The organism is Streptomyces termitum (assembly GCF_014650175.1).
In the GTDB taxonomy this organism is placed as follows: Bacteria; Actinomycetota; Actinomycetes; order Streptomycetales; family Streptomycetaceae; genus Streptomyces; species Streptomyces termitum.
The window spans coordinates 398,119-512,484 of the sequence record NZ_BMUL01000003.1 but is presented as its reverse complement, the minus strand read 5'-3'; the positions used below and the strand labels follow the sequence as shown (position 1 = coordinate 512,484).

The 114,366-nt window shown below is 73.6% G+C and carries 96 protein-coding genes, 2 pseudogenes and 1 riboswitch (2 of these 99 cut by a window edge); of the genes and pseudogenes, 35 read left to right on the top strand and 63 right to left on the bottom strand.

The window, feature by feature from the left end; genetic code table 11:
* Positions 1-143, bottom strand: the start of a protein-coding gene (locus IE219_RS08435; protein ID WP_189975929.1) for a 2-hydroxyacid dehydrogenase. It extends 820 nt beyond the left edge of the window; the window shows 143 of its 963 coding nt (coding positions 1-143); the start codon lies at positions 141-143; its stop codon lies off the left edge, out of view.
* Positions 144-217: 74 nt separating this feature from the next.
* Between IE219_RS08435 and IE219_RS08430 the strand changes: the two genes are divergently transcribed.
* From IE219_RS08430 to IE219_RS31630, 3 genes are all read left to right on the top strand, one after another.
* Positions 218-1,219, top strand: a complete 1,002-nt coding sequence (locus IE219_RS08430) for an aldo/keto reductase (protein ID WP_189975928.1) — start codon at positions 218-220, stop codon at positions 1,217-1,219.
* A 139-nt stretch (positions 1,220-1,358) separates the two neighbouring features.
* A complete protein-coding gene (locus IE219_RS08425; protein ID WP_229849650.1) occupies positions 1,359-2,480 on the top strand; it encodes a PQQ-dependent sugar dehydrogenase in 1,122 nt (373 codons plus the stop codon).
* Between the two features lie 3 nt (positions 2,481-2,483).
* On the top strand, positions 2,484-2,885 hold the full coding sequence (locus IE219_RS31630; protein ID WP_308434014.1) for a DUF6191 domain-containing protein: 402 nt from the start codon (positions 2,484-2,486) through the stop codon (positions 2,883-2,885).
* Here IE219_RS31630 and IE219_RS08420 read toward each other — a convergent pair.
* The 7 genes from IE219_RS08420 to IE219_RS08390 form a co-directional block, all read right to left on the bottom strand.
* Entirely contained in the window at positions 2,769-5,795 is a 3,027-nt protein-coding gene (locus tag IE219_RS08420; protein WP_189975988.1) for a helix-turn-helix transcriptional regulator, read from the bottom strand. The two genes, IE219_RS31630 and IE219_RS08420, sit on opposite strands and share 117 nt — an antisense overlap.
* Before the next feature lie 34 nt (positions 5,796-5,829).
* Entirely contained in the window at positions 5,830-6,000 is a 171-nt protein-coding gene (locus tag IE219_RS08415; RefSeq protein WP_189975927.1) for a hypothetical protein, read from the bottom strand.
* A gap of 142 nt (positions 6,001-6,142) precedes the next feature.
* Positions 6,143-6,721: a GNAT family N-acetyltransferase gene (locus tag IE219_RS08410; protein WP_189975926.1), complete on the bottom strand. Its 579-nt coding sequence runs from the start codon at positions 6,719-6,721 to the stop codon at positions 6,143-6,145.
* Complete coding sequence (locus tag IE219_RS08405) at positions 6,699-9,095, bottom strand: MMPL family transporter (protein ID WP_373298791.1); 2,397 nt, start codon at positions 9,093-9,095, stop codon at positions 6,699-6,701. Before IE219_RS08405 ends, IE219_RS08410 begins: the two co-directional genes overlap by 23 nt.
* Before the next feature lie 140 nt (positions 9,096-9,235).
* Entirely contained in the window at positions 9,236-9,781 is a 546-nt protein-coding gene (locus IE219_RS08400) for a hypothetical protein (protein WP_189975925.1), read from the bottom strand.
* A 32-nt stretch (positions 9,782-9,813) separates the two neighbouring features.
* The gene (locus IE219_RS08395; RefSeq protein WP_189975924.1) at positions 9,814-12,081 is read right to left on the bottom strand and encodes a DUF6571 family protein; all 2,268 of its coding nucleotides are present in this window, start codon (positions 12,079-12,081) and stop codon (positions 9,814-9,816) included.
* Positions 12,082-12,130: 49 nt separating this feature from the next.
* Positions 12,131-12,553, bottom strand: coding sequence for a hypothetical protein (locus IE219_RS08390; RefSeq protein WP_189975923.1), 423 nt, complete (start codon positions 12,551-12,553; stop codon positions 12,131-12,133).
* A 374-nt stretch (positions 12,554-12,927) separates the two neighbouring features.
* Between IE219_RS08390 and IE219_RS08385 the strand changes: the two genes are divergently transcribed.
* A complete protein-coding gene (locus IE219_RS08385) occupies positions 12,928-15,042 on the top strand; it encodes a protein kinase domain-containing protein (protein WP_189975922.1) in 2,115 nt (704 codons plus the stop codon).
* A gap of 82 nt (positions 15,043-15,124) precedes the next feature.
* On the opposite strand, the gene gatB is transcribed toward IE219_RS08385, so the two are convergent.
* From gatB to IE219_RS08325, 12 genes are all read right to left on the bottom strand, one after another.
* Complete coding sequence (gene gatB, locus IE219_RS08380) at positions 15,125-16,636, bottom strand: Asp-tRNA(Asn)/Glu-tRNA(Gln) amidotransferase subunit GatB (RefSeq protein WP_189975921.1); 1,512 nt, start codon at positions 16,634-16,636, stop codon at positions 15,125-15,127.
* A 16-nt stretch (positions 16,637-16,652) separates the two neighbouring features.
* Positions 16,653-16,898, bottom strand: coding sequence for a hypothetical protein (locus IE219_RS08375; protein WP_189975920.1), 246 nt, complete (start codon positions 16,896-16,898; stop codon positions 16,653-16,655).
* Positions 16,895-18,388 carry an Asp-tRNA(Asn)/Glu-tRNA(Gln) amidotransferase subunit GatA gene (gatA, locus tag IE219_RS08370; RefSeq protein ID WP_189975919.1) on the bottom strand — a complete coding sequence of 498 codons (1,494 nt, stop codon included), beginning with the start codon at positions 18,386-18,388 and terminating at the stop codon, positions 16,895-16,897. The genes IE219_RS08375 and gatA overlap by 4 nt, the downstream gene beginning before the upstream one ends.
* Positions 18,389-18,390: 2 nt before the next feature.
* Complete coding sequence (gene gatC / locus IE219_RS08365) at positions 18,391-18,687, bottom strand: Asp-tRNA(Asn)/Glu-tRNA(Gln) amidotransferase subunit GatC (RefSeq protein WP_189975918.1); 297 nt, start codon at positions 18,685-18,687, stop codon at positions 18,391-18,393.
* Positions 18,688-18,818: 131 nt separating this feature from the next.
* Positions 18,819-20,930: a putative bifunctional diguanylate cyclase/phosphodiesterase gene (locus IE219_RS08360; protein WP_189975917.1), complete on the bottom strand. Its 2,112-nt coding sequence runs from the start codon at positions 20,928-20,930 to the stop codon at positions 18,819-18,821.
* 326 nt (positions 20,931-21,256) lie between these two features.
* Positions 21,257-23,458: an NAD-dependent DNA ligase LigA gene (gene ligA / locus IE219_RS08355; protein WP_189975916.1), complete on the bottom strand. Its 2,202-nt coding sequence runs from the start codon at positions 23,456-23,458 to the stop codon at positions 21,257-21,259.
* Between the two features lie 33 nt (positions 23,459-23,491).
* Positions 23,492-24,490 (bottom strand): methionine synthase, encoded by a 999-nt coding sequence (locus IE219_RS08350; RefSeq protein WP_189975915.1) that lies wholly within the window; start codon positions 24,488-24,490, stop codon positions 23,492-23,494.
* A gap of 10 nt (positions 24,491-24,500) precedes the next feature.
* The gene (locus tag IE219_RS08345; RefSeq protein WP_189975914.1) at positions 24,501-25,190 is read right to left on the bottom strand and encodes an SDR family oxidoreductase; all 690 of its coding nucleotides are present in this window, start codon (positions 25,188-25,190) and stop codon (positions 24,501-24,503) included.
* A gap of 23 nt (positions 25,191-25,213) precedes the next feature.
* Entirely contained in the window at positions 25,214-25,681 is a 468-nt protein-coding gene (locus IE219_RS08340) for a hypothetical protein (protein ID WP_189975913.1), read from the bottom strand.
* Between the two features lie 101 nt (positions 25,682-25,782).
* The gene (locus IE219_RS08335) at positions 25,783-27,576 is read right to left on the bottom strand and encodes an alpha/beta hydrolase (protein WP_189975912.1); all 1,794 of its coding nucleotides are present in this window, start codon (positions 27,574-27,576) and stop codon (positions 25,783-25,785) included.
* A complete protein-coding gene (locus IE219_RS08330; protein ID WP_189975911.1) occupies positions 27,573-28,016 on the bottom strand; it encodes a hypothetical protein in 444 nt (147 codons plus the stop codon). The genes IE219_RS08335 and IE219_RS08330 overlap by 4 nt, the downstream gene beginning before the upstream one ends.
* 101 nt (positions 28,017-28,117) lie before the next feature.
* Positions 28,118-28,651, bottom strand: coding sequence for an LOG family protein (locus IE219_RS08325; protein WP_189975910.1), 534 nt, complete (start codon positions 28,649-28,651; stop codon positions 28,118-28,120).
* A gap of 132 nt (positions 28,652-28,783) precedes the next feature.
* Here IE219_RS08325 and IE219_RS08320 point away from each other — a divergent pair, with 132 nt between their 5' ends.
* Positions 28,784-29,563, top strand: a complete 780-nt coding sequence (locus IE219_RS08320) for an alpha/beta fold hydrolase (RefSeq protein ID WP_189975909.1) — start codon at positions 28,784-28,786, stop codon at positions 29,561-29,563.
* A 39-nt stretch (positions 29,564-29,602) separates the two neighbouring features.
* On the opposite strand, the gene mnmA is transcribed toward IE219_RS08320, so the two are convergent.
* Positions 29,603-30,739, bottom strand: coding sequence for a tRNA 2-thiouridine(34) synthase MnmA (gene mnmA / locus IE219_RS08315; RefSeq protein ID WP_189975908.1), 1,137 nt, complete (start codon positions 30,737-30,739; stop codon positions 29,603-29,605).
* A 78-nt stretch (positions 30,740-30,817) separates the two neighbouring features.
* Between mnmA and IE219_RS08310 the strand changes: the two genes are divergently transcribed.
* On the top strand, positions 30,818-31,504 hold the full coding sequence (locus tag IE219_RS08310) for an N-acetylmuramoyl-L-alanine amidase (RefSeq protein ID WP_189975907.1): 687 nt from the start codon (positions 30,818-30,820) through the stop codon (positions 31,502-31,504).
* An 18-nt stretch (positions 31,505-31,522) separates the two neighbouring features.
* On the opposite strand, the gene IE219_RS08305 is transcribed toward IE219_RS08310, so the two are convergent.
* The 11 genes from IE219_RS08305 to IE219_RS08255 all read right to left on the bottom strand — a co-directional run bounded on the left by IE219_RS08305 (position 31,523) and on the right by IE219_RS08255 (position 42,956).
* Entirely contained in the window at positions 31,523-32,686 is a 1,164-nt protein-coding gene (locus tag IE219_RS08305; RefSeq protein WP_189975906.1) for a cysteine desulfurase family protein, read from the bottom strand.
* 128 nt (positions 32,687-32,814) lie between these two features.
* Positions 32,815-33,672 carry a thioesterase family protein gene (locus IE219_RS08300; protein ID WP_189975905.1) on the bottom strand — a complete coding sequence of 286 codons (858 nt, stop codon included), beginning with the start codon at positions 33,670-33,672 and terminating at the stop codon, positions 32,815-32,817.
* Between the two features lie 25 nt (positions 33,673-33,697).
* A complete protein-coding gene (locus IE219_RS08295) occupies positions 33,698-34,372 on the bottom strand; it encodes a trimeric intracellular cation channel family protein (RefSeq protein ID WP_189975904.1) in 675 nt (224 codons plus the stop codon).
* 69 nt (positions 34,373-34,441) lie between these two features.
* A complete protein-coding gene (locus tag IE219_RS08290) occupies positions 34,442-35,617 on the bottom strand; it encodes an ABC transporter ATP-binding protein (protein WP_189975903.1) in 1,176 nt (391 codons plus the stop codon).
* On the bottom strand, positions 35,614-36,606 hold the full coding sequence (locus IE219_RS08285; protein ID WP_189975902.1) for an ABC transporter ATP-binding protein: 993 nt from the start codon (positions 36,604-36,606) through the stop codon (positions 35,614-35,616). Before IE219_RS08285 ends, IE219_RS08290 begins: the two co-directional genes overlap by 4 nt.
* Position 36,607: 1 nt before the next feature.
* Positions 36,608-37,567, bottom strand: coding sequence for an ABC transporter permease (locus IE219_RS08280; protein ID WP_189975901.1), 960 nt, complete (start codon positions 37,565-37,567; stop codon positions 36,608-36,610).
* Positions 37,567-38,562 carry an ABC transporter permease gene (locus IE219_RS08275; protein ID WP_189975900.1) on the bottom strand — a complete coding sequence of 332 codons (996 nt, stop codon included), beginning with the start codon at positions 38,560-38,562 and terminating at the stop codon, positions 37,567-37,569. The genes IE219_RS08280 and IE219_RS08275 overlap by 1 nt, the downstream gene beginning before the upstream one ends.
* A gap of 100 nt (positions 38,563-38,662) precedes the next feature.
* Positions 38,663-40,336 (bottom strand): ABC transporter substrate-binding protein, encoded by a 1,674-nt coding sequence (locus tag IE219_RS08270; protein ID WP_189975899.1) that lies wholly within the window; start codon positions 40,334-40,336, stop codon positions 38,663-38,665.
* Positions 40,337-40,576: 240 nt separating this feature from the next.
* The gene (locus tag IE219_RS08265) at positions 40,577-41,356 is read right to left on the bottom strand and encodes an enhanced serine sensitivity protein SseB C-terminal domain-containing protein (RefSeq protein ID WP_189975898.1); all 780 of its coding nucleotides are present in this window, start codon (positions 41,354-41,356) and stop codon (positions 40,577-40,579) included.
* Between the two features lie 80 nt (positions 41,357-41,436).
* Positions 41,437-42,180, bottom strand: a complete 744-nt coding sequence (locus IE219_RS08260; RefSeq protein WP_189975897.1) for an enhanced serine sensitivity protein SseB — start codon at positions 42,178-42,180, stop codon at positions 41,437-41,439.
* Positions 42,181-42,293: 113 nt separating this feature from the next.
* Positions 42,294-42,956, bottom strand: a complete 663-nt coding sequence (locus tag IE219_RS08255) for an AAA family ATPase (protein WP_189975896.1) — start codon at positions 42,954-42,956, stop codon at positions 42,294-42,296.
* 176 nt (positions 42,957-43,132) lie between these two features.
* Positions 43,133-43,235, top strand: a riboswitch (glycine riboswitch).
* Between the two features lie 165 nt (positions 43,236-43,400).
* Between IE219_RS08255 and gcvT the strand changes: the two genes are divergently transcribed.
* From gcvT to IE219_RS08230, 5 genes are all read left to right on the top strand, one after another.
* Entirely contained in the window at positions 43,401-44,516 is a 1,116-nt protein-coding gene (gene gcvT / locus IE219_RS08250; RefSeq protein WP_189975895.1) for a glycine cleavage system aminomethyltransferase GcvT, read from the top strand.
* Between the two features lie 145 nt (positions 44,517-44,661).
* Entirely contained in the window at positions 44,662-45,039 is a 378-nt protein-coding gene (gcvH, locus tag IE219_RS08245; protein WP_189975894.1) for a glycine cleavage system protein GcvH, read from the top strand.
* 24 nt (positions 45,040-45,063) lie between these two features.
* On the top strand, positions 45,064-46,323 hold the full coding sequence (glyA, locus tag IE219_RS08240) for a serine hydroxymethyltransferase (RefSeq protein WP_229849647.1): 1,260 nt from the start codon (positions 45,064-45,066) through the stop codon (positions 46,321-46,323).
* A gap of 136 nt (positions 46,324-46,459) precedes the next feature.
* The gene (locus IE219_RS08235) at positions 46,460-47,845 is read left to right on the top strand and encodes an L-serine ammonia-lyase (protein WP_189975893.1); all 1,386 of its coding nucleotides are present in this window, start codon (positions 46,460-46,462) and stop codon (positions 47,843-47,845) included.
* 57 nt (positions 47,846-47,902) lie between these two features.
* Positions 47,903-48,130, top strand: a complete 228-nt coding sequence (locus tag IE219_RS08230) for a hypothetical protein (protein ID WP_189975892.1) — start codon at positions 47,903-47,905, stop codon at positions 48,128-48,130.
* A 14-nt stretch (positions 48,131-48,144) separates the two neighbouring features.
* Here the strand turns inward: IE219_RS08230 and IE219_RS08225 are convergent, their stop codons facing one another.
* On the bottom strand, positions 48,145-48,609 hold the full coding sequence (locus IE219_RS08225; RefSeq protein WP_189975986.1) for a DUF6194 family protein: 465 nt from the start codon (positions 48,607-48,609) through the stop codon (positions 48,145-48,147).
* 57 nt (positions 48,610-48,666) lie between these two features.
* Between IE219_RS08225 and IE219_RS08220 the strand changes: the two genes are divergently transcribed.
* The gene (locus tag IE219_RS08220; RefSeq protein WP_189975891.1) at positions 48,667-49,413 is read left to right on the top strand and encodes a MerR family transcriptional regulator; all 747 of its coding nucleotides are present in this window, start codon (positions 48,667-48,669) and stop codon (positions 49,411-49,413) included.
* A 95-nt stretch (positions 49,414-49,508) separates the two neighbouring features.
* On the opposite strand, the gene IE219_RS08215 is transcribed toward IE219_RS08220, so the two are convergent.
* On the bottom strand, positions 49,509-49,748 hold the full coding sequence (locus IE219_RS08215; RefSeq protein WP_189975890.1) for a hypothetical protein: 240 nt from the start codon (positions 49,746-49,748) through the stop codon (positions 49,509-49,511).
* Positions 49,749-49,945: 197 nt separating this feature from the next.
* Between IE219_RS08215 and IE219_RS08210 the strand changes: the two genes are divergently transcribed.
* A complete protein-coding gene (locus tag IE219_RS08210) occupies positions 49,946-50,503 on the top strand; it encodes a DUF7010 family protein (RefSeq protein WP_229849646.1) in 558 nt (185 codons plus the stop codon).
* A 3-nt stretch (positions 50,504-50,506) separates the two neighbouring features.
* Here the strand turns inward: IE219_RS08210 and IE219_RS08205 are convergent, their stop codons facing one another.
* The 6 genes from IE219_RS08205 to IE219_RS08180 all read right to left on the bottom strand — a co-directional run bounded on the left by IE219_RS08205 (position 50,507) and on the right by IE219_RS08180 (position 56,482).
* Positions 50,507-51,421, bottom strand: a complete 915-nt coding sequence (locus tag IE219_RS08205) for a CopD family protein (RefSeq protein ID WP_189975889.1) — start codon at positions 51,419-51,421, stop codon at positions 50,507-50,509.
* A gap of 85 nt (positions 51,422-51,506) precedes the next feature.
* Positions 51,507-51,722 carry an EF-hand domain-containing protein gene (locus IE219_RS08200; protein WP_189975888.1) on the bottom strand — a complete coding sequence of 72 codons (216 nt, stop codon included), beginning with the start codon at positions 51,720-51,722 and terminating at the stop codon, positions 51,507-51,509.
* A gap of 490 nt (positions 51,723-52,212) precedes the next feature.
* On the bottom strand, positions 52,213-52,716 hold the full coding sequence (locus IE219_RS08195; RefSeq protein ID WP_189975887.1) for an ATP-binding protein: 504 nt from the start codon (positions 52,714-52,716) through the stop codon (positions 52,213-52,215).
* Positions 52,717-52,818: 102 nt separating this feature from the next.
* Positions 52,819-53,586 (bottom strand): enoyl-CoA hydratase/isomerase family protein, encoded by a 768-nt coding sequence (locus tag IE219_RS08190; protein WP_189975886.1) that lies wholly within the window; start codon positions 53,584-53,586, stop codon positions 52,819-52,821.
* 94 nt (positions 53,587-53,680) lie between these two features.
* Positions 53,681-54,919 carry a L,D-transpeptidase gene (locus tag IE219_RS08185; protein WP_189975885.1) on the bottom strand — a complete coding sequence of 413 codons (1,239 nt, stop codon included), beginning with the start codon at positions 54,917-54,919 and terminating at the stop codon, positions 53,681-53,683.
* 189 nt (positions 54,920-55,108) lie between these two features.
* Entirely contained in the window at positions 55,109-56,482 is a 1,374-nt protein-coding gene (locus tag IE219_RS08180) for a L,D-transpeptidase (protein WP_189975884.1), read from the bottom strand.
* A 182-nt stretch (positions 56,483-56,664) separates the two neighbouring features.
* Here IE219_RS08180 and glgX point away from each other — a divergent pair, with 182 nt between their 5' ends.
* From glgX to IE219_RS08160, 4 genes are all read left to right on the top strand, one after another.
* Positions 56,665-58,866: a glycogen debranching protein GlgX gene (gene glgX / locus IE219_RS08175; RefSeq protein WP_189975883.1), complete on the top strand. Its 2,202-nt coding sequence runs from the start codon at positions 56,665-56,667 to the stop codon at positions 58,864-58,866.
* A 99-nt stretch (positions 58,867-58,965) separates the two neighbouring features.
* Positions 58,966-60,804: an ABC transporter ATP-binding protein gene (locus IE219_RS08170; protein WP_189975882.1), complete on the top strand. Its 1,839-nt coding sequence runs from the start codon at positions 58,966-58,968 to the stop codon at positions 60,802-60,804.
* On the top strand, positions 60,801-62,648 hold the full coding sequence (locus IE219_RS08165) for an ABC transporter ATP-binding protein (RefSeq protein WP_189975881.1): 1,848 nt from the start codon (positions 60,801-60,803) through the stop codon (positions 62,646-62,648). The genes IE219_RS08170 and IE219_RS08165 overlap by 4 nt, the downstream gene beginning before the upstream one ends.
* 493 nt (positions 62,649-63,141) lie before the next feature.
* Entirely contained in the window at positions 63,142-65,169 is a 2,028-nt protein-coding gene (locus IE219_RS08160) for a M4 family metallopeptidase (RefSeq protein WP_189975880.1), read from the top strand.
* Positions 65,170-65,243: 74 nt separating this feature from the next.
* Here IE219_RS08160 and IE219_RS08155 read toward each other — a convergent pair whose 3' ends face one another.
* The 4 genes from IE219_RS08155 to IE219_RS08140 all read right to left on the bottom strand — a co-directional run bounded on the left by IE219_RS08155 (position 65,244) and on the right by IE219_RS08140 (position 71,560).
* A complete protein-coding gene (locus IE219_RS08155) occupies positions 65,244-66,776 on the bottom strand; it encodes a sensor histidine kinase (protein WP_189975879.1) in 1,533 nt (510 codons plus the stop codon).
* Positions 66,769-67,509 (bottom strand): response regulator transcription factor, encoded by a 741-nt coding sequence (locus IE219_RS08150; protein WP_189975878.1) that lies wholly within the window; start codon positions 67,507-67,509, stop codon positions 66,769-66,771. The genes IE219_RS08155 and IE219_RS08150 overlap by 8 nt, the downstream gene beginning before the upstream one ends.
* A gap of 71 nt (positions 67,510-67,580) precedes the next feature.
* Entirely contained in the window at positions 67,581-70,136 is a 2,556-nt protein-coding gene (glgP, locus tag IE219_RS08145; RefSeq protein ID WP_189975877.1) for an alpha-glucan family phosphorylase, read from the bottom strand.
* Complete coding sequence (locus IE219_RS08140) at positions 70,133-71,560, bottom strand: AraC family transcriptional regulator (protein ID WP_268256831.1); 1,428 nt, start codon at positions 71,558-71,560, stop codon at positions 70,133-70,135. Before IE219_RS08140 ends, glgP begins: the two co-directional genes overlap by 4 nt.
* Positions 71,561-71,625: 65 nt before the next feature.
* Here IE219_RS08140 and IE219_RS08135 point away from each other — a divergent pair, with 65 nt between their 5' ends.
* The 4 genes from IE219_RS08135 to glgB all read left to right on the top strand — a co-directional run bounded on the left by IE219_RS08135 (position 71,626) and on the right by glgB (position 79,185).
* The gene (locus IE219_RS08135; protein WP_189975875.1) at positions 71,626-73,611 is read left to right on the top strand and encodes an alpha-1,4-glucan--maltose-1-phosphate maltosyltransferase; all 1,986 of its coding nucleotides are present in this window, start codon (positions 71,626-71,628) and stop codon (positions 73,609-73,611) included.
* On the top strand, positions 73,608-75,302 hold the full coding sequence (treS, locus tag IE219_RS08130) for a maltose alpha-D-glucosyltransferase (protein ID WP_189975874.1): 1,695 nt from the start codon (positions 73,608-73,610) through the stop codon (positions 75,300-75,302). Before IE219_RS08135 ends, treS begins: the two co-directional genes overlap by 4 nt.
* A 206-nt stretch (positions 75,303-75,508) precedes the next feature.
* On the top strand, positions 75,509-76,861 hold the full coding sequence (locus IE219_RS08125; RefSeq protein WP_189975873.1) for a maltokinase N-terminal cap-like domain-containing protein: 1,353 nt from the start codon (positions 75,509-75,511) through the stop codon (positions 76,859-76,861).
* Positions 76,862-76,971: 110 nt separating this feature from the next.
* Positions 76,972-79,185 (top strand): 1,4-alpha-glucan branching enzyme, encoded by a 2,214-nt coding sequence (glgB, locus tag IE219_RS08120; protein WP_229849645.1) that lies wholly within the window; start codon positions 76,972-76,974, stop codon positions 79,183-79,185.
* Here glgB and IE219_RS08115 read toward each other — a convergent pair.
* The 5 genes and pseudogenes from IE219_RS08115 to IE219_RS08095 form a co-directional block, all read right to left on the bottom strand.
* A complete protein-coding gene (locus IE219_RS08115; protein WP_189975871.1) occupies positions 79,172-81,406 on the bottom strand; it encodes a HelD family protein in 2,235 nt (744 codons plus the stop codon). The two genes, glgB and IE219_RS08115, sit on opposite strands and share 14 nt — an antisense overlap.
* A 160-nt stretch (positions 81,407-81,566) precedes the next feature.
* Positions 81,567-81,941 (bottom strand): thioredoxin family protein, encoded by a 375-nt coding sequence (locus IE219_RS08110; RefSeq protein WP_308434013.1) that lies wholly within the window; start codon positions 81,939-81,941, stop codon positions 81,567-81,569.
* The gene (locus IE219_RS08105; protein ID WP_189975870.1) at positions 81,938-82,354 is read right to left on the bottom strand and encodes a MerR family transcriptional regulator; all 417 of its coding nucleotides are present in this window, start codon (positions 82,352-82,354) and stop codon (positions 81,938-81,940) included. The genes IE219_RS08110 and IE219_RS08105 overlap by 4 nt, the downstream gene beginning before the upstream one ends.
* A 72-nt stretch (positions 82,355-82,426) precedes the next feature.
* Positions 82,427-82,843, bottom strand: a pseudogene (locus IE219_RS08100) (nitroreductase family deazaflavin-dependent oxidoreductase); the annotation flags it as partial.
* A 188-nt stretch (positions 82,844-83,031) separates the two neighbouring features.
* Positions 83,032-84,396, bottom strand: a complete 1,365-nt coding sequence (locus IE219_RS08095) for a cation:dicarboxylate symporter family transporter (RefSeq protein WP_189975868.1) — start codon at positions 84,394-84,396, stop codon at positions 83,032-83,034.
* Between the two features lie 207 nt (positions 84,397-84,603).
* Here IE219_RS08095 and IE219_RS08090 point away from each other — a divergent pair, with 207 nt between their 5' ends.
* The 3 genes from IE219_RS08090 to IE219_RS08080 all read left to right on the top strand — a co-directional run bounded on the left by IE219_RS08090 (position 84,604) and on the right by IE219_RS08080 (position 87,797).
* Positions 84,604-86,226 (top strand): sensor histidine kinase, encoded by a 1,623-nt coding sequence (locus tag IE219_RS08090; protein ID WP_189975867.1) that lies wholly within the window; start codon positions 84,604-84,606, stop codon positions 86,224-86,226.
* Positions 86,223-86,909: a response regulator gene (locus IE219_RS08085; RefSeq protein WP_189975866.1), complete on the top strand. Its 687-nt coding sequence runs from the start codon at positions 86,223-86,225 to the stop codon at positions 86,907-86,909. Before IE219_RS08090 ends, IE219_RS08085 begins: the two co-directional genes overlap by 4 nt.
* A gap of 279 nt (positions 86,910-87,188) precedes the next feature.
* Positions 87,189-87,797 (top strand): helix-turn-helix transcriptional regulator, encoded by a 609-nt coding sequence (locus IE219_RS08080; protein WP_189975983.1) that lies wholly within the window; start codon positions 87,189-87,191, stop codon positions 87,795-87,797.
* Positions 87,798-87,902: 105 nt separating this feature from the next.
* Here IE219_RS08080 and IE219_RS08075 read toward each other — a convergent pair whose 3' ends face one another.
* Entirely contained in the window at positions 87,903-88,928 is a 1,026-nt protein-coding gene (locus tag IE219_RS08075; RefSeq protein WP_189975865.1) for a 6-phosphofructokinase, read from the bottom strand.
* 450 nt (positions 88,929-89,378) lie between these two features.
* Between IE219_RS08075 and pta the strand changes: the two genes are divergently transcribed.
* The 3 genes from pta to pyk all read left to right on the top strand — a co-directional run bounded on the left by pta (position 89,379) and on the right by pyk (position 94,275).
* On the top strand, positions 89,379-91,535 hold the full coding sequence (gene pta / locus IE219_RS08070) for a phosphate acetyltransferase (protein ID WP_189975864.1): 2,157 nt from the start codon (positions 89,379-89,381) through the stop codon (positions 91,533-91,535).
* The gene (locus tag IE219_RS08065; protein WP_189975863.1) at positions 91,532-92,770 is read left to right on the top strand and encodes an acetate kinase; all 1,239 of its coding nucleotides are present in this window, start codon (positions 91,532-91,534) and stop codon (positions 92,768-92,770) included. Before pta ends, IE219_RS08065 begins: the two co-directional genes overlap by 4 nt.
* Before the next feature lie 74 nt (positions 92,771-92,844).
* Positions 92,845-94,275: a pyruvate kinase gene (gene pyk / locus IE219_RS08060; protein ID WP_189975862.1), complete on the top strand. Its 1,431-nt coding sequence runs from the start codon at positions 92,845-92,847 to the stop codon at positions 94,273-94,275.
* 93 nt (positions 94,276-94,368) lie between these two features.
* Here the strand turns inward: pyk and IE219_RS08055 are convergent, their stop codons facing one another.
* The 4 genes from IE219_RS08055 to IE219_RS08040 form a co-directional block, all read right to left on the bottom strand.
* The gene (locus IE219_RS08055; RefSeq protein WP_189975861.1) at positions 94,369-95,682 is read right to left on the bottom strand and encodes a hypothetical protein; all 1,314 of its coding nucleotides are present in this window, start codon (positions 95,680-95,682) and stop codon (positions 94,369-94,371) included.
* Positions 95,672-96,271, bottom strand: a complete 600-nt coding sequence (locus tag IE219_RS08050) for a DUF6114 domain-containing protein (RefSeq protein ID WP_189975860.1) — start codon at positions 96,269-96,271, stop codon at positions 95,672-95,674. The genes IE219_RS08055 and IE219_RS08050 overlap by 11 nt, the downstream gene beginning before the upstream one ends.
* 115 nt (positions 96,272-96,386) lie before the next feature.
* Positions 96,387-97,052: a DUF6230 family protein gene (locus IE219_RS08045; RefSeq protein ID WP_189975859.1), complete on the bottom strand. Its 666-nt coding sequence runs from the start codon at positions 97,050-97,052 to the stop codon at positions 96,387-96,389.
* 584 nt (positions 97,053-97,636) lie between these two features.
* Positions 97,637-98,605, bottom strand: a complete 969-nt coding sequence (locus IE219_RS08040; protein WP_189975858.1) for a tetratricopeptide repeat protein — start codon at positions 98,603-98,605, stop codon at positions 97,637-97,639.
* A gap of 252 nt (positions 98,606-98,857) precedes the next feature.
* Between IE219_RS08040 and IE219_RS08035 the strand changes: the two genes are divergently transcribed.
* On the top strand, positions 98,858-99,490 hold the full coding sequence (locus IE219_RS08035) for a TetR/AcrR family transcriptional regulator (RefSeq protein ID WP_189975857.1): 633 nt from the start codon (positions 98,858-98,860) through the stop codon (positions 99,488-99,490).
* 121 nt (positions 99,491-99,611) lie between these two features.
* Here the strand turns inward: IE219_RS08035 and IE219_RS08030 are convergent, their stop codons facing one another.
* The 3 genes from IE219_RS08030 to IE219_RS08020 form a co-directional block, all read right to left on the bottom strand.
* Positions 99,612-99,944 carry a DUF3817 domain-containing protein gene (locus tag IE219_RS08030; protein WP_189975856.1) on the bottom strand — a complete coding sequence of 111 codons (333 nt, stop codon included), beginning with the start codon at positions 99,942-99,944 and terminating at the stop codon, positions 99,612-99,614.
* Positions 99,945-100,031: 87 nt separating this feature from the next.
* Positions 100,032-100,541 carry a MarR family winged helix-turn-helix transcriptional regulator gene (locus IE219_RS08025; RefSeq protein ID WP_189975855.1) on the bottom strand — a complete coding sequence of 170 codons (510 nt, stop codon included), beginning with the start codon at positions 100,539-100,541 and terminating at the stop codon, positions 100,032-100,034.
* A 9-nt stretch (positions 100,542-100,550) separates the two neighbouring features.
* Positions 100,551-101,999: an MFS transporter gene (locus tag IE219_RS08020; RefSeq protein WP_189975854.1), complete on the bottom strand. Its 1,449-nt coding sequence runs from the start codon at positions 101,997-101,999 to the stop codon at positions 100,551-100,553.
* An 89-nt stretch (positions 102,000-102,088) separates the two neighbouring features.
* On the opposite strand from IE219_RS08020, the gene IE219_RS08015 reads away from it, so the two are divergent.
* Both IE219_RS08015 and IE219_RS08010 read left to right on the top strand, forming a co-directional pair.
* Entirely contained in the window at positions 102,089-103,084 is a 996-nt protein-coding gene (locus IE219_RS08015) for an ArsR/SmtB family transcription factor (RefSeq protein ID WP_189975853.1), read from the top strand.
* A gap of 89 nt (positions 103,085-103,173) precedes the next feature.
* Positions 103,174-104,196, top strand: coding sequence for a glycoside hydrolase family 6 protein (locus IE219_RS08010; protein WP_189975852.1), 1,023 nt, complete (start codon positions 103,174-103,176; stop codon positions 104,194-104,196).
* A gap of 6 nt (positions 104,197-104,202) precedes the next feature.
* Here IE219_RS08010 and glxA read toward each other — a convergent pair whose 3' ends face one another.
* The 4 genes and pseudogenes from glxA to IE219_RS07990 all read right to left on the bottom strand — a co-directional run bounded on the left by glxA (position 104,203) and on the right by IE219_RS07990 (position 108,952).
* A complete protein-coding gene (gene glxA, locus IE219_RS08005) occupies positions 104,203-106,188 on the bottom strand; it encodes a radical copper oxidase GlxA (RefSeq protein ID WP_189975851.1) in 1,986 nt (661 codons plus the stop codon).
* 3 nt (positions 106,189-106,191) lie between these two features.
* Positions 106,192-108,030: a glycosyltransferase family 2 protein gene (locus IE219_RS08000; protein ID WP_189975850.1), complete on the bottom strand. Its 1,839-nt coding sequence runs from the start codon at positions 108,028-108,030 to the stop codon at positions 106,192-106,194.
* 256 nt (positions 108,031-108,286) lie between these two features.
* Positions 108,287-108,611: pseudogene (locus tag IE219_RS07995) on the bottom strand (thiamine-binding protein).
* On the bottom strand, positions 108,608-108,952 hold the full coding sequence (locus IE219_RS07990; RefSeq protein ID WP_189975849.1) for a DUF3817 domain-containing protein: 345 nt from the start codon (positions 108,950-108,952) through the stop codon (positions 108,608-108,610). Before IE219_RS07990 ends, IE219_RS07995 begins: the two are co-directional and overlap by 4 nt.
* Positions 108,953-109,063: 111 nt before the next feature.
* Between IE219_RS07990 and IE219_RS07985 the strand changes: the two genes are divergently transcribed.
* The 4 genes from IE219_RS07985 to IE219_RS07970 all read left to right on the top strand — a co-directional run bounded on the left by IE219_RS07985 (position 109,064) and on the right by IE219_RS07970 (position 111,808).
* The gene (locus IE219_RS07985) at positions 109,064-109,702 is read left to right on the top strand and encodes an AIM24 family protein (RefSeq protein ID WP_189975848.1); all 639 of its coding nucleotides are present in this window, start codon (positions 109,064-109,066) and stop codon (positions 109,700-109,702) included.
* Between the two features lie 88 nt (positions 109,703-109,790).
* Entirely contained in the window at positions 109,791-110,441 is a 651-nt protein-coding gene (locus IE219_RS07980) for an AIM24 family protein (protein WP_189975847.1), read from the top strand.
* Complete coding sequence (locus IE219_RS07975; RefSeq protein WP_189975846.1) at positions 110,438-111,214, top strand: AIM24 family protein; 777 nt, start codon at positions 110,438-110,440, stop codon at positions 111,212-111,214. Before IE219_RS07980 ends, IE219_RS07975 begins: the two co-directional genes overlap by 4 nt.
* Before the next feature lie 117 nt (positions 111,215-111,331).
* Complete coding sequence (locus IE219_RS07970; protein ID WP_189975845.1) at positions 111,332-111,808, top strand: MarR family winged helix-turn-helix transcriptional regulator; 477 nt, start codon at positions 111,332-111,334, stop codon at positions 111,806-111,808.
* 54 nt (positions 111,809-111,862) lie between these two features.
* Here the strand turns inward: IE219_RS07970 and meaB are convergent, their stop codons facing one another.
* Together meaB and IE219_RS07960 are read right to left on the bottom strand one after the other, a co-directional pair.
* On the bottom strand, positions 111,863-112,819 hold the full coding sequence (gene meaB / locus IE219_RS07965) for a methylmalonyl Co-A mutase-associated GTPase MeaB (RefSeq protein ID WP_189975844.1): 957 nt from the start codon (positions 112,817-112,819) through the stop codon (positions 111,863-111,865).
* A gap of 50 nt (positions 112,820-112,869) precedes the next feature.
* Positions 112,870-114,072 carry an acetyl-CoA C-acetyltransferase gene (locus tag IE219_RS07960; RefSeq protein ID WP_189975843.1) on the bottom strand — a complete coding sequence of 401 codons (1,203 nt, stop codon included), beginning with the start codon at positions 114,070-114,072 and terminating at the stop codon, positions 112,870-112,872.
* Positions 114,073-114,209: 137 nt separating this feature from the next.
* On the opposite strand from IE219_RS07960, the gene mce reads away from it, so the two are divergent.
* A protein-coding gene (gene mce / locus IE219_RS07955) for a methylmalonyl-CoA epimerase (protein WP_189975842.1) crosses the window boundary here: on the top strand, positions 114,210-114,366 show its 5' end (the start). The gene runs 296 nt beyond the window's last position; 157 of the gene's 453 nt are visible here — the first part of the coding sequence; it begins with the start codon at positions 114,210-114,212; the stop codon falls past the right edge of the window.

The window sequence follows — 114,366 nt, the reverse complement described above, 5'->3', positions numbered from 1 at the left end:
CAACGGGCGGGATCGGCCGGGAAGTCGGGGCCGCCGTCCCAGAAGCGGTAGTCCAGACCCGACGCGCCCGGGTCGGGCAGGCCGTCGATCTCGTCGGCCGGGATCGGAAGCCACACGTCAGCGGTGGTGGGTGCGAGTCTCATGACCGGGAGGCTATGCGAAGAATCCCGCACGCCATTGGTTACTTTGGGGGTGGCACAAGGAGGGGTGGCGGCACGTGGAGCGCAGGACTATCGGGGCGGCGGCGCTCGACGTGGGGGCGGTGGGGCTCGGCTGCATGCCGATGCACTGGGCCTACAGCCGTTCGGAGCAGCGGGGCGACCGGTCGCTGCGGGCCGCGCACGCGGCGCTCGACGCCGGGGTGAGCCTGCTCGACACCGCCGACATGTACGGCCCGTTCACCAACGAGCTGCTGCTGGGGCGGGTGGTGAAGGAGCGTCGGGCGGACGTCTTCGTGTCGACGAAGTGCGGACTGCTCGTCGGCGACGGGCACGTGGTCGCCAACGGCAGGCCGGCGTACGTGCGCCGGGCCTGCGACGCCTCGCTGCGGCGGCTCCAGACGGACGTCATCGACCTGTACCTGCTGCACCGCGCGGACCCGGAGGTCCCGGTGGAGGAGACCTGGGGGGCGCTGGCGGGGCTGGTGGCGGCGGGCAAGGTGCGGGCGCTCGGGCTGAGCGCGGTCGGGGTGCGGCGCGGCCGGCGCGCGCCCGCCGGTGACCTGTATGAGGGAACGATCCGTCAGCTGTCCCGGGTGCAGCAGGTGTTCCCGGTCGCGGCGGTCCAGGCCGAGCTGTCGGTGTGGGCGCCGGAGGCGCGGGAGCGGCTGCTGCCGTGGTGCGCGGCGCGCGGGATCGGGGTGCTGGCGGCGATGCCGCTGGGCAGCGGTTTCCTGACCGGGACGCTGACGCCGGGCGGCGGCTTCGAGCCGGACGACCCGCGGGCCCGGCACCCGCGCTTCACCGCCGAGATGATGGCGGCCAACCAGCCGCTGGTGGCCGGGCTGCGGCGGGTGGCCGCGCGGCACGGCGCGGAGGTCACGGCGGCGCAGGTGGCGCTGGCCTGGGTGCTGGCGCAGGGCCGGCACGTGGTGCCGGTGCCGGGCACGAAGCGGGCCCGGTGGGCGGTGGAGAACGCCGGGGCGGCCGGCCTGCGGCTGACCCCGAAGGACCTGGCGGAGATCGAGGCGCTGCCGGCGGCCCGGGGGTCCTGGGACTAGTCCCTGTCCGGTGGATCTTCGCGGGACAGGCCACAGGCCCGCCCCCTGCCGCGGGGGAGGCGGGCGGTGTATCAAGGGCGGGATGACCGCTCGTACCGCCGAACCGTCGTAGCGTCGTACCGCCGAAGGGGTCCGTCCCGTGAACCGTCCTGTGGTGCTGAAGGCCCTGTCGGGTGTCGTCGCGCTGATGTGCGCGGTGGGCTGTTCCGGGGGCGGCGGGGGTGACGGAGGGCGTCCCGCCTCCGGGGCTCCGTCCTCCTCCCCCGCCGGTTCCTCCGCCTCCGCCGGGAAGGGGCGGGTGGCGGTGGCCGGGACGCTGGCCGAGGGGCTCGACTCGCCCTGGGGGCTGGCCGCGCTGCCCGGCGGCGACCTGCTGGTCTCCTCGCGGGACGGGCGGACGGTCACCCGGGTGGCCGGGGAGGGCGGTGCGAAGACCCCGCTGGGCGAGGTGCCGGGGGTGGTGCCGGGCGGCGAGGGCGGGCTGCTGGGCCTGGCGGTGCGGGAGGGGTGGGTGTACGCGTACCTCACCTCGGGCACGGACAACCGGATCGTGCGGATGCGGTACGGCGGCGGGGCCGGGGACCGGCTCGGGGCGCCGGAGCCCGTGCTCACCGGCATCCCCAGGGGCAGGATCCACGACGGCGGGCGGATCGCCTTCGGCCCGGACGGGATGCTGTACGCGGGGACCGGCGAGACCGGCGAGACGGGGCTCGCGCAGGACCGGGCGTCGCTGGGCGGGAAGATCCTGCGGATGACGCCGGACGGAAGGCCCGCGCCCGGGAATCCCTTCCCCGGCTCGGTCGTCTACTCCTATGGGCACCGGAACGTGCAGGGGCTCGCGTGGGACGCGGACGGGCGGCTGTGGGCCGCCGAGTTCGGGCAGGACACGTGGGACGAGCTGAACCTGATCGCGCCGGGGCGGAACTACGGCTGGCCGGTGGTCGAGGGGACGGCGGGGCGCGCGGGCTTCACGGACCCGGTGGCGCAGTGGCCGACCTCGGACGCCTCGCCGAGCGGGATCGCGTACGCGCGGGGCGCGATCTGGATGGCGGGGCTGCGCGGCGAGCGGCTGTGGCGGATCGGCCTGGCGGGCGCGGAGCGGTCCGGGGAGCCGGAGGCGTTCCTGCACGGGGAGTACGGGCGGCTGCGGACGGTCCTCGCGGACGGGGACGGGCGGCTGTGGCTGACGACGAGCGAGACCGACGGCCGGGGCACGCCCGGCCCCGGCGACGACAGGATCCTCCGGCTGGAGGTGACGTGAGGAGTGGGCGTGTTCGGTGGACTGGACGAGTTCTTCGCGCCGGGGCGCCGGCACGCCGAGGAGGAGCGGCGGCGCCTGGCCCTGACCCGCGAGGACGCGGGCGACGCCGACCCGTCGCGCGGCCCGATAGACCTCTCCTCGGGCCGCGTGACGATACGGGTGCCGGGTTCGGGCGCGGAGCCGGGGGCGGTCCCTGGCACGGAGCCGGGCAGGGGTACGGGGGCGGGCGCGGAGCCGGGGACGGACGCGGGCGCGGCACCCGGCTCGGCGGCGGGCGGGGGCGCGGGGTCAGTCGGGGGTGGTGAGGAGGTGGAGGCGGTGGGCCAGGGCGGCGGCTTCGCCCCGGCCGGAGACGCCGAGCTTGGCAAGGATGTTCGAGACGTGGACGCTGGCGGTCTTCGGTGAGATGAAGAGTTCCCCGGCGATCTGCCGGTTGCTGCGGCCGGCCGCGACCAGGGCCAGCACGTCCCGCTCGCGCGGGGTGAGGCCGAAGCCGTCGCCGGGCCGCGCCGGGGCGCCGGGGGCGTCCCCGGCGGTGAGGGAGAGCCGGGCGCGGGCGGCGAGGAGTTCGGTGTCCTCGCTCAGCGGGCGGGCGCCGAGGGCGGTGGCGACGGCGTGGGCCTGCCGCAGCAGGGCGGCGGCCTCCTCCCGGCGGCCCCCCTCGGCCAGCAGGACGTCGGCGAGCCGGTGGCGGGCGCGGGCCAGCTGGTGGGGCCGGTCGAGCGGGGTCCACGCCTCGACGGCCTCGGCCCAGCGGGCGGAGGTCTCGCGGTCCTCGGCGCGGGCGAGCTCCTCGGCGACCTGGACCGCGTGGGCGGCCCAGACGGGCGCGGGGGTGGCGAGGGCGCGGACGCAGCGGCGGAGCGCGGCGAGGGCGTCGGCGCGGCCGTCCTCGGCGGCGGGCAGGCCCCGGGCGTCGGCCTCGGCGGTGGCGGCGGCGAGGACGAGGGGCCAGCCGTAGCGGTGGGTGCCGGGCGGGAAGCCGGTGCCGGCGGCGGTGGCGATCCGGTCCCGGACCTCGGCGAGGCGGCCCCCGGCGGCGGCGAGGGCGACCGCGGTGGCGGCCAGGGGCAGGGTGTACTGCGGGATGGGGTCGCGGCTGCCGTAGACGGCGGCGGCCTCGGCGAGGTGGCGGGCGGCGGTGGCGGTCTCGCCGCGGTCGGCGGCGATCTGGGCGAGCCGGAGGTGGGCGGAGCCGCGGGGCTTGGTGCTGGTGGCGGAGGCGAGGAGGCGTTCGGCCTCGGCGCGGGCCTCGTCCCAGCGGCCGAGGGACTGGAGGGACTCGGCCTTGTTCCCGCGGAGCCAGGCGGTGGAGTCGACGAGGCCGCGGGTGCGGGCCAGTTCGATGCCGGCGTCGGCGAGGGCGACGGCCTCGGCGGAGCGGCCGAGGGATTCGAGGGCGGAGACGATGTTGATGTGGGCGCGGGCGGCCTCGTGGAAGTGGCCGAGGGCGGTGGTCCGTTCGCGTACGGCGTGCATCTCGGCGAGGCCCGCGTCGCGTTCGCCCGCGGCGACCATGATGGTGCCGAGGGTGAGGCGGGCGTTGAGCTCGGTGGCTTCGGCGCGGACCAGGCGGGCGTACTCGACGGCGCGTTCGGCGGCGGCGAGGGAGTCGGGTCCGGGGTTGCGGAGCATGCCCCAGCCGGCGGCGCCGGCGAGGACGACGGCGTGCACGGCGGACGGCGGGAGGCCCTTGACGAGTTCCTGGGCGCGGGCGATCTCGGCCCAGCCGTCGCCGCGGCCCAGGGTGGACTGGAGGCGGGCCTGCTCGGTCCAGAACCAGGCGGCGCGCAGGGGGTCGTGCTCTTCTTCGTCGTCGAGCAGCCGGAGGGCCATCTTGCCGATCTTGAGGGCGCGTTCGCGTTCGCCGCAGAGGCGGGCGGCGACGGCGGCCTCGGCGAGCAGGTCGAGGCGGCTGAGCGGGGTGGTGTCCGGGTCGCAGCCGCAGGGCGGGTAGGACTCGGCGTAGTCGACGGGGCGGAGGGCGGCGCGGACCTCGGCGGGGGCCTCGTCCCAGAGTTCCATGGCCCGCTCCAGGAGGCGGAGCCGTTCGGCGTGGGCGTGGCGCTTGCGGGTGGCGACGGCGGCGTCGAGGACGGCGGGCAGCGCCTTGGCCGGGTCGTGGGCGTGGTACCAGTACGTGGCGAGGCGGGTGGCCCGCTCGTCGGGGCGGACGAGGCCGGGGTCGGCTTCGAGGGCCTCGGCGTAGCGGCGGTTGAGGCGGGAGCGTTCGCCGGGCAGCAGGTCGTCGCTGACGGCCTCACGGACCAGGGAGTGGCGGAAGCGGTAGCCGTCGCCGTCGGGGACGGCGAGGAGGATGTTGGCGCCGACGGCGGCGCGCAGGGCCTCGATGAGGTCGTCCTCGGTGAGCCGGGCGGTGGCGGCGAGGAGCCCGTACTCGACGGTGGAGCCGCCCTCGGCGACGATCCGGGCGACCCGCTGGGCGTCCTCGGGGAGGGTCTCGACGCGGACCAGGAGGAGGTCGCGGAGGGAGTCACTGAGGGGGCCGGTGCCTTCGCGGCAGCTGCGGGAGGCGGCGAGTTCCTCGACGAAGAAGGCGTTGCCGTCGGAGCGCTCGAAGATCTCCTCGGCGAGGGCGGGCCCGGGGTCGGCGGCGAGGATGCCGGTGAGCTGGCGGTGCACCTCGGCGCGGGTGAAGCGGGCGAGCTCGATGCGGCGGATGGTGCGCATCCGGTCGAGTTCGGCGAGGAGGGGGCGGAGCGGGTGGCGGCGGTGGATGTCGTCGGCGCGGTAGGTGGCGACGACCACGACGCGGCCCCGGTGGAGGGTGCGCAGGAGGTAGGTGAGGAGGTGGCGGGTGGAGGCGTCGGCCCAGTGCAGGTCCTCCAGGACGAGGACGAGGGTGCGGTCGGCGGCGAGCCGTTCGAGGAGGCGGACGGTGAGTTCGAAGAGGCGGGCGGTGGCGTCCTCGTCGGAGGGGTCGGGGCCGCCGGGGTCGCCGAGTTCGGGCAGCAGCCGGGCGAGTTCGCCCTCCTGGCCGTCGGCGGCGGCGGCGAGTTCGGCGGGGAGGACGCGGCGGAGGGTGCGCAGGGCGGTCGCGAAGGGGGCGAAGGGGAGGCCGTCGGCGCCGAGCTCGACGCAGCCGCCGAGGGCGACGACGGCCCCGGCGGCGCGGGCCGCGTCGAGGAACTCCTCGACCAGCCGGGTCTTGCCGACCCCCGCCTCGCCGCCGACGAGGAGCGCCTGGGGCTCTCCCGCGGTCGCGCGGGAGAGCGCCTCGGTGAGGGCGGTGAGTTCGCCGGCGCGGCCGACGAAGACGGGGCTGACGGACCTGGTCTCCACGGCGCCGAGCATCGCACAGGCGGCCGGTGCGCTTGTCATGTGGGGGTCACGCGGTGGTGGCGTAGCGGTCCTTCCCGGTACTCGCCTCCCGTTCGGATTCCCGGCCGGCGGTCCGGCGGCCCCGGGCGGCGCGGGCGGCCTCCCGGCCGAGGCGCTGGGCGGCGGCCTCGCGGACGAGTTCGGCGTGCTCGGCGCGGTGGAGTTCGTAGACGAACACGGGGTGCTCCCTGGGGTGCGGCGTCGGTGTCGGTATCGCTTTTCGCGATGCCTTCACCTTCCTCGCCCAGGGGGTGCCGGAGCATCGGGCGGGTGCCGCATGTTCGGGCCCCGGGGGGCCTTAGGCCGGGTGCCGGGGGTCCTTAGGCGCCCCGTACGCCTGAAGGAACCCCCCGGGCGGCCCGCCATTCGGGGGCGAGGACGGCCCAGACCTCGGTGTCGGTGCGGACGCCCCGGTGCGGGTAGTTCTCCCGCAGGACGCCCTCGCGGGTCATGCCGAGGCGGCGGGCGACGGCGATGCTGGGGGCGTTCTCCGAGGAGGCCAGCCATTCGACGCGGTGGAGGCCGCGGACCTCGACGACCCAGTCGATCAGGAGCCGGCAGGCCCGGGTGATCAGGCCGCGTCCGGCGGCGGACGGCTCCAGCCAGCAGCCGGCCTCGGCGGTGCCCGCGGCGACGTCCATGGTGCGCAGGAGGACGCCGCCGACGAGGGTGCCGTCGCTCCAGATGCCGTACAGGCGGCCGGTGTCGCTCGCGGCCTTGTCGGCGTAGGCGCGGAGGAAGGCGCGGGCGGAGTCGAGGTCGTGGACGGCGTCGGCGAGGGCGATGTGCTCGCCGACGAACTCCCGGCCCCGGTCCATGTGGGCGAGGAACTCCTCGGCCTGCCACGGCTCCAGCGGCCGCAGCTCGGCGCCGTCGTCACCCAGCGATGTCGCGAACATCGTCGTTCTCCTCCGTGGTCGGTACGGTCGAGCGCTGCCCGGGAATCCTCGCACGGGCGTCCGCCTCCGGGACGGCCGTACGGACATCGGTACGGGCTCCGGCGGCGGCTTCCGTACGGGCTCCGGTGCGGCCGTCCCGGGCCGCGGGGGCTCCGGCGGCTTCCGTACCGGCGGCGTCCGTGGACCCGGTCGTGCGGTCGCCGTCGCGGGCGTCGGCGGCGGCCCGGCACTCGGGCGGCTCGATGCTGATGCGGGGCAGGACGCGGTCGAGCCCCTTCGGCAGCCACCAGTTCGCGCCGCCGAGCAGGTGCATGAGGGCGGGCACGAGGAGGGTCCGCAGGACGAAGGCGTCGAGGGCGACGGCGGCGGCCAGCGCGATGCCGAACATGGCGATGACCCGGTCGCCGGAGAGGACGAAGGCGAGGAAGACCGCGATCATGATGACCGCCGCGGAGTTGATCACCCGGCTGGTCTCGGCGAGGCCGACCCGGACGGCCCGCCGGTTGTCGCCGGTCTCCAGCCACTCCTCGTACATCCGGCTGACCAGGAAGACCTGGTAGTCCATGGAGAGGCCGAAGAGGACCGAGACCATGATCACCGGGAGGAAGGGTTCGATCGGGCCCGCGCTGCCCAGGCCGAGGAGCTCGGCGCCCCAGCCCCACTGGAAGACCGCGACGACGATCCCGAAGGCGGCGGCGACGGCCGCGACGTTCATCGCGGCGGCCTTGAGCGGGATGCCGATCGACCGGAAGGCCAGCAGCAGGAGCAGGCAGCCGAGGGTGACGACGGCGCCGACGAACAGCGGCAGCTTGCCGACGACGACCTCGGCGAAGTCGTCGTACGAGGCGGTGATGCCGCCGACGTGCACCTCCAGGGAGGTGCCGTCCGCCACGGTGGGGATCACGTCCTGGCGGAGCCGGTCGACGAGGTCGCTGGTGTCCCGGGACTGCGGCGCGGAGTCGGGCACGACGGTGAGCAGGGCGGTGTCACCGGCGGCGTTGTAGGTGACCGGGGAGACCTCGGCGACGCCCTTGGCCGCCGAGAGCGCGGCCGGCAGCCGGTCGAGGGCGAGCCGGTCGTCGGCGCCGTCGATGCCCGCGACGAGGGTGAGGGGGCCGTTGACGCCGGGGCCGAAGCCGTCGGCGAGCAGGTCGTACGCCTGCCGGGTGGTGGCGGAGGCCGGGTTGTTGCCCTGGTCGGAGGTGCCCAGGTGGAGCGAGAGGGTGGGCAGCGCGAGGACCGTCATGACGACGGCGGCGACCGCCCCCAGCAGCTTCGGGTGCCGCTCGACGAAGGCGGACCAGCGGGCCGCGAGACCGGTCGGCGACTCGGGCCGGGGGCCGTGCTCGGCGAGGACGCGGCGCTCGCGCCGGGACAGGGCGCGCGGCCCGATGTACGCGAGCAGCGCGGGCAGCAGGGTGACCGAGGCGGCGACGGTGAGGACCACGGTGAGCGAGGCCGCGATCGCGACGCCGTTGAGGAAGCTCAGCCGGAGGATGAGCATGCCGAGGAGGGCGATGCAGACGGTGGCACCGGCGAAGACCACGGCGCGGCCGGTGGTGGCCACGGCCGTCTCGGCGGCCTCGGGGACCCCCAGGCCGCGTTTGAGGCCCTTGCGGTGCCGGGTGACGATGAACAGCGCGTAGTCGATGCCGACGCCGAGGCCGATGAGCATGCCGAGCATGGGCGCGAAGTCCGCGACCGTCATCAGGTGGCCCAGGAGCACGATGCCCGAGGCGGCGATGCCCACGCTGACCAGGGCGGTCGCGATCGGCAGCAGGGAGGCGGCGAGGGAGCCGAAGGCCAGGAAGAGGACGATCGCGGCGACCGCGACCCCGACCGCCTCGGACAGATGCGCGCCGGGGGCCTCGGTGAGGGCGACGGCGCTGCCGCCGAGCTCGACCCGCAGGCCGTCCGTCTGCGCCGCCTTCGCCGTGTCGACGAGGGCGCGGGCCTGCTCGACGGGGATGTCGTCGGCCTGCTCGCGGAAGGTGACGGTGGCGTACGCGGTCCGGCCGTCCTCGCTGACCTGGCCCCGGGCCGCCCGGTCGCCGTACGGGGAGGTGACGGCGGCGACGCCGGGCAGCCCCGCCACCTTCTCCAGCACGGGCCCGATCCGCTCCTGCACGGCGTCGGCGCGGACGCTGCCACGCTCGGTGTGCCAGACGATCGTGTCGGTGTCGCCGCCGAGGCCCTGGAAGCCCCGGTCGAGGAGCGCGGTGGCGCGCCCCGACTCGGTGCCGGGGGCCTCGTAGTCGTTGGAGTACGCGCTGCCGGCGAAGGCGGCGGCGCCGCCGACCCCGACCAGCGCGAGGAACCACAGGAGGACGACGACGAGACGGTGCCGGACGCACCATCGGGCGATGGCTGCCAATGGACGTGCTCCCTGCTGGATCGGTGCTCGCGGCCCACTGTCGCAGCCAAACGTGATCGTTTGCCCGTTTCGTGGCGATCCTCACAGGGGTACGGGGAAGGTCCCGACCCGTCACGTAATGTCATGCACAGGGAAGCCCGTTACGAGGCGGCTCCGGCAGGGCACTTCAGCTCGCGCTGGGCGAAGGCGACCAGTTCCTTCATGAGCTTCGGCAGGGCGGCCTGGAGCTTGCCCTCGTCGGACGGGTCGCCCACATAGATGCCCAGGTCGATGTACTTACCCGGCGTATCGGCATCCTTGGCGGGCTCGCAGACGATGTAGGAGGCGGCACCGTGGTTCCAGATGATGCCCTTCTTTCCCACGTCGAGCGGCTTGGGCTTGGCCGAGTCCACCGACCTCCAGTCGATGGAGTCCTCGAACTTCCACAGATTGGCGGTGACCTGGAACCTCGTCCTTCCGTCGATGTCGAGGGTGCAGGTCTGGGACTTGCGGTCCTCCGTGAGAGCGAAGGGCAGGCCGGACCGGGGCTGGAACTCGACCTTGTCCCCGGCGGGCAGGAAGGAAGCCACGTCGCCGCCGGTGAGCGCGCCGCCCCAGCAGACGCGCTCGGGCAGTTTCGGGGCGGCCTTCTCCTCACCGGCCGAACAGCCGGCCAGAAGACCTGCCACCACCACAGCTGTCGACATCGCCACAGCATTACGGGGAAAACGGTGCACGATCACTTCTCCTTCGAGACCCGGAGGACGGCGAAATCACGACCGATGGAGTGCGCCGAAGCCGTCTCGGTCGAAGCGGACCCCTGGTAATCCTTGATCTGCTGGTCCGTGAGCCCGGCCGCCGTCCCCGCCCGCTCCACGGCGAGCGCGGCGGAGACCTTGGCGAACTTCTCAGCCTGCGTGTAGTCCGACGCGGCTTCCCTACGGGCCGGCCCGACTGTGTCCTGCTTCGCGTTCTCCACGAGGGACTCGCTGATGTCTTCCTTGATCCAACCGATGACATCGCCACCCACCGGCAGCATCTCGATGTACTTGGCCCCGACGAGGTCGATCACGCGGTTCGCCCACTTCGAGTTCTCCGCGACGCTCTCGTTGTACTCGCTGTCCTCACGGGCCGCCGCGTCGACGACGGCCTGGGCCCGCGCCTCGCTCATCATGCCCGCGATCTCGCCGCCCGGGTGGACGGCGTTGCGCACGGCCTCGCCGGTGTCGCTGTACTTCTCCGGGTTCTGGAAGACGTCCGAGACGAGCGCCGTGGTGTACGCCTGCTGGGCGTTGGTGATCGCGCCGTACGCCTGGGGGTCCTGGCCGACCGAGCCGAGGAACTGCGCCATCACGTCCTTCTCGAACTCGGCCTTCTCACCGAAGGGCTTGATCCGCTCCGCGCCGTTCTCGGCGGTGGCCTGGAGGTCCGGCATGTACTCGGCGGCCATGTTGCCGAGGTTCGGGGCGATGCCGCTGAGCGGGCCGTCGCCGGAGGCGAGGTCCGGGGACTCGCCGATCTTCGCGACGACCTTCTCCATGACGCTGGCCATGGTCTTGGTGTGGGAGACCGACGGCGCGTCCTCGTCGCCCGGCACCCGGCCGGTGACCGCCGCCTCCAGGGCGTTGCCCATGGCCTGCTGGCCGGGGTGCTGCTCCTCGTACGAGACCATGTCGTACCAGTCGTCGGACGGCTTCTTGTCCAGCATGTAGTCGACGACGTCCTGCGCGCCCTTGCCCTTGATCGGATCGTCCTCGATGGTGACGATGCCGTCCTTGTTCGTGTCCTCGCGGATCGCGTCGTCGAAGAAGGCGGCGGAGGCGGCGGGGTTCTGCGCCATGGCCTCCATCAGGCCGGTGAGCGGGTTGAAGCCCTTGCCGCCCGTCTCGTCCAGGTTGATACGGGCCTTCATGTCCATGGGCAGGGACTCGGACCACATGCCCGGGTTCTGCTTGTCCAGGGCGACCATGTCCCGGCCGACCGCGAGCAGGAAGTCCTTGTCGTAGTCACCCTCCCTGAGGAGGCTGCCCAGCGCCTGATAGCCGTAGATCTTCGCGAAGCCGACACCGGGGACGTCGAGCTCCTTACGACCGGCCTGGAGGAGCTCCTTGGTCCATGTGATGTCGAGATGGTTCGGCGTGGACTGCTGGGTGGCCAGGCCGAGCATGGCGCCCATGTCGCCCTGGATGTTGCGGACCAGGTCGGCCCGGCTCTGGCCGGCCGGGCCGAGGGAGGTGGAGTCGAGCGCCATCGTGGCGTACGCGTCGAGGGTGCCCTCGGCGCCGACCTTCCGGAAGAACGCGGTCGCGAACTCGGGGTCGTCGCGGTTGTCGTCCATCAGGTCTTCGAGTTCCTTCAGCGCCTCCACGTTGCGCGCCGTGCCGCCGTCGCCGGTGACCTGCTTGAGGAGTTCGGCGGCCCGGTCGACCTGCTCGGCGTCGAGCGTCTTGTACTTCGGGGCGCTGAAGTTGTGGTCGTCCTTCACGTTCGCCGCGAGCGCGCGCTTCAGGGAGTCGTCGGCGTCGGAGCAGTCCTCGACGATCCGGTCTATCTTGCGCTGCCAGGAGGCGACGGCCTCCTTCTGCTTGCGCAGGGCCTCGGGGTAGTCGGGGTCGTGGCGGGCCGCCACGTCGTCCTGGAGGTCGTACCGGGGGGTGACCTTGCCCTGGGCGTCCACGTGGACGCCGGCGGCCGGGCCCTCCTCGTCCCTGATCCTGACCAGCGCGTCCTTGGCGGTCTTGAAGGAGGTGTGGGCGTCGGCGAGGATCAGCTTGATGCCCTCGGCCTGGGCCCGCGCGTCGCCGAACTCCTTGGTGGTCTTGGCGATGAAGGGCCGGGTGACGTCGGAGTTGACGCCCGCCCACTGGGCCCGGTCGGTCTTGGCCTGCATGCCGTCCCTGGCCTCGTCGGCCAGCTTCCCCAGGTCGGTGACCATCGTCGTCCAGTCGTCCACGGCCTGCTTCAGCTTGGCCACGGGCGCGTTGACCACGTCGTCGAATGTCAGCACCGTGCTTCCCCCCACGTCCTACCGCTACCGCTGTCCAGAAGGCTTCGTCTTACTTGAAGTGCTCGTCGATCTTGGACACGGCCATGAGCTCGCCCTGGATGTCCGCGTCGTCCTTGGCATGGGTCGACTTGCTGTAGTCGAGGTGGTTGGAGATCCGCGCGCAGGCGTCCAGGAGCGTGCGCAGCTGGGTGTTCCACCGGTCGTGCACCTTGAGCAGCTCCGACCCGCTGACGAAGTTGCCGTTCAGGAGGGCGATCGAGGCGTCGAAGGTCGACGGCCGGGCTTTGTCGCCGTCCTTGGACAGCCGGCCGTGCAGCAGGTACGCGTCGTGGCCGATCGCCCCGAGGTCGTCGTCGTTCACGACCAGGTCGCCCGAGCCGCCGGGCGAGGCGGGGGCTCCGTTCAACCGCATCCGGGTCGACTGCCGCTGAGCCGCCTCCGCCTTGAGGCTCTCCCACTCGTCCCAGGACATCCTGCTCCCTCGTTCGGCCGGTTCCGGCGGGGCGGGGCGGTGGCGGTGCGGGCCGGTGCGGGTCCCCTCCCCGTGCGGCCCGCGGCCGGCCGCCCGGCCGCCGTCGCGGTCCGGGCCTCTTCACCGTAGCAATACGGCCACGCGCCGCCCCCGGCGGCATCCTCCCCCGCGCCCGCCCGCCCGTGAAAGGCCCCGGTGGCACAAGCGGGGAGCCCTGCACACGATGTGCGCATCTGTGAAGCTCCCGGCCCCGGCCCGCCGCCCCCGGGGCCGGGCGCGTCGCGGCGGGCGGGGCCGCCGTCCGTCTCGGTTGACCCCGGCTCTTCCCGAACGGCAAGCTGATTCCCTGCCAACTCGGGTGTCGTGGGGGAACATTGAGCAGAACTGCACATCACATCGGGCCGGACTCCGCGCCGGACCGCTACCGGCTGCTCCGCTCGATCGGGCGCGGCGGGGAGGCGGTCCTCTATCTCGCCGAGATCGAACTCGCGGGCGGCACCGAGCCGGTCGTCGTGAAGGTCCTCGACTCCAAGACGACGATCACGCCGGAGATCTTCGAGCGGGTCAGCCGGAAGTGGAACGAGCAGGCGGAACTGCTGCGCTTCGTCAGCCGGCCGGGCGTGGTCGGGGTGCGCGAGCACTTCCAGGGCTCGCCCATCCACCGGCCCGGCGAGTCCGACACCCTCACCGGCCGGGCGCTCGTCCTCGTCATGAACCACGTCGACGGGCTCGACCTGCGCGACTGGCGGGCCGAGCGGACCCTGACCACGCCCGCCGAGCGGCGCGAGGTGATGCGGACGCTGGAGCAGCTGGCGGACGTCCTCGACTGGCTGCACTCCGGCAAGGCCACCCCGTCCGGCCGGATCGTGGTCCACGGCGACCTCTCCCCCGGCAACGTCATGGTGGACGAGCACGGCCAGGCCACCCTCGTCGACTTCGGCCTCAGCAAGCTGACCGCCGACCACCAGACCGCCGAGGTGTGGTTCACCCCGGGGTACGCGGCGCCGGAGATCTTCGAGGGGAAGCGGACCCCGGCCACCGACCGGTACGCCTTCGGGGCCATCGCCTACTTCCTGCTGAGCGGCCAGTCCCCGCCGACCGCCCCCGAGCAGCTCGCCGCCGCCCTCGGCGCGGTGCCGCAGATCGCCGGGCTGCCGGAGGAGCAGCGCCGCCGGGTGCTGGCGATCACGGCGGCCGACGCGGACCGCCGGCCGCTGTCGCTGTCCGCGTGGGTGAAGGAGGTCCGGCACGGAGTCGTCTCCACCACGACGACCTCCCGCCCGGCGGGCCCGCGCGACGCGGTGCCGCCCCTGCCGTCCGACGCCCCGGCCGCGGTGCCGCCGCTGCCCGCCGACGCCCCGGCCGGGCCGCAGGACGCCGTGCCCCCGCCGCCCGCCGGGGCCCCGGCCGTACCGCCGCCGCCGGTGGCGCCGCCGGACACCGCGCCGCAGGACGCGCCGCCCCAGGACGCCGTACCGGCCCCGCCCGCCCAGCCCCCGACGGCGACCGCCGCGCCCACGCCTCCGCCCGCTCCCGCGCCGGAGCCGGTCGCCGCGTCCGCGCCGGAACCGGCCGCCCCGGCACCGGCCGGTTTCGGGGCGCCCGTCACCCCGGCGGGCGGGTACGACGCGGGGCAGGGCCCGTACGGGCCGCCGACCGCCGGTGTCCCCGCGTACGGCACCCCGGGCCACGGCACCCCCGCGTACGGGAACCCGCCCTACGGCGACCAGGCGTACGGCGCCCCGGGCCACGGGCATCCGACGGCGGGCACGGCGGCCGTCGGCGCGCCGACCGGGCCGCAGCCGTCCGCGCCGCGCAAGGGCCGCAAGGGGCTCGTGACCGGTTCCGTCGCCGGGGTCCTCCTGATCGCCGTCCTCGCGGTGGTCGGCGTGCAGCTGCTCGCCAAGAAGGACGCCGGGGAGGCGGGCGCCAAGGGCGCGGGTTCCGGAACCCCGACCGCCCCCACGACCACGGAGCAGCCCTCCGCCGACCCCTCCACCGAGCAGCCGACGGAGGAGCCCGGCACGGAGCCCGCATCGGAGGAACCGACCGATCCCGCCACCAGCGGCAGCCCGTCGGTCGCCCCCGGCGCCGTACCGGACGCCACCGAGGCCGACCTGACCACGCTCGCCTCCGTCAGCGACCCGGACGACTTCGAGATCGGCAGCTCCAAGATCAACACGAAGGAGTACGGCTCCGCCCTGATCGGCGACTGCTACGGCGGCGCCTACGTCGAGTACGACCTCAACCGGGAGTGGAAGACCTTCCGGTTCACGGCCGGCGTCGACGACGGCTCCCGCATCGAGACCGCGCGGATCGTCGTCTCCATCGACGACAAGCCCGCCCTCTTCAACGAGACCGTGCACCTCGGCAAGCCGATCGCCGCCTCCCTGAAGGTCGAGGGCGCCCTGCGGCTGCGGCTCAAGGTCGAGGCGACCTGCACCGACTCCGGCAACGGCGTCATCGCCGCCCCGATGCTGCTGCGCTGACCCGCCCGGCACCGCCGAAGGGGGTGGCCCCGCACCGGAACTCCGGTGCGGGGCCACCCCCTTGGTGCGTACGGGAAGCGGATCAGCCCTCGCTGACGCCCAGCTTCTCCAGGATCAGGTCCTTGACCTTCGCCGCGTCGGCCTGGCCACGGGTGGCCTTCATGACCGCGCCGACCAGCGCGCCGACCGCCGCGACCTTGCCGCCGCGGATCTTGTCCGCGATGGCCGCGTTGCCCGCGATGGCCTCGTCGACGGCCGTGCCGAGCGCGCCGTCGTCGGAGACGACCTTCAGACCGCGCTTCTCGACGACCTCGTCCGGCGCGCCCTCGCCCGCGAGGACGCCCTCGATGACCTGGCGGGCCAGCTTGTCGTTGAGGTCGCCGCCCGCCACCAGGGCCGAGACCCGGGCGACGTCCGCCGGCGTGATGGGCAGCTCCTCCAGGGAGACGCCCTTCTCGTTGGCGTTGCGGGCGAGCTCGCCCATCCACCACTTGCGCGCGGAGGCCGCGTCGGCGCCCGCCTCGACGGTGGCGACGATCGCGTCGACCGCGCCCGCGTTGAGGATGGACTGCATCTCCTGCTCGGAGACGCCCCACTCCTCGCGCAGCCGGTTGCGGCGCACCCGGGGCAGCTCGGGCAGCCCCGCGCGCAGCTCCTCGACCCACGCGCGGGCCGGGGCGACCGGGACCAGGTCCGGCTCCGGGAAGTAGCGGTAGTCCTCGGCGTTGTCCTTGATGCGGCCGGAGGTGGTGGAGCCGTCGTCCTCGTGGAAGTGACGGGTCTCCTGGATGATCGTGCCGCCGGACTCCAGGACCGCCGCGTGCCGCTGGATCTCGAAGCGCGCCGCCCGCTCCACGGAGCGCAGCGAGTTGACGTTCTTCGTCTCCGAGCGGGTGCCGAAGGTCGTGGTGCCGTTCGGCCGCAGCGACAGGTTGACGTCGCAGCGCATCTGGCCCTTGTCCATGCGCGCCTCGGAGACGCCCAGGGCGCGGATCAGCTCGCGCAGCTCGGCCACGTACGCCTTGGCGACCTCGGGGGCCCGCTCGCCCGCGCCCTCGATCGGCTTGGTGACGATCTCGATGAGCGGGATGCCGGCCCGGTTGTAGTCGAGCAGCGAGTGCGAGGCGCCGTGGATGCGGCCGGTCGCGCCACCGATGTGGGTGGACTTGCCGGTGTCCTCCTCCATGTGGGCGCGCTCGATCTCCACGCGGAAGACCTCGCCGTCCTCCAGCTGGACGTCCAGGTAGCCGTTGAAGGCGATCGGCTCGTCGTACTGGGAGGTCTGGAAGTTCTTCGGCATGTCCGGATAGAAGTAGTTCTTCCGGGCGAAGCGGCACCACTCGGCGATCTCGCAGTGCAGCGCGAGGCCGATCTTGATGGCGGACTCGACGCCGATCTCGTTGACGACCGGCAGGGCGCCGGGCAGGCCGAGACAGGTCGGGCAGGTCTGCGCGTTGGGCTCGGCGCCCAGCTCGGTCGAGCAGCCGCAGAACATCTTGGTCTTCGTGCCGAGCTCGACATGGACCTCCAGGCCCATGACGGGGTCGTACGAGGCCAGTGCCGCCTCGTACGACAGCAGTTCAGTGACAGTCACGGTGGAACTTTCCCTCTCAGCCCAGCAGGACGTCGTCGTCGCCGAGGCGCTTCAGCTCGCGGTACAGGATCGCGAGGCCGGTGACGATGGCGGCGGCGGACACGACGGCGTCGACGAGCTTCAGCGTGTCGTGCTCGGCACGGGCCTTCTTGATCTGCTTCGTCACGGCGACGGCGCCGAACGCGGTGGTGCCCATGGACAGGTACGTGCCGGTCCTGGACTTCTTGAAGCCCTTGGCCTTCTGCAGTGCACTGGTACTCACAGCGACGGAGCCTCCTCGATCAGCGGGTGACCCCACTTTTCCACGAAGGCGGCCTCGACGGCGGCACCGACCTTGTAGAGCCGGTCGTCCTGCATGGCGGGGGCGATGATCTGCAGCCCGACCGGGAGGCCGTCCTCCGGCGCCAGGCCGCAGGGCAGCGACATGGCGGCGTTGCCGGCCAGGTTGGTCGGGATGGTGCACAGGTCCGCGAGGTACATCGCCATCGGGTCGTCGGCGCGCTCGCCGATCGGGAAGGCGGTGGTCGGCGTCGTCGGGGAGACGATCACGTCGACCTGCTCGAAGGCGTTCTCGAACTCGCGGGTGATGAGGGTGCGGACCTTCTGGGCCGAGCCGAACCACGCGTCGTAGTAGCCGGAGCTCAGCGCGTAGGTGCCGAGGATGATGCGGCGCTTCACCTCGGGGCCGAAGCCGGCCTCGCGGGTCAGGGCGGTGACGTCCTCGGCGGAGCGGGTGCCGTCGTCGCCGGCGCGCAGGCCGTAGCGCAGGCCGTCGAAGCGGGCCAGGTTGGACGAGCACTCGGACGGCGCGATCAGGTAGTACGCCGACAGGGCCAGGTCGAAGGTCGGGCAGTCCAGCTCGACGATCTCGGCGCCCAGCTCCTTCAGCAGCTCGACGGACTCGTCGAAGCGCTGCATGACGCCGGCCTGGTAGCCCTCGCCGCGGAACTGCTTGACGACGCCGACCCGCATCCCGGCCACCGAGCCGTTGCGCGCGGCCTCGACCACGGGCGGGACCGGCAGGTCGATCGAGGTGGAGTCGAGCGGGTCGTGGCCGGCGATCGCCTCGTGCAGCAGGGCCGCGTCCAGGACCGTGCGGGCACAGGGGCCGCCCTGGTCGAGGGAGGAGGAGAAGGCCACCATGCCGTAGCGGGAGACCGCGCCGTAGGTGGGCTTGACGCCGACGGTGCCGGTAACGGCGGCGGGCTGGCGGATGGAGCCGCCGGTGTCCGTGCCGATGGCCAGCGGGGCCTGGTAGGCCGCGAGCGCCGCCGAGGAGCCGCCGCCGGAGCCGCCGGGGATCCGGGTCAGGTCCCAGGGGTTGCCGGTGGGGCCGTAGGCGCTGTTCTCGGTGGAGGAGCCCATGGCGAACTCGTCCATGTTGGTCTTGCCGAGGATGACGACGTCGGCGGCCTTGAGGCGCTTGACCAGCGTCGCGTCGTACGGCGGGATCCAGCCCTCCAGCATCTTCGAGCCGACCGTGGTGGGCACGCCCCGGGTCGTGAAGATGTCCTTGAGGGCGAGCGGGACGCCGGCCAGCGGGCCGAGCTTCTCGCCTCGGGCGCGCTTCTCGTCGACGGCGCGGGCCTGCGCGAGCGCGCCCTCGCGGTCGACGTGCAGGAAGGCGTGGACCTTCTCGTCCACGGCGTCGATGCGGGCCAGGTGGGCCTCGGTCACCTCGACCGCGGTGAGGTCGCCGGAGGCGATCCGCGCGGCGATCTCGGCGGCGGTGAGCTTGATGATGTCCGTCATGGTCAGTCCTCCCCCAGGATCTGCGGCACCTTGAAACGCTGCTGTTCCTGTGCGGGGGCGCCGGAGAGCGCCTGCTCGGGGGTGAGCGACGGACGGACCTCGTCCGCGCGCATGACGTTCGTCAGCGGCAGCGGGTGGGAGGTCGGCGGGACGTCCTGCTCGGCGACCTCGGAGACGCGGGCTACCGCACCGATGATGTCGTCGAGCTGACCGGCGAAGTGGTCGAGTTCCTCGTCGGCGAGTTCCAGACGCGCCAGCCGAGCGAGGTGTGCGACCTCCTCGCGCGTGATGCCAGGCATGCAGCGATCCTCTGGGGTGAGTCTGATGGTGTGGGCCCAATCCTATGGGGACCGGGCCGCTGCCCGTGAAACGGCCGCCCCGGAAAGGCCCGGAGCGGACCCCGGGCGGGCCCCGGAGGGCCCGTCCGGGGTCACTGCACGACGTGTCCGGGGGTCTGTCCGAGGCCGAGGGCGGGGGTGGTCCCGGCGGTCCGGCGCCAGCCGTGCTCGCCGCGGGCGAGCAGCCAGGCGGTGGTCTCGGCGGGCGGCATGGCGGCCGAGACCAGCCAGCCCTGGACGGCGTCGCAGCCCAGGTCGCGCAGCCGTTCCCAGGTCTCGTCGTCCTCGACGCCCTCGGCGACGACGAGCAGGCCGAGGGAGTGGGCGAGGTCCACGGTGCAGCGGACGATCTCGGCGTCCTCGGTGTCCACGGCGAGCCGGGCCACGAAGGAGCGGTCGATCTTCAGTTCGCTGACGGGGAGCCGGCGCAGGTGGACGAGGGAGGAGTAGCCGGTGCCGAAGTCGTCGAGGGACATCTTGACGCCGTGGCCGGTGAGGCCGTTCAGGGTGTCGGCGGCGCGCTGGGGGTCCTCCAGGAGGACGTGCTCCGTTATCTCCAGCTGGAGGGAGCCGGCCGGGACGCCGTGGCGGGCGAGCCGGGCGGCGACGGCGCCGGCGAAGCCGGGGGTGTGGACGTCGCGCGGCGAGACGTTGACGGCGACCGGGACCTCCAGGCCCTGGGCGCGCCAGCGGGCGACCTGGGCGAGGGCGGTCTCCAGGACGTACTCGGTGAGGTGCGGCATCAGGCCGGAGGTCTCGGCGATGGCGATGAACTCGTCCGGCGGAACCTTTCCGCGCTCCGGGTGGACCCAGCGGACGAGCGCTTCGAGACCGGCGACCTGCCCGTCGAAGCGGACCTTGGGCTGGTAGTGGAGCTCGACCTCGCCGGAGTCGAGGGCGCGGCGCAGGTCGCCGAGGAGGCCGAGCCGGTCGGGGGTGTTGGAGTCCCGCTTGGACTCGTACACCTCGACGCCGGTGCGGTCCCGCTTGGCCTGGTACATGGCGACGTCGGCGCGGCGCAGCAGGCCCTCGGCGTCGGCGGCGTGCTCGGGGAAGACGGCGACGCCCGCGCTGGCCTCCAGGACGAGGGTGAGTCCGTCGAGGTCGAGCGGGGAGGAGAGTTCGGCGACGAGGTGGCGGGCGACCCGCTGGGCGCTGGTGGTGGAGTCGGCGGCGGGCAGCAGGACGGCGAACTCGTCGCCGCCGAGCCGGGCGGCCTCGGCGCCGCGCGGGAGGGCGAGCCGGAGCCGTTCGGCGACCTGGAGGAGGAGCCGGTCGCCGGCGAGGTGGCCGAGGGTGTCGTTGACCGCGCGGAAGCGGTCCAGGTCGATGAGGACGAGGGCGGTGCGGACCCGCTCGCCCTCGGCGTCCTCCAGGGCGGTCCAGGTGCGCTCCAGGAGCCACTGGCGGTTGGGGAGGCCGGTGAGCGGGTCGCGGAGCTGCTCCTCGGCCCGCGCGCGGGCGATCCAGAGGGTGGAGTCGAGGGCGATCAGGGGGATCGCGAAGAGCGGCAGGAGGACCGGGAAGGCGGCGGCGACGACGCAGATCAGCGGGGCGATGCCGAGGAGGGCGACGGCGACGAGGCCCTGGCGGAGGAGGGCGGTGCGGGCGACGGTGGGCAGGCCGCGGCCGGGCGGGGAGAGCGTGTACCACAGCAGGAGCCGGGTCGCGAGGAGGTAGACCGCGGCGGCGAGCACGATCTCCGGGACGTCGGCGATCCGCCAGTCGAGGGGGTGCCAGGGCTGGTGGACGGTGGGGGCGTCGCCGAAGAGGGCGAGGACGAGGGCGGCGGCGGCGACGCCGAGGATGTCGGCGGAGCCGTGCAGCAGGCCCTGCCGCCAGCGGTGCCGGCGGGCGGCGCTGACCAGGACGACGACGGTGAGCGAGACGAGCCCGGCGGGCACCCAGCCGTACAGCAGGAGGACGGCGAGGGTGAGGGCGGCGCCGGAGCCGGTGCCGCCCCACCAGCGCTCGCGGCCGAGGGCGACGAGGTGGCCGACGATGAGTCCGGTGAGCAGGGCGAGGGACCAGCCCGTCACGCCGCCGGGGAAGAGCGGGAGGCCGGTGCCCAGGGCCCGTTGGAGCGCGGTGACGAGCACGGCGGCGGCGGTGCCCACCACGGCGGCCGGCAGGCCGGTGAAGCCCCCGGGGAGCACCCGGCCGCGTGGCCGTGGCACCGGGGCTGCACTCTCGGTCGGTTCCATTCCCGTCCCTCTCGCAGGCGGCGGTGCCGTCGCTGTCCGATGGGCCGCGGCGAGGCGGCCGTGGTGGCGTCCGGCCGTCCGTCGTGCGCCCCGCCGGCGGAAAGGGGCGGGGACGCAGGGCGCCGGGCCGTTCGTCCGGGCGCACGGCCGCGCAGAGCCCTCGCGCGGCTGTGCGGGACGGGACGCACGGTCACCAGACTAGGCCGCCGAGGGCCCCGGCGGGCAGCGCTCTCCCTCTCTTGCCCGAATGCGGCCGGGCCACCCGTCACGATCTGGTATGCGTCGAACGGGTGAGCCGCGGGGGGCCGTACGAGGGTGGCGGGAGCCTACTCCTCGATCGGCTGTGCGGCCTCCCGGGCGGCCTCGGGCCCCTGTTCGAGCAGGATCATGAAGCCTTCCTCGTCGAGAACCGGAACCTTCGCCTGCATCGCCTTGTCGTACTTGGATCCCGGGTTCTCCCCGACGACGACGAAGGAGGTCTTCTTCGAAACGGAACCGGTGACCTTGGCTCCGCGGCTCTGGAGGGATTCTTTTGCGCCATCCCGGGTGAACTGCTCCAGGGTGCCGGTGACGACGACCGTGAGCCCCTCCAGGGGGCGCGGGCCCTCGTCCTCCCCGGCGCCCTCGTCCTCCAGGACGACGCCGGCGGCGCGCCACTTCCGCACGATCTCGCGGTGCCATTCCTCGGTGAACCACTGCTTCACGGCGGCGGCGATGATCCCGCCGACGCCGTCGACGGCGGCCAGCTCCTCCTCGGTGGCCTGCTCGATCCGCTCCAGGGAGCGGAACTCGCGGGCGAGCGCCTCGGCGGCGACGGGGCCGACGTGGCGGATGGAGAGCCCGTTGAGGAAGCGGGCCAGCGGGCGGGTCTTCGCCGCCGCGATGTTCTCCAGCATGGCGAGGGCGTTCTTCTTCGGCTCGCCCTTCTGGTTGGCGAAGACGGTGACGATCTTCTCCTCGCCGGTCTTCGGGTCCCGCTTGGGCAGTCCGCTGTCCGGGTCGAGGACGTACGCCTTGATCGGCAGCAGCCGCTCGATGGTGAGGTCGAAGAGGTCGCCCTCGTCGGTGAGCGGCGGCTCGGCCGGCTCCAGGGGCTGGGTGAGGGCGGCGGCGGCCACCGCGCCGAAGTTCTCGATGTCCAGGCACTGGCGGCCGGCGAGGAAGAACAGCCGCTCGCGCAGCTGGGCCGGGCAGCTCCGGGCGTTCGGACAGCGGAGGTCGATGTCGCCCTCCTTCATCGGCTTCAGCGCCGTGCCGCACTCGGGGCACTCGGCCGGCATCACGAACTCCCGCTCGGTGCCGTCCCGCAGGTCGACGACCGGGCCGAGGATCTCGGGGATGACGTCGCCGGCCTTGCGGAGCACGACGGTGTCGCCGATGAGGACGCCCTTGGCCTTGACCACCTCCTGGTTGTGGAGGGTGGCGAACTCGACCTCGGAGCCGGCCACGGTGACCGGCTCGACCTGGGCGTAGGGGGTGACGCGGCCGGTGCGGCCGACGCCGACCTTGATGTCGACCAGCTTGGTGTTGACCTCCTCCGGGGCATACTTCCAGGCGATGGCCCAGCGCGGGGCGCGCGCGGTGGAGCCGAGCCGGCCCTGGAGGGGGATCTCGTCGAGCTTGACGACGACGCCGTCGATCTCGTGCTCGACGGAGTGGCGGTTCTCGCCGTAGTGCGCGATGAAGTCCCGTACGCCGTCGAGGGAGTCGACCACCCGGTTGTGCCCGGAGGTGGGCAGGCCCCACGCGTGCAGCAGCGCGTACGCCTCCGAGAGGCGGCCGATCTCGAAGCCCTGGCGGGCGCCGATGCCGTGGACGACCATGTGGAGCGGCCGGCTCGCGGTGACCTTGGGGTCCTTCTGGCGCAGCGAACCCGCCGCCGCGTTGCGCGGGTTGGCGAAGGGCTTGTCGCCGGCCTCCACCAGGCGGGCGTTGAGCGCCTCGAAGTCCTCCATCGGGAAGTAGACCTCGCCGCGGATCTCGACCAGCTCCGGGATCCGGTCGCCCTTCAGGCGCTCGGGGATGTCGGCGATCGTCCGCACGTTGGGCGTGATGTCCTCGCCGGTGCGGCCGTCGCCCCGGGTGGCGGCCCGGGTGAGCCGCCCGTGCTCGTACGTCAGGTTGACGGCGAGGCCGTCCACCTTCAGCTCGCACAGGAGGTGGTAGTCGGGGGTGCCGACGTCCCGCGCGACCCGCTCGGCCCAGGCGGCCAGCTCCTCCTCGTCGAAGGCGTTGTCCAGGGACAGCATCCGCTCGTGGTGCTCGACGGCGGTGAACTCGGTCTCGTACTGCCCCGCCACCTTCTGGGTCGGCGAGTCGGGCGTGCGCAGCTCCGGGTGCTCCTCCTCCAGCGCCTCCAGGGCGCGCAGGAGCCGGTCGAACTCCGCGTCGCTGACGACCGGCTGGTCCTTCACGTAGTACCGGAAGCGGTGCTCCTCGACCTGCTCGGCCAGCTCGGCGTGCTTCTCCCGCGCCTCCGCGGGCAGGCCCTCCGGCCCGTCGGGCAGGGCCCCCTGTTCGACTGCCACCTTCGTCCGTCCTCCCGTACCTTCAGAACCCGGTCACTCTGGGTTGTCCGCGAGCGATCTCGCCGCCCGGACGCAGTGGGCGAGCGCCGCCCGCGCGTAGGCGGGCGAGGCGCCCGCGAGACCGCACGCCGGGGTGATGACCACGGACTCGGCGAGAGTCCCCGGATTCAGCCCCAGCCGCCGCCACAGCGTCCTGACACCCATGACGCTACCGCCCGGGTCCGACAATGCGGTGTCGGTGGACGGCACCACACCGGCGAAGAGGGTCGTCCCGGCCTCCACCGCCTCCCCGATCGGCTCCTCGTCACGGTCGGTGAGGAGACCGAAGTCGAACGAGATCCCGGCCGCACCGGCCCGGCGGAGCAGGGCGAACGGCACGCCGGGGGCGCAGGAATGGACCGTGACCGGACCGTCGTGGACGCCGATCACGTCCCGCAGGGCGGCCTCCACGACCTGCCGGTCGACGGCCCGGTGGGTGCGGTAGCCGCTGGCCGTGCGGATCTGGCCGAGGAGGACGGCGGTGAGGGAGGGCTCGTCGAGCTGGAGCACGATCCGGGCGCCGGGGACCCGCTTGGCGATCTCCGCGAGGTGCCCGCGCAGGCCCTCGGCGAGCGAGGCCGCCAGGTCTCGGCAGGCCCCCGGGTCGCCCAGGGCGGCCTCGCCGCCGCGCAGTTCGAGGGCGGCGGCGAGCGTCCACGGCCCGACCGCCTGGACCTTGAGCGGTCCCTCGTAGCCCTGGGTGAACTCCTCCAGGGCGTCCAGGTCCTCGCCGAGCCAGGAGCGGGCGCGCCGGGTGTCGCGGCCGGGCCGGTCGCTGATCCGCCAGCCGCTGGGCTCCACGTGCGCGTACAGGTCGACGAGCATCCCCAGGGTGCGGCCGATCATGTCGGCGCCGGGTCCCCGGGCGGGCAGCTCGGCGAGGAAGGGGAAGTCCTCGAAGCTGCCGGTGACCGTCTTGGCGGCCTCCCGGGCGTCGCCGCCGGGCAGGGAACCGACGCCGGTGGCCGGTCCCCACGGCTTGGTCTCGCTCATGTCTCCGCCCCTACCGTCCCGGCCGGACCGTCAGGTCGTTGACCTCGGCGTCGCGCGGCAGGTCGAGCGCCATCACGATCGTGGTGGCCACGGACTCGGGGTCGATCCACCGCGCCGCGTCGTACTCCTTGCCCTCCTGCTGGTGCACCTTGGCCTGCATGGGGCCGGCGGTGCGGCCGGGGTAGACGGTGGTGACCCGGACCCCGTTGGCGTGCTCCTCGTGGCGCAGGGAGTCCGCGAGGGCCTTGAGGCCGTGCTTGGAGGCGGCGTACGCGCTCCACTGGGCGTGCGCGTTGAGCCCGGCGCCGGAGTTCACGAAGAGGACGTGGCCCTGGGAGACGCGGAGCTGGGGCAGGAAGTGGCGGGTCAGCTCGGCGGGGGCGATCAGGTTGACGTTCAGCTGGTGGTGCCACGTCTTGGGGGTGAGCTCGCCGACCGTGCCGAGGTCCACGACACCGGCGACGTGCAGCAGCGAGTCCACCCGGTCGGGCAGGCTCTGGTGGGAGAAGGCCCAGGAGAGCCGGTCCGGGTCCGCGAGGTCCCCGACCAGGGTCCGGGCGCCGGGGAACTCGACTGCCAGCTCCTTGGCGCGGCCCGCGTCGCGCGCGTGCAGCACGAGTTCGTCCCCGCGCGCGTGCAACCGCCGCGCGACGGCCGCGCCGATGCCGGAACCGGCCCCGGTGATCACATGAGTAGCCATGCCCCCATGCTCCCACCTGCGCCTCAGGAGGAGGCGGGGGCGGGTGCGGTGGCGGACCAGAAGTCGGAGTGGACGTGGGGGGTGGGGATCTCGCCGTAGGGGTAGGCGGGGCCGTTGGGCTTGGAGGCGGGGTCGGCTACGTCGGATTCCTCGACGCACGGAGTGTCGATCGTAAAGACCGCCTGCCCCTTGTACTTGACGCTCAAAGAAACCTGGAATCCGTCGGACGTCTTGGCGAAGATGGCCGGCATCTCCCTGCTGGCATTCACACCGAAGATCTCGTAGCCGCTTCTCTTCCAGTGACGCTCGATAACGCCCAGGAAGTTGCCCCGCCGTTCCTCGGAGATGATCGTCATCACCTTCCGCCGCCGCGTGACCGTACAGCTTCCGCTGGTCCAGGTGTGGTGCGCCCACTGGACCTCCGGTACGACGGCCTTCAACGTCCCGTCCAGAATGGCGTCCGCGCGGTCCGCCGCCTCTTGCATGTTCATGTCTGCCGTGGCTCCTTCACCGGTGAGAGTTCCGCACCCCGCAAGCGTCGCGCCGCTCAGGATCAGCGGAAGAGCGACCCGGGCCACGCGTCGTGATCGATTCATCGGTGCTCCTCCGTGGTGATCTCTCCGGACTTCCCACCGACGATCAGGGCGATGTTCTCCGCGGACTCCCGGTCGAGTTTCGGCGTGAAGTACTGGGAGTGGGCATCGAAGCCACCCCTCTCCCGGATCATCTCCGGCCCGTCGTCGACCTTGAAACGGCGGGCGTCGAACGCCCCGCTCGCCGGATCCTTGCCGAAGTACACGTCGTCGTCACCGACGTCGAAGAGGTCGCGGGCGACCAGAACGCCCGCCGGCCCTCCCGAGAAGAAGCCCATGGCTGCCTCGTCCTTGCTTGGCAGGTGGGTGACCGGGTCGTTGTCGGCGGCGCCGACGAAGACGTGGTCCTTGCCGACTCCGAGTTCCTCAGCCCTCTGCGCGTCCACTCCGGGGCTGCCGAGCAGGATGATGTCATCGGCCCCCGGAATGCCGCCGGGCCGCTGGGCAGCGGTGCCCACGGTGAGCGAACCGTAGGAGTGGCCGATCGCCGTCAGGTGGGGATCCGCGTTCTGGTTGGTCGCGGAAAGGCCCGCCATGAACTCGTTGTAGGCCGGGGCGCCCCGCTGGGCGTCGCCCCTCGCAATGACGTCCACGAGCTGCGGAGCGTCGTACCCGAGCCAGATGATCGAGGCGCTGGAGGGGTCCACGTCACGGGCTCCGATGGCCGTGTCCTCCGCTCGTTTCATCGTGTCCTTCACGAACTCCTCGTCGAGCTTCGTCCCCAGCCCCGGCACATACGCCGACACGTTCCTGGACGCGTCCGGGTCGCCGTACGAGATGATCGCGCGGCCGTTGCCCTCGGTGCCGATGCCGAGGAGGTACATCGGCGGGTTGCTCGGCTCGCTCAACTTGTCCTGAATCATGCGCAGGGCCGTCAACTTCGTGCGCGCGTCGTCGTCGTCGCGGCGGGAGAGTTCGTCGATGAGGAGCGGGAGGCGGGTGCGGTTGGCCTCGTCGCGGACCGCCGCCGGGATGCCGTCGAGGCCGCCGATCAGGTCGGGGGCGATCTCCAGGTACTCCCGGCGCTGTTCGTCCGTGAGGCCGTCCCACCAGCGCCTGCGGTCGGCGGGGCTCGCGTCCCGGGGGACGGTGGCGTCGAGGTACCGGTCGGCCGCCGTCCGGACGCCCGCGGTGTCGGCGCGGACGTCCCTGAGGGTGGCCTCGGTGACGTCGAGGCCCCGCTCTGCCTTGAGGGCGGCGAGGGCCCTGGCGTAGCGGGTGTCGATCTCGGTGGCGGAGCGGAGGGCGCGGGCGATGCGGTCCGCCACCTCCTGGGCCCGTGCCTGCCCGGGGTTGGGCGGGGCGAAGCCCGGGAAGTCCGCCGGGGGAGCGCCGAGGGGCCGGGGGTCGAGGGGGAGGAGGACGGTGCCCCGGACGGTGCCCCCGGGGGCGTTCCTCGTGGTGCCGGTGAGGTCGGTGACCTCGGCGGCGGGGTAGCCGACGGAGCCGTCGTCGTGGATGGTGAGTCCGTGGGCGGCGGCGTCCACGAGGGCGTCGCGCAGGCGGCGCCGGGGTTCCGCGAGTTCGGCGGCGAGGCCGTTGAGCGTGGTGCGGACGAGGCCGCATTCGCCGTGCAGGTACTGGAAGTTGCGGCTGAGGCGGCGGAGCCGGTGGAGGGCCGCCTCGGCGGCTTCGCCCTCCTGCGTCTCGCGGAGCTTCGCGGTCATGGCCCGGTCGACGCGGGTCCGGTCGGCGTCGGCGCGGTTCGAGACGCGGTGCCAGGCGTCGCCCGCCTCGGTGAGTTCGGAGGTGCCGAGGTCGCGCAGCCGCTGCCAGGTGAGGCCGCCGCTCACCGCCGCTCCCCCGGCCCGGCAGCGAGCGAGGCCCGCACGTCGATCGGGGCCCGCGCGTCGGCGGGGGCCTTCGCGTCAGCGGGAGTCTTCGTGTCGATCGAGGCGAGGGCGCTCCTGACTGAGGTGTCGGTCTCCCCCAGTTCCCGTGCGACCGCGAGCAACGCCCCCTGGAGCGCCTCGCATTCGTCGCGTACGGCTCCGAGGCGGGCCTCCCAGGAGCGGCGGACGACGGTGAGTTCGGCGAGCGCGGCGAGCCCTGCGGCGCCCGTCTCCACGCCCTCGTGGCCGGGGCCGAGGGCGGCGCGGCCGGCCTCGGTGCTGGTGCGCAGGGCGCCCGCCGTGCGGGAGGCGCCCGTCCAGGGGCCGTCGCCGTGCCGGAGGCGGCCGGAGGCTCCGGCCCCCTCCCCCGCGGCTTCCTTCCAGCACTGCGCGACACCCATGACCCCACCACTCCCCGTGACCGAAAGTACGACTTCCGTCACGGTAAGCGAGCGGGATCATGGCGTGCTTCGTCACGCAGCGTGATCCGGCCACCGCCGGGTCAGCGGAGGGCGGACTCCAGGTAGGACAGCGCCTCCGCCCCGTCCTCGGCGAAGAAGGCCAGGTCGGCGAGGGGGCGGGGGAGGAAGCCCTCGTCCTCCATGCGCTGGAACTGGACCTTGAGGCCGTCGTAGAAACCGGCGGTGTTGAGGAGGACGACGGGCTTGGTGTGCTTGCCGTGCTTCTTGAGCTCCAGGATCTCGGTGGCCTCGTCGAGGGTGCCGGTGCCGCCGACCATGACGACGATCGCGTCGGACTTGGCGAGGAGGAGCGCCTTCCGCTCGGCGAGGTCCCCGGCGATGGTCATCTCGTCGGCGTTCGGGCGGGCCTTGGCGGCGAGGAAGTCGACGGAGACGCCGACGAGGCGGCCGCCGGCCTCCTGCACGCCGTCGGCGACGACCTTCATCAGGCCGGTGTCGGAGCCGCCCCAGACGAGGGTGTGGCCGGCCTTGCCGAGGAGGCCGGCGAACTCGCGGGCGGGGGCGGTGTAGCGCTCGGAGAGGTCGGCGGCGGAGAGGAAGACGCAGATGTTCATGGCCTCACGGTAGGCCACCCCCGGGCGGCCCCGGAAACTTTTTATCCGCCCCTGACCTGCGTCTTTAGGTTTCTTCAAGGAATTCTCGCGCCGCGCCGATGAGTTCCGGCGGGGCGGTCGGTCTGCCCTGCCATGGACGAGGTGAAGACCAGGGCGCGCGGACTCGGGGGCCGGGTCGTGTCGCGCGACGGAACGACGATCGCGTACGAGCGGTACGGGGCGGGGGACGCGGCCGGGCCCGCGGTGGTGCTGGTGAGCGGGGCGCTGCGGACGGCCGCCGCCGAGGTGCCGCTGGCCCGGCTGCTGGCGCGGCGCTTCCCGGTGTTCGTGTACGACCGGCGGGGACGCGGCGGGAGCGGCGACACGGGGCCGTACGCGGTGGAGCGGGAGTTCGAGGACCTGGCGGCGGTGCTGGCGGCCGCCGGGCCCGGGGCGGCCGTGCACGGCGCCGGGACGGGGGGCGCGCTGGCGCTGGCCGCCGCGGCGGCGGGGGTGCCGGTGGGCGCGGTGTCGGTGTTCGAGCCGCCGTACGCGGCGGAGGCGGCGGCCCGGCGGCGCCGGGTCGCGGAGCTGCTGGGGCGGGGGGAGCGGGAGGCGGCGCTGGGCCTGTTCCTGGCGGACGCCCCGCTGCCCGTACCGGGGGAGGCGGCGGACGCGCGCACGCTCGCGTACGACTGCGCGGTGGTGGGCGACGGGGTGCCGCCCGAGGTGCACGCGCGCGTGCTGGTGGTCGACGGGGGCGCCAGCCCGGCGCCGGTCCGGCGGGCGGCGCGGGCGCTGTCGGTCTTCCTGCCCCGGGCCCGGCACCGCACCCTGACGGGCCAGACGCACGAGGTGGCCCCGCACGTGCTGGCGCCGGTGCTGGCGGAGTTCGTGACGGAGGCGGCGGAGGCGGCGGAGGACGTGGCCTGAGCCGCGCCCCCTTCGCTCCCCCGCCCCCTCCGCCGGGGGCTACCGGGTGGTGGCGGCCGGGCGCCGTACCGTCGTCGCGATGGTCGCCGAGCCGACCACGCGGGTGCCGTCGTACAGCACGATGGCCTGGCCGGGGGCGACGCCGCGGACGGGCTCGTCGAAGGTCACCCTCAGCTCGCCGTCCGCCAGGGCCGCGTCGACGGGCGTCTCGCCGCCGTGGGCGCGGAGCTGGGCGGTGTAGCGGCCGGGGCCCTCGGGGGCGGTGCCGCACCAGCGGGGCTTGATGGCGGTGAGGGCGGTGACGTCGAGGGACTCGGCGGGGCCGACGGTGACCGTGTTGTCCACGGGCGAGATGTCGAGGACGTAGCGGGGCTTGCCGTCGGCGGCCGGGTGGCCGATGCGCAGGCCCTTGCGCTGGCCGATGGTGAAGCCGTACGCGCCCTCGTGGGTGCCCAGCTTGGCGCCCGTCTCGTCGACGATGTCGCCCTCGGCGCGGCCGAGGCGGGTGGCGAGGAAGCCCTGGGTGTCGCCGTCGGCGATGAAGCAGATGTCGTGGCTGTCGGGCTTCTTGGCGACGGCGAGGCCGCGCCGCTCGGCCTCGGCCCGGATCTCGTCCTTGGTGGTGAGGGTGTCGCCGAGCGGGAACAGGGCGTGGGCGAGCTGCTTCTCGTCGAGGACGCCGAGCACGTACGACTGGTCCTTGGCCATGTCGGAGGCGCGGTGCAGCTCGCGGGTGCCGTTCTCGGCGAGGACGACGGTGGCGTAGTGGCCGGTGCAGACCGCGTCGAAGCCGAGGGCGAGCGCCTTGTCGAGGAGCGCCGCGAACTTGATCTTCTCGTTGCAGCGCAGGCAGGGGTTGGGGGTGCGGCCGGCCTCGTACTCGGCGACGAAGTCGTCGACGACGTCGGCGCGGAAGCGCTCGGCGAGGTCCCACACGTAGAAGGGGATGCCGATGACGTCGGCGGCCCGGCGCGCGTCGCGGGAGTCCTCGATGGTGCAGCAGCCGCGCGCGCCCGTACGGAAGGACTGCGGGTTCGCGGAGAGGGCGAGGTGCACGCCGGTCACGTCGTGGCCGGCTTCGACGGCGCGGGCGGCGGCGACGGCGGAGTCCACTCCGCCCGACATGGCGGCGAGGACCCGGAGGGGTCGGGTGCGGGGGCGCGGGGTCTCAGTCATAGCCCCACCAGGGTACGGGGCGGCCCGGGGTGGCGGGCGGCGGGAACCGGACGGCCGGGATCGCGCGTTCTGGGGGGCATGGGGAGTGACACCGGGAAAGAGTCCGGGAAAGACACGGCGAAGAAGAAGCGGGGGCCCGGCCGGCGCGCGGTGCTGCTCGGGGGCGGCGCGGCGGTGCTCGGCACGGCGGTGGTGGCGCGCGAGGACCTGGCGCGGCTGTGGTGGCGGCTGCCGTGGATGGACAAGCCGCGGACGGACGGGGAGCTGGACCACAAGGCGGCCGAGTGGACGGCGGCGCACCAGGCGAACTGGCGGCGGGCGGACCGGCCCGACGACTATCCGGTCGACCGGGTCGTGATCCATGTGGTGCAGGGCTCGTACGCGTCAGCGCTGAAGGTGTTCCGGAATCCGCTGCACCAGGCGGCGACGCACTATGTGGTGCGCAAGGACGGGCACGTGGCGCAGATGGTGCGGGAGCTCGACGTGGCCTTCCACGCGGGGAACCGGAAGATGAACGAGCGGAGCATCGGCATCGAGCACGAGGGCTTCGTGGACCGTCCCGAGGACTTCACGGCGGAGATGTACGCGGGGTCGGCGCGGCTGACGGCGGACATCTGCCGGCGGTACCGGATGCCGGTGGACCGGGAGCACGTCATCGGGCACGTGGAGGTCGAGGGGACCGACCACACCGATCCCGGTCCGCACTGGGACTGGGACCGGTACATGGAGCTGGTGCGCCGGGAGCGGGCCAAGCTCCCGGCGTGAGGCGTACGGCGCCCCGGGTCAGCTGAGGCCGGCGGTGCGGGCCCGTTCGACGGCGGGTCCGATGGCGTCGGCGACGGCCCGCACGTCGCTCTCGGTGGAGGTGTGGCCGAGGGAGAAGCGGAGGGTGCCGCGGGCCAGGTCGGGGTCGGTGCCGGTGGCGAGCAGGACGTGGCTGGGCTGGGCGATGCCGGCGGTGCAGGCGGAGCCGGTGGAGCAGGCGATGCCGGCGGCGTCGAGGAGGAGGAGCAGGGAGTCGCCCTCGCAGCCGGGGAAGGTGAAGTGGGCGTTGGCCGGGAGCCGGTCGACGGGGTCGCCGCCGAGGATCGCGTCGGGGACGGCGGCGCGGACGGCGGCGACGAGCCGGTCGCGCAGGGCGCCGGCCTCCCGGGCGAAGTCGGGCTGCGCCGCGGTGGCGATGCGGGCGGCGGTGGCGAAGGCGGCGACGGCGGGGACGTCGAGGGTGCCGGAGCGGACGTGCCGCTCCTGGCCGCCGCCGTGCAGGACGGGGACGGGGGTGTGCTCGCGGCCGAGGAGCAGGGCGCCGATGCCGTACGGGCCGCCGATCTTGTGGCCGGAGACGGTCATGGCGGCGAGGCCGGAGGCGCCGAAGTCGACGGGGAGCTGGCCGACGGCCTGGACGGCGTCGGCGTGCAGCGGGACGCCGAACTCGGCGGCGGCGTCGGCGAGGGCGCGGACCGGCATGACGGTGCCGATCTCGTTGTTGGCCCACATCACGGTGGCGAGGGCGACGGAGTCCGGGTCGCGGGCGATGGCCTCGCGCAGCGCCTCGGGGTGGACCCGGCCGTGGGCGTCGACGGGGAGGTACTCGACGTCGGCGCCCTCGTGGGCGGCGAGCCAGTCGACGGCGTCGAGGACGGCGTGGTGCTCGACGGGGCTGGCGAGGACGCGGGTGCGGCGGGGGTCGGCGGCGCGGCGGGACCAGTAGAGGCCCTTGACGGCGAGGTTGTCGGCCTCGGTGCCGCCGGAGGTGAGGACGATCTCGCTGGGGCGGGCGCCGAGCGCGGCGGCGAGGGTCTCGCGGCCCTCCTCGACGGTCCGCCGGGCGCGGCGCCCCGCGGCGTGCAGGGAGGAGGCGTTGCCGGTCACCGCGAGGTGGGAGGTCATCGCCTCGATCGCCTCGGGGAGCATGGGCGTGGTCGCGGCGTGGTCGAGGTAAGCCATGGTGGGTCGATTCTACGAGCCCGGGTGCGGCCGTCCTCGACGAGCCCGGCGCGGGGCCGCGCCGGGCGTCGGGTTCGCGCCACCGGCCCGCCCGCCCGTGCGGGTGCGGGCGGGTCCGGTGGGCGGGGTCAGCCGCGCGGGGCGCGGGCGAGCTGGCGGGACTGGGCGACGAGCCGGCCGGCGCCGTCCCAGACCTCGGCGTCCTCCTCCAGGAAGCCGCCGGCGAGGTTGCGGGTGGTGATGGCGACCCGCAGCGGGCCGGGGGCGGGGCGGCAGCGGACGTGGACGGTGAGCTCGACGGTCGGGGTCCAGCCCTTGAGGCCCAGTTCGAAGGCGGTCGGCGGGAGGGCGTCGACGGCGAGGAGGAGGGAGAGCGGGTCGGGCTCGCGGCCGTCGGCGAGGCCGAACCAGGCGCGCATCTCGCCCTTGCCGGAGGGGGCGCCGAGCGCCCAGCCGACGCAGGCGGGGTCGAGGCGCAGGTCGAGCCGGTCGGCGATGGCGGAGGAGCCGGGGATCGCCGGGGCGGGGTTGTCGGCGGCGCTGAAGCACTGGTCGATCGGGGCGAAGGCGGGCGGCACGGCGCTGGTGCGGACGTCGTCCGTGAGGGCGTCGAGGTCGCCGTAGGAGGCGAGGACGCGGATGCGCTCGACCTCGTTGCCGTCCTCGTCGTACTGGAGGAGGGAGGCCGTGCCGGTGGAGAGGGTCCGGCCGGTGCGGACGGTCTCGGTGCGGATGACCGCGGGGCCCGGCACGGACGGCGTCAGGTAGTGCGCCGAGACGGTGAACGGGTCGGGGTGCGGCAGGTGGTCGCCGAGGGCCCGGCCGAGCAGGGCGAGGAGGTAGCCGCCGTTGACGGCGTGGATGATCGTCCAGCCGGCCGAGAGGTCGACGTCGTAGACGCCGGGCTCGCGGAGGGCGACGGCGGTGTCGCGGTCGAACTCGCTGCTCGTCCCGCTGCCCGTGACCGGGCTCGTCTCGATGCTCATGGGCCGACCGTACCCCAGAGGATTACTAAGCGGTAGCTTTCTCTGGTTCCTCGCGGGCGCCCGAGCGCCGGTTCCAGGCGCGCGGCGCCCGCCAGTGGTAGCGCATCGCGAGCAGCCGCAGCAGGAAGGCGGTCAGCACGGCGGTGCCGCTGGTGAAGGCGTTCAGCACCTCGAAGCGGATGCACAGGACGATCATGGCCGAGCCGACGATCGCGGGCACCGCGTAGAGGTCGCGGTCCCAGCGGAGCAGCGAGGGCACCTCGTTGGCCAGCACGTCGCGCAGCACGCCGCCGCCGACGGCGGTGGCCAGGCCGAGCGCCGCCGAGGAGGTGAGGCCGAGCCCGTAGTCGTACGCCTTCGTCGTCCCGGTCACGCAGAACAGCCCGAGGCCGGCCGCGTCGAAGACGTTGACGGCGGTCTGGGTCCGCTCCACCTCCGGGTGGAGGAAGAAGACGAGGACGGTGGCGACCAGCGGCATCAGGAAGTAGCCGAGATCGGTGAAGGCGGCCGGGGGTACGGCTCCGATCATCAGGTCGCGGAAGATTCCGCCGCCGAGCGCGGTGACCTCGGCGAGCACCGCCATGCCGAAGACGTCGAAGTTCTTCCGGACGCCGAGGAGGGCGCCGGAGATGGCGAAGACGAAGATGCCGATGAGGTCGAGCGTGTGTTGGACCGACGGACTGAACAGATCGTGGAGCACCGGGCAATTGTGCCGCCTGATCGGAGGGGCCCCGGCCATCACGCGGTGACCGGGGCCTTTCCGGCTGCCCTACTTCTCGCCGGACGCCTTCGCCCCGGGGGCCTTCGCTCCGGGCTTCCCCTCGCCGGAGGAACCCTCGGAAGCCTCGGCCTCCGGGGTCTCGGCCTCCGGGGCCGGGGCCTGGGGCGGGACGGTCTTCGCGGGGGCGGACGGCTCCGGCGCGGCGGACGGCTCCGGTTCGCCGGCGCGGCGGAGGGTGCCCGCCTTGATCTCCCCGGTGAAGTGGCAGGCCACCTTGTGGCCGCCGCCCGCGTCCGTCAGCTCCGGGCGCTCCTCGGCGCACTTCGGCTGCGCCCACGGGCAGCGGGTGTGGAAGCGGCAGCCGGACGGCGGGTTGGCCGGGGACGGCAGGTCGCCGTGGAGGAGGATGCGCTCGCGCCGGTCCTCGACCTCCGGGTCGGGCACCGGCACCGCCGACATCAGCGCCCGGGTGTACGGGTGCAGGGGCTCCTCGTACAGGGCGTCGCTCGGCGCCTCCTCGACCAGCGAGCCGAGGTACATCACGCCGATGACGTCCGAGATGTGGCGGACCACGGCCAGGTCGTGGGCGATCACCAGGTAGGTGAGGCCCATCGACTCCTGGAGCTCCTCCAGCAGGTTGATGACCTGGGCCTGGATGGAGACGTCGAGCGCGGAGACCGGCTCGTCGCAGATGATCAGGTCGGGTTCGAGGACCAGCGCGCGGGCGATGCCGATGCGCTGGCGCTGGCCGCCGGAGAACTCGTGCGGGTAGCGGGAGAGCGCGTTGGAGGGCAGGCCCACCTTGGCGAGGATGTCCCGGATCCGCTCCCGGCGCTCGTCCTGGTCCGCGCCGATGCCGTGCGCGGCCATGCCCTCGCTGAGGATGGACTCGATGTTCTGGCGGGGGTTGAGGCTGCCCAGCGGGTCCTGGAAGACCATCTGGAGCCGGCGGCGGAAGGTCCGCAGCTCCTTCTCCGGCAGCTTGGCCACGTCGGTGCCGTCGAGGACGACGGAGCCGTCGGTGACGTCCACCAGCCGCAGCACGGCCCGGCCGAGCGTCGTCTTGCCGCAGCCGGACTCGCCGACGAGGCCGTACGTCTGGCCCGCCTCGACCTTGAGCGAGATGCCGTCCACGGCGTAGACGTGGCCGACCGTGCGGTTGAAGAGGAGGCCCTTCCTGACGGGGAAGTGGACCTTCACGCCGTCGAGTTCGAGCAGGCTCATGCCGGGACCTCCGTCGTGGCGAGGACCGGGTTGGCGCAGCGGGCGCGGTGGCCGGCCGCGCGCGGTTCGGTCAGTTCGGGCGTGCCGGTGAGGCACTCCATCTCGTACCGGTCGCAGCGGGGGGCGAAGGCGCAGCCGTCGGCCCAGGCGATCTGGTCGTTGATGGACCCGCGGATCGGGTGGAGCGGTTCGCCGCGCGGGGCGTCGAGCCGGGGGATGGAGCCGAGCAGACCGTGGGTGTACGGGTGCGTCGGGTGGGCGAACAGCTCGCGGCGGCCGGCCGATTCGACGACCTTGCCGGCGTAGAGCACGTTCACCTGGTCGCAGAGTCCGGCGACGACGCCCAGGTCGTGGGTGATCATCAGGAGGGCGGTGCCCTCCTGGTCCACGAGCTCCTTGAGGAGGTCGAGGATCTGGGCCTGGATGGTGACGTCGAGCGCGGTGGTCGGCTCGTCGGCGATGAGCAGGCGGGGGGCGCAGGCCACCGCCATGGCGATGAGGGCGCGCTGCCGCATGCCGCCGGAGAGCTGGTGCGGGAACTCCTTGAGGCGCCGGTCCGGGTCGGGGATGCCGACCCGGTCGAGGAGGTGCGCGGCCTCCTTGCGGGCGGCCTCGCCCTTCATGCCGCGGTGGCGCTGGAGGATCTCGGTGACCTGGACGCCGATGGGGATGACCGGGTTCAGCGAGGACAGCGGGTCCTGGAAGATCATCGCCATCTCGCGGCCGCGCAGGTCGCGCATCTTCGACGGGCGCAGCGACAGCAGGTCGGTGCCGTCGAGTTCGGCCCGGCCGCCGAGGGTGACGCCCTTGGACGGCAGCAGGCCCATGAGGGCGAGCGAGGTCACGGACTTGCCGCAGCCCGACTCGCCGACCAGGCCGACGATCTGGCCCTGGTCGACGGAGAAGGAGACGCCGTTGACCGCCCGGACGTCCTTGCGGCCCCGGCCGCCGAAGGTGACGGTGAGTTCGTCCACGGTGAGGAGGGACATGTCAGCCTCGCAGCTTCGGGTCGAGGGCTTCGCGCATGGCCTCGCCGAGCAGGGTGAAGCCGAGGGCGGTGATGATGATGGCGACCGCCGGGTACATCGACATCATGGGCTCGTTGTCGAAGAAGCGCTCCGCCTGGGAGAGCATGACGCCCCACTCGGGCACCGAGGGGTCGGGGTTGCCAAGTCCGAGGTAGGAGAGGGCGGCGGCCTCGATGATGGCGGTGGCGAGGCTGAGCGTCGCCTGCACGATCACCGGGCTGAGCGAGTTCGGCAGGATCTGCGTGACCACGATCCGGCGCTTGCGGATGCCGAGCGAGCGGGCCGCGAGGACGTAGTCGCTGCCGCCCTGGGCGAGCATCGAGCCGCGCAGCAGGCGGGCGAAGACCGGGATCTGCACCACGCCGACGGCGATCATCACGGTGGTGAGGGACTGGCCCATGACGGCGGCCACGGAGACCGCGAGGAGCAGCGAGGGCAGCGCCAGCAGGATGTCGGTGACGCGCATGACCAGGTCGTCGATCCGCTGTCCGAACCGGCCGCCGAGGGTGGCGGCGGCGCCGGAGACGAGGCCGATGACGGCGCCGACGAGCAGGCCGATGAGCATGGAGACGACGCCGACGAGGAGCGTCTGGCGGGCGCCGACGAGCATCCGGGAGAAGACGTCGCGGCCGAGGTGGTCGAGGCCGAACCAGTTCTCGGCGCGGGCGCCGACGAACTCGCCCCGGTTGGAGAAGACCTCGCCGCGCCAGGTCTGGTCGGTCGGCGAGTAGGGGGCGATCCAGGGGCCGATGACGGCGAGCAGGACGAAGGCGGCGATGACGACGCCGCCGATCAGGGCCGGCTTGCTGCGGCGCAGCCGGCGCATCGCCTCGCGCCACAGGCTGGCGCCGCTGGACGTCTCGGTGCCCGCGGTGAGCTGGGCGAGGCGGTCGATCTTCGACGTGGTGGATACCAGGCTCATCAGTGCACCCGCACCCTCGGATCGATGACGCTGTACGCGAGGTCCACGAGCATGTTGATGAGCACGTAGATCATGGCGATGAACATGATGAAGCCGACGAGCACCGGGTAGTCGCGGGCGTCGATGGCGGTCCGGATGAAGGAGCCGATGCCGCCGAAGGAGAAGACGGACTCGGTGAGGACGGCGCCGGAGAGCAGGCTGCCGGTGAGCAGGCCGACGGCGGTGACCACGGGCAGCAGGGCGTTGCGCAGGATGTGCCGGACGCGGATGACGCGGCGCTCCAGGCCCTTGGACTCGGCGGTGCGGATGTAGTCCTCGCCGAGGACCTCCAGGACGCTGGCGCGGGTCATCCGGACGATGACGGCGAGCGGGATGGAGGCCAGCGCGATGCCGGGCAGCACCAGGTGCATGAGGGCGTCCCAGGCGGCGTCGAACTCGCCGGTGAGCAGGCCGTCGAGGACGGCGAAGCCGGTGACGCTGGTGGCGTCGATGCCGGTGGACTGGCGGCCGAAGGTGCCGAAGACGCCGCCGAAGGCGCCCTTGAGGATGTCCGCGAGGAAGAAGACCGGGATGCAGATGCCGACGAGGGAGCCGGAGACGGAGGCCACGTCGAGCCAGCCGCCGCGCTTGCGGGCCGCGAGGTAGCCGAGCGGGACGCCGACGACGACGGCCAGGAACATGGCGGCGAGGCTGAGTTCGACCGTGGCCGGGAAGCGGAGCACGAACTCGTCCCAGACCGGCTGTCCGGTCTGCACCGAGGTGCCCAGGTCGAGGTCGAGGAGGCGCTTGAGGAAGCGCCCGTACTGGACGTAGATCGGCTGGTCGAGTCCCAGCGCGCGGTTGATGCGCGCCACATCGGCTTCGGTCGCCCGCTCGCCCAGGATCGCTGAGGCGGGTCCGCCGGGCAGCCGGTTCAGCCAGATGAAGAGCAGAACCGACAGGCCGAGCAGGGTGGGTATGAGCTGGAGAAGTCGTCGTACGACGAGTCGCAACACCCCGCGTGCCCCTTTCTTGCGTGTGGTGGAGGGTGGATGCGCGGCCGCCCGGCCACGGGAAAGCGCGTGGCCGGGCGGTGCGCTGACGGAGCGTGAGGTCCTACTTGAAGGCGACCTCGGCGAAGTTCTCCTGCGTCAGCGGGGAGACCTTCGGCGGGATGACGTTCTTGCCGAACGCGATGGCCGGCGGGGAGGAGGACAGCGGCAGGCCGGGGAGGTAGTCCATGATGACCTCGTTGGCCTTCTTGTAGAGGTCCGTGCGCTTGGTCGGGTCGCCCTGGAGGGAGCCCGCCTTCACCGCGGCGAAGACCTTGTCGTCCTTGAAGCCCCACTGCTTGTCGAACTCGGCGAACCAGGTGCCGATGAAGTTGTAGCCGTCGTTGAAGTCACCGGTCCAGCCGAGCAGGTGCAGGGCGCAGGAGCCCGCCTCGGTGGCGTCGATGTAGTCCGGGTTCCACTTCGAGGGCTTCGGGTTGACCTTGATGCCGGCCTTCTCCAGGTCGGCCTTGACCAGCTCGAAGATGTCCTGCGGGGCGGGCATGTACGGGCGGGTGACCTCGGTCGGGTAGCAGAAGTCGATCGACAGCTTGGACTCGCCGGCGGCGGCGAGGAGCTGCTTGGACTTCGCGGTGTCGAAGTCGTACTTCTTCACGTTGTCCGAGTAGCCGGCGACGGTGTCGGGCATGAACTGGGTCGCGACCTTGCCGCCCTCGGGGAGCTGGGTCTTGACGATGTTCTCGCGGTCGACGGCGTGCGCGATGGCCTGGCGGACCTCGGGCTTCTTCAGGGCCGGGTTGGCGCCCTGGGACATGCCGAGGTAGAGCAGGTTGAAGACGTCGCGCGTCGGGACCTGGAAGCCGCCGGCCTCCAGGGTCTTGATGTCGGCGGGGGCGACGAGGTCGTAGCCGTCGATGTCGCCGGCCTGGAGGGCCTGGCGGCGGCCGCTCTCGGTGTCGATGGTGCGGAAGACCAGGTTCTTCACCTTGGCCTTGTCGCCCCAGTACCCGTCGAAGCGCTCAAGGGTGACTTCCTTGTTGCCCTTGTTCCACTTCGTGATCTTGTACGGGCCGGTGCCGGCGACCGTGCCGGCCTCCTGGCTGTACTTGGGGTAGGTGATGGCGTCGCCCTTGGCGGTGGCCTCCTGCTTCTCGTACTCCTTCAGCGCCTTGGGCGAGTGGATCGCGAGGGCCTGGAGGGAGAAGCCGCCGGGCAGGTTGGCGGAGGGCTCGTTGACCTCGATGACAGCCGTGTTGTCGTCCTTGACGGTGCAGGACTTGTAGTTCGGCTTCGGGGCTTCCTTGTCCTCGTTCTTGGCGAAACCACCCATGATGGTCTGCCAGTAGTACGAGACCGCGCTCGACTGGTAGGTGCCCTTCCAGTTGAACCAGTAGTCGTAGTTGGCGCAGACCGCGGCGGCGTCGAAGGTCTCGCCGTCGTGGAACTTCACGCCCTTGCGGAGGTTGAAGGTCCAGACGGTGCCGGCCGGGTTGCTCGACCACGTCTCGGCGAGCCCGCCGACGAGCTTGCTGCCGCCGGACTCGTGCTCCAGGAGCGCCTCGAACGCCTGGCGGGTGACCCGGAAGGTCTCGCCGTCGCTGGCGAGGGCCGGGTCGAGGGAGGCCGGGTCGCCGGGGGCGCCGAACACGAAGGTGTCCTTGGCGCCGTCCTTCTTGTCCTCGCCCTTGTCCCGGTCGCTCGCGCAGCCCGTGGCGATGAGACCGACCGCGACGGCCGCCGTCAAAGCCCGGGTAGCCCGGGAGTTGAATATTCGCATGGGTCCACCCCTGGGTCGCCCTTATGTGGTCTTGATTGGCCGAACGCTACTGGCGAGCGACGCGGCAGAGAACAGTCCGCATAGCGGTGATACCAACCTGAGACCCGGACACTCACCAAATCGGTCCGATGCCGGACAGGTGGTGCGGGACCGCCCGCATGGGGACGCAAAACCCCGCCCTGGCAGGGGATTTCGGCCAAGGCGGGGCGGAAGCGACGGTTCCGGCGGGAACGTCCCAGGTCAGCGCTGCTGCGCGGGCGGGTATCCGTATCCCGGACGGTGGGCGGGGGCGCCGTGCGCCTCGCGGTCGTAGAAGGGGCGGGCGTGGGCGCGCAGCCAGAGGGCGACCGGGTCGTACGCGTCGGAGAGCGCGACCGTCGAGACGGGCAGGCCGTCGGGGACGGAGCCGATGGACTGGCGCATCATCGCGCGGACCTCGTCGACGGCGGCGGCCGAGCCGTCGTACAGATCGAGTCCGATCACCAGGTACGGGGAGCCGAGGGCGGGCTGCACCCAGCCGCGGCGCAGCGACCGAACGGCCGGGGTGCGGTGCGCGTTCTGGGTGAGCTGGGCGTAGAACTGCGGGATCTCCAGGCCGGGTTCGGAGACCCGGAGCGGTCCGGCGGGCATCCGGTCGAGGCCGGTGGCGATGCGGCGCAGGTCGGCCCAGGGGATGCCGACGCCGCCGCCGGGGGCGTGCGGGTTGAGCCAGACGCCCCAGCGCTCGGGGTAGAGGGCGCGGGCGATCTCGCGGCCGGTGGTGCGCTCGTGGGCGCGGTGCCAGCCGGAGGCGGCGAGCGCGTCGGGCGAGGTGACGCAGGGCGCGTAGCCGTACCCCTCGACCTCCATGTTGCCGTACTGGGCGTCCGGGGAGCCCGCGGTGCCCTGCCAGAGCAGCATGAACAGCTCGCCGTCGGCCAGGGCGTGCAGCAGGCCCTCGTAGGCGTCGTAGCGGCCGGGCGCCACCTGGCGCAGCATGTGCTCGACCGGCCCGGTGGGGGCGCTGGCTGACGCGCTCACTCGGATTCCCGCCCCTCTGTGTCGTACGGCTCGGTTCGGTGGTCGGATCTGGGTCGGTCCAGCTTAGACAGGGCCGGGGGTCAGCCGGCCGTCCGCCGGTAGAAGGGACGGACCCGTTCGAGCATCCAGTCGGCGACCGGGTCCTCCTGGGCCATGTCGAGCAGGATCAGGTTGACCGGCCAGGCCACCTCGACGCGGCCGAGGGCGCGGCCGAGGGCGTCCAGCGGGGCGTTGCGGTCGACGCCGTCCCAGCCGGTGAGCTGGACGCCGATGAAGAGGGCGGGTTCGGTGCCCTCGACGCTGGCGAGGGTGCGGCGGGCGGTGGCGACGATCCCGGTGGCGTCGAACTCGGCGCCGGCGGCGGCGAGGAAGTCGACCGGGTCGTCCTGCCAGTCGGGCTCGAAGAGGCGGACCCGGCCGCCGGAGGCGGGGCCGTCGAGGGCGGTGCGGCCGGTGCGGCACAGTTCGGCGACGGCGGGCGGAGGCAGCGGGACGCCGACGGCGCCGCCGGGGTTCACCGCGATGCCGAGCTGCGGGGGCAGGCCGCGGGCGAAGTCGCGGGCGGGGGCGACGGCGAAGGACATGTGGTCGCCGACGCAGGCGAGGAACTGCGCGTGGGAGCTGTAGACGGGCACGTAGGCGCCGCCGGCGATCTCCATGGTGGCGAGGTCGAGGTCGGTGCTGTCGGGGCCGCCGCCGTTGGGCAGCGGGACCCAGACCTCGCTGCGGCCCAGGACCTCCAGGAGCCGCCCTCCGGCCGCGGGGTTGCCGAGCGAGGCGGCGAGCGCCTCCTCCAGCTCGTTGCCCGGCCACGTCGTGTCCACGGTGCTTCCGTCCCCTTCTCGCACGGCCCTGGTCCCGGCCGCCCCGCAGCACCCTAACGCCGCCCCGCCCCGGCCGTGACCAGAAATCGGCGCACGGGGGCGTCCCGGGGGCCTCAGGAGGGCCCGCGGAAGCCGATCCGGCGCAGCGCCCCGGCGGCGTCCCGGTCGAGGAGGGTGGCGGAGGCGCAGCCGCGCGGGAGCCGGCCGGCCTCCACTCCGGCGACGAGCCGGCCGACGGCCCGGCGGTGCCGGGCGAAGGCGTAGGCGGAGACGCCGCGGCCGCGCTCGCGCTGGCCGTCCCGGGCGGTGCCGGGGTCCACGTCGAGCAGGACGAGGTGGAGGGCGGTGCCGCGCCGGGCGGCGGCGCGGGCGAGCCAGCCGCGCACCCAGGACTGGGTGCCGCAGTCGTGGACGACGACGCCCGCGCCGGAGCGCAGGGCGCGGTGCAGCCCGGCGTAGTGGGCGAGGCGGACCAGCGGGCGGTAGAGCGCGTACGGCAGGACGCGGGGCATCCGGGCCTCCCAGCGCTCCCGGGTGTCCTGGGAGTCGATGCCGCCGCCGTCGGCGGCGCGCCGGAGCAGGGTGGACTTGCCGCTGCCGGGCAGGCCGGAGACGACGACGAGGTCGCCCGCGGCGAAGGTGAGGGCGCGCGGGACGCGCCCGGAGCGGTCGCGCAGGTCGCGCACGAGCCGCCCGCGCGGGCGGGTCCTGGCGCGGGCGCGCGGCGCCGGTAGGGCGGCGTCCGCCGTGACGGCGCCGGTCTGCTGGAACCTCATCGCTCTCCCCCCTGTCGGGTCCCCCGGGAGGCGGGTCGGGAGACCTCACGGAGACCCTTGCCCATGAAGTGTAAAGAAACGGTAATGCGGGACAAGCGATTTGCCGCGACGACACCGCGTGCGATGATGTGCGCGCCAGGCGCGCTCCGCGCCGTACAACCGCATACCGAGCCGCTCGAATCCGCGCGGGAGAGTTCCGGACCGGCCCCAGGGCCGGCCGGGCGCCGAAGGAGCAAGACCCTCCCTTGAATCTCTCAGGCCCCGTACCGCGTGGATGAGGCAGATCTGAAAAGCGGGACGCCCCCGGGCGCCCCCACCCAAGGTGCAAGCCGGACCTCTCGGTGACGAGATGCCGCCGGTGAACCTCTCAGGTTCCATGACAGATGGGGAGGATCGTCCTTGCCTGTCATGTTTTCCGCCTCGGGACCCGGGAGTCACGTCCACATGAGCACCACCCCCCGCCTGACCGCCCTCGACGCCCTGCACCGCTCGCTGGGCGCGACCATGACCGACTTCGCCGGCTGGGACATGCCGCTGCGGTACGGCAGCGAGCGCGACGAGCACAACGCCGTCCGCACCCGGGCCGGACTGTTCGACCTCTCCCACATGGGCGAGATCACGGTGACCGGCCCCCAGGCGGTGGACCTCCTGGACTTCGCCCTCGTCGGCAACATGTCGACCATCGGCAACGGCCGCGCCCGCTACACGATGATCTGCCGCGAGGACGGCGGCATCCTCGACGACCTCATCGTCTACCGCCTCGGCGAAACCGAGTACATGGTCGTCGCCAACGCCTCCAACGCCCAGGTCGTCCTGGACGCCCTGACCGAGCGCGCCGCCGGCTTCGACGCCGAGGTCCGCGACGACCGCGACGCGTACGCCCTCCTGGCCGTGCAGGGCCCGGAGTCCCCCGGCATCCTCAAGAAGCTCACCGACGCCGACCTGGACGGCCTGAAGTACTACGCGGGCCTGCCCGGCACCGTCGCGGGCGTCCCCGCCCTGATCGCCCGCACCGGCTACACCGGCGAGGACGGCTTCGAGCTGTTCCTGAAGCCCGAGCACGCCGAGGGCGTCTGGCGGGCGCTGACCGAGGCGGGCGCCGACGCCGGCCTCATCCCCTGCGGCCTGTCCTGCCGCGACACGCTCCGCCTGGAGGCGGGCATGCCGCTGTACGGCCACGAGCTGACCACCGCCCTCACCCCCTTCGACGCCGGTCTGAGCCGGGTCGTCAAGTTCGAGAAGCCGGGCGACTTCGTCGGCCGCAAGGCGCTGGAGGCCGCCGCCGAGCGCGCCGAGACCGCCCCGCCGCGCAAGCTGGTCGGCCTGGTCGCCGCCGGCCGCCGGGTGCCGCGCGCCGGCATGGCGGTCGTCGCGAACGGCGAGGTCGTCGGCGAGGTCACCTCCGGCGCCCCCTCCCCCACCCTCGGCGAGCCGATCGCGATGGCCTACGTCGACGCGGCCCACGCCACGCCCGGCACCGAGGGCGTCGGGGTGGACATCCGCGGCACCCACGAGCCGTACGCGGTCGTGGCGCTGCCCTTCTACAAGCGCCAGAAGTAGGCCCCTCGGCGGGCCGGACGCGGACCCCGGCGCGCGCCGGAGCCGCTCCGGCGCCACGGTGGACGTGACGCATTCGTCTCGACCCGCGTCTCACCCCGCAAGACTTCCGTACATCAGCACCCCCCCGATCCAGGAGAATCAGGCCATGAGCAACCCCCAGCAGCTTCGCTACAGCAAGGAGCACGAGTGGCTGTCGGCCGTCGAGGACGGCGTCGCCACCATCGGCATCACGGAGCACGCGGCCAACGCCCTCGGTGACGTCGTCTTCGTGCAGCTGCCCGAGGTCGGCGACACGGTGACCGCGGGCGAGTCCTGTGGCGAGCTGGAGTCGACCAAGTCCGTCAGCGACCTCTACGCCCCGGTGACGGGCGAGGTCGTCGCTGCCAACCAGGACGTCGTCGACGACCCCTCGCTGGTGAACTCCGCCCCCTTCGAGGGCGGCTGGCTGTTCAAGGTGCGCATCACGGGCGAGCCGGACGATCTGCTCTCCGCCGACGAGTACACCGCTTTCACCGCAGGCTGACCGAGACCCCCAAGGGATCGCTTCATGTCGCTTCTGAACACTCCCCTCCACGAGCTGGACCCGGACGTCGCCGCCGCCGTCGACGCCGAGCTCCGCCGCCAGCAGTCCACCCTGGAAATGATCGCCTCGGAGAACTTCGCTCCGGTCGCGGTCATGGAGGCCCAGGGCTCCGTCCTCACCAACAAGTACGCCGAGGGCTACCCGGGCCGCCGCTACTACGGCGGCTGCGAGCACGTCGACGTGGCCGAGCAGATCGCGATCGACCGGATCAAGGACCTGTTCGGCGCCGAGTACGCCAACGTGCAGCCGCACTCCGGCGCCTCCGCCAACCAGGCGGCGCTGTTCGCGATCGCCCAGCCGGGCGACACGATCCTGGGCCTCGACCTGGCGCACGGCGGCCACCTCACCCACGGCATGCGCCTGAACTTCTCCGGCAAGCAGTTCAACGTGGTCGCGTACCACGTGGACGAGGCCGGTCTGGTCGACATGGCCGAGGTCGAGCGCCTCGCCAAGGAGCACCGCCCGAAGGTGATCATCGCCGGCTGGTCGGCCTACCCGCGCCAGCTCGACTTCGCCGAGTTCCGCCGGATCGCCGACGAGGTCGAGGCGTACCTGTGGGTCGACATGGCCCACTTCGCGGGCCTGGTCGCGGCCGGTCTGCACCCGAACCCGGTCGAGCACGCGGACGTGGTGACCTCCACCACGCACAAGACGCTCGGCGGCCCGCGCGGCGGCGTCATCCTGGCGAAGAAGGAGTTCGCGAAGAAGCTGAACTCCTCGGTCTTCCCCGGTTTCCAGGGCGGCCCGCTGGAGCACGTGATCGCGGCCAAGGCCGTCTCCTTCAAGGTCGCGGCCTCGGAGGAGTTCAAGGAGCGCCAGGAGCGCACCCTGGAGGGCGCCCGGATCATCGCCGAGCGCCTGGTGCGGGACGACGTCACGGAGCACGGCGTGTCCGTGCTCTCCGGCGGCACCGACGTCCACCTGCTCCTGGTCGACCTGCGCGACAGCGAGCTGGACGGCCAGCAGGCCGAGGACCGTCTCCACGAGGTCGGCATCACGGTCAACCGGAACGCCGTTCCGAACGACCCGCGCCCGCCGATGGTCACCTCCGGCCTGCGCATCGGCACGCCGGCCCTCGCCACCCGCGGCTTCGGTGCCGAGGACTTCCGCGAGGTCGCCGACATCATCGCCGAGACGCTGAAGCCCGGCTTCGACGCCGAGGCGCTCAAGGCCCGGGTGACCGCCCTCGCGGACAAGCACCCGCTGTACCCCGGCCTGAAGTAATTTCGTACGCTTTTATTCGTACGAACCTCCGGGGCACCGCGCACACTGGACAGTGGGCGCGGTGCCCCTCCCCATGCCCGGCCTTTCTGCACCACCCCGGCAGACAACGGCGTCTAGCCCCACAAGGAGTCCCCCCGTGGCCCTCTCGGTCTTCGACCTCTTCTCGGTCGGCATCGGCCCGTCCAGCTCCCACACGGTGGGGCCGATGCGCGCCGCCCGCATGTTCGCCCGCCGGCTGAAGAACGAGGGCCTGCTCGCCCACGTCGCCGCGGTCCGCGCCGAGCTGTACGGCTCCCTGGGCGCCACCGGCCACGGCCACGGCACCCCGAAGGCGGTCCTCCTCGGCCTGGAGGGCAACTCGCCCCGCACGGTCGACGTCGAGCACGCCGACGAGGAGTTCGAGCGGATCAAGGCGAGCGGCCGGATCAACCTGCTCGGCGCGCACGAGATCCCCTTCGACTTCGACGCCGACCTGGTCCTGCACCGGCGCAAGGCGCTCCCGTACCACGCCAACGGCATGACGGTCTTCGCGTACGACGCCGAGGGCGGGCTCGTCCTGGAGAAGACGTACTACTCCGTCGGCGGCGGCTTCGTCGTCGACGAGGACGCGGTGGCCGGCGAGAACCCGATCATCCCGGACGACACCGTCCTCAAGCACCCCTTCCGCACCGGCGACGAGCTGCTCCGCCTCACCAAGGAGACCGGCCTGTCGATCTCCTCGCTGATGCTGGAGAACGAGAAGGCGTGGCGCACCGAGGACGAGATCCGCGCCGGGCTGCTGGAGATCTGGCGGGTCATGCAGGCGTGCGTGGCGCGCGGCATGTCCCGCGAGGGCATCCTGCCGGGCGGTCTGAAGGTCCGCCGCCGGGCCGCGACCTCCGCCCGCAAGCTGCGCTCCGAGGGCGACCCGGCGGCGCACGCGATGGAGTGGATCACCCTCTACGCGATGGCGGTCAACGAGGAGAACGCGGCGGGCGGCCGGGTCGTCACCGCCCCCACCAACGGCGCGGCCGGCATCATCCCGGCGGTCCTGCACTACTACATGAACTTCGCCGCGGGCTCCTGCACCCCGGAGGAGAAGGAGGACGGCGTGGTCCGCTTCCTCCTCGCGGCGGGCGCGATCGGCATGCTGTTCAAGGAGAACGCCTCGATCTCCGGCGCCGAGGTCGGCTGCCAGGGCGAGGTCGGCTCGGCCTGCTCGATGGCGGCGGGCGCCCTCGCCGAGGTCCTCGGCGGCTCCCCCGAGCAGGTGGAGAACGCGGCCGAGATCGGCATGGAGCACAACCTGGGCCTGACCTGCGACCCGGTCGGCGGCCTGGTCCAGATCCCGTGCATCGAGCGCAACGGCATGGCGGCGGTGAAGGCCGTGACGGCGGCGAAGATGTCGATGCGCGGCGACGGCAGCCACCTGGTCTCCCTCGACAAGGTCATCAAGACCATGAAGGAGACCGGCGCCGACATGAGCGTCAAGTACAAGGAGACCGCGCGCGGCGGGCTCGCGGTGAACATCATCGAGTGCTGAGGGCGTGGGGCCCGCCCCCCTGTCGCCGGGGGCGGGCGGGCTCCTAGACTCCGGCGGATGACCAATACTTTCCGTTGCTCCAACTGCGGCACCGTCGGCCTGGAACCCGGGTTCGTCGAAGACAGCGGCCAGAACGCGCGCGGCTACACGCGCTGGGTGCAGGGCGTCCTGGAGAAGGGCGTCTTCGGCATGGCCAAGCTCCGGGGCAGGCCCGTCCGGGAGATCGAGGCGTACCGCTGCCCCTCCTGCTCCCACCTGGAGCTCTTCGCCACCGCACGGGCCTGAGGCCGTCGGGGCCGTCAGCCGGTGCGGGGGCCGGTCCCCCGCTCGCGCGGGCGGGCCGCCTCGTGGGCGGCGCGCAGGAGGCGGAGGACGGTGTCCGTCGTACGGGGGCCGGGGGTGACGGCGCAGAGCCAGCCGAGCGCGCCGTACACCGGGTGCGGCAGGAGGACGTCGGGGGCCGCGTGGTCGCGGGGGCGGGCGAGGGCCCGGGGGTCCTCGCCGGTCAGCTCGCGGAAGGTCTCCCGGTCCGTCCGGACGTTGACCCGCCAGCGGCCGGGCGGATCGAGGGCGGAGGCGGTGTCGCCGGGCCGGTCCCGGGTGACGATCGTGCCGTAGGGCTGGGTGCGGGCCGGGATCCGGCCGTCGGGGGCGTAATAGAAGAAGGCGTCCCCCCAGGACTCCTCGGGGAAGTCGCTCCCGGGCTCCGGGATGAGGACGAGGGCGCCGTCGAGTTCCCGTACGGCCTCGACGATCCGTTCCATACTCGTGTCCGTGCTCATGGTTCGAGCATGACCTTCAAGTGCTTGTGTGGGGTTCGGATGGGCGGGAGCGCGAACGGGCGTCCGCTGCGGACGGCGGACGTCGCCCGCGAGTCGGGCTACTCGGTGCAGCAGGTGCGCGACCTGGAGCGGCTGGAGGTGCTGCCGCCCGCGCCCCGGGCGGGGAACGGCTACCGCGCCTACGGGCCGGTGCACGTACGGGCGCTGCGGGCCTATCGGGGGCTCGCCGGGGCGGCGGGGCCGGTGGAGGCCCGGCGGCTGCTCGCGGCGGCGTGGGCGGGGACCGCCGAGGAGGCGGCCGCGGCGGTCGGCGCGGTCCACGTGCGGCTCGCGCGGGAGCGGGCGGAGGCGCTGCGGGCGCGGGAGGCGCTGGCCTCGGTCCGGGCGGAGCCGGACGGCGGCGCGGACGGGCGGGACACGATGACGATCACGGAGCTGGCCGGGGCGCTCGGGGTGCGGCCGTCCACGCTGCGGTTCTGGGAGGAGGAGGGGCTGGTCGCGCCGGAGCGGGTGACCTCGCTGCGGGCCCGACGCTACGGTCCGGCGGCGGTCGGGGCGGCCCGGATCGTCGCGGCCCTGCGCGCGGCCGGGCACGGCGTGCCCGAGGTGCGGGAGATCCTGGCGGCCCTGGACGGCGCCGAAGGGGTGGCGCGGGCCCGGCGCGTCCTGGACGGGCGGCTGGAGCGGATCGCGGCGCGGAGCGTGGCGCTGCTGCGGGCGGGCGCCGACCTGGCGGAGGTGGTGGACGCGGTGGGGGCGCCTCCTGGAGGAGGAGGGGAGCGCTGAATCGTGGCCGGTGGCTCAGGGCCGGGGACGCCCCGGACGGCCGGAAGGCCGGTTCCGCCCCCACGGAACCGGCCCTCCGGTGCTGGTGACCGGGGTCAGAAGCGGGTCCACAGGACGTAGACGTCCGGGCGGGAGGGGCTGAAGGGCTCGCAGAAGTAGATCTTGCCCCACATCCACTCCCCGGCCTGCCCGGCCGCCTGGCACTCCGCGTACGAGGAGTGGTGGCTGCGCGGGAAGAAGCCGGGTCCTGCGGCCTCGGCGGTGCCGGCGGCGCCGAGGGCGACGGCTCCGGCGGTGGCCACGGTGGCGAGTGCGGCTGCGACGCGACGGTACATGGCATGTCCTCCTGAAAACGCCGGTGTCCCGGCGGAATACGAACGATGCGATGTGGTGCGGATGGTGCCGTGCGGGCTGCGCAGCCGGAACGAAACGTACTGGTAAGACCCCCTCCGCACAATAGGTCTAGGCCAATCGTTCACAGGGCGTCCGAATTCCCCGGCGACGGCTGATTCTCGTCGGTAGGGTCGCGGTCATGACCATGACCACCGAGGCCGAATGCCTCGCGCTCACCCGCACCCTGCGCCGCCGGGGCGTGTACGTGCTGACCGCCTTCGGCCTGGTGTGGGCCTTCGCCGGCGGCTCCGGACTGCCCGGCCCCGGCTTCGCCGCCGCCGTCGCGCTCGGCGTGGTCCTGGCAGGCGCGACGCTCGCCGCCGGACTGCGGGGCACCGCCCGCGAGGCGACCCGCCCGGTCCGGCTCCCGGAGCGCTGGACCCGCGGGATCGGCGTGGTCAACGCGGTCGAGGCGGCCGCGATCGTCGCGGTGATCGCGGTCTCGAACGCCTCCGGGCACCAGGAGTGGATCCCGGTCGGCGTCTGCCTCGTGGTGGGCCTGCACTTCTTCCCGCTGGCGCGGCTCTACAACCAGCGGCAGTACGGATGGCTGGGCGTCGTCCTGACCGCGCTCGGGGTGCTGGCGGCGGGCCTGCTCGCGGCCGGGTCCGCGGCGGAGACCGTACGGGCCGTGACCGGGCTCGGCGCGGCCCTGGCGCTGTGGGCGACCGCCGTCCACGTGGCGCTGCGCGAGTGACCGTCAGAGCAGCAGCCAGGCCGGGTCCGGCACGACGGTGAGCAGCGCGGAGAGCGCCACGACCACCGCGAGGACGCCGAGCTCGACCCGGGCCGGGGGCCGGGCGTCGGCGCCGGACCGCAGCCGGGAGCGGGCCGCGAGGGCGAGCAGGCTGGCGCCGCCGAACAGCGCCAGCTTCACCAGCAGGACGCGGCCGTACGCGGAGGTGAGCACGGTCTCCAGGGGCAGCCGGCGCAGTGTGGAGAGGGTTCCGGTGACGGCGAGGGCCGCGTAGGCGACGGCGGCCGTACGGGCGTACCGCAGCAGCACCTCCCGGCCGCCGCCGCGCAGCCGCAGCACCCGCAGGACGTACAGCAGGCCGCCGGTCCAGAGCGAGGCGGCGGCGAGGTGGACGACGGTGAGGCCGGTGCCGGGGCCGAAGCCGGCGGTCTCGGGGTGGGCACGCAGCGCCTCGGCGACGACCGCGACGGCCAGCGGGAGGGCGGCGAGCGTGGGGCGCCGGGAGGCGGCGCAGAAGGCGGCCAGCGCGCAGGCGTTGGCGGTGACGAGGAGCAGCCGGCCCTCGCGGAGCCCGTAGACGACGGGGAGGCTCAGGCCGCTGACGGCGGCGAGCAGGAGCAGCAGGCCGGTGGCGGAGGCGGCGGCGAGCAGGGCGCCGGGGGCGGCCCAGCCGCGCGGCAGCGGGCCGGGGCCGGCGAGCCGGGTGCCGACGAGTTCGCCGACGGCGACGGCCAGTCCGGCGACGAGGAGCGAGCGGAGCAGGGCGGTGGTGCCGGCGGCGGGCATCCGCAGTTCGCCGGTGCCCGTCCGGGCGAGGCCCGCGCCGAGCAGGGCGACGGCGAGGACCAGGGCGAGGACCGCGGCGGCGGCCGCGGCGGTCGGACGGCTCGGGGTGCCAAGGGGTCCGGGAAGCGTCACCGGACGATCGTCACCGAGCCCGGGACGGGCGGCAACTCAGGGTGAACGCCGCCCCGTCCCGGTCCCGCGACGGGTCAGCCCCGGGTCACGCCTTGCTCAGGTGGGACCAGAACTCGTCCCAGGACAGGCGGCCGTCGCCGTTGTCGTCGCGCTGCCTGATGAGGGCCTCGGCCACCGTCTCGGTGACGTTGAAGTCGCCCAGCTGGGCCATGACGCTCTTGTACTCCGCGGCGGTGATGAAGCCGTCCCCGTCCACGTCGTACCGGTTGAATGCCGTCCGTGCCGACTCGATGTCCGCCACTGCTTCCGCCCCTTCTCGGTGCTTTCCTGACGGGGGTCAGATTAACCCGGCCGGACGATGCCGAATGAGGGCGGCATGAGGGACGAGACGGTGCGGCGGCCGGTGCCGGATCCGGCGGAGGCGCTTCTCACGGCCGCGTGAGAGCTGTCCATTATGTGGACGATCGAGGGAAACAATCGATGAACCGCATAGCCATTCACGGTTTGCAAGGTGAGTGCTGCACGTCACCAACGATTCACAGTTAAAACGTTACAACTTGTCCCGATTTGGGCAACTGTGGGCGTTTGGAGTGGAGCCCGCCATCTGTCATAGTCGGTGGCACGGCCCCCATTGACCCGGGCAAGGTCGTCCAAGCGGCCGTGGATAACACCCCCCCGTCCACGGCGCATCACACGGAAGCCCCCAGCTCGCCCCACCACGGCGCACGGGGGCTTCCGTGCGTCCGGGGACGGATCGCGGGACGGAGCAACGGGCGGATCGGCGGGGCGGGTCAGCGGTCGGTGAGCCGCATCTCGAACCAGGTGGTCTTGCCGCGCGGCCCGAGGTCCACGCCCCACCGGTCGGAGAGCTTGTCGACGAGGAAGAGGCCCCGGCCGCTGATGTCGAGTTCGGCCACCGGCATCAGGCAGGGCAGCCCGCGCGAGGGGTCGCGCACCTCCACCCGGATCCGGCCGGGCCGTTTCTGTACACGGAGCGTGAAGACCCGGGCGCCGGTGTGCCGCACCGCGTTGCCGACCAGCTCCGAGACGAGCAGGACGGTGTGCTCGGCGAGCGTCGGCCCGAGTCCCCACTGGCGTAACACCACGTACCGGGCCAGCCGCCGCGCGATCCGCGCGGACTCGGGGCGGGACGGCAGGTGGACGTCCTCGTCCGCCGGACTGCCGTACGCCTTCATCGCCTCGACGGCCTGCTCGTCCTCCTCGGTCGGTGTCCACCGCGCGGCGGCGGCGACGCCGCTCTGCCGGGGTTGTTCCCTGCTCTCCGGGCCCGCCATGTCCCCATGATGGCCTCAGGGGACGGGTCGCGGGGGCCGTTCCGACGGAATGGCCCCCGCGGGGCGACGGGCTGGGGTGACGGACCGTCGGACCGGGACGGCTCAGGCGAACTTCGCCTTGCCCGGCCCCTCTTCGACGAAGCTGCGCATCCCGGTCTCCCGGTCGGCGGTGGCGAACAGCGCGGAGAACCAGGTCCGCTCCAGGGCGAGACCGGTGTCGATGTCGGTCTCCAGGCCCTGGTCGACCGCCTCCTTGGCGGCGCGCAGCGCCACCGCCGGACCCTGGGCGAGCTTCGCGGCCCAGGCGTGCGCCTGCTCGTACACCTCGCCGGCCGGGACGACCCGGTCGACCAGACCGAGCGCGAGGGCCTCGTCGGCCTTCACCATCCGGCCGGTGAAGATGAGGTCCTTGGCGCGCGAGGGGCCGATCAGGCGGGAGAGGCGCTGGGTGCCGCCTGCGCCGGGGATGAGGCCGAGGAGGATCTCGGGCTGGCCGAGCTTCGCGTTGTCGGCCGCGATCCGGTAGTCGGCGCAGAGCGCCAGCTCGCAGCCGCCGCCGAGGGCGTAGCCGGTGATCGCGGCGACGACCGGCTTGGGGATGCGGGCGACGGCGGTGAAGGCGTCCTGGAGCGCGCGCGACCGCTCGACCATGGCCACGTGGTCCATGACCTGCATCTCCTTGATGTCCGCGCCGGCCGCGAAGACCTTCTCGCCGCCGTAGAGGACGACGGCGCGGACGTCGGCGCGGTCGCCGGCCTCCCGGGCCAGCTCGCGCAGCCGGTCCTGGGTGGCGATGTCGAGGGCGTTCATCGGGGGGCGGGCGAGGCGGATGACACCGACGCCGTCGGCCACTTCGAGGTTCACAGTCATGGGGGAAGGTTAGTCGTCGTTAACGCGCCGGGGCCCGGTGCCGTTGCTCACAGAGCGGACGGCACCGGGCCCCGGCGCGGACGGGAGGGGCGGATCAGGAGATCCACTCCGACCAGTCCATGTTCCAGCCGTTGAGACCGTTGTCCGGCTGGATCTGCTTGTCCTTCGAGTTCTTGACGACGACCACGTCGCCGATGAGCGAGCGGTCGTAGAACCAGGCGGCCGGGGTGGAGCCGTCGCCCGCGCCGCGGGCGTCGCGCAGGCCGACGCAGCCGTGGCTGGTGTTCACGCTGCCGAAGACCGAGGGGTCGCCCCAGTAGTTGCCGTGGATGAAGGTGCCCGAGGTGGACAGCCGCATGGCGTGCGGCACGTCCTTGATGTCGTACTCGCCGCCGAAGCCGACGGTGGCCCCGTTCATGCGGGTCACCTTGTACTTCTCGCTGATGACCATCTGACCGTTGTACGTGGTCGTGGTCGGGGCGCCGGCGCTGATCGGGATGGTCCTGATGACCTGTCCGTCGCGCTCGACCTTCATCGTCTTGGCGGTCGCGTCGACGGTGGAGACCTGGCGGCGGCCGATGGTGAAGGAGTACGTCTTCTTCTGCTTGCCGTAGACGCCCGGGCGGCCCTCGACGCCGTCGAGGTTCAGCTCGACGGTGACCTTGGTGCCGGCCTTCCAGTACTCCTCGGGCCGGAAGTCGAGGCGGTCGTTGCCGAACCAGTGGCCCTCGATGCGGACGGCCGGCTGGGAGGTGACCTTGATGGCCTTCTCCACGGCCTCGGGGTCGGTGATGCCCCGGGTGAAGTTGATGGAGACCGGCATGCCGACGCCGACGGTGGTGTCGGCCTCCGGCGTGTAGTGGCCGAGGAAGGTGTTCTTCGGGACGAGCGTGGTGAAGGTGGTGTCCTTCGCCGACTCGCGGCCGTCCGCGTCCTTCGCGACGGCGTGGACCTTGTACTGCGTCCCGCCCGCCAGGTGCGCCGCAGGCTCCCAGCCGGTGCCGTCGGCCGAGATCCGGCCCTGGACGGGGGTGCCCTTGGAGTCGGCGACGGTGACCGTCGTCAGCTTGCCCTGCTCGGCGGTGATCTTGAGGGCCCCGCTGGTGGCGACCGAGTCGGCGCCGTCCTTCGGCAGGATCGTCACGACGGCGGCGGAGGCGGCGTTGTCGGGCGCCACCGCGCCGCCGTCCTTGCCCGCGCCGGCCCCGGCGCCGCCCGGCACGGGGTCGCCCCCGCAGGCGGTCAGGAGCAGGAGCAGTGCCCCGGTCGCCAGGGCTCCGAGGCGGGCGTTCCGCCGCACGGCCGGCTTCCCCGGTATCCGCTGCCCGTTCATGGTCGTCTTCTCCCCTCGTACGACCCGGTCAGTCAGCTGTCCGGGCCCCACCCCCTGTACGCACCTCCCGTGCACACGCAGTTAGACAATCACACCGCAGGACACGAAAGCTCCACGCCGATGTCACCGTTCCGTCCCAGTCGGGGCGGGGTGGGAGGCGGACGGGGAGCCCGCCGCGTCCGGGGCGCCCTACGGACCCGCCGCCGGGGTCGTGGCGGGGGTCCGCGCCGGGGTCTGGACCGGGGTCTCGGCAGAGGTCCGAGCCGGGGTCGTGGCAGAGGTCCGCGCCGGGGCCGTGAGCGGGGTCCGCGTCGGGGACGGGGCCGGGGTCGGTGCCGGGGCCGGGCGGGTGAGGGCGGAGCCCGACCGCCACCGGTCCCAGGGCGTGTTCCAGCCGCCGAGCCCGTTGTCCGGGGCGACCTTCCGGTCCCGGGAGTTGACCACCTCGACCACGTCGCCGACCAGGCTGCGGTCGAAGAACCAGCCGGCCGGGGTGTCGGAGCCGCCGCCCTTCACGTCCCGCAGCCCCACGCAGCCGTGGCTGGCGTTGGCCGCGCCGAAGGTCTCCGGGTCCGCCCAGTAGTTGCCGTGGACGAAGGTGCCGGACTCGGTCAGCCGCATCGCGTGCGGCACGTCCTTGATGTCGTACTCGCCGCCGAAGCCGACCGTCGCCCCGTTCATCCGGGTCACGTCGTACAGCTCGGTGATCACCATGCGGCCGTTGTACGTGGTGGTCCCCGGCGCGCCCGCCGTGACCGGCAGGGTGGCGAGCAGCCGCCCGTCCCGCCGCACCTCCATGGTGTGGGCGGCGGCGTCCACCCGCGAGACCTGCGAGCGGTCCACCGTGAAGCCGACCGTGCGGTCCTGGACGCCGTACACCCCGGGGGCGCCCTCCACGTCCCGCAGCGCCAGCTCCACCGTCACCTCGGTGCCCGCCGCCCAGTACCGCTCGGGGCGGAAGTCGAGCCGCTCCGCGCCGAACCAGTGGCCGACGACCTCCACCGGCGGGTCGGCGGTGATCCGGATGGCGCGCTCCACCGCCGCCCGGTTCGTCACCGGGCGGCTGAAGCCGAAGGAGACGATCATGCCGGAGCCGACCGTGGCGCGGTTCTCCGGCGTGAAGTAGCCGATGAAGCGGCTCTCCGGGACCGCCGTGGCGAAGGCGGTGTGCCGGGCCGAGCGGTGCCCGTCCCCGTCGAGCGCCACCGCGTCCACGGCGTACCGCGCGGCGAGCGCCAGCCGGGTGCCGGCCGCGGGCCGCCAGCTCCGCCCGTCCGCCGCGACCGCGCCGGGGACGGCGGACCGGCGGCCGTCGACCGTCCGGGTCACGGTCACCCGTTCGAGCCGGCCGTCGTCCACCCGCACCTCCAGCCGCCCGTCCGCCGGCACCTCCCGGGCGCCGTCCTCCGGACTCACCCGGATGGCGTCGCCGGGGGACCGCGCCGCGCCCGGCAGCCCCGGCACGATCCCCCCTCCCCCGCCCGCCCCGGTGCAGCCCGCGAGGCCCGCGAGGAGCCCCGCCACCGCCAGAAGACGCCCGGCCCGTTCCCGTGTACGTGTCACGCACGGCCCAACGACCACCCCCCTCCAGGGGAAACGTCCCGGCGCGCCATGTTGGGAGCGCGCCCGCGCGGGCACAACAGAGGGGAGACCGGGAGTGAAGGGTGCGGGCGGACGCGCGGGACGGGGCCGGGACGCCCCGGCCCCGGCGCGGGCCCCCGCCGGAGCCGCGGGAGGCCAGGGCGGTGTCGAGCGCAGCCGGACGGCGGGCGGGAGACGGGCGGACCGGGGGGCGGGCCGCGCCCCCGGTGTGGCCGGGCGCGCCCACCCCGCTCGGGGCCCGCTGCCGCACCGGCCCCGACGGCACCCGGGGCACCAACTTCGCCCTGTGGGCGGGCGGCGCCGAGGCCGTCGAGCTGTGCCTCTTCGACGACGACGGCGCCGAGACCCGGCTGCCGCTGACCGAGCTGACCCACGAGATCTGGCACGGCTTCGTGCCCGGCACCGGCCCCGGGCAGCGGTACGGCTACCGGGTGCACGGCCGCTGGGACCCGTGGACCGGCGCCCGCTGGAACCCGGCCAAACTGCTCCTCGACCCGTACGCGCGAGCCGTCGACGGCGACTTCGCGCTGCCCCCGGAGACGTACGGACACGTCCGCGACTGGCCGCAGCAGCACGTCGCCGACACCGTCCGCGACGAGCGCGACTCCGCCCCGCACGTCCCCAAGGGGGTCGTCGTCCGGGACGACGACGACTGGTCCGACGACCGCCGCCCCAAGACGCCCTGGCAGGACTCCGTCCTCTACGAGCTCCACGTCAAGGGCTTCACCAAGCTGCACCCGGGCGTCCCCGAGCACCTGCGCGGCACCTACGCCGGGCTCGCCCACCCGGCCGCGGTCGACCACCTCGTCCGGCTCGGCGTGACCGCCGTCGAGCTGCTGCCGGTCCACCAGTTCGCCCACGAGGACCACCTGCTGCGCCGCGGCCTCACCAACTACTGGGGCTACAACTCCATCGGCTACTTCGCCCCGCACGCCGGCTACTCCTCCTCCGGCACCACCGGGCAGCAGGTCGGCGAGTTCAAGCGGATGGTGCGGGCGCTGCACGCGGCCGGCATCGAGGTGATCCTCGACGTGGTCTACAACCACACCGCCGAGGCGGGCGAGCTGGGCCCCACCCTCTCCCTCAAGGGCATCGACAACCGCGGCTACTACCGGCTCCAGTCCGACGCCCGCCGCTACACCGACTACACCGGCTGCGGCAACACCCTGCACGTCGTCCAGCCGCAGGTCCTCCGGCTCATCACCGACAGCCTGCGCTACTGGGTGACCGAGATGGGCGTGGACGGCTTCCGCTTCGACCTGGCGGCGGCCCTCGCCCGCTCCCTGCACGACGTCGACATGCTCTCGCCGTTCCTCGCCGTCATCGCCCAGGACCCCGTGCTGCGCCGGGTCAAGCTGATCGCCGAGCCCTGGGACGTCGGCAGCGGCGGCTACCAGGTCGGCTCCTTCCCCCCGCTGTGGACCGAGTGGAACGACCGCTACCGGGACGCCGTACGGGACTTCTGGCGCGGCGCGCTGCCCGACGTGCGCGACCTCGGCTACCGGCTCTCCGGCTCCAGCGACCTCTACGCCTGGGGCGGCCGCCGCCCCTACGCCTCCGTCAACTTCGTCACCGCCCACGACGGCTTCACCCTGCGCGACCTGGTCAGCTACGAGCGCAAGCACAACGAGGCCAACGGCGAGGGCAACCGCGACGGCACCCACGACAACCGCTCCTGGAACGGCGGCACCGAGGGCGAGAGCGACGACCCGGAGGTCAACGCGGTCCGGCTGCGCCGGCTGCGCGGCCTGCTCACCACCCTGCTGCTCTCCACCGGCGTCCCCATGCTGGTCGCGGGGGACGAGATGGGCCGCACCCAGGGCGGCAACAACAACGCCTACTGCCAGGACAACGCGACGAGCTGGCTCGACTGGACGCTCCCCGACGACCCCGGCCGCGCCCAGCTCCTCGCCCTCACCCGGCGGCTGATCGCCCTGCGCCACCGCCACCCGGTGCTGCGCCGCCGCGCCTTCTTCTCCGGCCGGCCGCAGGGCGCCGACGGGCTGCGCGACCTCGCCTGGTTCGGCCCCGGCGGCACCGAGATGACCGAGGCCGACTGGTACGCCCCCTCGGCCACCCTCGCCCTCTACCTGTCGGGCCGCGACATACCGGGCCGGGACGAGCGCGGCGAGCCCGTCACCGACGACAGCTTCCTCGCCGTGCTCCACGCGGGCCCCGAACCGCTGGACTTCCCGCTGCCCGGACCCCCCTGGGCCCGCTCCTACGCCCGCGTCCTCGACACCGCCCTCGACGACCAGACCACCGCCCCCGGCACGGAGCACCCGGGCGGCTCCGTGCTGCCGGTGGGGGCCCGGTCGGTGGTGCTGCTGCGGGTGACGGGGTGAGCGGGGGCGCGCCGGAAGGGCCCGGAGGACCGGGGACGGAAAGGGCGGGGCCGAAAATCGGGTGAGTGCTGTCAGCAACGACTCGTAGAGTCGGACCTGATGCCCGAGAAACCTGACCTCCCCGAGAACCGTCCCGTCCGCGCCTCCGCGGTGCGGGTGCTGCTGCGGCTCTGGCCGTACCTGCGACCCGTGCGCGCGCGGTTCTTCACCGCCGCCGCCGTCGCGGTCGTCGCCTCCTGTCTGTCGCTCGTGATCCCGCTGGTCCTGAAGTGGCTGGTGGACGGGCCGGTCGCGGACCGGGACCCCGGCGGGGTGTGGCTGGGCGCGCTGTACCTGCTGCTGCTCGGGATCACCGAGGCCGCCCTGTTCGGGCTGCGGCGGTGGCTGGTGGCGCGCCCGCTGTCCTCGGTCGAGGCCCGGATGCGGGAGGACCTGTACGGGCGGCTCCAGCGGCTGCCGATCGCCTTCCACGACCGGTGGGCGTCCGGCCAGCTGCTCTCGCGCGGCACCACGGACCTCATGGTCATCCGGATGTTCCTGGCCTTCCCGCTGACCTTCCTGCTGGTCAACGGCGTGACGATCCTGGTCGGCTGCGCCCTGCTGCTGGCCCAGGACGGGACGCTCGGCCTGGTGCTGCTGGCGCCGGTGATCCCGCTGGTGGTGCTCTGCTCGTACTTCGAGAAGCGGTACGGGACGGTGTCCCGGCGCGCCCAGGACCAGGTGGGCGACCTGACGACGGTGGTGGAGGAGAGCGTCCTCGGCATCCGGATCGTCAAGGGCTTCGGGCGGCACCGCAGCCAGGCGGACGCCTTCCGCCGGCTGGCCTCGCTGCTGCGCTCCACCGAGCTGTCCAAGGCGCGGCTGCTGGCCGCCATCTGGGCCGTGATCACGGTCCTGCCGGAGCTGGCGATCGGCACGGCGCTGGTGCTGGGCTCGGTGCGGGTCGCGGACGGCGACCTGTCGGCGGGCACCCTGGTGGCCTTCCTGTCGACGGCGCTCGCGCTGCGCTGGCCGGTGGACTCGATCGGCTTCCTGCTGGCGATGAGCCAGGAGGCGGTGACGGCGACGCAGCGGTACTTCGAGGTGCTGGACGCGGAGCCGGAGCGGGACGCGGACGCCGGTACGGGCTCCGCCGGCGCGGCCGGCGGGCGGGAGGCCGGGGTGCGGTTCGAGAAGGTGACCTTCCGCTACCCGGACGCGCCGGACGGCGCGCCGCCCGTCCTGGACGCGGTCGACCTGCACGTGCGGCCGGGCGAGACGCTCGCCCTGGTGGGCGCCACCGGCTCCGGCAAGACCACGCTGACGGCGCTGGTGCCCCGGCTGCACGAGGCGACCGGTGGCCGGATCCTGCTGGACGGCGAGGACATCGCCCTGATGGAGCGGGAGCGGCTGCGGTCGCTGGTCGCGGTGGCCTTCGAGGAGCCCACCCTCTTCTCGGCGAGCGTCGGGGAGAACGTGCTGATGGGCGCGGGCCCCGGCGCCGGTGAGCCGGAGCTGGGCCGGGCGCTGGGCATCGCGCAGGCGGACGGCTTCGTCGGGCGGCTGCCGGAGGGGTCGGCGACGCAGGTCGGCGAGCAGGGGCTGAGCCTGTCGGGCGGTCAGCGGCAGCGGCTGGCGCTGGCCCGCGCGGTGGCCGGACGGCCCCGCTTCCTGGTGCTCGACGATCCGCTGTCGGCGCTGGACGTGCACACCGAGGCGCGGGTGGAGGCGGCCCTGCGCGAGGTGCTGCGGGAGACGACGGCGCTGGTGGTGGCGCACCGGCCGTCGACGGTGATGCTGGCCGACCGGGTGGCGCTGCTGTCCGGTGGCCGGATCACGGCGGTCGGCACCCATCAGGAACTGCTGCGCGCGAGTGTCGAGTACGCGTGGCTGATGTCGGGCGAGGGCCGGGCGGCCGGGGAAGCGGCCGGGGCGGGCGAAGGGGGCGGGGAGCGATGACGGAGACCGTGCTCGCGGAGCCGGAGGAGCGGGTCCGGGAGGCGTCGGCGGGTGATCCCTTCGACCGGGACGACCTGCCCGCGCCGGCCGGGGCGACGGGGGCGCTGCTGCGCTCGCTGCTCGCCGCGCACCGCCTCCGGGTGGCGGTGGCGGCGCTGGTGCTGCTGCTGAAGGAGGCGGCGGTCCAGGCGGGCCCGCTGCTGGTGGCGTACGCGATCGACCGGGGGGTGCCGGCCTTCCGGGCCGGGGACCACGGGCCGCTGGTGGCGGTGGCGGTGGGGTACCTGCTGTGCGCGGTGGGCGCCGGGGCGCTCCAGTACGTCTTCGTGCGGGGGGCGGCGCGGATCAACCAGGACGTGCTGCTGGACCTGCGGGGGCGGATCTTCCGGCACGCGCAGGTGCTGAGCGTGGACTTCCACGAGCGGTACACCTCGGGCCGGCTGATCTCGCGGTCGACGACGGACGTGGAGTCGCTGCGGGAGCTGCTGTCGGAGGGGCTCCAGGAACTGATCGGCGTGGTCCTGTCGTTCGTGTCGATCTCGCTGGTGCTGCTCTGGCTGGACCTGGGGATCGGGGCGGTGGCGGTGGCCTCGTTCGGTCCGCTGTACCTGCTGGTGCGGATGTACCGGCGGCGGGCCGGGGCGGTCTACGCGGAGCGGTCGACGGCGATCGCCGGGGTGATCGTGAAGTTCGCGGAGACGATGAACGGGATCCGGCCGGTGCGGGCCTTCCGCCGGGAGCGGGTGAACGAGGCGGAGTTCGGGGCGCTCAACCACCGGCACGAGCGGAGCAACGGCGACGCGCTCCTGGAGATGGCCCGCTACGTGGTCGGCTCGCGGCTGGTGGCGAACACGGCGGTGGCCGGGATGTGCCTGTGGGGCGCCTACCGGGTGGCGGACGGTTCGCTGGAGCTGGGCGTGCTGGCGGCGGCGGTGCTGTACGTGCGGCGGCTGTACGACCCGATCGACCGGCTGGGCATGTTCCTCAACTCGTACGAGTCGGCGGCGGCGTCGCTGGCGAAGATCGCGGGCCTGCTGGCGCAGGAGCCGGGGGTCCCGGAGGCGGCGGCGCCGCGCGCGCTGCCGGAGCGGGCGGGCGGGGCGCCGGGCCGCGAGGTCGTCTTCGAGGACGTCCGCTTCGCCTACCGCACCGGCGGCGAGGTGCTGCCCGCCTTCGGCCTGCGGATCCCGGCCGGGCAGACGGTGGCGGTGGTCGGGGCGACCGGGGCGGGCAAGTCGACGCTGGCGAAGCTGCTGGCCCGCTTCTACGACCCGACGGACGGCCGGGTGCTGCTGGACGGGGTGGACCTGCGGGAGCTGTCCGCGCCGGAGCTGCGGCGCGGGGTGGTGATGGTGACGCAGGAGGCGTTCCTGTTCTCGGGGACGGTGGCGGAGAACATCGCGATCGGGCGGCCGGAGGCGAGCCGGGAGGAGATCGAGGCGGCGGCGCGGGCGATCGGCGCGCACGACTTCATCGCCGGGCTGCCGGACGGCTACGACACGGACGTGCGCAAGCGGGGCGGCCGGATCTCGGCGGGCCAGCGGCAGCTGGTGGCCTTCGCGCGGGCGCTGCTGGCGGATCCGGCGGTGCTGATCCTGGACGAGGCGACGAGTTCGCTGGACGTGCCGGGCGAGCGGGCGGTGCAGCGGGCGATGGACACGGTCCTGGCGGGCCGTACGGCGGTGGTCATCGCGCACCGGCTGTCCACGGTCGAGGTGGCCGACCGGGTCCTGGTGATGGAGGGCGGCCGGATCGTGGAGGACGGCTCCCCGGCGGAGCTGGTCGGCGGCGAGGGGCGCTACGCGGGTCTGCACCGCGCCTGGCGCGACTCCCTGACGGGCTGAGCCCTTTTCCGTACGGACGCCCGGACCTCCTCCCGCGAGGGGGTCCGGGCGTTTCCGCGCCGACGGCCGCGCCGGCGCCGGGCGGGGGCCGGACGGACGCCGGGCCGGGGGCTCGGAGGGCAGAGGGATCACGCCGTACGAATCCGGCCATCGGTTCGGTAAAGGCGTCCGGCGTCCGACGGGCGGGACGGCGGCGCGGGCGCGGCGGCCCGGCCGCGCGCCCCTCGGGGGATTCCCGCAGGGAGAACGGCACGTGACGCTCCGTTCATGATCGATGAAACGTCCGGTTAACGAACGCGGCCGTACGCGCAGCGGACGACTTCCGGCCAAGTTGTTGACGCGCTCCTGACAGGTACCGCCGGTAGCTGCCAATCTCTCCCCCGTTCGATCGCAACAGCGTTCGCAGCGTCACACGTTCGTGAGTCACCGCTCTGCTTGCTCCGCCCGGTCCGTCTCCCAGCGGTCCGGTACCCCCCTCGCAAAAGGAGTCCGCGTGAGATCCACGCCCAGCCGCCGCGCCACCGCGACCGGCGCGCTCATCGCCGCCGCCGCCATGATCGCCGTCGGTGTCCAGGCCGGCAGCGCCTCCGCCGACATCGGCTGGCCCGTCGCCCCCCAGGCCCAGGCCGGCAACGGAGCCAACCCCGGCAAGCTCCCCGCCGACCTCTCCCCCGCCCAGCGCACCGCGCTGATCAAGGCCGCCGACGCCGGCAAGGCCGAGACGGCCAAGGAGATCGGCCTCGGCGCCCAGGAGAAGCTCGTCGTCCGCGACGTCGTCCAGGACCGCGACGGCACCACCCACACCCGCTACGAGCGCACCTACGCGGGCCTCCCGGTCCTCGGCGGCGACCTGATCGTCGCGGAGACCAAGGCCGGCGCCACCGCCGGGGTCACCAAGTCCTCCCGGGCCGAGCTGAAGAACGTCGACCTCACCGCCACCGCCGCCCCGGCCGCCGCGGAGAAGCAGGCCCTCGGCCTCGCCTCCGCCGACGGCTCGAAGTCGGTCAAGAGCGAGGGCGCCCCGCGCAAGGTCGTCTGGATGGCCTCCGGCGCCCCCGTCCTCGCCTACGAGACGGTCGTCGGCGGCTTCCAGTCCGACGGCACGCCCAACGAGCTGCACGTCGTGACGGACGCCAAGACCGGCGCGAAGCTCTTCGAGTGGCAGGGCGTCGAGAAGGGCACCGGCAACACGCAGTACAGCGGCCAGGTGACCCTCGGCACCGCGCCGTCGTACACGCTGACCGACACCACGCGCGGCAACCACAAGACGTACAACCTCAACGGTGGTTCGTCCGGCACCGGCACCCTCTTCAGCAACACCACCGACGTGTGGGGCAACGGCCTCCCCTCCAACAAGGAGACGGCCGGCGCCGACGCCCACTACGGCGCCGCGCTCACCTGGGACTACTACAAGAACGTGCACGGCCGCTCCGGCATCCGCGGTGACGGCGTCGGCGCGTACTCCCGGGTCCACTACGGCAACGCCTACGTCAACGCGTTCTGGCAGGACAGCTGCTTCTGCATGACGTACGGCGACGGCTCGGGCAACTCCAAGCCGCTCACGTCCATCGACGTGGCCGCCCACGAGATGACGCACGGCGTCACCGCCGCCACCGCCAACCTCACCTACAGCGGCGAGTCCGGCGGCCTCAACGAGGCCACCTCGGACATCTTCGCGGCGGCCGTCGAGTTCTACGCCAACAACGCGCAGGACAAGGGCGACTACCTCGTCGGCGAGAAGATCGACATCAACGGCGACGGCACCCCGCTGCGCTACATGGACAAGCCGAGCAAGGACGGCGCGTCCAAGGACGCCTGGTACTCCGGCATCGGCAACGTCGACGTCCACTACTCCTCGGGCCCGGCGAACCACTTCTACTACCTGCTCTCCGAGGGCAGCGGCGCCAAGACGATCAACGGCGTCAACTACGACTCGCCGACCTCCGACGGCCTGCCCGTCACCGGCATCGGCCGCGACAAGGCCTCGCTGATCTGGTTCAAGGCGCTCACCACCAAGTTCGGCTCCTCGACCAACTACGCCGGCGCCCGCACGGGCACCGTCGCCGCCGCCACCGAGCTGTACGGCGCGGGCAGCGCCGAGGTCACGGCCGTCGAGAACGCCTGGGCCGCCATCAACGTCGGCACCCGCCCCGGCGGCGGCAACCCGCCCACCGGCAAGGTCTTCGAGAACACCGCCGACGTCTCCGTCCCGGACAACGGCGCGGCCGTCACCTCCTCGGTGACCGTCTCCGGCGTCACCGGCAACGCCCCCTCCAACCTGGCGGTCGGCGTGAACATCGTCCACACCTGGATCGGTGACCTCGTGGTCGACCTGATCGCGCCCGACGGCTCGGTCTACAACCTCCACAACCGCACCGGCAGCAGCACCGACAACATCAACCAGACCTACACCGTCAACGCCTCCTCCGAGGTCGCCAACGGCGTCTGGAAGCTCCGCGTGCAGGACAAGGCCTCGGCCGACACCGGCTACATCAACAGCTTCAAGCTGACCTTCCCGTAAGCCCCCCGGGCCCACGGAACCGGCACGAAGCAGCGGAAGCCCGGAGGGGACCCCCCTCCGGGCTTCCGCCCGTCTCAGCGCAGGTCGGCCACCGACGCCAGCCGGCCCGCCGCGAAGCACAGCCGGTACACCGGCACGTCCGCGAAGACCGTCGCCCGGTAGTAGCGGCACTCGTCCATGCCCGCCGGCTCCGGCGGCAGCCCCGGCGGCAGGTGCTGGAGCGGGCGCTCGGGCAGATCGTCCACCAGCTCCCCGTACTCCTGCCCGACCAGCAGCCGCTCCCGGTTGTCCGGCTCCATGTACGAGCGGGACTGCGACCACACCGCGACCCCGGCCGTCAGCACCGTCAGCGCGGCGAGCAGCGCCAGCGGGATCCAGATCGCCCGCAGCAGGTCCTCGCGGACCCGGCGGCGGGCCCGGTCCAGCTCCCGCGCCGAGGTCGGCGCGGCGGGCGGCGCGGCGGGGGCCCGCCGGGGCAGCACCGCCGTCAGGACGAAGCCGCCGTCCGGCGCCGGGCCGTGGGCGAGCCGGCCGCCCGCCAGCCGGACCCGCTCGTCGAGGCCGACCAGACCGGAGCCGGAGGAACCCGGCGGCGGGGCGTCCGGCGGCCCGTCCGACGGCCCGTTCACCACCCGCACCGTCACCCGCGCGGCGTCCTGCCGCAGCTCGACCGCGACCGGGGCGCCCGGCGCGTGCCGGGCCGCGTTCGTCAGCCCCTCCTGCACCACCCGGTGCAGCGCCCGGCCCGCCATGCCCGGCGGCTCCGGCGGCTCCGGCGGCTCCGCGCCGGTGAGCGCCACCGCGAGGCCGGACTCCCTGGCCCGGTCCACCAGCGCGCCGACCGTCTCGTCCGGCGGCGTCGTCGGCGCCCCCGCCCCCTCCTCCCGCAGCACCCCGATCACGTCCCGGAGCCGCTCGGTGGCGTCCGCCGCCGCCCGGCGCAGGTCGCCCGCCGCCCGCTGCTGCTCGGGGCCGAGCCCCGGATCCACCTCCAGGACGCCCGCCCGGACCGCGATCAGCGCCAGGTCGTGGCCGAGGGAGTCATGCATGTCCCCGGCGATCCGCGACCGCTCCCGCAGCCGCTCCCGGTCGGCGACCGCCGCCTGCTCCCGCTCCATCCGGTCCGCCAGCTCCCAGCCGCTGCGCACCAGCCGGTCGTACTGGCGCACGTACCGGCCGACCAGCCACGGCGCCACGACCGCCAGCGCGAGGACGAGCAGCAGGGTGAACCAGGGGCCGAGGGAGGTGCCGGTGAGCCGGGCGAGCGCCAGCCCCGCCACCGCCACCGCGCCGAACAGCCACAGCGCGCCGCGCGTCTGGTCCTGCCGCCGCCCGGCGAGGTAGCCGAAGGCGACGAGGGCGAGGACGTACGCGGGGGTGAGGAGCTCCAGGGAGGCGTGCAGGCTCGCCGCGGCCACGAGCGCGAGCGGCACCAGCGGCCGGCGGCGGCCGGCCGCGACGCAGCCGCCGAGCACGGTGACCCCGGCCGCGACCTGGAACCAGGACCCGCCGTCGGCCGGGTCGGAGCGGAGCAGCACCGGGACGCAGAGCAGCACCCAGAGCGCCAGGTCGAAGAGGCGCCGGCGGGCCGGGGAGGTCTCAGGCACCGGCCGGACCCCGGCCGCCGGGCCCCGGCCCTCCGCCCGGTACGGCGCCCGGCGCGGAGCCCGTACCGCCCGCGTCGCCCGCCTCCGCGACCAGTCCCGCCTCGTGGGCGAGGACGGCGAGCTGGACCCGGTTGCGCAGGCCGAGGCGGCCGAGGACCGCGCTCACGTGCGCCTTGACGGTGCCCTCGACGACCCGCATGCGGGCGGCGATCTCCTGGTTGGAGCAGCCCGCCGCGAGCAGCGAGACGACCTCCCGCTCGCGGCCGGTGAGCGGGGCGAGCCGGGCGCGGGCGGTGGCGGCGCGGGTCAGCCGGACCCCGCCGAGGGTGTCGATGACCCGGCGGGCGACGGTCGGCGAGAGCGCCGCGCCACCGGCGGCGACGGCCCGGACCCCGGCGATGAGCTCGCGCGGATCGCCCGACTTGAGGAGGAAGCCGTCCACGCCGCCGCCGAGGGCGCGGGCGATGTAGTCGTCCTCGGAGAAGGTGGTGAGCATGACGACCGCCGTGCCGGGCAGCAGGCGGCGCAGCTCCCCGGCGGCGGCGAGGCCGTCGAGGCGGGGCATCCGGATGTCGAGCAGGGCCACGTCGGGCCGGTGGGCGCGGGCCGCCTCCACCGCCTCGTGGCCGTCACCGGCCTCGGCCACCACCTCGATGCCGGGGTCGGTGGTGAGGATGGCCCGCACCCCGGCCCGGATCATCGCCTCGTCGTCCGCGAGCAGCACCCTGATCATGCGTCCAGCGTAGGCGGGCGCCGAGTGCAGCGGGGGAAGCGCGGGCCGGGAGGGGCGCGGGCCGGAAGGGGCTATCTCAGGAGCACCCCCGCGCCCTCGCCGCCCACGCCCTCCGGCAGGGCGATCAGGCCGGTCTCGGCGGGGTGGGCGAGCAGCGGGTGGGCGGGCAGCACCCGGACCGTGCAGCCGAAGGGGCCGGTGCGGTCCAGCTCCAGGGTGCCCGCGTACGGCTGCCGGCCCTCCAGGTCCGGGCCGCCGGCCGGCTTGAGGGCGACGGCCCGGGTGCCGGTCAGGGTGTCCTCGGCGTCCACCCGGCCGGTGACGGCCTGCACCTCGACGTCGTCGGGGGCCAGGCCGCCGAGCGCGACCCGGACCCGGACCTGCGGGGTGGCGCCGAGTTCGGCACCGGCCTCGGCGAGGTCGTCGCCGATCTCCACGTGCTCCACCGCGACCGCCGGCCAGGCCGCCCGGACCCGGGCCTTCCAGGCGGCGAGCTGCCGGGCCCGGTCCGGGGCGAGCGCCCGGCGGGCCGCGGCGGCGGGGTCGTACAGCCGCTCCGTGTACTCCCGCACCATCCGGTCGGCGAGCACCTTGGGGCCGAGGTCGGCGAGGGTGCGGCGGACCATCGCGGTCCAGGCGGCGGGGACCCCGTCGGCGCCCCGGTCGTAGAAGCGGGGGGCGACCCGCCGCTCGACCAGTTCGTAGAGGGCGGCGGCCTCCAGGTCGTCGCGGCGCTCCTCGTCGGCCGCGGCGGCGCCGTCGGCGGTGGGGATGGCCCAGCCGAACTCGGGGGCGTACCACTCGTCCCACCAGCCGTCGAGGACGGAGAGGTTGAGGCAGCCGTTGAGGGCGGCCTTCATGCCGCTGGTGCCGCACGCCTCCAGCGGGCGCAGCGGGTTGTTGAGCCAGACGTCGCAGCCGGGGTAGAGGCCGCGGGCCATCTCCATGCCGTAGTCGGGCAGGAAGACGATCCGGTGCCGGACCCGGGGGTCGTCGGCGAAGCGCACCAGCTCCCGCACCAGCTTCTTGCCGCCGTCGTCGGCGGGGTGCGCCTTGCCCGCGACGACGAGCTGGACCGGCCGTTCGGGGTGGAGCAGCAGGGCGCGCAGCCGGTCCGGGTCGCGCAGCATCAGGGTGAGCCGCTTGTACGAGGGGACGCGGCGGGCGAAGCCGATGGTGAGGACGTCGGGGTCGAGGACGCCGTCGGTCCAGCCGAGTTCGGCGGCGGCCGCGCCGCGCTGGAGCCAGGAGGCCCGCAGCCGCTCCCGGACGTCGCCGACGAGCCGTTCGCGCAGCGTGCGGCGGGTCTCCCAGATCTCCCGGTCGGAGGCGTCGGGGCCGAGGGCGGCGGCCTCGGGGGCGGTCCAGGTGGGGGCGTGGACGCCGTTGGTGACGGAGGTGATCGGCACCTCGTCGGCGTCGAAGCCGGGCCAGAGCCCGGCGAACATCTCGCGGCTGACGGCGCCGTGCAGGGTGGAGACGCCGTTGGCCCGCTGGGCGAGGCGCAGTCCCATGGCGGCCATGTTGAAGACGCCGGGGTCGCCGCCGAGCGGGGTCTCGTCGCCGAGGGCGAGGACCCGGCCGGTGTCGAGGCCGGGCAGGACGCCGTCGTCGCCGAGGTGGCGGGCGACCAGCTCGCGGTCGAAGCGGTCGATGCCGGCCGGGACGGGGGTGTGGGTGGTGAAGACGGTGCCGGCCCGGACGGCCTCCAGGGCGGCGTCGAAGTCGAGCCCCTCGCCCTGGAGTTCGCGGACCCGCTCCAGGCCGAGGAAGCCGGCGTGGCCCTCGTTGGTGTGGAAGACCTCGGGCTCGGGGTGGCCGGTGATCCGGGTGTACGCGCGGACGGCGCGGACCCCGCCGACGCCGAGCAGCAGCTCCTGGAGGAGCCGGTGCTCGCTGCCGCCGCCGTACAGCCGGTCGGTGACGCCGCGCTCGCCGGGGTCGTTCTCCTCCACGTCGGAGTCGAGCATCAGCAGCGGGACCCGGCCGACCCGGGCCACCCAGATCTGGGCGTGCAGACCGCGGCCGCCGGGCAGCGCCAGGGCGATCCGGGCGGGGGCGCCGCCGGGCTCGCGGAGCGGGGCGACGGGCAGCTCGCCGGGGTCGAGGACGGGGTACTGCTCCTGCTGCCAGCCGTCCCGGCCGAGGGACTGGCGGAAGTAGCCGTGCCGGTAGAGCAGGCCGACGCCGATCAGCGGGACGCCGAGGTCGCTGGCGGACTTGAGGTGGTCGCCGGCGAGGATGCCGAGCCCGCCGGAGTACTGCGGCAGGGCGGCGGCGACGCCGAACTCGGGCGAGAAGTACGCCACGGCCGCGGGCCCGTCGCCGGTGCCGCGCCGCTGGTACCAGCGGGGCCCGGTCAGGTAGGCGTCGAGGTCGGCGGCGGCCCCGGCGAGCCGGTCGAGGAAGTCCCGGTCGGCGGCGAGGGCGGCGAGCCGGGGGGCCTCCAGGGCGCCGAGGACCCGCACCGGGTCGGCCCCGGCGGGAACGCCCTCGGGGGCGAGGGAGTCGAAGAGGGCCCGGGTCGGCCCGTGCCAGGACCAGCGCAGGTTGCCGGCCAGCTCGGCGAGGGGGCGGAGGGGGTCGGGGAGGACAGGACGCACGGTGAATCGACGGATTGCCTTCACTCCCCCACCTTCCCAGGACCGTGGCGGAACGTGTCGGCACCGCCACGCTGCGCGTCCGGCGTGCCGCGCCGGGGCGCGGCGGCCCGGTACTCCCCGGGGGTGGTGCCGTAGGCGGTGCGGAAGGCCAGGTGGAAGCCGGCCCGGCTGTGGTAGCCGACCCGGGCGGGCACCGCGGGCTGGGGCAGCGAGGTCTCGGCGAGCAGCCGGGCCGCCTCCCGCATCCGGCGGGCCGTGAGGTGGCGGGCGGGCGGGGTGCCGACGGCCTCGTGGAAGGCGGCGGTGAAGGCGGAGCGGGACATCCCGGCCTCGCGGGCGAGCGCGGCCACGGTCCAGGGTTCGGCGTAGCGGTGCTCGACGGCGGCGAGGGCCCGCGCGAGGCCGGAGCGCGGGGGGAGGCGGGGCGGCGGGGCGGCGGCGGCGAGGGCGAGGGCGGTCTCGAAGGCCCGCAGGGCGAGCAGCCGGTCGCCGGGGCCGGGGCGGCGGCCGGGGGCGGCGAGCAGCCGGAGGGTGGCGCGGAGCAGCGGGGCCTGCTCGATCCGGCCCCGGCCCAGGGCGAGGGCGCGGGGCAGGGCGGCGGCGAGGACGGCGGTCCCGGGGCCCGGGGCGAGCCGGGCGCTCAGCAGCCGCACGGGCGGCCCGGGGCCCCCGAGCTCGTACCGCCGGACGACGGGCACGGCCCCGGAGGCGGTCCCGTACGCGGCACCGGGCCCGGTCTCGTATACGGCCCCGCATGCGGAGCCGGTCCCGTACGCCGTCCCGGCACCGGACTCGGTCCCGGGCTCGGTCCCGTATGCGGAGGCGGTACCGGAGGCCGTCCCGGCACCAGGCGCGGCACCAGGATCTGTCCCGGGCGCGGCCCCGGGCGCAGCACCGGGATCGACACAGGGCCCGGCACCGGACTCGGCACCGGGACCGGAGCGCGGAGCCCCCGGAGTGCCGGGGCGGGTCGTGAGCCGGTGGCGGGCGCCCGCGGGGAGCAGGGCGAGGTCGCCGGCGGCGAGGTCGAGGGGGGCGGTGCCGGCGGCGGTGAGCCGGCAGCGGCCGTCGAGCACGTAGTGCAGGACGGCCCGGTCGGTGTCGGCGTTCCTGGGGATGCGCACCTCCGGGGGCCGGTGACGGCGGAGCGTCAGGGTAGCGAGGGGCGGCGGCCGGGGCCGGATGCCCCGGCGGCGGGGCGGGTCTCCCCGTCCGGACCGGACTCCTGCCCGGATCAGTACGCCCCAGTAGTTAACAAAGCGCCGGGATTGCCCGCCCCTCCGGCGGGGGAGGGCTTCTCCGAGACCCCTCCCCGCCTGCCCCGTTCCCCCGCCCGTTCTTCGTACGGAACCGTTTCCGCCGTCCGCCCGCCCCCTCGGACGGCGGCCCGCCGTCCGGGTGATCGCGGGCGGCCCCGGCGCTGCCCGCGACCGACCGGCCCCCGGCACGGCTAGAAAGGGCGCACCACCACCCGAACCCCCGTGAACCGTCAGGTGATGCCGTGAATCCGCTCATGGGACGCATTCCCGTCCTGGACGTCCGCCCGCTGGTCGACTGCGGCCGCCGCCCCGCGAAGGCGGTGGCCGGTGAGACCTTCGTGGTGTCGGCGACCGTCTTCCGCGAGGGCCACGACGCGGTCGCGGCCAATGTCGTGCTGACCGGTCCGTCGGGCCGGCCGGGGCCGTGGACCCCGATGCGCGAGCTGGCCGAGGGCACCGACCGCTGGGGGGCCGAGGTCACCCCGGACGCCGAGGGCCGGTGGACGTACACCGTCGAGGCGTGGAGCGACCCGCTGGCCACCTGGCGGCACACGGCGAGGATCAAGATTCCGGCCGGGATCGACTCCGAACCGGTCCTGGCCGAGGGCGCGGAGCTGCACGAGCGGGCCGCGCGGGGCGTGCCGAAGAAGGGCGGCGGGCGGGAGGCGGTGCTCGCGGCGGCGGACGCGCTGCGCGACGCCTCCCGGCCCGCGGCGGCCCGGCTCGCGGCGGCCCTGGCGCCCCGGGTGACCGAGGCCCTGGAGCGCCACCCGCTGCGCGAACTGGTCTCCGCCTCGCCGCCGTTGCCGCTGCTGGTGGAGCGGGAGCGGGCGCTGTACGGCTCCTGGTACGAGTTCTTCCCGCGCTCGGAGGGGGTGCGGACGGTCGACGGGCGGACGGTGCCGGGGACCTTCCGCACCGCGGCCGAACGGCTCCCGGCCATCGCCGCTATGGGCTTCGACGTGGTGTACCTGCCGCCGATCCATCCGATCGGCGAGACGCACCGCAAGGGCCCGAACAACTCCCTGTCGGCGAGCCCGGAGGACGTGGGCGTGCCGTGGGCGATCGGCGGTCCCGAGGGCGGGCACGACGCGGTCCACCCGGATCTGGGCACGATCGAGGACTTCGACGCCTTCGTGGCGCGGGCCCGGGAGCTGCGGATCGAGGTGGCGCTCGACTTCGCGCTCCAGTGCTCGCCGGACCATCCGTGGGTGGAGAAGCACCCGGAGTGGTTCCACCACCGCCCGGACGGCTCGATCGCCTACGCGGAGAACCCGCCGAAGAAGTACCAGGACATCTACCCGATCGCGTTCGACGCCGACATGGACGGGATCGTCGCGGAGACGGTCCGGGTGCTGCGGCACTGGATGGACCACGGGGTGCGGATCTTCCGGGTGGACAATCCGCACACCAAGCCGGTGGTGTTCTGGGAGCGGGTGATCGCCGAGGTCAACGGCCGGGACCCGGACGTGGTCTTCCTGGCCGAGGCGTTCACCCGGCCCGCGATGATGCGGACGCTGGGCGCGGTCGGCTTCCAGCAGTCGTACACGTACTTCACCTGGCGGAACACGAAGGACGAGCTGACCGAGTACCTCACCGAGCTGTCCGGGGACCTGGCGGCGCAGATGCGCCCGAACCTCTTCGTGAACACCCCGGACATCCTGCACGCCTACCTCCAGGAGGGCGGCCGGCCGGCCTTCGAGGCGCGGGCGGTGCTGGCGGCGACGCTGGCGCCGACCTGGGGGATCTACGCCGGGTACGAGCTGTGCGAGAACGCCGCGCTGCGGGAGGGCTCGGAGGAGTACCTGGACTCGGAGAAGTACCAGCTGCGGCCCCGGGACTGGGAGGCGGCGGAGCGCTCGGGCGCCTCGATCTCCCCGCTGATCACCGCCCTGAACCGGATCAGGCGCCGCCACCCCGCCCTGCGCCGCCTGCGCAACCTGTCCTTCCACCCGACGGACAACCCGCAGGTGATCGCGTACGCCAAGAAGTCGGGTTCGAACATCGTTCTGGTGGTCGTCAACCTCGACCCGCACCACACCCAGGAGGCGACGGTCTCGTTGGACATGCCGGAACTCGGCCTCGGCTGGCACGAGACCGTACCGGTGCGCGACGAGCTCACCGGCGACACCTATCACTGGGGCAGGAACGCCTACGTGCGCCTCGAACCGGGCGTCAGGCCCGCGCACGTGCTCGTCCTGCGACCGTCCCCGCAGACCGGAGGGTCACCCACCGCATGACTGTCAACGAGCCCGTCCCCGACACCTTCGAGGACACCCCCGCCAAGGACCGCGACCCCGACTGGTTCAAGCGGGCCGTCTTCTACGAGGTCCTCGTCCGCTCCTTCCAGGACAGCAACGGCGACGGCGTCGGCGACCTGAAGGGCATCACCTCGCGCCTGGACTACCTCCAGTGGCTCGGCGTGGACTGCCTGTGGCTGCCGCCGTTCTTCACCTCGCCGCTGCGCGACGGCGGCTACGACGTGGCCGACTACACCTCGGTCCTGCCCGAGTTCGGCGACCTGGCCGACTTCGTCGAGTTCGTCGACGCGGCGCACCAGCGCGGGATGCGCGTGATCATCGACTTCGTCATGAACCACACCAGCGACCAGCACGCGTGGTTCCAGGAGTCGCGGCGCGACCCGGACGGCCCGTACGGCGACTACTACGTCTGGGCCGACGACGACAGCCAGTTCCCGGACGCCCGGATCATCTTCGTCGACACCGAGGCGTCGAACTGGACCTTCGACCCGGTCCGCAAGCAGTACTACTGGCACCGGTTCTTCTCGCACCAGCCGGACCTCAACTACGAGAACCCGGCGGTGCAGGAGGAGATCCTGTCGGCGCTGAAGTTCTGGCTGGACCTGGGCATCGACGGCTTCCGGCTGGACGCGGTGCCGTACCTGTACCAGCGGGAGGGCACCAACTGCGAGAACCTCCCGGCCACCCACGCCTTCCTCAAGCGGGTCCGCAAGGAGATCGACGACCACTACCCGGACACGGTGCTGCTGGCCGAGGCCAACCAGTGGCCCGAGGACGTCGTCGACTACTTCGGCGACTTCCGCTCCGGCGGCGACGAGTGCCACATGGCCTTCCACTTCCCGGTGATGCCGCGGATCTTCATGGCCGTGCGCCGCGAGTCGCGGTACCCGGTCTCCGAGATCCTGGCGAAGACCCCGGAGATCCCCTCCGGCTGCCAGTGGGGCATCTTCCTGCGCAACCACGACGAGCTGACCCTGGAGATGGTCACCGACGAGGAGCGCGACTACATGTACGCCGAGTACGCCAAGGACCCGCGGATGCGGGCCAACATCGGCATCCGGCGGCGGCTGGCCCCGCTCCTCGACAACGACCGCAAGCAGATGGAGCTGTTCACCGCGCTGCTGTTCTCGCTGCCGGGCTCGCCGGTGCTGTACTACGGCGACGAGATCGGCATGGGCGACAACATCTGGCTCGGCGACCGGGACGGGGTCCGCACCCCGATGCAGTGGACCCCCGACCGGAACGCGGGCTTCTCCTCCTGCGACCCCGGCCGGCTCTCGCTGCCCGCGATCATGGACCCGGTCCACGGCTACCAGGCGATCAACGTGGAGGCGGGGATGGCCTCGCCGTCCTCGCTGCTGCACTGGACGAAGCGGATGATCGAGGTGCGCAAGCAGAACCGCGCCTTCGGCACCGGCACGTACACCGAACTCCCGGCCTCCAACCCGGCGGTGCTCGCCTTCCTGCGCGAGGAGGGCGACGACCTCGTCCTGTGCGTGAACAACTTCTCCCGCTCCGCCCAGCCCACCGAGCTGGACCTGCGGCGCTTCGCCGGGGCCCGGCCGGTGGAGCTGGTCGGCGGGGTCGAGTTCCCCGCCATCGGCGAACTGCCCTACCTGCTGACGCTGGCGGGGCACGGCTTCTACTGGTTCCGCCTGAAGCGGGGCTGACGGGCGCTCCGCCCGTGATCGTCCGGTGCGGGGCGGTTCGTCCCGCCCCGCACCGGGCACCCTCCCCTCCCGGGCCCCGCCATCCGGGCCCTCCCTCTCCGACACGTCCCGCACATCCGGACACCCAGAGCCGCCATCCGGGACAATCTGCGCATTTGAACGCTTACGAGAGCCCTGTGCGCACCCCGGGGAAAGGACGCGTTGCCATGCCGGAGACCGCCGCAACCACCACCCGGGCCCCCGACGCCCTCCTCCCCCTGCTCGCCCCCCTCCTCCACCCGTGGCTGCCCCGGCAGCGCTGGTTCGCCGGCAAGGGCCGCCGGGTCACCGGCTTCAGCCTCGACGCCGCCACCGAGCTGCTCCCCCTCGACGGCCCCGGCCCCGGCCTGCTCCACCTGCTGCTGCGCGTCGAGCAGCCCGGCCGCCCGGCCGGCGAGCCCGCCGACTGCTACCAGCTCCTCCTCGGCGTCCGCGACCGGCTGCCGCCCCGGCTCGCCCCCGCCCTCATCGGCCGGATCCGGCAGGGCCCGCTCGCCGGCCGGGCCGTCTACGAGGGGCTGCGCGACCCGCGCCTGGCCGGGCTCCTCTACGAGCGGCTGCGCACCCCGGGACGCGCCGGGCCGCTGCGCTTCCACGCCACCCGCGCCCTGCCCGGCGGCCTCGCCCCCCGCGTCCTCGACGCCGAGCAGTCCAACTCCTCGCTCGTCTTCGGCGACGCGTACATCCTCAAGATCTTCCGGCGGGTCAGCCCCGGCGCCAATCCCGACCTCGAACTCCCCCTCGCCCTCGGCCGGGCGGGGTGCGACCGGGTTCCCGGGCCGGTCGCCTGGTTCGAGACCGCCGACGCCACCCTCGGCGTCCTCCAGCCCTATCTGCACGGCTCCCGCGACGGCTGGCGGCTCGCCCTCGACGCGCTCGCCGCCGGGCGCGGCTTCACCGCAGAGGCGCGCGGGCTCGGCCGGGCCACCGCCGAGGTCCACCTCGCCCTCGCCCGCGCCCTGCCCACCCTGCGGCTGCCGCGCGCCGAGACCGAGGACCTCGCCGCCGCCATGGACCGGCGGCTGCACGCCGCCGCCCAGGCCGTCCCCGCGCTGCTGCCCTACGTCCCCGGGCTGCGGACCGCGCTGGCCGCCGCCGGCGGGGCGGAGGGGGCGGGCGCGGTGCAGCGCGTCCACGGCGACCTCCACCTCGGGCAGACCCTGCGCGGCTCCGACGGCGCCTGGGCGGTCATCGACTTCGAGGGCGAGCCGGCGAAGCCGCTCGACGAGCGCCGCCGCCCGCAGCCGGCCCTGCGCGACGTCGCCGGGATGCTCCGCTCCTTCGACTACGCGGCCCGCACCCACCGGCCCTGGAACGCCCAGTGGGCGGCGCGCTGCCGGGCCGCGTACTGCGCCGGCTACGCGGAGGTCTCGGGCGCCGACCCCCGGGCCGACCCGGCGCTGCTGCGGGCCTACGAGACGGACAAGGCGGTGTACGAGGTGGTGTACGAGGCGCGGCACCGCCCCGACTGGCTGCCGGTCCCGATGTCCGCCATCCAGCGCCTGGCCGCCCCCGCGTGACCCCCCGGGCCGCCGCCCCGGAGGCAGAGGGCCCGTTCGGCGGAGTGTCCGGGGCGGGGGCCGATCCGTTGCCCTATTCGGAACCTTTCCGACATTTCAGGAGGACCCCGGTGACCGCCAAGACGCCCCGCACGGCGCCCCCGCTCGACCCCGGCGAGCGGGCCCGGCTGCTCGCGGGCGAGCACCACGACCCGCACGCGCTGCTCGGCGCCCACCCGGTGAAGGGCGGCATCGTGCTCCGGACGCTGCGCCCGTGGGCGCGGAGCGTGACGGCCGTGCTGCCCAAGGGGCGGACGGTCGCGCTGCACGACGACGGCGACGGCCTCTTCTCGGTGCTGGTGCCGCTGCTGCGGAAGGTCCCGGCGTACCAGCTGAGGGTGGCGTACGAGGACGCCGAGACCACCGTCCGCGACCCCTACCGGCACCTGCCGTCGCTGGGCGAGCTGGACCTGCACCTGATCGGGGAGGGCCGGCACGAGGAGCTGTGGACGGCGCTCGGCTCACGGGTGACGGAGCACGAGGGCGTGACCGGCACCCGCTTCGCGGTGTGGGCGCCGAACGCCCGGGGCGTCCGCGTCACCGGCGACTTCACGCACTGGGACGGCACCGCGCTGCCGATGCGGTCGCTGGGCTCGACGGGCGTGTGGGAGCTGTTCGTGCCGGGCGTCGGCGAGGGCGCGGCGTACAAGTACGACATCACCCGCCCGGACGGGACGCACACGGTCCGCGCGGACCCGATGGCCCGCCGCACCGAGTGCCCGCCCAGGACCGCGTCGATCGTGACCGCCTCGCAGTACACGTGGGGCGACGCCGCATGGATGGAGCGGCGCGGCGCGCGGGCCCCGCACGAGGCGCCGATCTCCGTGTACGAGCTCCACCTGGCGTCCTGGCGGCCCGGCCTGAGCTACCGCGAACTGGCCGTGGAGCTGCCCGCGTACCTCCTCGACCTCGGCTTCACCCACGTCGAGTTCATGCCGGTGTCCGAGCACCCCTTCGGCGGCTCGTGGGGCTACCAGGTCACCGGCTTCTACGCGCCGACGGCCCGGCTGGGCACCCCGGACGACTTCCGGTTCCTGGTGGACTCGCTGCACCGGGCGGGCATCTCGGTGCTGATGGACTGGGTGCCCGCGCACTTCCCGAAGGACGAGTGGGCGCTGGCCGAGTTCGACGGGCGGCCGCTGTACGAGCACCCGGACCCGCGCCGCTCGCACCACCCGGACTGGGGGACGCTGGAGTTCGACTACGGCCGCAAGGAGGTGCGGAACTTCCTGGTGGCGAACGCGGTCTACTGGTGCCAGGAGTTCCACATCGACGGCCTGCGGGTGGACGCGGTGGCGTCGATGCTCTACCTGGACTACTCGCGCGAGTACGGCGAGTGGCTGCCGAACGCGCACGGCGGGCGGGAGAACCCGGACGCGGTGGCCTTCCTCCAGGAGATGAACGCCACCGTCTACCGGCGCTGCCCCGGCATCGTCACCTTCGCCGAGGAGTCCACCGCCTGGGACGGGGTCACCCGGGCCACCGACCAGACGGGCCCCGGCGGCTTCGGCGGCCTGGGCTTCGGCATGAAGTGGAACATGGGCTGGATGCACGACTCGCTCCAGTACATGGAGAAGGAGAGCGTGCACCGCAAGTACCACCACCACGAGCTGACCTTCTCGATGGTGTACGCGTACAGCGAGAACTACATCCTGCCGATCTCGCACGACGAGGTGGTGCACGGCAAGCGGGCGCTGGTGTCGAAGATGCCCGGCGACTGGTGGCAGCGGCGGGCGAACCACCGGGCCTACCTGGGCTTCATGTGGGCCCACCCGGGCAAGCAACTGCTCTTCATGGGGCAGGAGTTCGCGCAGGGCTCGGAGTGGTCGGCGGACACCGGGCCGGACTGGTGGCTGCTGGACCCGGAGTACGGCGCCGAGGCCGACCACCGGGGCGTGCGGGACCTGGTGCGGGACCTGAACCGGGTCTACACGGCGACGCCCTCGCTGTGGGAGCGGGACACCGTGCCCGAGGGCTTCGAGTGGATCACCGGGGACGCCGCCGACGACAACGTCATCGCCTTCCTGCGGTACGACGGCCTCGGCTCGCCGCTGCTCGCGGTCTGCAACTTCTCGCCGGTGGTCCGGCACGACTACCGGCTGGGGGTGCCGGACGCCTTCGCCGCCTGGGGCGAGGTGCTGAACACGGACGCGGCCCGGTACGGCGGCTCGGACGTGGTCGGCACCGACCCGGTGAAGACCGAGTCGGTGCCGTGGCACGGGCGGGCGGCGAGCCTGCGGACGACGCTGCCGCCGCTGGCGACGGTCTGGCTCAGGCCGGCCTGACGATCCCGAGCCGCTGGGTGGCCCGGGTCAGCGCCACGTACAGGTCGTTGACGCCGTGCGGGGAGCCGGCCCGGATGCCGTCCGGGTCCACCACCAGGACCGTGTCGAACTCCAGGCCCTTGGCCTGCCGGGGGTCGAGGAGGACGACCGGCCGGGTCAGGTCGGGGGCCGGGCCGTGCGAGGCGGCCGGGAGCGCCCCGGCCAGGGCGGGGTGGAGGGCGGGCGGGGCGATGACGGCGAGCCGGCCGCCCTCCCGCGCCTCGGCCGCGACCGCCTCCGCGACCGCCGCGACCGGGTCCCCGGCCGTCCGGTCCCAGGGCTCGGTACCGGTGGAGCGGACCGAGCCGGGCGGCTCGAACCCCGGGTCGTCCGCCCGCCGGACGGCCGCCGCGACCGCCATGATCTCGGCGGGGGTGCGGTAGTTGACCCCGAGCCGCACGTGCCGCCAGCGGTCCTCCACGTACGGGGCGAGGATCTCCTCCCAGGAGCCGACGCCCGCCGGGTCGCCGGTCTGCGCGGGGTCGCCGACCAGGGTCATGGAGCGGGTGGGGCTGCGGCGCATCAGGAGCCGCCACTGCATCGCGGACAGCTCCTGCGCCTCGTCGACGACGATGTGGCCGAAGGCCCAGGTGCGGTCGGCGGCGGCCCGCTCGGCGGCGGTGCGGTGGTCGGCCTCCTCCTGCCGCTCGGCGAACCGCTCGGCGTCGATGATGTCGTGCGCCGACAGCACCTCGGAGGCGTCCTCGTCCAGCTCCTCCTTGTCCTCGAACTCGTAGGTGCGGGAGGCGAAGGAGACGTCGAGGACGCCCTGCGCGTACTGCACCCGGCGCTGCCGCTCGGCCTCCTGGAGGGCCCGCTCGGCGGAGTCGTCGCGGCCGAGGAGCTCGGCGGCCTCGTCGAGCAGCGGCACGTCGCCGGGGGTCCAGTCGCCGCCGTCGCGGCGGATCGCGGCGGCGTCCTCCGCCGGCAGGTGGGCGGGGTCGGCGAGGTAGCCGGCGAGGAACTCCTCGGGGTCCAGCTCGGGCCAGAGGGTGCCGATCGCGTCGTGCACGTCGGGGTTGGCGGCGATGCCCTTGGCGAGCAGGGCGACGTCGTCGGGGCCGAGGAAGTTGGGGCCGCCGTAGGGGTCGGCGCCGATCCGGTCCGCGAGCTGCTCCGCCAGCGCGTCGAGGATCCGGAAGACGAAGTGGGGGCGGGCGAGGTTGTGCGGGAGGGCGGTCTCGCGGGCCCGGTTGCGGGCGTCCAGGGTCATGTCGTGGTCGATGACGAGGTCGCCGTCGTCGTGCGGGACGACGAGCGGCGCGTCCCGGTCGGGGACCCGCTGCCGGTCGCGGACGGCCAGCGCCAGCGCCCCGGCCATCCGGGCGTCGCCCTTCACGGCGGCGGCCCGGGGGGTGTCGGTGCCGGTGGCGCGGACGCCGGGGTACAGCTCGCCGGGGGTGGCGAGGAGGACGCCGGTCTCGCCGAGGGAGGGCAGCACGTCGCCGATGTAGCCGAGGAAGGCCGGGTTGGGGCCGACGATGAGGACGGCCCGCCGGGCGAGCTGCTCGCGGTGGGCGTAGAGGAGGTACGCGGCGCGGTGCAGGGCCACGGCGGTCTTGCCGGTGCCGGGACCGCCCTCGACGACGAGGACCCCCTGGTGCGGGGTGCGGATGATGGCGTCCTGCTCGGCCTGGATGGTCTGCACGATGTCGTGCATGCGGCCGGTGCGGGCGGCGTCGAGGGCGGCGAGCAGCACCTCGTCGGCGTCCCGGCCCTCGTGGCCGGTGCGGGTGCGGTCGGCGAGGTCGAGGACCTCGTCGTGCAGCGAGACGACCTCGCGGCCCTTCGTGGTGAGGTGCCGGCGGCGGGTGAGGCCCATGGGCTCGTGGCCGGTGGCGAGGTAGAAGGGACGGGCGGCGTCGGCGCGCCAGTCGAGGACGAGCGGGGTGCGCGCGGGGTCGTCCTCGCGCAGCCCGATGCGGCCGATGTGGTGGTCGCGGCCGTCCTTGAAGACGAGCCGGCCGAAGCAGAGTCCGGTCTCGCCGGCGTTGAAGGCGGCGAGCAGGCCGGAGCCCTCGGCGACCAGGACGTCCCGCTCCAGGCGGGACTGCGCGCTCCCGGTGCCGGGGGCGCGCAGCGCCTGTGCGACGGCCTCCTCGGCCCGGTCCCTCAGGTCGTCGAGCCGCGCGTAGAGCGAGGTGATGAATTTCTGCTCATCCCGAATTGGCTCGGTTGACAATGCGACTCCCAGCGCGGTAAAGTGCCTTTAGTGAATGCTTCGTGAACTTATGAATCAACTGATTCACAGAGCACACGGAATTCACCAATATAGGCTCCACACCAACCCGGCTGTCAATTCAGCCGGGTTTTTCGCGTTCCGGGGACCGGGCTCCGCCGGGTCAGTCCAGGACGTCCGCCAGCTCCTCCCGCAGCCGCCGCTTGGGACGCGCCCCCACCATCGACCGGACCGGCTCGCCGTCCCGGAAGACCATCAGGGTCGGGGTCGCGAGCACCCCGTGCCGGACGGTCGTCTCCGGGTTGCGGTCCACGTCGATCTCGACCACCCGCAGCCGGCCCGCCTCCTCTGCGGCGAGCGCGGCGAGCACCGGCGTCAGCTGCCGGCACGGGCCGCACCAGGCGGCCGTGAACTTCACCAGGACCGGCACCCCGGCCTCCAGCACGTCCGCCGCGAACGCCGCGTCCGAGGTCTCCGCCACCGTGCCCGCCGGGGGAACCACCGCCGCGCCCTCCCGGGGAACCGTCGTCTCCGTCATGTCTCCGTGCCTCCTGTCGTCTCCGCGCCCAGCTCGCAGCGGGGGGCGGGGCCCTGCGGCAGTTCCGCCTCGGCCCGCAGCAGCTGGGCGGCCACCTGGTCGCGCACGTCCCGGAGCCGGCCGAGCAGCCCGTCCAGCTCGTCGAGCTTGCGGCGGTAGACGGCGACCGACGCGGGACAGGCGTCCCCCGCCGGATGCCCGGCCCGCAGGCAGTCGACGAACGGCCGGGTCTCCTCCAGCTCGAACCCGAAGTCCCGCAGGGTCCGGATCTCGCGGAGCAGCCTGAGGTCGCTCTCGTCGTAGGTCCGGTGCCCCCGCTCCGTACGCCGGGCGGGCAGGAGACCACGGGACTCGTAGTACCGCAGGGTCCGCGTGGTCGTTCCGGCCCGCTCGGCCAGCTCTCCGATGCGCATGAGGACGAACGTACGCGTTGACGCCGACGTCAGGGCAAGCGCCGGAGCCGTACGGGATCAGGCGGAGCCGTCCTCCGGGGCGGGGGCGCGGCGCAGGACGACGACCGGCAGGACCCGGTCGGTGCCCTTCTGGTAGTCGGCGTAGCCGGGGGCCGCCGCGACGACCTTCGCGAAGAGCTCGTCCCGCTCGGGCCCGGCGGCGGGGACGGCGGTGGCCCGCCAGGTCTCCGTGCCCCGCTCCACGGTGACGGCGGGGTGGGCCAGGACGTTGTGGTACCAGTGCGGGTGGCGGTCGGAGCCGCCGGCCGAGCCGACGACGAGGAGCCGGTCGCCGTCCTCGACGAAACCGAGCGGCACAGTGTGCTCTTTCCCGGACCGGGCGCCGGTGGTGGTGAGGAGAAGAAGCACCCATCCCTCGAAGGGGCCGCCGAGCCGTCCGGCGTTGGTGCGGAATTCTTCGATGATCTGCCGATTGAAGTCGAGGGGCAAAATGCCGTTCCTGACTGTTCTCTTGCCTCCATGTCTCCGCTTTCGAGCGCGGACCGACACGCGACGCGAGGTGCCCCCATTCTGACGCGAACGCCCTCGACGCTGTCAAGGGCGTTGCGCGCGGGGGAGGTTCCTCCCGGTGCCCGGATCCGGCTCAAGGCCCGGGTCCCGGGAGGAGGTGCGGCGGATCAGACCCCGGCGCGGGCGCGCTCCTCGCCCTGGTCGCGGGGGTCCGGCACGGTACCGGCGCGGTCGGCGTGGCCGCCGTGCTCGTCGACGAGCGTCTTCTCGTCGAAGGGAACCTTCCCCGCCAGCACCTCGGCCACCCGCTCCCGGTCGATCTCCTTCGTCCAGGTGCCGACCAGGACGGTGGCGACGGCGTTGCCCGCGAAGTTGGTGAGGGCGCGGGCCTCGCTCATGAAGCGGTCGATGCCGACGATCAGGCCGACGCCGTCCACCAGGTCGGGGCGGTGCGACTGGAGGCCGCCGGCGAGGGTGGCGAGGCCCGCGCCGGTGACGCCCGCCGCCCCCTTCGAGGCGATGATCATGAAGACGAGGAGGGAGATCTGCTCGCCGACCGAGAGCGGGTCGCCCATCGCCTCGGCGACGAAGAGGGAGGCCATCGTCAGATAGATGGCGGTGCCGTCGAGGTTGAAGGAGTAGCCGGTGGGGACGGTGATGCCGACGACCGGCTTGGAGACGCCGAGGTGCTCCATCTTCGCGATGAGGCGGGGCAGCGCCGACTCGGAGGAGGAGGTCGACAGGATCAGCAGGAACTCGCGGCCCAGGTACTTCAGCAGCGCCCAGATGTTGACCCCGGCGACCAGCCGGAGCAGCGCGCCCAGGACGACGAAGACGAAGAGGGCGCAGGTCAGGTAGAAGCCGATCATGATGACGGCGAGGGACTTGAGGGCGTCCACGCCGGTCGCGCCGACGACGGCGGCGATGGCGCCGAAGGCGCCGACCGGGGCCGCCCACATGATCATGCCGAGGATCCGGAAGACCAGCCGCTGGATGTGGCCGATGCCGCGCAGGACCGGCTCGCCGGCCGGGCCCATCGCCTGGAGCGCGAAGCCCGCGAGGAGGGCGACCAGCAGGGTCTGGAGGACCTCGCCCCCGGTGAAGGCGGAGACCAGGGTGGTGGGGATGATCCCGAGGAGGAAGTCCGGGGTGGACTCGCTCGCGCCCTCGGCCTGCTGGGCGCCGGCCTCGGCCAGCTCCTTGGTCAGGTGGAGGCCGGAGCCGGGCTCCAGGAGGTTGCCGACGACGAGGCCGATCGCGAGTGCGACGGTCGACATCACCAGGAAGTAGCCGAGCGCGAGGCCGCCGACGGCGCCGACCTTGGCGGCCTTGCGGACCGATCCGACGCCCAGGACGATGGTGCAGAAGATGATCGGCGAGATCATCATCTTGATGAGGTTGACGAAGCCGGTGCCGAGCGGTTTGAGCTCGACGGCCACGCCGGGGGCGAGGAAGCCGACGGCGACGCCGAGCAGGACGGCGCCGATCACGGCCAGATAGAGGTAGTGGGTACGGTCCCGGCGCGCGGCCACGGCGTCCTCCTGGTGCTGGGGGGGGTGTCCACGTCCCGGTGGACTCCGCGACTATCCACCAGCCTGTGACCGGGGTCACGGTTGCGTACGTTTCGTTCACGGCCGAAGCGTGCGGCTCCCCCCGGGCCCCGCCGGGAGCCGGGGCGCAGGGCACGATTCGGGAACGCAATGCCCCGGAGCAAATCCGCTGGGGGCAGACTGACCCGCATGCGCCTCCCGCTCCTCCGCTCCCTCCCCCGGCCCCGCAGCCTGGCCGGACAGCTCTTCGCCATGCAGGTCGTCCTGGTGGCCGTCGTCGTGGCGGGCTGCGCGGTCTTCGCCTACCTCTCCGACCTCGACCAGGCCGAGGAGACCGCGCGCCGCCAGTCGCGGGCGACGGCGACGGCGGTGGCCGGCTCGCCCTCGGTGGTGGCGGCGGCCCGCTCGGCGAACCCCTCCGCGCTGCTCCAGCCGTACGCGGAGGAGCTGCGGCGGCGGGCCGACGTGGCCTTCGTGGTGGTCATGGCGCCGGACGGGACCCGGTGGACGCACCCCGAGCCGGAGCAGATAGGCCGCCACTACCTGGGGCACATCGAGCAGGCGGCGCGCGGCGAGACCCTCTCCGAGACCCATCGGGGCACCCTCGGCCCCTCGGTGCGGACGATCACCCCGGTCCTCGACGGCGGGCGGGTGGTGGCGCTGGTCAGCGCGGGCATCACGATCGAGCGGATCAGCGAGCAGGTACGGGAGCAGATGGCGGCGCTGCTCGGGACGGCGGGCGCGGCGCTCGCGCTCGGCGGCGCGGGCACGTACGTGATCAACGCGCGGCTGCGGCGGCACACCCACGGCATGAACGCCGCCGAGCTGAGCCGGATGCACGACTACCACGAGGCCGCGCTGCACGCGGTGCGGGAGGGGCTGGTGATGCTCGACGGGCGGCGGCGGATCGCGCTGATCAACGACGGGGCGCGGGAGCTGCTGGGCCTGGACGAGGGGGTGGTGGGCCGGCCGGCGGCGGAGCTGGGGCTGCCCGCGCCGCTGACCGGGGCGCTGCTGTCCTCGGAGCCCCGGGTGGACGAGACGCACCTGACGGCGGACCGGCTCCTCGTCGTCAACACCCGGCCGGTGGTGGGCGGGGAGCGGCGGGGCACCGTCGTCACCCTCCGGGACCGGACCGAACTCCAGTCGCTGTCGGGCGAGTTGGATTCGCAGCGGGGGTTCACGGAGGCGCTGCGCTCGCAGGCCCACGAGGCGGCGAACCGGCTGCACACGGTGGTGTCGCTGATCGAACTGGGCCGGGTGGACGAGGCGGTGGAGTTCGCGACGGCCGAACTGGAGCTGGCGCAGGCGCTGACCGACCGGGTGGTGGACGCGGTCGGCGAACCGGTCCTGGCCGCCCTGCTGCTGGGCAAGGCCGCGCAGGCCAACGAGCGGGGGGTGGAGCTGGTGCTCACCGAGGACAGCCGGATCGACGACGGGCTGCTGCCGCCCTCGCTGCCGGCCCGGGACCTGGTGACCGTGCTGGGCAATCTGGTGGACAACGCGGTGGAGGCGGCCGGCGGCACCCCGCAGGCGCGGGTCACGGTCACCGTCGCGGCCCGCGCGGGCGACGGGGAGCTGCTGCTGCGGGTCGACGACAGCGGTCCCGGGGTGCGGCCCGCCGACCGGGACGCGGTCCTCGGGCGCGGCTGGTCGACCCGGGGTCCCGGCCGGGGCCTCGGCCTCGCCCTGGTGCGGCAGGCCGTCGCCCGCGCCGACGGGACCCTGGCGGTGGACGGGGCGCCGGGCGGCGGCGCCCGCTTCACGGTCCGGGTGCCGCTGGCCCGTACCCCGGCGGGGGGTGCGGTGTGAGCGGGGTCCAGGAGATCCGGGTGCTGGTCGTCGAGGACGATCCGGTGGCCGCCGACGCGCACGCGCTGTACGCGGGGCGGGTGGAGGGCTTCCGGGTGGTGGGGACGGCGCACTCGCGGGCGGCGGCGGTGCGGCTGCTCGACCGGGTGCCCGTCGACCTGATCCTGCTCGACCTCTACCTGCCGGACGGGCACGGGCTCGCGCTGCTGCGGGCGCTGCGGGCGGCGGGGCACGCGGCGGACGTGATCGCGGTGACCTCGGCGCGCGATCTGGCGGTGGTCCGCGAGGGGGTGTCGCTCGGGGTGGTGCAGTACGTGCTCAAGCCCTTCGCCTTCGCCACGCTGCGGGACCGGCTGGTGCGGTACGCCGAGTTCCGGGGCGCGGCCGGGGAGGCGTCGGGGCAGGACGAGGTGGACCGGGCGCTGGCCGCGCTGCGGGTGCCGCGCCCGGCGGCGCTGCCGAAGGGGCTGAGCGGGCCGACGCTGGAGGCGGTCACCCGGGCGCTGCGGGAGGAGCCGGCAGGGCTGACGGCCGCCGAGGCGGGCGCGGTGGTGGGCATCTCGCGGATCACCGCCCGCCGCTACCTGGAGCACCTGGTGACGGAGGGCCGGGCGGTACGGGCTCCGCAGTACGGGCAGATCGGCCGGCCCGAGCTCCAGTACCGCTGGCGCGGGGCCCGCTAGGCCCTGTCCCGCGAAGATCCGCCGGACCGGGCCTGGACCCGGTCCGGCGGATCTTCGCGGATCGGTCCTCGGCGTCCGCTGAGCCCCCCGGAACGGGGTTTTCCGCTCACCGGACGTCACGTCCCGATTACCGGCCGGTTCCCCCGTTCCTCCAGACCGTGACGTCGTACGAACGCACCGTAGCCAGATCCGGGGGCGCGCCTCTACCGTGACGGGGTGCACCACCCTTCTCCCCCCTTCGACGCCTCGGCCGCGCGCCGCCTGCGCCAGGGCCTCGGCATGGCTCCGGGCCATGTCGCGTACGGCCTGCGGGCCCAGTACGGCCTGTCCGTGACCCCCGAGACCGTCGCCGCCTGGGAGCGGGGCACCGTCGTGCCGGACGCGCGGGAGCTGACCGCGCTCGCGGGGGTGCTGTGGTGCGGGCCCGCCGATCTGATCGCGGCCGCCTCCTCGCTGCGCGAGCACCGGCTGGCGCGCGGCCTGTCGGCGGAGGAGCTGGCCCGCCGGGTGGGCCTGGGGGCCTCCGCGTACCAGCGCATGGAGGACGAGGGGAGCTGGCGCGGCACCGAGCGGCAGACGGCGGCGCTCGCCGAGGCGCTGGGCCTGGGGCCGCGCGCGCTGGTCACGGCGACGGGCGGCGACGAGCGGCTGGCGGAGCTGCTGCGCGACGCGGCGACGACCCGCTGGCAGGCGTACGTGAAGCCGGCCGTGCGGCTGCTGCCGCTGCCCCGGCGGGTGGTGGAGCCCGCCCTGGCGCACCTGCACGCGGAGTACCACGCGCGGATGGCGGCGACGAGCAGCTGGGGCGCGTCCGGCGGCGACGGCGACGAGGGCCGGGCCTATCTGGACGCGGTGAACGACCACTTCTGGGCGGCGGTCGGCCTGTAGGCCCGCCGTCCGGATCGGGATCCGGGTCCCGGGTCCCGGGAAAGACGTGACGGAGGTCCCGCCGGGCGGGACCTCCGTCGTCGTGCCGCGTGCGCGGGGCGCCGGTCAGAAGACCGACTCGGCCTCGCGCATCCGGTCCTCCGGGACCGTCTTGAGCCGGGTGACCGCCTCGGCCAGCGGGACCATCCTCACGTCGGTGCCGCGCAGCGCGGTCATGTTGCCGAACTCGCCCCGGTGCACGGCCTCCACGGCGTGCCAGCCGAAGCGGGTGGCGAGGACGCGGTCGTACGCGGTCGGGGTGCCGCCGCGCTGGACGTGGCCGAGGATGACCGGGCGGGCCTCCTTGCCGAGCCGCCGCTCCAGCTCGTACGCGAGGGCGGTGCCGATGCCCTGGAAGCGTTCGTGGCCGAACTGGTCGATCTCGCCCTTGCCGTAGTCCATGCTGCCCTCGGCCGGGTGGGCGCCCTCGGCGACGCAGATGACGGCGAACTTCTTGCCCCGGGAGAACCGCTCCTCGACCATCTTGACCAGGTCGGCCGGGTCGAAGGGCCGCTCGGGCAGGCAGATGCCGTGGGCGCCGCCGGCCATGCCGGACTCCAGGGCGATCCAGCCGGCGTGACGGCCCATCACCTCGACGACCATGACCCGCTGGTGGGACTCGGCGGTGGTCTTGAGCCGGTCCATCGCCTCGGTGGCGACGCCGACGGCGGTGTCGAAGCCGAAGGTGCGGTCCGTGGAGGAGATGTCGTTGTCGATGGTCTTGGGGACGCCGACGACCGGGACGCCCGCGTCGGAGAGCATCCGGGCGGCCGTCAGGGTGCCCTCGCCGCCGATCGGGATGAGGGCGTCGAAGCCGCTCTTCTCCACCAGCGCCTTGGCGTTGTCGCAGGCCGCGGCGAAGCGGGCGCGCTCCAGGCGGGAGGAGCCGAGGATGGTGCCGCCGCGGGCGAGGATGCCGCTGACGGCGTTCAGGTCGAGGGTGCGGTAGCGGCCGTCGAGGAGTCCGGCGTAGCCGTCCTCGAAGCCGATGACCTCGTCCCCGTAGTTGGTCACGGCCCGGTGGACGATCGACCGGATCACGGCGTTCAGGCCGGGGCAGTCGCCGCCCGCGGTGAGGACTCCGATGCGCATCGTGCTGTGTCTCCTGCTCGGTCGCGGTCCTGTGAGCGCTTCCGATTCTCACACGGCGGGCGCGGCGGCGGCGGCCCGCGCTGCTCCGGCCGGGCCGGGAACGGGGCCGTACGGGGGTCTTTCGTCCCTCGGGAAGGGACCTTCGCACAGCGGGCGACCTAGCCAGGTGCGGAGGTATTGTCAAGGGGATGTCGTCGCCCGGTCGGTGCTTCTTCCGTGCCGCGGGTTGACGCCCGGTCGGGCCGGCGCCCCCGGGCGGCACGCCCGGCACGGGACGGCGCCCGGCGGGGACGACGCCCCGGCGGGTCCGCCCGGCGGGGCGCGAGGCAGGACGAGGGCCGGGTCCGCGGCGGCGGGCCGGGCCCTCGCGCGGGACGGCCCGGCCGCCGGGCGGGCCCCTTCCGCAGGACCTTCAGGGCTTTTCCGCAGGACTGGACAGGAGACCACGGCGTGACGCGCAGCGTGTACGTGACCGGGATCGACCGCGGGGACGGCCGCCAGGTCGTCGAGCTGGGAGTCATGGAGCTCCTCACCCGCCAGGTGGACCGGGTCGGGGTGTTCCGGCCGCTGGTGCACGACGGCCCCGACCGCCTCTTCGACCTGCTGCGCTCCCGCTACCGGCTGACCCAGGACCCCTCGACGGTCTACGGCATGGACTACCACGAGGCGTCCGCCCTCCAGGCCGAGCAGGGCACCGGCGAGCTCCTCTCCCGGCTGGTCGACCGCTTCCACGCGGTGGCCCGGGAGTACGAGGTCGTCCTCGTCCTGGGCACCGACTTCTCCGCCACCCAGCTCCCCGACGAACTGGCGCTCAACGCCCGGCTGGCCAACGAGTTCGGCGCCTCCGTCATCCCGGTCGTCGGCGGCAAGGGCCAGTCGGCCGAGTCCGTCCGCTCCGAGGCCCGCAACGCCTTCCGCGCCTACGACGGCCTCGGCTGCGACGTGCTCGCCATGGTCGTCAACCGGGTCGCGGCCGAGGACCGCGAGGCCATCGCCGACCGGCTGGCCGCCCGCCTCCCGGTGCCCTGCTACGTCCTGCCGGACGAGCCCGCGCTCGCCGCGCCCACCGTCGCCCAGATCACCCACGCCCTCGGCGCCCGGATCGTCCTCGGCGACGACGCCGGCCTCGCCCGCGACGCCCTGGACTTCGTCTTCGGCGGCGCGATGCTGCCGACCTTCCTCAAGGCCCTGACCCCGGGCTGTCTGGTCGTCACCCCCGGCGACCGGGCCGACCTGGTGGTCGGCGCGCTCGCCGCCCACTCGGCCGGTACGCCCCCGATCGCGGGCGTCCTGCTCACCCTGGACGAGCGGCCCGGCCCGGAGATCCTCGCCCTGGCGTCCCGGCTGGCCCCCGGCACCCCGGTGATCTCCGTGGCGGGCAACAGCTTCCCGACCGCGGGAGAGCTCTTCGCCCTGGAGGGCAAGCTGAACGCGGCCACCCCCCGCAAGGCGGAGACCGCCCTCGGCCTCTTCGAGCGGCACGTGGACACCGCCGACCTGCTGAAGCGGATCTCGGTGGCGCCCAGCGGCCGGGTCACCCCGATGATGTTCGAGCACGAACTGCTGGAGCAGGCCCGCGCCGACCGGCGCCGGGTCGTCCTGCCGGAGGGCGCCGAGGAGCGGGTGCTGCGCGCCGCCGACGTGCTGATCCGCCGCGACGTCTGCGACCTCACCCTGCTGGGCGACGTCGAGGCCATCCGCAAGAAGGCCGCCGACCTGAGCGTGGACCTGCGCGGGACGCGGCTGATCGACCCGCGGACCTCGGAGCTGCGGGACTCCTTCGCCGAGAAGTACGCGGCGCTGCGCGCCCACAAGGGCGTCACGGTGGAGCTGGCGTACGACGTGGTGGCGGACGTGAACTACTTCGGCACCCTGATGGTCGAGGAGGGGCTGGCCGACGGCATGGTCTCCGGCTCGGTGCACTCCACCGCCGCGACCATCCGCCCGGCCTTCGAGATCATCAAGACGGAGACAGCCGCGCGCAGCGCGTCAGGCAGGGTGGCGGCGGGCGACGGGAGGACCAAGCCGGACGCGTCGATCGTCTCCTCGGTCTTCTTCATGTGCCTGGCCGACAAGGTCCTGGTCTACGGCGACTGCGCGGTCAACCCGGACCCGGACGCCGAACAGCTCGCGGACATCGCCGTGCAGTCGGCGGCCACCGCGGCCCGCTTCGGCGTCGAACCGCGGATCGCGATGCTCTCGTACTCGACGGGCACCTCCGGTTCGGGCGCCGACGTGGACAAGGTCCGCGAGGCGACGAAGCTGGTCCGCGCGGCCCACCCGGAGCTGCGGATCGAGGGGCCGATCCAGTACGACGCGGCCGTGGAGCCGTCCGTGGCGGCGACGAAGCTGCCGGACTCGGAGGTGGCCGGCCGGGCCACCGTGCTGATCTTCCCGGACCTCAACACCGGCAACAACACCTACAAGGCGGTGCAGCGTTCGGCCGGCGCCGTCGCCGTCGGCCCGGTCCTCCAGGGACTGCGCAAGCCGGTCAACGACCTGTCGCGCGGCGCCCTGGTCAGCGACATCGTCAACACGGTCGCCATCACCGCGATCCAGTCCCAGGTCCCCGCCGGGGCCGCCGACGCCCAGGAGCCCACCGCATGAGCACCGCCCCGACGCCGGCCCCCGCCCGGGTCCTCGTCCTCAACTCCGGCTCCTCGTCGGTGAAGTACCAGCTCCTCGACATGCGCGGCGGCGAGCGGCTCGCCCAGGGGCTGGTCGAGCGGATCGGCGAGGAGACCTCCCGGCTGGCGCACACCCCGCTGCTCGGCGGCGGTTCCGCGCCGCGCGAGCGGACCGGCCCGATCCCCGACCACGCGGCGGCGCTGAAGGCGGTCGCCGAGGAGCTGGCGGCGGACGGGCTCGGCCTGGACTCCCCCGAACTGGCCGCGATCGGCCACCGGGTGGTCCACGGCGGGCTGCGGTTCACCGAGCCGACCGTCATCGACGACGCGGTGATCGCCGAGATCGAGCGGCTGGTGCCGGTGGCGCCGCTGCACAACCCGGCCAACCTGCTGGGCATCCGCACCGCCATGGCGATGCGCCCCGACCTGCCGCAGGTCGCCGTCTTCGACACCGCCTTCCACACCACGATGCCGGAGTCGGCGGCCCGGTACGCGATCGACGTGGAGACCGCCGACGCGCACCGCATCCGCCGGTACGGCTTCCACGGCACCTCGCACGCGTACGTGTCCCGGGCGACGGCGCGGCTGCTCGGCAAGGAGCCCGAGGAGGTGAACGTGATCGTGCTGCACCTGGGCAACGGCGCCTCCGCCTCGGCGGTGCGCGGCGGCCGGTGCGTCGACACCTCCATGGGGCTGACCCCGCTGGAGGGCCTGGTCATGGGCACCCGCTCGGGCGACGTCGACCCGGCGGTCACCTTCCATCTGAAGCGGGTGGCGGGCATGTCGGCCGACGAGATCGACGTGCTGCTCAACCAGCGGTCGGGGCTGGTCGGGCTCTGCGGCGACAACGACATGCGCGAGATCCAGCGGCGGATCGAGGCGGGCGACGAGCGGGCCGCGCTCGCCTTCGACATCTACGTCCACCGTCTGAAGAAGTACATCGGCGCCTACTACGCGGTGCTCGGCCGGGTGGACGCGGTCGCCTTCACGGCGGGGGTCGGCGAGAACGCCGCCGCGGTGCGGGCGGCCGCCGTCGCCGGCCTGGAGGAGCTGGGGCTCGCGGTGGACGCCGGGCTCAACGCGGAGCGGTCCCGCGAACCCCGGCTGATCTCCCCGGCGTACGCCCGGGTCGCGGTCGCCGTGGTGCCCACCGACGAGGAGCTGGAGATCGCCCGCCAGACCTTCGCCCTGACGCGTGGACAGGTGAACGACTGAGCGGCCCCCCGCCCATTTGTACTTTCCGCCAGCCGGAATATTCCGCAGCGAAACAAACCGATAGGATCCGCCTCATGCGCCGTTCCAAAATCGTCTGCACGCTGGGCCCCGCCGTCGACTCGTACGAGCAGCTGAAGGCTCTCATCGAGGCCGGCATGAACGTGGCCCGATTCAACATGAGCCACGGGAGCCAGGCAGAGCACCAGGGCCGGTACGACCGTCTCCGCAGGGCCGCCGCCGACACCGGCCGCGCCGTCGGCGTGCTGGCCGACCTCCAGGGCCCCAAGATCCGGCTGGAGACCTTCGCCGAGGGCCCCGTCGAGCTGGTGCGCGGTGACGAGTTCACCATCACCACCGAGGACGTCCCCGGCGACAAGTCCATCTGCGGCACCACCTACAAGGGTCTCCCGGGCGACGTGTCCAAGGGCGACCAGGTCCTCATCAACGACGGCAACGTCGAGCTGCGGGTCGTCGAGGTCGAGGGCCCCCGGGTCAAGACCGTCGTCATCGAGGGCGGCGTCATCTCCGACCACAAGGGCATCAACCTGCCCGGCGCGGCGGTCAACGTCCCGGCCCTGTCCGAGAAGGACGTCGAGGACCTCCGCTTCGCCCTCCGCATGGGCTGCGACATGGTCGCCCTCTCCTTCGTGCGCGACGCCGCCGACGTCAAGGACGTCCACAAGGTGATGGACGAGGAGGGCCGCCGGGTCCCCGTCATCGCCAAGGTCGAGAAGCCGCAGGCCGTGGAGAACATGGCCGAGGTCGTCGCCGCCTTCGACGCCGTCATGGTGGCCCGCGGCGACCTCGCCGTCGAGTACCCGCTGGAGCGGGTCCCGATGGTGCAGAAGCGCCTCGTCGAGATGTGCCGCCGCAACGCCAAGCCGGTCATCGTCGCCACCCAGATGATGGAGTCGATGATCACCAACTCTCGGCCGACCCGCGCCGAGGCGAGCGACGTCGCCAACGCCATCCTGGACGGCGCGGACGCGGTCATGCTCTCCGCCGAGTCCTCGGTCGGCGCCTACCCGATCGAGACCGTGAAGACGATGTCGAAGATCGTCGCCGCGGCCGAGGAGGAGCTGCTCGCCAAGGGCCTCCAGCCGCTCGTCCCGGGCAAGAAGCCGCGCACCCAGGGCGGTTCCGTCGCCCGCGCCGCCTGCGAGATCGCCGACTTCCTCGGCGGCCAGGCGCTGGTCGCCTTCACCCAGTCCGGCGACACCGCCCGCCGCCTCTCCCGCTACCGGGCGCAGCAGCCGATCCTGGCCTTCACCACCGACGAGAACACCCGCAACCAGCTCACCCTGAGCTGGGGCGTCGAGTCCTTCGTCGTCCCGCACGTGGACAACACCGACGCCATGGTGGACCTGGTCGACGCCGAACTGCTGAAGCTCCAGCGGTACAACGCGGGCGACACCATGGTCATCACCGCCGGCTCGCCCCCCGGCGTCCCCGGCACCACCAACATGGTCCGCGTCCACCACCTGGGCGGCGGCGAGCGCGACTGACCCCCGGTCCGCGACCGTACGACGCCGGAGCCCCCGTCCTTCCGGAAGGACGGGGGCTCCGGCGTACGAGGACCGGCCGCGGCGGGGCCGGGATCAGCCGGGCTCGATGGTGTTGCGCAGACCGGGCACCTTGAGGGTGCCGCCGAACTGGCCGGCCTGCTTCAGGTGCACGCCGGTGAAGAACAGCTCGGGGATGGTCAGCGGCGGCGGCGACGCGGGGCTGAAGGTGATCGGGATGATCCCGAGCAGGTTGCCCTTCAGCTCCTCCGTGTACATGGTCACCGTGCCGCCGGTGATGGTCGACTCCTCGCCCTTGTTCGAGCGGACGTGGCCGACCAGTCCCGGCGAGTGCTCCGTGATCTGGTGCAGGTCGCGGATCTTCACCCCGGTCGCGGTGAACTTCAGCGCCTTCTTGACCGTGCCGTTGCTGGTCCGCACCTCGACGATGCCGTGGTACTTGAGGCCGCTCAGGGTGAGCTTGGTGCTCTCCAGGAGCCAGGGGGCGTCCGGCAGCAGCGGGATGCCCTGCTCCACCTCGGCGGCGGCGAGCGCCGCCGGGTCCGGGACGGGGCACGGGAAGCGGGGCTTGGCGCCGTCGGGTATGTCGGCGTCCGGCCTGGCGTCCAGGCCCTTGGCGTCCTCGGGCAGCTCCTCGACCTCCACCCCGGCCTCGGCGGCGGCCTTCTCGATCGCCGCCTTGGTCTCCTCGGCGGCGGGCGAGAGGTCCCGGGCCGTCTTCCCGGCCGTCTTCCGCCCGGCGGCCGGTGCCTCGTCCGCGGGCGTCTTCGCCGGGGCGGACGGGGTCGCGGACGCGGACGGCGTGGCGGAGGGCGACGGCGTGGCGGACGGGGTCGCCGCCGGGGCCTTCTTCGGGGCCAGGCCGTCGAAGAAGTCCTTGAGGGCGTCGCCGACGCCCAGCGGGTCGAGCGGGTTCACCGACTTCGTCGGCGTGGGCGTGGCGGTGGGGGCGGCGGTGGCCGAGGGGGTGGCCGTCGGCGCCGCCTTCCGGGCCGCGAGTCCCCGGGCACCGCCGCCGGCCGTCGCCTCCGGGGAGGCGGACGCGGTGGGCGTGGCGGTGGCGGACGGGGTCGCCGTCGGTCCGGCGGTCCCGGTCGGGTCCGGCTTCGCGGTCTCGGTGGCCTTCGCGGTGGGCGTGGCCGTCGTCTCCTCCGCGAGCGGCTCGTCGGAGCGCGTCACACAGGGGCCGGGGGCGAAGGGGACGTCCTTCTCGTCGGCCAGGGCGGGACTGGGCGCGAGGCCCATGCCCACGAAGACCGCGGTCGGCATGGCGGCCAGCGCCATCGCCTTGCCCGCGGGGCCCTGGATCCTGTTCAGCAGCGTCTTGCGAGGGGCCGCGTGGCGCGGTCCGCTCCTCGCGAGGCCCGGCTGGGTCTCGTCACCCCGCACTGTTCCTCCCGCCCTTGGCGTCGATCGTCGTCTCGGTGCCGATCCCGTACGCGCCCTGCGCGGGGATCTCCGGCCCTCCGTCGTGCTCCGCCTCCGCCGCCGGCACGGGCCGGGTCTCCCCGGTCGCGTCGGCCTCCCCGGTCTCCGCCGTCCCGCCGGTCCCCGCGGCCTCCTCCGTCTCCTCCGTCTCCTCGACGGGGGGCGCGGGCGCCCAGGACGCCGACATGGCGCCGCCGACGAGGGCGAGGAGGAACCCGATGACCAGGCCGCCGAAGTTCGACACGGGGATGGACACCAGGGCCAGGACGATCGAGGCGACGCCCGCGAAGACCCGGACGACGGGCTGGAACCACATCGTCAGACCGAGGGTGATGAGCAGGACGCCGATGATCAGCGCTCCCGCCCCGGCGGTGGTCGCCATGGCGAGGGTGACGTTGCCGAGCCGCATGTCCCCGTACGGGAGGTAGGCGATCGGCACGCCGCCCAGCATGGTGAACAGTCCCGCCCAGAAGGGCCTGGTCTGCCGCCAGACCTTGAACCGGTTCTCCTTCTTGGGGACTTCGCGGGAGGCAAGGGTCTCGGCGCTCATGGAAACAGCTCCCTGGAAGCGGTGGTGCTGAGAAAAAGGTGAAGACACCGGGGCCCGGCCCCGGGTGCGGGTGCGGGCCGCCGCGACGGCCCGCACCCTGGAGGACCGGCAGGTCCTAGAAGCACTCCGCCGAGGTGCCCCGGTGCAGGGACAGGCTCAGGTTGGGGAGCTTGAAGGTCGCGGCGGTGGTGGCCCACGCCTTCTGCTGGACGTTGTTGAGCTGGGCCTTCTCGGCGCGCTGGGCGAAGCCGCCCGCCTTGGCGACGGTTCCCGGCTGGATGCCCGGACGGCCCTCCATGGGCTTGCCGTCGGGGCCGAGCTGGGCGGAGCCCGCCGCGACGCCGATGTCGATGTTCTTGAACTCGGCGTCGGCCTTCAGGTCGGAGACGTCGAGGTACAGGCCCTCGGCGTACACCGGCTTGCCGGCCTCGGTGCCCGCGTTCAGCTGGAGGGTGACGTCACCGATGAGCGGGATCTTCGGCGTGACGACCGACTGGCACATCTTGGTGATCCAGGCCTTGTTGAAGCCGGACACCGCGACGGGGGCGCCGAACGGCTTGTCGTCCAGGGTCGTGCCCTGGGCGACGCTGCCGTACTGGACGAAGCCCTCACCGGTGAGGCTTTCGGCCCGGACCTTGAACTCCTGGCCGGAGATGCTGAACGACGCGGCGAGCGCGCCCTGCGCCAGGCCGACGCCGATCGCGGCCGTGGCGGCCACGCTCGGGACCATGACGACGGCGAACCGCTTCCATCTGGTCCCGCCACGAACCTGGGACTTCATGAGAATCCTCCTTCTCGGACGTACATCTCCAAAAAGGGCCCGGGGCCCGTCCTGGGATGGGAGAAGAGCTACGTCCTCGGGAAGGAGAGCGCCGGGGCGTCGGAAGGCGCGGACGCGCGTCCCGATCACCGGCGATCACCCCCGAGCGACAACCATGTGCCGCGCGTGCGCACGGCCCGGTGGACAGGTCCTGCCCGGTGGGAGCAGGAACCCCCCTGTCCGTGACCGGCGGCCTGTGGCGCCGGTCCGCCCGGTGGGGACCCTCGCCGCCGTCCCGGGTGGGGCGTGCGGTTCGGACCGAGCGTGGCCGATCGTGGTCCATTCCCGGCGCCCGCACAAGGGGTTCATTACTCACTAGTAACGGACGCGTGACCATGCCATGGCGTGATGCCGCCACTCGGGTACGCAGGGTGGGGGTGTGTGGTGCGGAAAATCCGCATAAGAAATGTCGAACCCGGACAGAACCACGAGTTCGATTTACTGGAAGTAACAGCGGCCGCGTTTATCAAGATTTGGTAAAGCGCGGCCGCCACTTGTCACCGTGTCGCCAAATCGCCAGGGGCTCCGGGGCCCCGGACGCTCACTCAGAACAGCACGCGCGCCAGCGCCTGCCGGGCCGCGGTCACCCGCGGGTCGTCCGGACCGATCACCTCGAACAGCTCCAGGAGCCGGACGCGCGCCGCGTCCCGGTCCTCGCCGAAGGTGCGGCGCACGGTCTCCACGAGCCGCCCGAAGGCGTCCTGCACGTGACCGCCCACCAGATCGAGGTCGGCGGCGGCGATCTGCGCGGCGACGTCGGCCGGATCGTCCGCCGCGTTCTTCCGGACCGTCTGCGGGTCCTGGCCCTGCACCCGGCTGAGGAGCTCGGCCTGGGCGAGGCCCAGCTTCGCCTCGGGGTGCTGCGGGTCGTCCGCGAGCACGTTCTTGTACGCCTGCACCGCACCGGCCAGGTCACCCGCGTCCAGCGCGGACATGGCCGCTTCGAGGAGGGCGTCGTACGGACCGGCCGGGAGGTCGGCGGGACCGGCGGCGCCCTCGGCGTCCGCGTCCACGACGATCCCGGTGAGGCCGAAGCGCTCCTCGCCGACCTGGATGAGCTGGTCCAGCGTCTGCCGGATCTGGGCCTCCGGCACCGCGCCCTGGAAGAGGGGCAGCGCCTGGCCGGCGACGACCGCGAAAACGGCCGGAATTCCCTGGATGCCGAACTGCTGCATCAGCATCTGGTTGGCGTCGACGTCGATCTTCGCGAGGAGGAAGCGGCCGTTGTACTCGACGGCCAGCCGCTCCAGGAGCGGGCCGAGCTGCTTGCAGGGCTCGCACCACTCGGCCCAGAAGTCGAGGACGACCGGGACCTCGGCGGAGCGCTGGAGCACGTCGCTCTCGAAGCCCGCCTCGTCGACGTCGATCACGAGGGCGGAGGGCGGCACCGCCGCGGGGCCGCCGTGCCGGGCGGCCTCGGCGCGCGCCTGCTCCGCCTTGGTCTTGGCCTCTCCGGCCGCCTTCACCGCGGCGAGGTCGACGACGCCGCTCATGGACATGTTTCGGGGCTGCATGAGTACATCCTCCCCCCTCCGCGCGCGGATGCCGAAAGCCGTGGCCGAACAGCGCCCTCCCCCGAGGGCGCTCCTGGTGTGCGCCGGGTCCCCACCCGGTGCGATGGTTGTCGCTCAGGCCGCTCTGAGAAGCCTTTCGCTACGGGTCGTAGCGTAATGGCCCGGACCCGGCCGGGGGGAGCCCCCTACGGTGAACTGCCTCACATCGCGCACCCCTGGCGCCTTACTTACCGGCGGGTATGGTCGTCGTCCATGCGCAGCCGCACCACCCCCGACACCCCCCGCACCGGTCGCCCCCGCTCCGCCGAGGCCGACGAGGCCATCCTGGAGGCGACCCGCGCGGCCCTGGTGGAACTGGGCTGGTCGAAGCTCACCATGGGCGACGTCGCCACCCGCGCCGGAGTCGCCAAGACCACCCTGTACCGCCGCTGGGCCAACAAGAACGAGCTGGTCGTCGACGCCGTCGCGGTCCTCTTCGACCAGCTCGAACTGCCCGATCTGGGCTCCCTCCAGGCCGACATCGAGCATGTCGTCCTCCAGTTCGCGGGCCTCCTCGAACGCCCCGAGACCAAGACCGCGCTGATGGCCGTGGTCGCCGAGTCCACCCGGGACGCCCCGCTGCGCGAGCGGATCCGCGCCTCGATCGTGGACCGGCAGAAGCGGCTCGTCCTGGACGGCCGGCGGCGCGCCCAGGAGCGCGGCGAACTCCCCTCGGAGCGCGAGCCGCTGACCGCCGACGCCATCGACGACCTGATCTTCGACGTGGTCGCGGGCGCGGTGGTGCACCGGGCCCTGGTCAGCGCCGAGCCGGTCGACGCCCAGTGGGTGGCCCGCCTCTCCGCCCTCCTGGTCGGCGGCCTGGGCGCGGTGGCCGCCCTGGGCTGACGTCCGCCCGTGAAGGTGCCGGGCACGGCCGCGAAGCGGCCCGCGGCGGTGCGCGGACGCGGCGGAGGGCCGGTGCGGGACGCTTCCCGTACCAGCCCTCCCCCGTCGTGCCGCGGCCCGGCTACGCCTTGGCGGGAACCGGCTGTCCGCCGCCGATCAGCGGCTTCACCTCGGCGACCACCTTGCGCTCGACGAAGAACGCGGCGAGCGGGATGGTGCCGGAGAGCAGGATCCACACGATCTTGCCGAACGGCCAGCGGGCCTTGGAGCCCAGGTCGAAGGCGAAGACCAGGTAGATGATGTAGAGGACGCCGTGGGCCTGGGAGACCGCGAAGGTCACGTCCTCGCCGGTGTCGAAACCGTACTTGGCGACCATGCACCCGCAGAGGATCAGGAGCATGACGGCGGTCACGTACGCCATGACGCGGTAGCGGGTCAGCACGCTGGATTTCATGGCTCCGAGCGTAACCGCCCGTTCCGGCCGATCTTCGCCGGGGTCGGCCGGGGTCCGGAGGGAGTCAGAGCGGGGTCCGGGCGGGGTTCAGCCCTCGTCGAAGTCCTCCGCCGCCACCCGCAGCGGCCGGAGCATCGCGAAGATCTCGGCGCACTCCTCGGAGTCGTAGGCGCCCAGGCCGAAGTCCATCTCCATCAGGTCGCGGGTGGCCGCCTCGACCACCTCGCGGCCCTTGTCCGTGATGGAGGCGAGGGTGCCGCGCCCGTCGTTCGGGTTGGGCCGCTTGGCGACCAGGCCCGAGCGGACCAGCCGGTCGACGGTGTTCGTCACGGAGGTGGGGTGGACCATCAGCCGCTCGCCGATCTTCGACATCGGCAGCTCGCCCTCCTTGGAGAAGGTGAGCAGCACCAGCGCCTCGTACCGGGCGAAGGTCAGCCCGTACGGCTTCACGACCGCGTCCACCTCGGCGAGGAGGATCTGGTGGGCGCGCATGATCGAGGTGATCGCGGACATCGCCGGGACCGGACCCCACCGCTTCTGCCAGAGTTCGTCGGCACGGGCGATCGGGTCGAACGGGAGACTGAGCGGCTTCGGCACGCCCCGACCTTACCGACAGGTCACATGCCGGTCAGCCCTGTCTCGCCTTTCGGTCGCCAGGAGGCCGCCGACGGCGAGGACGGCGAGGGCTCCGGCGCCCGCGACGACGAGGTGGACGGGGACGAACTCGGCGGCCAGGCCCGCGGCCGCCATGCCGAGCCCCTGGACGGTCATCATCCCGGCCGTCATCAGGGTCATCGCCCGCCCGCGCCGCTCCTCGGGGACGGCCGCCACGAACCAGGCGTCGAGACCGAGGGTGTACGCGCCCGCGGCGCCGGCCAGGACGAGGGCGAGCGCGGCGAGCGCGGGCCCGGGGCGGAGCGCGTAGAGGAGGAAGGGCAGGAAGCCGGCGACGAGCAGCGGGGCGACCAGCCGGGAGCGGGTGGCGGGGCGCAGGACGGCGCCGGCGAGGAGTTCGCCCGCGACGGTGCCGACGGGCAGGGCGCACATGAGGAGGCCGAGGGCGGCGGTGGAGACGCCGAGGTCGTCGGCGTAGGGGGCGGCGAGCGCCTCGGGGGCGACGACGAAGAACGGCGGCACCCAGAACAGCAGCATCAGGGTGCGGATCCGGCGGTCGCGGAGCACGCCCCAGGTGGCGGCGAGTCCTTCGCGGCGGCCGTCGGCGGCGCGGGCGGGGCGGCGGACGGTGCCGAGGCGCAGCAGCAGGGCGGAGAGCAGGAAGGTGGCGGCGGTCAGCGCGATGGCGCCGCGGGCGGGGACGACGGTGAGGAGGACGCCGCCGACGCCGAAGCCGGCGAGGAGGGCGGTCTGGGAGACGATCCGCAGCAGCGAGCGGCCCAGGACGAAGAGGTCGCCGTCGCCGAGGACGTCGGCGAGGGTCGCGAGGCGGGTGCCCTGGAAGACGGGGGCGACGGCGGCGGCCGCGCAGCGCAGGGCGAGGAGTCCGGCGACGGGGGTGGCGGGCACCACCATCAGCCCGACGCAGGCCGCGCAGACGAGGTCGCAGACGACGAGGACCCGGCGGGGCGGGTACCGGTCGGCGAGTCCGGCGAGGAGGGTGCCGCCGAGGAGGTAGGGGAGGAAGCCGAGGGCGAAGGTGAGGGAGGAGAGGAGCGGGGAGCGGGTGAGGTCGTAGACGAGGACGGTGAGCGCGATCTCGCTGACGACGAGTCCGAGCAGCGAGCACAGGTGGGCGGCGAAGACGAAGCGGAACTCGCGCACCCGGAAGACCGCGAGGTAGCCGCCCTCCGGTGCGGGGGCCGCCTCGTCCCGGCCGCCGCCCGGGGCGGGGCCGGGCCGGGCGGGGGCGGGCGCGGACGGAGCGGGCTCGGGTCGGGAGGGCTCCGCCGCGCCGGACACGGGGGCGTCGGGGCGGGACGCGTTCGGGGCCGGGGCCGGGTCCGGGGCCGCGTTCGGGTGCGGGTTCGAGTGCGGGTGCGGGTTCGGTGTGGGGGCGGACGGTGGGGTCGGGGAGGGGGCGGGGTGCTGCGAGGGCATGGGGGGAGCTTGGGGCGGGGGGCGGTCGCGGCCCTAGACTTTCGGCTCCAGGCGAATCTTCGCGAGATCCGGTGTCAGGGGGCGGTGGCGTGCCGTACCGCTTGTCCTTCGGCGAGGCGGACGTGCTGCGCGTCCGGTTCGCCGTGTCGCCGCTGTGGGAGACGCACTCGGCCGTGCGGGTGCTGGCCCGGCCCCATCAGCAGGGCTACCACCTGCCGTGGCTGCGGCGGGTGGCCGGGGCGGCGCGCGGGCTGGACCTGGCGCCGCTGCACCTGCTGATGCCGCGCCAGGGGCATTCGCCGGACTTCCTGTTCCCGCCGCCGCTGGGGCCGGCCGGCACGTTCGAGGAGGAGATCGCGGCCGTGCGGGCGGCGGACCCGGTGGTGGCGGGCGCGGACATGGCGCGGGCGCTGGCCTGCACTCCGGGGGCGGCGAGGAGCGCGGCGGGGCGGGCGGTGCTGGCGGATCCGGCGGCGGCGGTGGCCCGGCTGGCGGCGCTGCTCGAAGCGGCGTGGGAGGCGCTGGTGGAGCCGGAGTGGCCGCGGCTGCGGGCGCTGCTGGAGGCGGACGTGGCGTACCACTCGCGCCGGCTGGCGGAGGGCGGGCTGGAGCGGCTGCTGGCGGAGCTGCACCCGTCGTTCTCGTGGGACGCGGCGGCCACGACGCTGAGCGTGACGTCGTACCGGGGCGAGCACGTGCGGGCGCTGGGCGGGCAGGGGCTGGTGCTGCTGCCGTCGGTGTTCATCTGGCCGGAGGTGGTGAGCGGTTTCGATCCGCCGTGGCAGCCGACGGTGGCGTATCCGGTGCGCGGCATCGGCGGGCTGTGGACGGAGGCGCGGGGGCGGACGCCGGAGGTGCTGGGGCGGCTGCTCGGTCCGGTGCGGGCGGAGGTGCTGTGCGCGCTGGCGGAGCCGATGGGCACGTCGGCGCTGGCGCACCGGCTGGGGCGGGCGCCGTCGACGGTGTCGGCGCACCTGTCGGTGCTGCGGGAGGCGGGGCTGCTGACCTCGCGGCGGTACGGCCACCAGGTGCTGTACGAGCGGACGCCGCTGGGGATCGCGGTGTCGCAGCCCGACGTGGGCTGACCGCCATGTCACGATGAGTCAGGTTCGTCACGTTCCGTCGTGGGCGGGCGAGCGCCCGTACTCCCCGTGTTGCCGACCCTGGGGGCCGGATGTCCCGCCGTACCACCGTCACCGCCGCCGCCCTCGCGGCCGTCCTGCTGCTGGCCGGCGCCGGCTGTTCCGCCGAGGAGCCCGCCCCGTCGCCGGTGGGGCCGCCCGCCGCGTCGGGGGGCGTGCCGCCGGGGCCGACCGGGGGGTCGCCGTTCTGGGTCGATCCGCAGAGCGACGCGGCGCGGCAGGTGCGCCGGTACGAGTCGGAGGGCCGGGCGGAGGACGCCCGGGTGCTGCGGCGGATCGCGGACCAGCCGGTGGCGGACTGGCCGGCGGGCGACGACCCGGTGCCGGAGATCCGGCGGGCGGTGGCGGGCGCGGCGGCGGAGAAGCGGACGGCGGTCTTCGTGGCGTACAACATCCCGCACCGCGACTGCGGGATGTACTCGGCGGGCGGGGCGCACGACGGGCAGGCGTACCGGGCGTGGGTGGACGCCTTCGCGTCGGCGCTCGGGGACGCGAAGGCGGTGGTGGTCCTGGAGCCGGACGCGGTGCCGCACGTGGTGGACGGCTGCACGCCGGAGCAGTACCACGGGGAGCGGCTCCAGCTCCTGTCGGAGGCGATCGAGCGGCTGAAGCGGCAGCCGGGGACGCGGGTCTACCTGGACGCGGGGAACCCGGCGTGGATCGACGATCCGGGGAAGCTGGTGGAGCCGCTGCGGCGGGCGGGGATCGCCCGCGCGGACGGCTTCTCGCTGAACGTGTCGAACTTCCAGACGAACGCGGCGGTGCGGGACTTCGGGGCGACGCTGTCGGGGCTGCTGGACGGGATGCACTTCACGATCGACACGAGCAGGAACGGCGCGGGCCCCCTCCCGGGGGACCGGGCGGAGGCCTGGTGCAATCCCCCGGGCCGGTCGCTCGGCGTGCCGCCGACGGACCGGACCGGGGACGCGCTGGTGGACGCGTACCTGTGGATCAAGCGTCCGGGGGATTCGGACGGGCAGTGCCGGGGCGGTCCGGCCGCGGGGACCTGGTGGCCGGAGTACGCCCTCGGGCTGGCCCGCCGGGCCGGTTCCTGAGCGGCTTCACCCGGTCTCCGCGGCCGGCTTGCCCTTCACCTGGATCCAGGTGGCCTCGGACGGGATGCCGTCCCGGTCGGTGACGAAGAGCATGTACCAGCCGGGCGGGACGAGGCTGGGGTCCTCGGGGGCGTCGACGGTGACGGTGCGGCCGTCGGCGCTCCGGGTGAGGCCCAGCGCGATCGAGCGCTGCTCGACGTCGGTGGTGTGGGTGACGGCGCTGGGGCGCATGAGGCGGGCCTTGGCGATGCGGCCGGCGTCGGGGGTGGTGAAGGTGGCGCGGCCGTTCTCGTCGAGCGCCTCGGGGCCCTTGCCGAGGGAGGGCCGGTTCGCGCCGGCCCGGTGGAGGTAGGGCGGGGTGAAGACCTCGATGCGCTGCTCGAAGGTGCCGAGCTTGGTGTTGTCCTTGTCGTCGAAGAGGGGGTCGGAGCCGAAGGTGGCGACGCGCCCGTCGGGGAGGAGCAGGGCCTCGGAGTGGTAGTTGCGGCCGACGGTGGGCTCGGCCGCCTCGGCGAAGGCGTTGGCGGCGGGGTCGTAGAACTGGGCCTTGAGGATGTCGCTGCCGCTGCGTCCGCGGTAGTCGCGGGAGCCGCCGGTGGTGAAGACGGTGTCGTCGGGGAGCAGGACGCTGCTGAGGTAGCGGGTGCCCTGCGGGAGCGGGGGGCCGTCCTTGAAGGAGGGGGTCTCCTGGCCGAGGTCGACGATGGCGGTGCGGGCGGTGGACTTGGCGGACTCGCCGACGCCGCCGCCGCCGAGGACCATGACCTTCTGGTCCTGCGCGGGCGGCAGGATCAGGGAGGCGGAGGTCTCCAGCTGGTCGGGGTCGGTGAGGCCGGGGAGCTTGGTGAAGGTGTTGCTCTTGAGGTCCCACAGGCCGGGGGCGCGGCCCTTGTCGGCGGGGCCGTAGCCGGCGTTGGAGCCGGTGTAGAGGAGCTGTCCGCCCTTGGTGAGGAAGAGGGAGGGGTAGGTGGGGAAGTAGCGGAAGGGGCCCTTGGTCCACTTCTTGGTGGCGGGGTCGTAGATCTCGTTGTCGCCGGGGACGACGTCGCCGACGTCGTTGAGGCCGGAGACGGCGAGGACCCGGCCGTCCTGGAGGCCGACGAGGGTCGGGTACCAGCGGGCGTCCTTCATGGGGGCGACGGGGACGTACTTCTCCGCCTTCGGGTCGAACTCGTAGGCCGACTTGATGCCCTGGAAGTCCTGCTTCTCGGTGGTGAGCTTCTGGGCGAGGCCGTAGACGTTGTCGGCGTCCTCGCCCTTGAGGCCGACGACCTCGTACTGGGCGGCCTCGGTGGTGAGGGCCTGCGGGCCCTCCTCGACGGCCTCGACGAAGACGCGGGCCTCGGCGGCGGTGACCTTGGTCTTCCAGGGCTTCATCTGGCCGGTCTTGAAGTACGAGATCTCGAACTCGCGCTTGGCCTTGGGGACGGTGACGTCGGTGGTGGTGACGTACTCGACGCCGGACGGGGAGCGGAAGCGGGTGCCCTTCTTGAGGGTGACGGCCTTGTCGGGGCTCTCGTTCTTGACCCGCATGCCGCCGCCGGCCTTCTTCACCCCGCCGTCGAGGACCTCGTAGCGGGCGGTGCCGCCGGCCACCAGGAGGCGGCCGTCGGGGAGCTGGCTGTGGCCGGCGCAGAAGAAGTCCTCGGGGGTGGGGATCTTCTTGAAGGTGTTCTTGACCGGGTCCCACAGGACGGTGTCGAAGGTGCCCGCGTCGAAGTTCTTCTGGTTGTTGCCGGAGCCGGCGATCAGCAGCACCTTGCCGGTGCGCAGGAGGGCGGCGTGGATGGCGTTGACGCGGGCGCCGTCGGGGACGGAGACGCCGGTCCAGGAGCCGTACTTCTTCTGGTAGTCGGGCTGGGCGATCTTGTAGGCGTGGTAGCGCTCCGAGGCGAAGGAGACGGCGGCGGGGGCGTTGAGCGCCGCGAGGACGAGGACGGCTCCGCTGCCGAGCAGGGTCTTCTTGAACTTCTTCGACGGCCGGTAGGCCATGGCTCAGTTCCCTCCGGTCGTCGTGGGGGCGGTGGTGGCGGGCGGGTGCGGCGGCAGCGGCGGGAACTGCGGCATGGGCGGTACGGTGCGCTGCTCGAAGGCGCGGCGGGCGCGGGCGAGCCGGCGGGCGCGGGTGCGGGCGCGGGCCCGGTCGCGAACGGTGCGGGCGCGCCGGTCGCGCAGGGTGGTCCAGGCCCAGACGGTGATCGGGGCGAGGGAGATGACGAGGGCGAGGACCGCCCAGGTGCGCATGGCGGCGTGGGTGTGGCCGTAGTGGACGGAGGCCGCCAGGGAGGCGACGAGCACGGCCGCCCAGTAGAGGTGGATGCGGAAGGTGAGGACGCGGTCGGGGCTGGCGGCGCCGCCCTTGGGGGTGACGACGAAGCGGCCGCGGGTGCGCAGCAGCGCCGAGCCGAGGGACTTGAGGTAGATGGGCGCGGAGAGCGCGGACATCACCATGCCGGCGAGGCCGCCGGAGCCCTCGGGTTCGTGCGGGGAGACGTTGTGGCGGCGGTTCCAGAGGTAGAGGCCGATCTGGAGGGCGACGGCGTCGCTGTAGATCATGAGCCAGACCTGGGAGGAGACCTGGGTGCCGGAGGCGCCCAGCCACAGGAAGAGGACGCAGCTGAGGATGCCGAGGAGCCAGTTGACGGCCGTCATCGGGTAGTAGACGAGCATCAGGGTGTAGTTGAGGAGGCGGCCGGGCGGCATGCTGAACGGCGCCTTCCACCACTGCTTGATGATCGTCTCGTAGGTGCCGCGGGACCAGCGGAGCTGCTGGGTGAAGAAGTCGGTCCAGGAGGCCGGGCCCTCGCCGACGGCGAGGACGTCGGGGGTGTAGACGGAGCGCCAGTGGCGGCCGGTGGCGGGGTTGCGGCGGCGGTGCAGTTCGAAGCCGGTGGCCATGTCCTCGGTGATGGAGTCGTACAGGCCGCCGATCTGCTTGAGGGCGGCGATGCGGACGACGTTGTTGGTGCCGACGAACATGGGGGCGCGGTAGCGGTTCCCGGCCCGCTGGATGAGGGCGTGGAAGAGGAACTGCTGGGACTCGGCGGCCTTGGTGACGGCGCCGGTGTAGTTGCCGTAGACCTGGGGGCCGACGACGAAGGCGGTGTCGGGGTCGCGGAAGTAGCCGAGCATGCGCTCCAGGAAGCCGGGGAGCGGCACGTGGTCGGTGTCGACCGAGGCGAAGAAGGCGTAGTCGTCGCCGTGCATGGCGAGCCAGGCGTTGTAGTTGCCGTGCTTGGTGCGGGCCTTGTGGGGGCCCTTCTTCCGGTTCCACTCGGGGACGCCGGCCCGGGTGAAGTGGTGGACGCCGAGCTCGGCGCAGAGGGCCTTGGCCTCGGGGCTGTCGCCCTCGTCGAGGAGCCAGACGTGCAGGGTGCCGTCGTGCCGGAGCCGGACGGCGGCCTCCAGGGTCGCGCGGACCATGGCGAGGGGTTCCTTGCCGGGCACGTAGGTGGTGAGGAAGGCGACCCGGGTGCCCCGCTCGGGGTACACGGGGACGGGGTCGCGGGCGATCATGGTCGCGTGGGCGATCGAGGTGACGTTCACCAGCATGAAGAGGCAGATGAGGCCGATCGACACGAGCATCACGGTGTCGTACGGCACCCGCCAGGTGTCGTCGCCCTCGCGGACGGTCCAGTGGGTGGGCCAGACCAGGTAGGCGAGGAGGACGGCGGAGAGGACGGGGGCGAGCGTCATGAGGAGGACGGCTCGTATTCGGTGCGGTTCCTTCGAGAGCAGACTCGTGTACTGCACCTTGTAGTCGGCCGTGCCCGGTTCCGTGAGGGGACCGGCGAGCCGGCTGTAGGTGTCGTAGTCGTAGCCTCCCGGCCGCACGGTGCCTCCCGCTGTCGTCGATCGGGTCGATATCCCCACAAAAGGGGAGATCTTCCGGTGTGTCGACTGGAGTGCTCCGAGTGAGGGCGTTCCACCGCCCGCGTCCACCCGATCGCCGCATCGGGTACGTGACGGCCCGTCGGGCGGCCGGGTGCGGCGGCGCGGTGGCGGCGCGGTGAAGACCGGGGAGGGCCGGGGAACGCGCGAAGCCCCCGGCGGGGGCCGGGGGCTTCGGGAAACGCCGGGACGGACGGGGTCAGGCGCCGAGGTGGCGCTCGACCGTCTCGACCTTGGAGGTGAGGCCGTCGGTGACGCCGGGGCGGACGTCGGCCTTGAGGACGAGGGAGACGCGCGGGGCGCGGGCCTCGACGGCGGCGACGGCGCGCTTCACAACGTCCATGACCTCGTCCCTCCCCCTGGGCCTAGCGGCCCGGGAGGTGCCCCCAGCCCTCGACCGAGGTGAACATGGCGTCGGTGCGGTTCGGCAGGCCGGACTCGCGGACGACGCGGACGGCGTCGGCGACGTGCTCCCCGACCTCCTCGCCCACGCCGAGCGGGGTGACGGAGAAGGCGACGATCACGCGTTCACCGTGCCCTCGCGGCGCGCGCGGGAGGCGATGACCGCGTCCTGCGCCTCGCGCTTCAGCTTCCGCTCGGCGTAGAAGCCGCCCAGCGGCAGCACCGAGAGGACGAAGTAGAGCGCGGCGGTGCCGAAGCTCCACTTGGTGCGGTTCCAGGCGTCGAGCCAGAAGAGCACGTACAGCACGAAGAGGATGCCGTGGATCGCCCCCATGACCGGCACCGCGTTGAAGTCCGTCGTCCGCTTGAGCACCGAGCAGACGAGCAGCAGCAGGAACGACACGGCCTCCGGGGCGGAGACGAGCCGGAGCCGGTGGAGGGAGGAAGCGGTCTTGATGTCCACGGAGGGAATCACCTTCGTTCGATCTTGTGAACGGATGCACAAGGGCGGGCCCGTCCATTGTGCACGCCGACTTTGCTGTCTCTTTAGCCGGGTCCCCGCTACCTTCGGCCCGTGGCTACGTTCCGACTCCAGGGCAGCAGGGTGCTCGCCGTGACGATGACCGGCGACGCCGTGAAGGCGAAGAACGGCTCGATGGTCGCCTACGACGGGCAGATGGCGTTCAAGAAGATGACCGGCGGGGGTGAGGGGCTGCGGGGGATGGTGACCCGGCGGCTGACGGGTGAGCAGATGGAGGTGATGGAGGTCAGGGGCCAGGGGACCTGCTGGTTCGCCGACCGGGCCTCCGAGATCAACCTCGTACGGCTGCACGGCGACAAGCTGTGGGTGGAGGCGAGCAACCTGCTCTGCGCGGACGCCGGGCTGCGCACCGGCACGACCTTCACCGGGCTGCGCGGCGGCGCGACCGGCAACGGGCTGTTCACCACGACGGTGGAGGGCAGCGGCCAGGCGGCGATCATGTCCGACGGGCCCGCGACGATCCTGCGGGTGACCCCGCAGTACCCGCTCTCGGTCGACCCGGGGGCGTACGTGGCCCACCAGGGCAACCTCCAGCAGCACTTCCAGTCGGGTGTGACCTTCCGCACGCTGCTCGGCGAGGGCGGCGGCGAGGCCTTCCAGATCCGCTTCGAGGGCGACGGGCTCGTCTACGTCCAGCCCAGTGAGCGGAACACGGTCGGGGGTGACGTGTGAGCGTCGCACGCGCGGCCACCGGGCCGCAGAGGACGACGACAGCCGCACCTCCGCGCCGCGCGGGCGGGGAAGCGAACGGGGAGTACTGATGGCGTTCCGCGAGGTCAATTCGAAGATGATCGAGGCGACGGTGGTGCCGGGGCAGCGCCTGTTCAGCCAGCGCGGCGCGATGATCGCCTACCGGGGCGAGGTGTCGTTCACGCCGAGCGTGACCGGCGGCCAGGGCGGCGTGATGTCGATGATCGGCCGCCGGGTGGCGGGCGAGGCGACGCCGCTGATGACGGTGGAGGGCAGCGGCACGGTGATGTTCGGGCACGGCGGCCACCACGTGCAGGTGGTCACGCTGTCCGGCGAGACCCTGTACGTGGAGGCGGACCGGCTGCTGGCCTTCGACGGGACCCTGGAGCAGGGGACCATGTTCATGGGCTCGCAGGGCGGGGTGATGGGGCTGGTGCGCGGTCAGGTGACCGGACAGGGCCTGTTCACCACGACCCTCAAGGGGCACGGCGCGGTGGCGGTGATGGCGCACGGCGGCGTGATCGAGCTGCCGATCGCGCCGGGCCGGCCGGTGCACGTGGACCCGCAGGCGTACGTGGCCCACCGGGGCGACGTGCGGAACAAGCTCTCGGCGGCGCTGGGCTGGCGGGACATGGTGGGCCGCGGTTCGGGCGAGGCGTTCCAGCTGGAGCTGAGCGGCAGCGGCGCGGTGTACGTCCAGGCGTCGGAGGAGAAGCTGTGAGCACCCCTGTCATCCACGATCCGCACACCCTGCCGTCGGACGACAACGTCAACGCGTACACGTTCTGCGTGGAGTTGAAGGGCGCCCCCTGGTTCCTCCAGAAGGGCAAGATGATCGCCTACTACGGGCGGATCGAGTTCAACGGGATCGGGCACGGCCGGCTGGACCGGCTGGTGCGGACCGCCTTCCACTCGCCGCTGCACGCGAGCGACTGGGTGGTGGCCGAGGGCTCGGGCAAGATGCTGCTGGCGGACCGGGCCTTCGACGTGAACTCGTACGACCTGGACGAGGGCAACCTGACGATCCGTTCGGGCAACCTGCTGGCCTACCAGCCGACGCTGGCGCTGAAGCAGTCGATCGTGCCGGGCTTCGTGACGCTGATCGGCACGGGGAAGTTCGTGGCCGCGTCGAACGGGCCGGTGGTGTTCATGGAGCCGCCGCTGCGGGTGGACCCGCAGGCGCTGGTGGGCTGGGCGGACTGCCCCTCCCCCTGCCACCACTACGACCACGGCTATCTGACGGGCGTCCTGGGCGGGGTGCGGGCGCTGACCGGCATCGGGGGCTCCTCGGGCGAGGAGCACCAGTTCGAGTTCGTGGGGGCGGGCACGGTGCTGCTCCAGTCGACGGAGCTGCTGATGGCGGAGCGGAACATCGGCACGCCGCCGGCGCAGGCGGGGGTGCCGGGCGGCGCGGGACACGGTTCCGGCCAGGCGGCGGCGGTACCGCGCCTTCCCGGCCAGCTCGGGGACCTTCAGCGGCGCTTCGGTCTGTGAGCGGTAGTCTGCGGATCGTGACGCCCCGGACGGACCCTCCGGCGCGGCGGTCGCCGGGTGCCGTGCGTCACCCCGCAGATTTCGTCAAGAATTCAACTTCTTAGGTAGAATCCACTTATGGAGACCGAGACGGCCACCCCCTGGCTCACCGACACCGAACAGTGCGCCTGGCGCACCTTCCTCGACGTCCAGAGGATGCTCACGCACCAGCTGGAACGGGACCTCCAGCCCTTCGGTCTGACGATGAACGACTACGAGATCCTCGTCAACCTCTCCGAGTCCCCCGAGCGCAGGCTGCGGATGAGCGACCTCGCCACCGCCACCCTCCAGTCCAAGAGCCGCCTCTCCCACCAGATCACCCGCATGGAGAACGCCGGGCTGGTCCAGCGCGCGAACTGCGAGTCCGACCGGCGCGGCCTCTACGCCGTCCTCACCGACCAGGGCATGGCGACCATGCGCCAGGTCGCCCCGCACCACGTGGAGTCGGTCCGCGACCACTTCATCGACCGGCTCACCCCCGAGGCCCTCGACGACCTCCACGCCTCGCTCAAGCCCGTCGCCGAACGGCTGCGCGGCAAGCGCGGCAAGCCGTGACCTGACGAAGTGCGTGGGGGCCCGGACGGTGTCCGGGCCCCCACGCGTTTCGGCTCAGCCGGCGGTCAGCCCCGCCAGCAGCTCGTCGGCCGCCGCGTACGGATCCAGCGCCCCGGCCGTGATCCGCTCGGCCAGCGCGTCCAGCCGCCGGTCCCCCGGCAGCCCGCCGATCCGGCCGCGCAGCGCCGTGAGGGCGATGGTCTCCACCTCGCGGGCCGCCCGGTCCCGGCGGCGCTCCGCCAGGACCCCGTGCTCCGCGGCCCAGGCCCGGTGCTTCTCCAGGGCCTCGACGAGCTCCTCGACGCCCTCGCCGCGCGAGGCCACCGTCTTCACGATCGGCGGCCGCCAGTCGCCCGGCGCGCGGGCCTCGCCCAGGCCCAGCATGTGGTTCAGCTCCCGGGCGGTGGCCTCGGCGCCGTCCCGGTCGGCCTTGTTGACCACGTACACGTCGCCGATCTCCAGGATGCCCGCCTTCGCGGCCTGGATCCCGTCGCCCATGCCCGGCGCCAGCAGCACCACCGAGGTGTCGGCCTGGCCCGCGATCTCCACCTCGGACTGGCCGACTCCCACGGTCTCCACCAGCACCACCTCGCAGCCGGCCGCGTCGAGCACCCGGATCGCCTGCGGCGCCGACCGGGCCAGCCCGCCGAGGTGGCCGCGGGTGGCCATCGAGCGGATGTAGACGCCCGGGTCGGAGGCGTGGTCCGCCATCCGCACCCGGTCGCCCAGGAGCGCGCCGCCGCTGAACGGCGAGGACGGGTCGACGGCGAGGACGCCGACCCGCTTCCCCGCCCGGCGGTACGCGGTCACCAGCGCCGAGGTCGAGGTCGACTTGCCGACCCCCGGCGAACCGGTCAGGCCCACCACATAGGCGCCGCCGGTCAGCGGGGCCAGCTCCGCCATCACCTCGCGCAGCTGCGGCGACGCCCCCTCCACCAGCGAGATCAGCCGGGCCACGGCCCGCGGCCGGCCCTCCCGTGCCTGGGCGACCAGTGCGGGGACGTCCACCATGTGCGCTGCTCCTCGTGCCGGGACCGCCCGCCGGACGCCCGCTCGCTGGACTACTTGCCGGGGACCTTGACGATCAGGGCGTCGCCCTGGCCGCCGCCGCCGCACAGGGCCGCCGCGCCGACGCCGCCGCCGCGCCGCCCGAGCTCCAGGGCCAGGTGCAGCACCAGACGGGCGCCGGACATGCCGATCGGGTGGCCCAGCGCGATGGCGCCGCCGTTCACGTTCACCTTTTCCGGGGACACCCCGAGGTCCTTCATCGACTGCACGGCGACCGCGGCGAACGCCTCGTTGATCTCGATGAGGTCGAGGTCCCCGACGGACAGGCCCTCCTTGCCGAGGGCGTGCAGGATCGCGTTCGAGGGCTGCGACTGGAGGGAGTTGTCCGGACCGGCCACGTTGCCGTGGGCGCCGATCTCGGCGATCCACTCCAGGCCCAGCTCCTCCGCCTTGGCCCTGCTCATCACGACCACCGCGGCGGCGCCGTCGGAGATCTGCGAGGAGGTGCCCGCGGTGATCGTGCCGTCCTTGGCGAAGGCCGGGCGGAGCTTGCCGAGGGACTCGACGGTGGTCTCGGCGCGGATGCCCTCGTCCTGCGCGAAGACCACCGGGTCGCCCTTGCGCTGCGGGATCTCGACCGGGGCGATCTCGGCCTCGAAGACGCCGTTCTTCTGCGCGGCGGCGGCCCGCTGGTGCGACAGGGCGGCGATCTCGTCCTGCGAGGCGCGGTCGATGCCGAGGCGGGTGTTGTGCTTCTCGGTCGACTCGCCCATGGCGATGCCCTCGAAGGAGTCGGTCAGGCCGTCGTACGCCATCGCGTCGAGCATCTCGATCGCGCCGTACTTGTGGCCCTCGCGGGACTTCGGGAGCAGGTGCGGGGCGTTGGTCATCGACTCCTGGCCGCCCGCGACGACGATCTCGAACTCGCCCGCGCGGATCAGCTGGTCGGCCAGCGCGATGGCGTCCAGACCGGACAGGCACACCTTGTTGACCGTGAGCGCGGGGACGCTCATCGGGATGCCGGCCTTGACCGCGGCCTGGCGGGCGGGGATCTGCCCGGCGCCCGCCTGGAGCACCTGGCCCATGATCACGTACTGCACCTGGTCGCCGGAGACCCCGGCCCGCTCCAGGGCCGCCTTGATGGCGAAGCCGCCGAGGTCGGCGCCGGAGAAGCCCTTGAGGGAGCCGAGCAGACGGCCCATGGGCGTGCGGGCGCCCGCGACGATCACTGAGGTGGTACCGGTCGTTCCAGACATGAGGCACGGCCCCTTGGGATGAGGAGTGAACGAGGGTTTACCGCCAATGTACTGAGCGGTGCGGCGCCGGGTCACCGGCCCGCCGGTGTGACGGCGCGCACGTTGCGTAACCATCCCGGCGGGGGTGCACTGGAGCCATGCTGACGCGTATCGACCACATCGGGATCGCCTGCTTCGACCTGGACAGGACCGTCGAGTTCTACCGTGCCACGTACGGCTTCGAGGTGTACCACTCCGAGGTCAACGAGGAGCAGGGCGTCCGCGAGGCCATGCTGCGGATCAACGGCACCGACG

Excerpts from the sequence above, each read along its gene's own strand:
- IE219_RS08270 (WP_189975899.1), bottom strand. The coding sequence starts at position 40,336 with ATGCGAATATTCAACTCCCGGGCTACCCGGGCTTTGACGGCGGCCGTC.
- glyA (WP_229849647.1), top strand. The coding sequence starts at position 45,064 with ATGTCGCTTCTGAACACTCCCCTCCACGAGCTGGACCCGGACGTCGCC.
- IE219_RS08345 (WP_189975914.1), bottom strand. The coding sequence starts at position 25,190 with ATGGCTACTCATGTGATCACCGGGGCCGGTTCCGGCATCGGCGCGGCC.
- IE219_RS08305 (WP_189975906.1), bottom strand. The coding sequence starts at position 32,686 with ATGGCTTACCTCGACCACGCCGCGACCACGCCCATGCTCCCCGAGGCG.
- IE219_RS08285 (WP_189975902.1), bottom strand. The coding sequence starts at position 36,606 with ATGTCCCTCCTCACCGTGGACGAACTCACCGTCACCTTCGGCGGCCGG.
- mnmA (WP_189975908.1), bottom strand. The coding sequence starts at position 30,739 with ATGACTGAGACCCCGCGCCCCCGCACCCGACCCCTCCGGGTCCTCGCC.
- glxA (WP_189975851.1), bottom strand. The coding sequence starts at position 106,188 with ATGGCCTACCGGCCGTCGAAGAAGTTCAAGAAGACCCTGCTCGGCAGC.
- IE219_RS08020 (WP_189975854.1), bottom strand. The coding sequence starts at position 101,999 with ATGCCCTCGCAGCACCCCGCCCCCTCCCCGACCCCACCGTCCGCCCCC.
- IE219_RS08080 (WP_189975983.1), top strand. The coding sequence starts at position 87,189 with ATGGCTCCGGGCCATGTCGCGTACGGCCTGCGGGCCCAGTACGGCCTG.
- IE219_RS08135 (WP_189975875.1), top strand. The coding sequence starts at position 71,626 with ATGGGACGCATTCCCGTCCTGGACGTCCGCCCGCTGGTCGACTGCGGC.
- IE219_RS08090 (WP_189975867.1), top strand. The coding sequence starts at position 84,604 with ATGCGCCTCCCGCTCCTCCGCTCCCTCCCCCGGCCCCGCAGCCTGGCC.
- IE219_RS08075 (WP_189975865.1), bottom strand. The coding sequence starts at position 88,928 with ATGCGCATCGGAGTCCTCACCGCGGGCGGCGACTGCCCCGGCCTGAAC.
- treS (WP_189975874.1), top strand. The coding sequence starts at position 73,608 with ATGACTGTCAACGAGCCCGTCCCCGACACCTTCGAGGACACCCCCGCC.
- IE219_RS08050 (WP_189975860.1), bottom strand. The coding sequence starts at position 96,271 with ATGAGCGCCGAGACCCTTGCCTCCCGCGAAGTCCCCAAGAAGGAGAAC.
- gcvT (WP_189975895.1), top strand. The coding sequence starts at position 43,401 with ATGAGCACCACCCCCCGCCTGACCGCCCTCGACGCCCTGCACCGCTCG.
- IE219_RS08255 (WP_189975896.1), bottom strand. The coding sequence starts at position 42,956 with ATGAGGTTCCAGCAGACCGGCGCCGTCACGGCGGACGCCGCCCTACCG.
- IE219_RS07970 (WP_189975845.1), top strand. The coding sequence starts at position 111,332 with ATGGAGACCGAGACGGCCACCCCCTGGCTCACCGACACCGAACAGTGC.
- IE219_RS08105 (WP_189975870.1), bottom strand. The coding sequence starts at position 82,354 with ATGCGCATCGGAGAGCTGGCCGAGCGGGCCGGAACGACCACGCGGACC.
- IE219_RS08045 (WP_189975859.1), bottom strand. The coding sequence starts at position 97,052 with ATGAAGTCCCAGGTTCGTGGCGGGACCAGATGGAAGCGGTTCGCCGTC.
- gcvH (WP_189975894.1), top strand. The coding sequence starts at position 44,662 with ATGAGCAACCCCCAGCAGCTTCGCTACAGCAAGGAGCACGAGTGGCTG.
- IE219_RS08035 (WP_189975857.1), top strand. The coding sequence starts at position 98,858 with ATGCGCAGCCGCACCACCCCCGACACCCCCCGCACCGGTCGCCCCCGC.
- IE219_RS08400 (WP_189975925.1), bottom strand. The coding sequence starts at position 9,781 with ATGTCGACAGCTGTGGTGGTGGCAGGTCTTCTGGCCGGCTGTTCGGCC.
- IE219_RS08220 (WP_189975891.1), top strand. The coding sequence starts at position 48,667 with ATGGGCGGGAGCGCGAACGGGCGTCCGCTGCGGACGGCGGACGTCGCC.
- IE219_RS08340 (WP_189975913.1), bottom strand. The coding sequence starts at position 25,681 with ATGAACATGCAAGAGGCGGCGGACCGCGCGGACGCCATTCTGGACGGG.
- IE219_RS08185 (WP_189975885.1), bottom strand. The coding sequence starts at position 54,919 with ATGAACGGGCAGCGGATACCGGGGAAGCCGGCCGTGCGGCGGAACGCC.
- IE219_RS08190 (WP_189975886.1), bottom strand. The coding sequence starts at position 53,586 with ATGACTGTGAACCTCGAAGTGGCCGACGGCGTCGGTGTCATCCGCCTC.
- IE219_RS07980 (WP_189975847.1), top strand. The coding sequence starts at position 109,791 with ATGGCGTTCCGCGAGGTCAATTCGAAGATGATCGAGGCGACGGTGGTG.
- IE219_RS08195 (WP_189975887.1), bottom strand. The coding sequence starts at position 52,716 with ATGGCGGGCCCGGAGAGCAGGGAACAACCCCGGCAGAGCGGCGTCGCC.
- IE219_RS08420 (WP_189975988.1), bottom strand. The coding sequence starts at position 5,795 with ATGCTCGGCGCCGTGGAGACCAGGTCCGTCAGCCCCGTCTTCGTCGGC.
- gatC (WP_189975918.1), bottom strand. The coding sequence starts at position 18,687 with ATGCCTGGCATCACGCGCGAGGAGGTCGCACACCTCGCTCGGCTGGCG.
- IE219_RS07960 (WP_189975843.1), bottom strand. The coding sequence starts at position 114,072 with ATGTCTGGAACGACCGGTACCACCTCAGTGATCGTCGCGGGCGCCCGC.
- IE219_RS08010 (WP_189975852.1), top strand. The coding sequence starts at position 103,174 with ATGTCCCGCCGTACCACCGTCACCGCCGCCGCCCTCGCGGCCGTCCTG.
- IE219_RS08165 (WP_189975881.1), top strand. The coding sequence starts at position 60,801 with ATGACGGAGACCGTGCTCGCGGAGCCGGAGGAGCGGGTCCGGGAGGCG.
- IE219_RS08290 (WP_189975903.1), bottom strand. The coding sequence starts at position 35,617 with ATGAGCCTGCTCGAACTCGACGGCGTGAAGGTCCACTTCCCCGTCAGG.
- IE219_RS08350 (WP_189975915.1), bottom strand. The coding sequence starts at position 24,490 with ATGAGCGAGACCAAGCCGTGGGGACCGGCCACCGGCGTCGGTTCCCTG.
- gatA (WP_189975919.1), bottom strand. The coding sequence starts at position 18,388 with ATGACGGACATCATCAAGCTCACCGCCGCCGAGATCGCCGCGCGGATC.
- IE219_RS08040 (WP_189975858.1), bottom strand. The coding sequence starts at position 98,605 with ATGCAGCCCCGAAACATGTCCATGAGCGGCGTCGTCGACCTCGCCGCG.
- IE219_RS08280 (WP_189975901.1), bottom strand. The coding sequence starts at position 37,567 with ATGAGCCTGGTATCCACCACGTCGAAGATCGACCGCCTCGCCCAGCTC.
- IE219_RS08030 (WP_189975856.1), bottom strand. The coding sequence starts at position 99,944 with ATGAAATCCAGCGTGCTGACCCGCTACCGCGTCATGGCGTACGTGACC.
- meaB (WP_189975844.1), bottom strand. The coding sequence starts at position 112,819 with ATGGTGGACGTCCCCGCACTGGTCGCCCAGGCACGGGAGGGCCGGCCG.
- IE219_RS08410 (WP_189975926.1), bottom strand. The coding sequence starts at position 6,721 with ATGTTCGCGACATCGCTGGGTGACGACGGCGCCGAGCTGCGGCCGCTG.
- IE219_RS08230 (WP_189975892.1), top strand. The coding sequence starts at position 47,903 with ATGACCAATACTTTCCGTTGCTCCAACTGCGGCACCGTCGGCCTGGAA.
- IE219_RS08390 (WP_189975923.1), bottom strand. The coding sequence starts at position 12,553 with ATGTCCTGGGACGAGTGGGAGAGCCTCAAGGCGGAGGCGGCTCAGCGG.
- IE219_RS08125 (WP_189975873.1), top strand. The coding sequence starts at position 75,509 with ATGCCGGAGACCGCCGCAACCACCACCCGGGCCCCCGACGCCCTCCTC.
- IE219_RS08110 (WP_308434013.1), bottom strand. The coding sequence starts at position 81,941 with ATGACGGAGACGACGGTTCCCCGGGAGGGCGCGGCGGTGGTTCCCCCG.
- IE219_RS08300 (WP_189975905.1), bottom strand. The coding sequence starts at position 33,672 with ATGAGCATCGAGACGAGCCCGGTCACGGGCAGCGGGACGAGCAGCGAG.
- IE219_RS08225 (WP_189975986.1), bottom strand. The coding sequence starts at position 48,609 with ATGGAACGGATCGTCGAGGCCGTACGGGAACTCGACGGCGCCCTCGTC.
- pyk (WP_189975862.1), top strand. The coding sequence starts at position 92,845 with ATGCGCCGTTCCAAAATCGTCTGCACGCTGGGCCCCGCCGTCGACTCG.
- IE219_RS08150 (WP_189975878.1), bottom strand. The coding sequence starts at position 67,509 with ATGATCAGGGTGCTGCTCGCGGACGACGAGGCGATGATCCGGGCCGGG.
- IE219_RS08210 (WP_229849646.1), top strand. The coding sequence starts at position 49,946 with ATGACCATGACCACCGAGGCCGAATGCCTCGCGCTCACCCGCACCCTG.
- IE219_RS08065 (WP_189975863.1), top strand. The coding sequence starts at position 91,532 with ATGAGCACCGCCCCGACGCCGGCCCCCGCCCGGGTCCTCGTCCTCAAC.
- IE219_RS08330 (WP_189975911.1), bottom strand. The coding sequence starts at position 28,016 with ATGGGTGTCGCGCAGTGCTGGAAGGAAGCCGCGGGGGAGGGGGCCGGA.
- IE219_RS08215 (WP_189975890.1), bottom strand. The coding sequence starts at position 49,748 with ATGTACCGTCGCGTCGCAGCCGCACTCGCCACCGTGGCCACCGCCGGA.
- IE219_RS08310 (WP_189975907.1), top strand. The coding sequence starts at position 30,818 with ATGGGGAGTGACACCGGGAAAGAGTCCGGGAAAGACACGGCGAAGAAG.
- IE219_RS08325 (WP_189975910.1), bottom strand. The coding sequence starts at position 28,651 with ATGAACATCTGCGTCTTCCTCTCCGCCGCCGACCTCTCCGAGCGCTAC.
- IE219_RS08320 (WP_189975909.1), top strand. The coding sequence starts at position 28,784 with ATGGACGAGGTGAAGACCAGGGCGCGCGGACTCGGGGGCCGGGTCGTG.
- IE219_RS08360 (WP_189975917.1), bottom strand. The coding sequence starts at position 20,930 with ATGGAACCGACCGAGAGTGCAGCCCCGGTGCCACGGCCACGCGGCCGG.
- IE219_RS08170 (WP_189975882.1), top strand. The coding sequence starts at position 58,966 with ATGCCCGAGAAACCTGACCTCCCCGAGAACCGTCCCGTCCGCGCCTCC.